General features: G+C 70.7%; 94 protein-coding genes and 4 tRNA genes (2 of these 98 running past the window's edge). 24 read left to right on the forward strand and 74 right to left on the reverse strand.

The features are described from left to right. From ACIP63_RS04355 to hrcA, 7 genes are all read right to left on the reverse strand, one after another. Positions 1-211: the beginning of an adenosine deaminase gene (locus tag ACIP63_RS04355; RefSeq protein ID WP_401511338.1), read on the reverse strand. It extends 782 nt beyond the left edge of the window; 211 of the gene's 993 nt are visible here — the first part of the coding sequence; it begins with the start codon at positions 209-211; the stop codon falls past the left edge of the window. A 10-nt stretch (positions 212-221) separates the two neighbouring features. Next, complete coding sequence (locus ACIP63_RS04360; protein ID WP_401511340.1) at positions 222-1,130, reverse strand: ribonuclease Z; 909 nt, start codon at positions 1,128-1,130, stop codon at positions 222-224. 15 nt (positions 1,131-1,145) lie between these two features. Continuing rightward, on the reverse strand, positions 1,146-1,505 hold the full coding sequence (locus tag ACIP63_RS04365; RefSeq protein ID WP_401511342.1) for a histidine triad nucleotide-binding protein: 360 nt from the start codon (positions 1,503-1,505) through the stop codon (positions 1,146-1,148). Positions 1,506-1,582: 77 nt separating this feature from the next. Then, positions 1,583-2,329, reverse strand: coding sequence for a 16S rRNA (uracil(1498)-N(3))-methyltransferase (locus ACIP63_RS04370; RefSeq protein WP_401511343.1), 747 nt, complete (start codon positions 2,327-2,329; stop codon positions 1,583-1,585). Next, entirely contained in the window at positions 2,326-3,399 is a 1,074-nt protein-coding gene (locus ACIP63_RS04375; RefSeq protein WP_401511344.1) for a nitronate monooxygenase, read from the reverse strand. The genes ACIP63_RS04370 and ACIP63_RS04375 overlap by 4 nt, the downstream gene beginning before the upstream one ends. A 121-nt stretch (positions 3,400-3,520) precedes the next feature. Next, the gene (gene dnaJ / locus ACIP63_RS04380) at positions 3,521-4,660 is read right to left on the reverse strand and encodes a molecular chaperone DnaJ (RefSeq protein ID WP_393767095.1); all 1,140 of its coding nucleotides are present in this window, start codon (positions 4,658-4,660) and stop codon (positions 3,521-3,523) included. Further along, positions 4,661-5,677 carry a heat-inducible transcriptional repressor HrcA gene (gene hrcA, locus ACIP63_RS04385; protein WP_104785565.1) on the reverse strand — a complete coding sequence of 339 codons (1,017 nt, stop codon included), beginning with the start codon at positions 5,675-5,677 and terminating at the stop codon, positions 4,661-4,663. 165 nt (positions 5,678-5,842) lie between these two features. Between hrcA and ACIP63_RS04390 the strand changes: the two genes are divergently transcribed. From ACIP63_RS04390 to ACIP63_RS04400, 3 genes are all read left to right on the forward strand, one after another. Continuing rightward, positions 5,843-6,565: an MBL fold metallo-hydrolase gene (locus tag ACIP63_RS04390; protein ID WP_401511345.1), complete on the forward strand. Its 723-nt coding sequence runs from the start codon at positions 5,843-5,845 to the stop codon at positions 6,563-6,565. Between the two features lie 25 nt (positions 6,566-6,590). After that, positions 6,591-7,409, forward strand: coding sequence for a DUF3097 domain-containing protein (locus ACIP63_RS04395; protein ID WP_401511347.1), 819 nt, complete (start codon positions 6,591-6,593; stop codon positions 7,407-7,409). 121 nt (positions 7,410-7,530) lie between these two features. After that, entirely contained in the window at positions 7,531-10,416 is a 2,886-nt protein-coding gene (locus ACIP63_RS04400) for an ABC transporter substrate-binding protein (RefSeq protein ID WP_401511348.1), read from the forward strand. 16 nt (positions 10,417-10,432) lie between these two features. Here the strand turns inward: ACIP63_RS04400 and hemW are convergent, their stop codons facing one another. The 4 genes from hemW to lepA all read right to left on the reverse strand — a co-directional run bounded on the left by hemW (position 10,433) and on the right by lepA (position 17,894). Beyond that, positions 10,433-11,665 carry a radical SAM family heme chaperone HemW gene (gene hemW / locus ACIP63_RS04405; RefSeq protein ID WP_401511350.1) on the reverse strand — a complete coding sequence of 411 codons (1,233 nt, stop codon included), beginning with the start codon at positions 11,663-11,665 and terminating at the stop codon, positions 10,433-10,435. A gap of 11 nt (positions 11,666-11,676) precedes the next feature. Continuing rightward, positions 11,677-13,635 carry a SpoIIE family protein phosphatase gene (locus tag ACIP63_RS04410; RefSeq protein WP_401511352.1) on the reverse strand — a complete coding sequence of 653 codons (1,959 nt, stop codon included), beginning with the start codon at positions 13,633-13,635 and terminating at the stop codon, positions 11,677-11,679. A gap of 173 nt (positions 13,636-13,808) precedes the next feature. After that, positions 13,809-15,698, reverse strand: a complete 1,890-nt coding sequence (locus ACIP63_RS04415) for an AMP-dependent synthetase/ligase (protein WP_401511354.1) — start codon at positions 15,696-15,698, stop codon at positions 13,809-13,811. Between the two features lie 321 nt (positions 15,699-16,019). Then, positions 16,020-17,894: a translation elongation factor 4 gene (lepA, locus tag ACIP63_RS04420; protein WP_401511356.1), complete on the reverse strand. Its 1,875-nt coding sequence runs from the start codon at positions 17,892-17,894 to the stop codon at positions 16,020-16,022. A 215-nt stretch (positions 17,895-18,109) separates the two neighbouring features. On the opposite strand from lepA, the gene rpsT reads away from it, so the two are divergent. Beyond that, a complete protein-coding gene (gene rpsT, locus ACIP63_RS04425; RefSeq protein ID WP_356715444.1) occupies positions 18,110-18,376 on the forward strand; it encodes a 30S ribosomal protein S20 in 267 nt (88 codons plus the stop codon). A 328-nt stretch (positions 18,377-18,704) separates the two neighbouring features. On the opposite strand, the gene holA is transcribed toward rpsT, so the two are convergent. Beyond that, entirely contained in the window at positions 18,705-19,694 is a 990-nt protein-coding gene (gene holA, locus ACIP63_RS04430) for a DNA polymerase III subunit delta (protein WP_401511357.1), read from the reverse strand. Positions 19,695-19,783: 89 nt separating this feature from the next. Here holA and ACIP63_RS04435 point away from each other — a divergent pair, with 89 nt between their 5' ends. After that, entirely contained in the window at positions 19,784-20,029 is a 246-nt protein-coding gene (locus ACIP63_RS04435) for a hypothetical protein (protein ID WP_401511359.1), read from the forward strand. A gap of 33 nt (positions 20,030-20,062) precedes the next feature. Here the strand turns inward: ACIP63_RS04435 and ACIP63_RS04440 are convergent, their stop codons facing one another. Together ACIP63_RS04440 and ACIP63_RS04445 are read right to left on the reverse strand one after the other, a co-directional pair. Continuing rightward, positions 20,063-20,947 (reverse strand): YceI family protein, encoded by an 885-nt coding sequence (locus ACIP63_RS04440; protein ID WP_401512260.1) that lies wholly within the window; start codon positions 20,945-20,947, stop codon positions 20,063-20,065. A gap of 224 nt (positions 20,948-21,171) precedes the next feature. Continuing rightward, positions 21,172-21,990, reverse strand: a complete 819-nt coding sequence (locus tag ACIP63_RS04445) for an arylamine N-acetyltransferase (RefSeq protein WP_401511361.1) — start codon at positions 21,988-21,990, stop codon at positions 21,172-21,174. Between the two features lie 100 nt (positions 21,991-22,090). Here ACIP63_RS04445 and ACIP63_RS04450 point away from each other — a divergent pair, with 100 nt between their 5' ends. Further along, a complete protein-coding gene (locus ACIP63_RS04450; RefSeq protein ID WP_401511363.1) occupies positions 22,091-22,546 on the forward strand; it encodes a pyridoxamine 5'-phosphate oxidase family protein in 456 nt (151 codons plus the stop codon). A 26-nt stretch (positions 22,547-22,572) separates the two neighbouring features. On the opposite strand, the gene ACIP63_RS04455 is transcribed toward ACIP63_RS04450, so the two are convergent. From ACIP63_RS04455 to leuS, 5 genes are all read right to left on the reverse strand, one after another. Next, positions 22,573-25,182, reverse strand: a complete 2,610-nt coding sequence (locus ACIP63_RS04455; RefSeq protein ID WP_401511365.1) for a ComEC/Rec2 family competence protein — start codon at positions 25,180-25,182, stop codon at positions 22,573-22,575. Next, positions 25,179-25,916, reverse strand: a complete 738-nt coding sequence (locus tag ACIP63_RS04460; RefSeq protein ID WP_401511367.1) for a helix-hairpin-helix domain-containing protein — start codon at positions 25,914-25,916, stop codon at positions 25,179-25,181. Before ACIP63_RS04460 ends, ACIP63_RS04455 begins: the two co-directional genes overlap by 4 nt. A 718-nt stretch (positions 25,917-26,634) precedes the next feature. Further along, positions 26,635-27,480, reverse strand: coding sequence for a DegV family protein (locus tag ACIP63_RS04465; protein ID WP_401511368.1), 846 nt, complete (start codon positions 27,478-27,480; stop codon positions 26,635-26,637). Positions 27,481-27,670: 190 nt separating this feature from the next. Continuing rightward, positions 27,671-28,363 (reverse strand): hypothetical protein, encoded by a 693-nt coding sequence (locus ACIP63_RS04470; RefSeq protein WP_401511369.1) that lies wholly within the window; start codon positions 28,361-28,363, stop codon positions 27,671-27,673. A gap of 153 nt (positions 28,364-28,516) precedes the next feature. Beyond that, entirely contained in the window at positions 28,517-31,390 is a 2,874-nt protein-coding gene (gene leuS / locus ACIP63_RS04475; protein ID WP_401511370.1) for a leucine--tRNA ligase, read from the reverse strand. Positions 31,391-31,855: 465 nt separating this feature from the next. Between leuS and ACIP63_RS04480 the strand changes: the two genes are divergently transcribed. Next, a complete protein-coding gene (locus tag ACIP63_RS04480) occupies positions 31,856-33,085 on the forward strand; it encodes a hypothetical protein (RefSeq protein WP_401511372.1) in 1,230 nt (409 codons plus the stop codon). Continuing rightward, positions 33,082-34,656 (forward strand): ferredoxin, encoded by a 1,575-nt coding sequence (locus ACIP63_RS04485; protein ID WP_401511374.1) that lies wholly within the window; start codon positions 33,082-33,084, stop codon positions 34,654-34,656. The genes ACIP63_RS04480 and ACIP63_RS04485 overlap by 4 nt, the downstream gene beginning before the upstream one ends. 79 nt (positions 34,657-34,735) lie before the next feature. Here the strand turns inward: ACIP63_RS04485 and ACIP63_RS04490 are convergent. The 9 genes from ACIP63_RS04490 to ACIP63_RS04530 all read right to left on the reverse strand — a co-directional run bounded on the left by ACIP63_RS04490 (position 34,736) and on the right by ACIP63_RS04530 (position 39,828). Next, a tRNA-Ala gene (locus ACIP63_RS04490) sits at positions 34,736-34,808 on the reverse strand. Between the two features lie 164 nt (positions 34,809-34,972). Continuing rightward, positions 34,973-35,206 (reverse strand): hypothetical protein, encoded by a 234-nt coding sequence (locus ACIP63_RS04495; protein ID WP_033305681.1) that lies wholly within the window; start codon positions 35,204-35,206, stop codon positions 34,973-34,975. Positions 35,207-35,659: 453 nt separating this feature from the next. Further along, a tRNA-Ala gene (locus ACIP63_RS04500) sits at positions 35,660-35,732 on the reverse strand. Positions 35,733-35,848: 116 nt separating this feature from the next. Continuing rightward, positions 35,849-36,502, reverse strand: a complete 654-nt coding sequence (locus ACIP63_RS04505; RefSeq protein WP_401512262.1) for a histidine phosphatase family protein — start codon at positions 36,500-36,502, stop codon at positions 35,849-35,851. Then, positions 36,499-36,930 (reverse strand): ribosome silencing factor, encoded by a 432-nt coding sequence (gene rsfS / locus ACIP63_RS04510; RefSeq protein WP_099172529.1) that lies wholly within the window; start codon positions 36,928-36,930, stop codon positions 36,499-36,501. Before rsfS ends, ACIP63_RS04505 begins: the two co-directional genes overlap by 4 nt. A gap of 60 nt (positions 36,931-36,990) precedes the next feature. Then, entirely contained in the window at positions 36,991-38,754 is a 1,764-nt protein-coding gene (locus tag ACIP63_RS04515; protein WP_401511376.1) for an LCP family protein, read from the reverse strand. Between the two features lie 19 nt (positions 38,755-38,773). Then, on the reverse strand, positions 38,774-39,391 hold the full coding sequence (gene nadD / locus ACIP63_RS04520; protein WP_401511378.1) for a nicotinate-nucleotide adenylyltransferase: 618 nt from the start codon (positions 39,389-39,391) through the stop codon (positions 38,774-38,776). 38 nt (positions 39,392-39,429) lie between these two features. Then, a complete protein-coding gene (locus ACIP63_RS04525) occupies positions 39,430-39,591 on the reverse strand; it encodes a hypothetical protein (RefSeq protein WP_164493695.1) in 162 nt (53 codons plus the stop codon). A gap of 84 nt (positions 39,592-39,675) precedes the next feature. Further along, positions 39,676-39,828: a hypothetical protein gene (locus tag ACIP63_RS04530; protein WP_356534783.1), complete on the reverse strand. Its 153-nt coding sequence runs from the start codon at positions 39,826-39,828 to the stop codon at positions 39,676-39,678. A gap of 111 nt (positions 39,829-39,939) precedes the next feature. Between ACIP63_RS04530 and ACIP63_RS04535 the strand changes: the two genes are divergently transcribed. Continuing rightward, entirely contained in the window at positions 39,940-41,070 is a 1,131-nt protein-coding gene (locus ACIP63_RS04535; protein ID WP_401511379.1) for a M48 family metallopeptidase, read from the forward strand. Here ACIP63_RS04535 and ACIP63_RS04540 read toward each other — a convergent pair. The 5 genes from ACIP63_RS04540 to proB form a co-directional block, all read right to left on the reverse strand. Beyond that, positions 41,003-42,124, reverse strand: a complete 1,122-nt coding sequence (locus ACIP63_RS04540; protein WP_401511381.1) for a hypothetical protein — start codon at positions 42,122-42,124, stop codon at positions 41,003-41,005. The genes ACIP63_RS04535 and ACIP63_RS04540 overlap by 68 nt on opposite strands. Positions 42,125-42,487: 363 nt before the next feature. Further along, positions 42,488-43,087, reverse strand: a complete 600-nt coding sequence (locus ACIP63_RS04545) for a hypothetical protein (protein ID WP_401511383.1) — start codon at positions 43,085-43,087, stop codon at positions 42,488-42,490. Between the two features lie 74 nt (positions 43,088-43,161). Next, a complete protein-coding gene (locus tag ACIP63_RS04550) occupies positions 43,162-44,445 on the reverse strand; it encodes a glutamate-5-semialdehyde dehydrogenase (protein ID WP_401511384.1) in 1,284 nt (427 codons plus the stop codon). A 98-nt stretch (positions 44,446-44,543) separates the two neighbouring features. After that, positions 44,544-45,029 carry a hypothetical protein gene (locus tag ACIP63_RS04555; RefSeq protein ID WP_401511386.1) on the reverse strand — a complete coding sequence of 162 codons (486 nt, stop codon included), beginning with the start codon at positions 45,027-45,029 and terminating at the stop codon, positions 44,544-44,546. Positions 45,030-45,159: 130 nt separating this feature from the next. Next, positions 45,160-46,278 carry a glutamate 5-kinase gene (gene proB / locus ACIP63_RS04560; RefSeq protein ID WP_401512264.1) on the reverse strand — a complete coding sequence of 373 codons (1,119 nt, stop codon included), beginning with the start codon at positions 46,276-46,278 and terminating at the stop codon, positions 45,160-45,162. A 297-nt stretch (positions 46,279-46,575) separates the two neighbouring features. On the opposite strand from proB, the gene ACIP63_RS04565 reads away from it, so the two are divergent. Continuing rightward, positions 46,576-47,988 (forward strand): polysaccharide pyruvyl transferase family protein, encoded by a 1,413-nt coding sequence (locus tag ACIP63_RS04565; protein WP_401511388.1) that lies wholly within the window; start codon positions 46,576-46,578, stop codon positions 47,986-47,988. Positions 47,989-48,018: 30 nt separating this feature from the next. On the opposite strand, the gene ACIP63_RS04570 is transcribed toward ACIP63_RS04565, so the two are convergent. The 26 genes from ACIP63_RS04570 to ACIP63_RS04695 form a co-directional block, all read right to left on the reverse strand. Continuing rightward, positions 48,019-49,239 carry a glycosyltransferase family 2 protein gene (locus ACIP63_RS04570; protein ID WP_401511390.1) on the reverse strand — a complete coding sequence of 407 codons (1,221 nt, stop codon included), beginning with the start codon at positions 49,237-49,239 and terminating at the stop codon, positions 48,019-48,021. 211 nt (positions 49,240-49,450) lie between these two features. Next, complete coding sequence (gene rfbC / locus ACIP63_RS04575) at positions 49,451-50,047, reverse strand: dTDP-4-dehydrorhamnose 3,5-epimerase (protein ID WP_365929561.1); 597 nt, start codon at positions 50,045-50,047, stop codon at positions 49,451-49,453. A gap of 94 nt (positions 50,048-50,141) precedes the next feature. Then, a complete protein-coding gene (locus tag ACIP63_RS04580) occupies positions 50,142-52,148 on the reverse strand; it encodes a glycosyltransferase family 2 protein (protein ID WP_401511392.1) in 2,007 nt (668 codons plus the stop codon). A 237-nt stretch (positions 52,149-52,385) separates the two neighbouring features. Next, positions 52,386-53,231, reverse strand: a complete 846-nt coding sequence (locus ACIP63_RS04585; RefSeq protein WP_401511394.1) for a hypothetical protein — start codon at positions 53,229-53,231, stop codon at positions 52,386-52,388. Positions 53,232-53,460: 229 nt separating this feature from the next. Next, complete coding sequence (gene rfbD, locus ACIP63_RS04590) at positions 53,461-54,339, reverse strand: dTDP-4-dehydrorhamnose reductase (RefSeq protein WP_401511395.1); 879 nt, start codon at positions 54,337-54,339, stop codon at positions 53,461-53,463. 144 nt (positions 54,340-54,483) lie between these two features. Then, a complete protein-coding gene (gene rfbB / locus ACIP63_RS04595; protein WP_401511397.1) occupies positions 54,484-55,470 on the reverse strand; it encodes a dTDP-glucose 4,6-dehydratase in 987 nt (328 codons plus the stop codon). Then, a complete protein-coding gene (locus ACIP63_RS04600; protein WP_401511399.1) occupies positions 55,467-56,537 on the reverse strand; it encodes a glucose-1-phosphate thymidylyltransferase in 1,071 nt (356 codons plus the stop codon). The genes rfbB and ACIP63_RS04600 overlap by 4 nt, the downstream gene beginning before the upstream one ends. Positions 56,538-56,985: 448 nt before the next feature. After that, a complete protein-coding gene (locus tag ACIP63_RS04605; protein ID WP_401511401.1) occupies positions 56,986-59,031 on the reverse strand; it encodes a hypothetical protein in 2,046 nt (681 codons plus the stop codon). Between the two features lie 129 nt (positions 59,032-59,160). Next, positions 59,161-60,663, reverse strand: a complete 1,503-nt coding sequence (locus tag ACIP63_RS04610; RefSeq protein WP_401511403.1) for a D-ribitol-5-phosphate cytidylyltransferase — start codon at positions 60,661-60,663, stop codon at positions 59,161-59,163. 300 nt (positions 60,664-60,963) lie between these two features. Continuing rightward, positions 60,964-62,406 carry a GTPase ObgE gene (gene obgE, locus ACIP63_RS04615; RefSeq protein ID WP_401511405.1) on the reverse strand — a complete coding sequence of 481 codons (1,443 nt, stop codon included), beginning with the start codon at positions 62,404-62,406 and terminating at the stop codon, positions 60,964-60,966. Positions 62,407-62,546: 140 nt separating this feature from the next. Then, the gene (rpmA, locus tag ACIP63_RS04620) at positions 62,547-62,804 is read right to left on the reverse strand and encodes a 50S ribosomal protein L27 (RefSeq protein WP_014045902.1); all 258 of its coding nucleotides are present in this window, start codon (positions 62,802-62,804) and stop codon (positions 62,547-62,549) included. Positions 62,805-62,818: 14 nt separating this feature from the next. Beyond that, positions 62,819-63,139 carry a 50S ribosomal protein L21 gene (gene rplU / locus ACIP63_RS04625; RefSeq protein WP_018551604.1) on the reverse strand — a complete coding sequence of 107 codons (321 nt, stop codon included), beginning with the start codon at positions 63,137-63,139 and terminating at the stop codon, positions 62,819-62,821. A 479-nt stretch (positions 63,140-63,618) separates the two neighbouring features. Then, positions 63,619-67,833 (reverse strand): Rne/Rng family ribonuclease, encoded by a 4,215-nt coding sequence (locus ACIP63_RS04630; RefSeq protein ID WP_401511407.1) that lies wholly within the window; start codon positions 67,831-67,833, stop codon positions 63,619-63,621. A 225-nt stretch (positions 67,834-68,058) separates the two neighbouring features. Further along, positions 68,059-68,838 (reverse strand): TIGR03936 family radical SAM-associated protein, encoded by a 780-nt coding sequence (locus ACIP63_RS04635; protein ID WP_401511409.1) that lies wholly within the window; start codon positions 68,836-68,838, stop codon positions 68,059-68,061. A 122-nt stretch (positions 68,839-68,960) separates the two neighbouring features. Then, the gene (locus ACIP63_RS04640) at positions 68,961-70,094 is read right to left on the reverse strand and encodes a hypothetical protein (protein ID WP_401511411.1); all 1,134 of its coding nucleotides are present in this window, start codon (positions 70,092-70,094) and stop codon (positions 68,961-68,963) included. 155 nt (positions 70,095-70,249) lie between these two features. Continuing rightward, entirely contained in the window at positions 70,250-72,175 is a 1,926-nt protein-coding gene (locus ACIP63_RS04645) for a TIGR03960 family B12-binding radical SAM protein (RefSeq protein WP_401511413.1), read from the reverse strand. A 50-nt stretch (positions 72,176-72,225) separates the two neighbouring features. After that, entirely contained in the window at positions 72,226-73,761 is a 1,536-nt protein-coding gene (locus ACIP63_RS04650; protein ID WP_401511415.1) for a CHAD domain-containing protein, read from the reverse strand. A gap of 79 nt (positions 73,762-73,840) precedes the next feature. After that, positions 73,841-75,034 carry a rod shape-determining protein RodA gene (rodA, locus tag ACIP63_RS04655; protein ID WP_401511417.1) on the reverse strand — a complete coding sequence of 398 codons (1,194 nt, stop codon included), beginning with the start codon at positions 75,032-75,034 and terminating at the stop codon, positions 73,841-73,843. Continuing rightward, positions 75,034-77,208, reverse strand: coding sequence for a penicillin-binding protein 2 (gene mrdA, locus ACIP63_RS04660; RefSeq protein WP_401511419.1), 2,175 nt, complete (start codon positions 77,206-77,208; stop codon positions 75,034-75,036). The genes rodA and mrdA overlap by 1 nt, the downstream gene beginning before the upstream one ends. 64 nt (positions 77,209-77,272) lie before the next feature. Further along, complete coding sequence (mreD, locus tag ACIP63_RS04665) at positions 77,273-77,935, reverse strand: rod shape-determining protein MreD (protein WP_401511421.1); 663 nt, start codon at positions 77,933-77,935, stop codon at positions 77,273-77,275. An 11-nt stretch (positions 77,936-77,946) separates the two neighbouring features. Beyond that, a complete protein-coding gene (gene mreC, locus ACIP63_RS04670; RefSeq protein ID WP_401511423.1) occupies positions 77,947-78,999 on the reverse strand; it encodes a rod shape-determining protein MreC in 1,053 nt (350 codons plus the stop codon). Between the two features lie 97 nt (positions 79,000-79,096). Continuing rightward, a complete protein-coding gene (locus ACIP63_RS04675; protein WP_031091955.1) occupies positions 79,097-80,116 on the reverse strand; it encodes a rod shape-determining protein in 1,020 nt (339 codons plus the stop codon). A 292-nt stretch (positions 80,117-80,408) separates the two neighbouring features. Next, entirely contained in the window at positions 80,409-80,822 is a 414-nt protein-coding gene (gene ndk / locus ACIP63_RS04680; RefSeq protein WP_401511425.1) for a nucleoside-diphosphate kinase, read from the reverse strand. An 85-nt stretch (positions 80,823-80,907) separates the two neighbouring features. Then, the gene (locus ACIP63_RS04685) at positions 80,908-81,276 is read right to left on the reverse strand and encodes a DUF4233 domain-containing protein (RefSeq protein WP_401511427.1); all 369 of its coding nucleotides are present in this window, start codon (positions 81,274-81,276) and stop codon (positions 80,908-80,910) included. 3 nt (positions 81,277-81,279) lie between these two features. After that, on the reverse strand, positions 81,280-82,803 hold the full coding sequence (locus ACIP63_RS04690; protein ID WP_401511428.1) for a bifunctional folylpolyglutamate synthase/dihydrofolate synthase: 1,524 nt from the start codon (positions 82,801-82,803) through the stop codon (positions 81,280-81,282). Positions 82,804-82,939: 136 nt separating this feature from the next. Further along, the gene (locus ACIP63_RS04695; protein WP_401511430.1) at positions 82,940-85,561 is read right to left on the reverse strand and encodes a valine--tRNA ligase; all 2,622 of its coding nucleotides are present in this window, start codon (positions 85,559-85,561) and stop codon (positions 82,940-82,942) included. A gap of 137 nt (positions 85,562-85,698) precedes the next feature. On the opposite strand from ACIP63_RS04695, the gene ACIP63_RS04700 reads away from it, so the two are divergent. Further along, positions 85,699-86,721, forward strand: coding sequence for a hypothetical protein (locus ACIP63_RS04700; RefSeq protein WP_401511432.1), 1,023 nt, complete (start codon positions 85,699-85,701; stop codon positions 86,719-86,721). Between the two features lie 69 nt (positions 86,722-86,790). Here ACIP63_RS04700 and clpX read toward each other — a convergent pair whose 3' ends face one another. The 5 genes from clpX to ACIP63_RS04725 form a co-directional block, all read right to left on the reverse strand. Beyond that, on the reverse strand, positions 86,791-88,089 hold the full coding sequence (gene clpX, locus ACIP63_RS04705) for an ATP-dependent Clp protease ATP-binding subunit ClpX (protein WP_103516222.1): 1,299 nt from the start codon (positions 88,087-88,089) through the stop codon (positions 86,791-86,793). Positions 88,090-88,245: 156 nt separating this feature from the next. Beyond that, positions 88,246-88,929 (reverse strand): ATP-dependent Clp protease proteolytic subunit, encoded by a 684-nt coding sequence (locus tag ACIP63_RS04710; protein ID WP_031091966.1) that lies wholly within the window; start codon positions 88,927-88,929, stop codon positions 88,246-88,248. Positions 88,930-88,996: 67 nt separating this feature from the next. Continuing rightward, complete coding sequence (locus ACIP63_RS04715) at positions 88,997-89,602, reverse strand: ATP-dependent Clp protease proteolytic subunit (RefSeq protein WP_031091967.1); 606 nt, start codon at positions 89,600-89,602, stop codon at positions 88,997-88,999. A 289-nt stretch (positions 89,603-89,891) separates the two neighbouring features. After that, a complete protein-coding gene (tig, locus tag ACIP63_RS04720) occupies positions 89,892-91,289 on the reverse strand; it encodes a trigger factor (RefSeq protein ID WP_401511434.1) in 1,398 nt (465 codons plus the stop codon). 150 nt (positions 91,290-91,439) lie between these two features. Further along, positions 91,440-91,516, reverse strand: a tRNA-Pro gene (locus ACIP63_RS04725). Between the two features lie 177 nt (positions 91,517-91,693). Between ACIP63_RS04725 and ACIP63_RS04730 the strand changes: the two genes are divergently transcribed. Continuing rightward, positions 91,694-91,767 (forward strand) — tRNA-Gly (locus tag ACIP63_RS04730). 73 nt (positions 91,768-91,840) lie between these two features. On the opposite strand, the gene ACIP63_RS04735 is transcribed toward ACIP63_RS04730, so the two are convergent. Together ACIP63_RS04735 and ACIP63_RS04740 are read right to left on the reverse strand one after the other, a co-directional pair. After that, complete coding sequence (locus tag ACIP63_RS04735) at positions 91,841-92,191, reverse strand: DUF1330 domain-containing protein (RefSeq protein ID WP_401511436.1); 351 nt, start codon at positions 92,189-92,191, stop codon at positions 91,841-91,843. Positions 92,192-92,342: 151 nt separating this feature from the next. Then, on the reverse strand, positions 92,343-92,537 hold the full coding sequence (locus ACIP63_RS04740; protein ID WP_073746901.1) for a hypothetical protein: 195 nt from the start codon (positions 92,535-92,537) through the stop codon (positions 92,343-92,345). Between the two features lie 491 nt (positions 92,538-93,028). Here ACIP63_RS04740 and ACIP63_RS04745 point away from each other — a divergent pair, with 491 nt between their 5' ends. Continuing rightward, positions 93,029-94,192 (forward strand): acyltransferase family protein, encoded by a 1,164-nt coding sequence (locus ACIP63_RS04745; protein WP_401511439.1) that lies wholly within the window; start codon positions 93,029-93,031, stop codon positions 94,190-94,192. Between the two features lie 49 nt (positions 94,193-94,241). Here the strand turns inward: ACIP63_RS04745 and ACIP63_RS04750 are convergent, their stop codons facing one another. Beyond that, on the reverse strand, positions 94,242-94,742 hold the full coding sequence (locus ACIP63_RS04750) for an HD domain-containing protein (protein WP_401511440.1): 501 nt from the start codon (positions 94,740-94,742) through the stop codon (positions 94,242-94,244). A gap of 150 nt (positions 94,743-94,892) precedes the next feature. Here ACIP63_RS04750 and ACIP63_RS04755 point away from each other — a divergent pair, with 150 nt between their 5' ends. After that, positions 94,893-96,071, forward strand: coding sequence for a cation:proton antiporter (locus tag ACIP63_RS04755; protein ID WP_401511441.1), 1,179 nt, complete (start codon positions 94,893-94,895; stop codon positions 96,069-96,071). 129 nt (positions 96,072-96,200) lie between these two features. Here the strand turns inward: ACIP63_RS04755 and ACIP63_RS04760 are convergent, their stop codons facing one another. After that, entirely contained in the window at positions 96,201-97,346 is a 1,146-nt protein-coding gene (locus ACIP63_RS04760; RefSeq protein ID WP_401511442.1) for a PP2C family protein-serine/threonine phosphatase, read from the reverse strand. 104 nt (positions 97,347-97,450) lie between these two features. On the opposite strand from ACIP63_RS04760, the gene ACIP63_RS04765 reads away from it, so the two are divergent. Beyond that, complete coding sequence (locus tag ACIP63_RS04765; protein WP_401511444.1) at positions 97,451-98,683, forward strand: GNAT family N-acetyltransferase; 1,233 nt, start codon at positions 97,451-97,453, stop codon at positions 98,681-98,683. A gap of 22 nt (positions 98,684-98,705) precedes the next feature. On the opposite strand, the gene ACIP63_RS04770 is transcribed toward ACIP63_RS04765, so the two are convergent. Together ACIP63_RS04770 and ACIP63_RS04775 are read right to left on the reverse strand one after the other, a co-directional pair. Then, the gene (locus ACIP63_RS04770) at positions 98,706-99,524 is read right to left on the reverse strand and encodes an Fpg/Nei family DNA glycosylase (protein WP_401511446.1); all 819 of its coding nucleotides are present in this window, start codon (positions 99,522-99,524) and stop codon (positions 98,706-98,708) included. A 78-nt stretch (positions 99,525-99,602) separates the two neighbouring features. Beyond that, complete coding sequence (locus tag ACIP63_RS04775; RefSeq protein ID WP_356715551.1) at positions 99,603-100,091, reverse strand: ribose-5-phosphate isomerase; 489 nt, start codon at positions 100,089-100,091, stop codon at positions 99,603-99,605. A 248-nt stretch (positions 100,092-100,339) separates the two neighbouring features. Here ACIP63_RS04775 and ACIP63_RS04780 point away from each other — a divergent pair, with 248 nt between their 5' ends. Continuing rightward, the gene (locus ACIP63_RS04780) at positions 100,340-101,785 is read left to right on the forward strand and encodes an amino acid permease (RefSeq protein WP_401511448.1); all 1,446 of its coding nucleotides are present in this window, start codon (positions 100,340-100,342) and stop codon (positions 101,783-101,785) included. A 91-nt stretch (positions 101,786-101,876) separates the two neighbouring features. After that, complete coding sequence (locus ACIP63_RS04785; protein WP_401511449.1) at positions 101,877-103,154, forward strand: FAD-binding oxidoreductase; 1,278 nt, start codon at positions 101,877-101,879, stop codon at positions 103,152-103,154. Between the two features lie 17 nt (positions 103,155-103,171). Here ACIP63_RS04785 and ACIP63_RS04790 read toward each other — a convergent pair whose 3' ends face one another. After that, positions 103,172-103,759 (reverse strand): biotin transporter BioY, encoded by a 588-nt coding sequence (locus tag ACIP63_RS04790; protein ID WP_401511451.1) that lies wholly within the window; start codon positions 103,757-103,759, stop codon positions 103,172-103,174. Between the two features lie 257 nt (positions 103,760-104,016). Between ACIP63_RS04790 and ACIP63_RS04795 the strand changes: the two genes are divergently transcribed. Both ACIP63_RS04795 and ACIP63_RS04800 read left to right on the forward strand, forming a co-directional pair. After that, on the forward strand, positions 104,017-105,414 hold the full coding sequence (locus tag ACIP63_RS04795; protein ID WP_401511453.1) for an amino acid permease: 1,398 nt from the start codon (positions 104,017-104,019) through the stop codon (positions 105,412-105,414). Positions 105,415-105,533: 119 nt separating this feature from the next. Next, positions 105,534-106,949, forward strand: coding sequence for an amino acid permease (locus tag ACIP63_RS04800; RefSeq protein ID WP_401511455.1), 1,416 nt, complete (start codon positions 105,534-105,536; stop codon positions 106,947-106,949). A gap of 33 nt (positions 106,950-106,982) precedes the next feature. Here the strand turns inward: ACIP63_RS04800 and ACIP63_RS04805 are convergent, their stop codons facing one another. Continuing rightward, positions 106,983-107,948, reverse strand: a complete 966-nt coding sequence (locus ACIP63_RS04805; RefSeq protein ID WP_401511457.1) for an ArsR/SmtB family transcription factor — start codon at positions 107,946-107,948, stop codon at positions 106,983-106,985. 60 nt (positions 107,949-108,008) lie between these two features. Here ACIP63_RS04805 and ACIP63_RS04810 point away from each other — a divergent pair, with 60 nt between their 5' ends. Then, a complete protein-coding gene (locus ACIP63_RS04810) occupies positions 108,009-109,280 on the forward strand; it encodes an MFS transporter (RefSeq protein ID WP_401511458.1) in 1,272 nt (423 codons plus the stop codon). On the opposite strand, the gene ACIP63_RS04815 is transcribed toward ACIP63_RS04810, so the two are convergent. After that, complete coding sequence (locus tag ACIP63_RS04815; protein WP_401511460.1) at positions 109,195-109,647, reverse strand: GNAT family N-acetyltransferase; 453 nt, start codon at positions 109,645-109,647, stop codon at positions 109,195-109,197. The two genes, ACIP63_RS04810 and ACIP63_RS04815, sit on opposite strands and share 86 nt — an antisense overlap. Positions 109,648-109,773: 126 nt before the next feature. Between ACIP63_RS04815 and ACIP63_RS04820 the strand changes: the two genes are divergently transcribed. The 3 genes from ACIP63_RS04820 to ACIP63_RS04830 all read left to right on the forward strand — a co-directional run bounded on the left by ACIP63_RS04820 (position 109,774) and on the right by ACIP63_RS04830 (position 112,034). Continuing rightward, complete coding sequence (locus ACIP63_RS04820) at positions 109,774-110,835, forward strand: glycerophosphodiester phosphodiesterase family protein (RefSeq protein WP_401511461.1); 1,062 nt, start codon at positions 109,774-109,776, stop codon at positions 110,833-110,835. 97 nt (positions 110,836-110,932) lie between these two features. Continuing rightward, positions 110,933-111,574 carry a superoxide dismutase gene (locus ACIP63_RS04825; protein WP_327246341.1) on the forward strand — a complete coding sequence of 214 codons (642 nt, stop codon included), beginning with the start codon at positions 110,933-110,935 and terminating at the stop codon, positions 111,572-111,574. Positions 111,575-111,761: 187 nt separating this feature from the next. Further along, positions 111,762-112,034, forward strand: a complete 273-nt coding sequence (locus tag ACIP63_RS04830; RefSeq protein WP_401511463.1) for a DUF3253 domain-containing protein — start codon at positions 111,762-111,764, stop codon at positions 112,032-112,034. 41 nt (positions 112,035-112,075) lie between these two features. On the opposite strand, the gene ACIP63_RS04835 is transcribed toward ACIP63_RS04830, so the two are convergent. Further along, on the reverse strand, positions 112,076-112,726 hold the full coding sequence (locus ACIP63_RS04835; protein ID WP_401511465.1) for a DsbA family protein: 651 nt from the start codon (positions 112,724-112,726) through the stop codon (positions 112,076-112,078). A 134-nt stretch (positions 112,727-112,860) separates the two neighbouring features. On the opposite strand from ACIP63_RS04835, the gene pepN reads away from it, so the two are divergent. Next, a protein-coding gene (gene pepN, locus ACIP63_RS04840; protein ID WP_401511467.1) for an aminopeptidase N crosses the window boundary here: on the forward strand, positions 112,861-115,343 show its 5' portion. The gene runs 106 nt beyond the window's last position; only the first 2,483 of its 2,589 coding nucleotides appear in the window; its start codon is at positions 112,861-112,863; the stop codon falls past the right edge of the window.

Consider the following 115,343-nt stretch of genomic DNA (forward strand, 5'->3'; position numbering starts at 1 on the left):
CGGCGAAGTCGTCCTCGGTGCGCAGGACCGCCATGAGGGCGTAGTAGAGGTCGAGGAAGCTCTGCAGGTCGTCGAAGAGGTAGGCGGTGCGCAGCTCTTCGGTGTCCGCGTAGGGCAGGTCCACGCCGTTGCGTGCGGCGAGCGCGAAGGCCAGCTCGGGTTCGAGGGTGCCTTCGATGTGGAGGTGGAGTTCGGCCTTGGGGAGGTGCACGGGGTTCTCGTTACGTGTGGCGGGTGGGTACCGGGACCCTGATCAGGTCCTGGGCGATGGTCAGTTCGCCTTCGAAGCCGGCTGCCCTGGCCTGGCGCTCGAAGACGTCGGGTTCGGTGTAGCGCTGGGAGAAGTGCGTCAGCACGAGGTGCCGTACGCCCGACTCCTTCGCCACCCGGGCCGCCTGGCCGGCGGTGAGGTGACCGTGGTCGGCGGCGAGCCTGCTGTCCTCGTCGAGGAACGTCGACTCGATGACCAGCATGTCGCACCCCTCGGCGAGGGCGAACGCTCCGTCGCAGAGCCGGGTGTCCATGACGAACGCGAACCGCTGTCCGCGGCGGGGTTCGGAGACGTCCTCCAGCGGGATGCCGCGCAGCACCCCGTCCCGCTGGATCCGTCCGACGTCGGGCCCGCCGATGCCGTGCTCGGCCAGCTTCGCGGGCAGCATGCGCAGCCGGTCGGGCTCGGTGAGGCGGTAACCGTAGGACTCGACGGGGTGCGAGAGCCGGCGGCTGTCGAGGGTGTACGCGGCGGTGGTGGCGAGGACGCCGTCGGCGGCGACCGGAACCTCGGTCAGCTCGACGGACTCGCGGTAGGCGGTCGCGTACCGCAGCCGGTCGAAGAAGCGCTGGCCGCTCGCCGGGAAGTGGGCGGTGACGGGGTGCGGCACCTGGTCGAGGTTGATCCGCTGGATGACGCCTGCCAGACCCAGCGAGTGATCGCCGTGGAAGTGCGTGACACAGATGCGGTCGATGTCATGAGCGGCGACGCCCGCCCGCAGCATCTGGCGCTGCGTGCCCTCGCCCGGGTCGAAGAGGATGCCCTCGCCGTCCCAGCGCAGCAGATAGCCGTTGTGGTTGCGGTGACGGGTCGGCACCTGGCTGGCGGTGCCGAGGATCACGAGCTCTCGTACGGACACGGGTGGTGGCGCTCCCTAACCGGGGGGCCACTGCATCCCGCGGCCGCCCAGGACGTGGGCGTGCGCGTGGAAGACGGTCTGACCGGCGCCCGCACCGGTGTTGAGCACGATGCGGTAGCCGGTGTCGGTGAGCTTCTCGTCGGCGGCGACCAGACCCGCCTCGCGCAGCACGTCGGCGGCGGCCCGCGGGTCGGCGGCGGCGAGTGCGGCGGCGTCGGGGTAGTGCGCCTTGGGGATGACCAGGACGTGGGTCGGGGCCTGGGGGTTTATGTCGCGGAAGGCGAGGGTCGTTTCGCTCTCGCGCACGATGGTCGCCGGGATGTCCCCTGTAACGATCTTGCAGAACAGGCAGTCGGTCTGCGGTTCTCCCGCCATGGCCCGGCCTCCTAGGTCGTTCGGTCCTCGTGATCAGTACACCGGCATGCTATCCGCCCGGGGCGGGCGGGCGGCTGTCAGCTCCAGCGCCCGGTGCGTCCCATCAGGAGGGCCGCCGCTGCCGTCCCCGCGGTCGAGGTCCGCAGCACACTGGGACCGAGCCGGTACGGGGGCGCTCCCGCCTCGGCGAAGGCGGCCAGCTCCTGGGGGGAGACCCCGCCCTCCGGGCCCACGACCAGCACGATGGTGCCGTCGGCGGGGAGTTCGGCGGTGGCGAGCGGCTCGCTGCCGCTGTCCCGGTCCTCGTGCAGGACGCCCGCGAAGTCCGCCCCGGCCAGCAGGGCGGCGACCTGCTTGGTGGTCATGGCCTCCGTCACCTCGGGGAAACGCACCCTGCGCGACTGCTTCCCCGCCTCGCGCGCGGTGCTGCGCCACTTGGCGAGGGACTTGAGGCCCCGGTCGCCCTTCCACTGCGTGATGCAGCGCGCGGCCTGCCAGGGCACGATCGCGTCGACGCCGGTCTCGGTCATCGTCTCCACGGCCAGCTCACCGCGGTCGCCCTTGGGCAGCGCCTGGACGACGGTGAGGCGGGGCGCGGGTGCGTCCTCCTCGTGGACGCTTCCGAGTCCGGTGACCACGAGCCGGTCCTTGCCCTCGGCCGCTCGTACGACGCCTTCCGCCCAGCGGCCCCGCCCGTCGGTCAGGACGACGTCCTCCCCCGGCTCCATCCGCTTCACGGACACGGCGTGCCGGCCCTCGGGACCGTCCAGGACGTACTCCGGCCCGCCGGGCAGCTGTTCGACGACGAAGACAGGTGCCGTCACCGGGCACTCCTCACACTCACTGCCGCACGCGCGGCTTCCGATTCGGCGGCGAGCAGGCCCACGAGCTCCCCGGCGGGCAGCTCGCGTGCCATCCGGTGCCCCTGGCCGGCCCACAGGGCCATGCCCTGGGCGTCCCCGGTCTTCGCCGCGGCCTTGCGCAGCCCGCTGGTCAGCTGGTGCACCTGCGGGTAGGCGGAGGGGGCGTACGGCCCGTGTTCCCGCACGAACCGGTTGACCAGTCCCCGCGCGGGGCGGCCGGAGAAGGCCCGGGTCAGGGCCGTCGTCACGAACAGCGGGTTGGTCAGGGCCTGCTTGTGCAGGGGGTGCGCTCCGGACTCCGGGCACGGCAGGAACGCCGTACCGAGCTGGGCGGCGTCGGCCCCGGCCGCCAGGACTGCCGTGATCTGGGAGCCGCGCATGATCCCCCCGGTCGCGACGAGGGGCATCTGCACGGCCTCGCGGACCTCGGCGATCAGGGCGAGGAGCCCGGTGCCGGCGAGGCCGCCCTGCGGGTCGTCACGGTGCGTCGACTGGTGGCCACCCGCCTCGGTGCCCTGCACGCAGACCGCGCCGGCGCCCGCCCACGCGGCGTTGCGCGCCTCCTGGGCCGAGGTGACCGTGACGACGGTGAACGTGCCGGCGGCGGCGAAGGCGTCGAGGACCTCGCGGGTGGGGCAGCCGAAGGTGAAGGAGACCACGGGGACCGGATCCTCCAGCAGGATCGCGACCTTGGCCTCGTAACCGTCGTCGCCGCTGGAGTCCGGGTCGCCGAGCGGGGTTTCGTACCAGGAGGCCTCACCGGCGAGCTGCTCGCGGTAGACCTCGACGGCGCTGGGGTCGGCGACCAGCGGCTGCGGCATGAAGAGGTTGACGCCGAAGGCCCCGCCGGTCATCCGCCGGAGCTGCTTCACCTCGTTGTACATCCCGTCGGCCGTCTTGTAGCCGGCGGCGAGGAAACCGAGCCCTCCGGCCTCGGCGACGGCGGCGGCCAGCTCCGGACGGGAGACGCCTCCCGCCATCGGGGCCTGCACGATCGGGTACCGGCAGAGATCGGTCAGCGCCAAGGACATGCCCGCATCGTGCCACGTCCCGCGGATCGTGCCGAATCAGCCCCTTTCACACGGCGGACGCCCGCCGCACACACCGCACCGCCCGCCGGTACGGGACCGGCGGGCGGTGCGGTGACAGGGTTCAGCGGCCGTTGAAGGCGTCCTTCAGGCGGGAGAAGAGGCCCTGCTGCCCGGGCTGGAACTGACCGGTGGGCCGCTCCTCGCCGCGCAGCTTGGACAACTCCCGCAGGAGGCGCTCCTGCTCGGGGTCCATCTTCGTCGGGGTCATGACCTCGACGTGCACGATCAGGTCGCCGCGCCCGCCGCCACGCAGGTGCGTGATGCCGCGCCCGTGCAGCGGGACCGACTGGCCGGACTGGGTGCCCGGCCTGATGTCGATCTCCTCCAGCCCGTCGAGCGTCTCCAGCGGCACCTGGGTGCCGAGCGCCGCGGCCGTCATCGGGATGGTGACCGTGCAGTGCAGGTCGTCGCCGCGCCGCTGGAACACGGCGTGCGAGACCTCGTGGATCTCGACGTACAGGTCGCCGGCGGGGCCGCCGCCGGGGCCGACCTCGCCCTCGCCCGCGAGCTGGATCCGGGTGCCGTTGTCGACACCGGCCGGGATCTTCACGGTGAGGGTGCGCCGCGAGCGGATACGGCCGTCACCGGCGCACTCGGGGCACGGGGTCGGCACGACCGTGCCGAAGCCCTGGCACTGCGGGCAGGGCCGCGAGGTCATGACCTGGCCGAGGAAGGACCTCGTGACCTGGGAGACCTCGCCGCGGCCGCGGCACATGTCACAGGTCTGCGCGGAGGTGCCGGGTGCGGCGCCCTCGCCACTGCAGGTCGTACAGACGACCGCCGTGTCGACCTGGATGTCCTTGGTCGTGCCGAAGGCCGCCTCGTTGAGGTCGATCTCCAGGCGGATCATGGCGTCCTGGCCGCGACGGGTCCGCGAACGGGGCCCGCGCTGCGCGGCGTTGCCGAAGAACGCGTCCATGATGTCGCTGAAGTTGCCGAAGCCGCCGGCTCCGAACCCTCCCGCGCCACCGCCGCCGCCCGAGGAGGACAGCGGGTCGCCACCGAGGTCGTAGACCTGCTTCTTCTGCGGGTCCGACAACACCTCGTAAGCGGCGTTGATCTCCTTGAACCGCTCCTGGGTCTTCGGATCCGGGTTGACATCCGGGTGCAGCTCGCGTGCGAGCCGACGGAATGCCTTCTTGATCTCGTCCTGAGATGCGTCGCGGCGCACGCCTAGTACGGCGTAGTAGTCCGTGGCCACTTACGAATCCGCCAGGATCTGTCCGACGTAACGTGCCACTGCGCGTACCGCTCCCATCGTTCCGGGGTAGTCCATGCGGGTCGGTCCGACCACGCCGAGTTTGGCGACTGCCTCGTCGCCCGAACCGTAGCCGACCGCGACGACGGACGTGGAGTTGAGGCCCTCGTGGGCGTTCTCGTGCCCGATCCGTACGGTCATGCCTGAGTCCGTTGCCTCACCGAGCAGCTTCAGCAGCACGACCTGCTCCTCCAATGCCTCCAGCACCGGCCGGATCATCACAGGGAAGTCGTGCCCGAAACGGGTGAGATTGGAGGTGCCGCCGATGATCAGCCGCTCCTCCGTTTCTTCGACCAGAGTCTCGAGGAGGACGGAGAGCACCGTCGATACGGTTCCCCGGTCCTCGGTCTCGAAGGACTCCGGCAGGTCCTGCACCAGCCGCGGGACGTCCGCGAAGCGTCGTCCGACGACCCGGCTGTTGAGCCGGGCCCGCAGATCCGCCAGCGATGTGTCACCGAACGGCGCAGGGCAGTCGATCATACGCTGTTCGACCCGGCCCGTGTCCGTGATCAGGACGAGCATCAGCCGGGCCGGAGCCAGCGACAGCAGCTCCACGTGCCGCACCGTCGACCGGGTCAGCGAGGGGTACTGCACGACGGCGACCTGCCTGGTCAGCTGCGCGAGCAGCCGGACCGTGCGGCCCACGACGTCGTCGAGGTCGACCGCGCCGTCGAGGAAATTCTGAATGGCCCTGCGCTCCGGCGACGACAGGGGCTTGACGCCCGCGAGCTTGTCGACGAAGAGCCGGTAGCCCTTGTCCGTCGGAATGCGCCCCGCACTCGTGTGCGGCTGGGCGATGAAGCCCTCGTCCTCCAGCACCGCCATGTCGTTGCGGACAGTCGCCGGGGAGACCCCGAGGCTGTGCCGCTCCGTGAGCGCCTTGGAGCCGACAGGCTCCTCGGTGCCGACATAGTCCTGGACGATGGCGCGCAGCACTTCGAGTCTGCGTTCGCTGAGCACCGCGCACACCTCCAGCTGTGGTTCTTCGGCGTCTGCCTGGCACTCTGTGCGTTCGAGTGCCAGCAATCCCCCCGGTCAGTGTACGGGGGCGGGGTGGGCCCGGGGCAAGGGCGACCGGCCACGCCGTCGTGGGATCGCGCAGGTCGTTGCCGATAGCGTCGTCTCATGGACGTCTCTTGGGAAGAGTTCGGCTGGGAGCGGTTGGGCAACGGTACGGGACGGCGGCGCCTCCCCGTCTGGGACGCGACCGCCGCGCTGGTGGCGGGGCCGGACGGTGCGCTGCTCTACGACACCGGAGCGACGCTCCGCGAGGGGGTCGAACTGCGCACCCAGGCCGAGGCCCTGCTGGGCCGCAGGGTGACGCATATCGCACTGAGCCATCCGCACTTCGACCACGTGCTGGGCACCGCCGCCTTCTCCGGGGCGGAGGTCTACGGCGCGGTCGGCACGGCGGAGCTGCTGGGGCGGGGCGCCGAGGAGCTGCGCGCCGACGCGCTGCGGCACGGGATGGGCGAGGCGGACGCCACGGCGGCCACGGACGCCCTGGTGGCCCCGCGGCACCAGGTGAGCGGCGAGTGGACGCTCGACCTCGGCGGCGGCTTCCAGGTGCTGCTGGCCAATGTGGGTCCCGGTCACAGCGGCCACGACCTCGCGGTGCTGGTGCCGGGTTCCCCCGTCGTGGTGCTCTGCGGCGATCTGGTCGAGGAGTCCGGCGAACCGCAGGCGGGCCGGGACGCGGCCCCCTCCCACTGGCCGGCCGCGCTGGACCGGCTGCTGGAGCTGGGCGGCGAGGACGCGCTGTACGTGCCGGGGCACGGGGCGGTGGTGGACGCGGCGTTCGTGCGGGCGCAGCGCGAGCAACTGGCTGTGCGGTTCGGCGTGTCGTGAACACGGCCCCGATTATCGTGCTGCCATGCGCAGCTACCAGCCGGATCTGACTCCGCCGTGGAAGAAGTCCGCCCCCGCCCCCGAGGTCCCCGCCGAGCCCGATCTGGTGGTCGAGGAGGCCGTCACCGGCTTCTGCGGGGCGGTGATCCGGTGCGAGAAGACGGCCCAGGGCCCGACGGTCACGCTGGAGGACCGCTTCGGCAAGCACCGGGTCTTCCCGATGGAGCCGCGCGGCTTCCTGCTGGAGGGCAGGGTGGTCACCCTGGTGCGCCCGTCGGCCGCCGGCCCTGCACGGCCCTCCCGTACGGCCTCCGGCTCGGTGGCGGTGCCCGGGGCGCGGGCGCGGGTGGCCCGGGCGGGCCGGATCTATGTGGAGGGGCGGCACGACGCCGAGCTCGTCGAGCGGGTCTGGGGCGACGACCTGCGCATCGAGGGCGTGGTCGTGGAGTACCTGGAGGGCGTCGACGACCTCCCCGCGATCGTGCGGGAGTTCGCGCCCGGACCTGACGCCCGGCTCGGAGTCCTGGTCGACCATCTCGTGCCCGGTTCCAAGGAGTCCCGGATCGCCGCGCAGGTCACCGACGCGGACGTGCTGGTGGTGGGGCACCCGTACATCGACGTCTGGGAGGCGGTGAAGCCGTCGTCCGTGGGAATCCCCGGGTGGCCGGTCGTCCCGCGCGGCCAAAACTGGAAGACGGGCGTGTGCCGCGCGCTGGGCTGGCCGGAGAACACGGGCGCGGCCTGGCAGCACATTCTTTCCAAGGTCGGCTCGTACAAGGACCTGGAACCGCAACTGCTGGGCCGCGTCGAGGAATTGATCGACTTCGTCACCCTTCCTTCCTGATGTCCCGGGACGGTTGACGAGGATCCGGTACCGATCCCCGTGAACACCTGCGCCGCACACGCACCATCCGTTATTGAGGGATGACGGCAGGGCCGGGCACAGGGGAAGGCACGGGGGTCGGATGACGCGCGAAGTGTGGCGGGACAGTGCGGAGAACGAGGCGGCCTCCGCTGTCTTCCACCTCATGCAGCAGTTGATCGACCAGTACCGCGTCAACCGGCCGGTGATGCCTCTGGTGGTGGCGCAGGCGGAGGACGCCTCGGCCGGGCCGGAGATCGACAGCAGGGTCGAGCAGATCGTCCACCAGGTCCACCGGGCGAACCAGCTGCGGCGGGTCCCGGTGAAGCTGCTCGAAGGCGGCGGCCCCACGCCGTACGAGGCGGCGCTCTCCATGGTCCGCACCCTCACCGAGCGGCCCTGGGAGACCCGGGGCACCTCGCAGTACAAGCCCTTCGCCTTTCCCCGCTCCCGGCTGCTCGCCGCCATCGAGCAGGCCACCGCGACGGTCGTCGCCCAGCCGGACTGGCGCTCCGCCCGTGAGCGCGACGAGCGGATCCTGGAGCAGCTCGGCAGCCTGCGCTGGCGGGCGAACCGCTCGGGGCGCAACACGTGGTGGGACTCGCTGCGGGCCTCCGTCCGTCCGGAGACCTTTCTGGGGGCCGTGTTCATCGCCGTACTCAGCGTGCTGCTGGGTGAGATCGGCTGGGTGCTGACCACGCTGGTCGCCGCAGCGGCCCTGCTCGGACTGACGGTCGTACGGCTGATGACGAGGGCGGCGCCGCCGCTGCTGTGGCTGCGGCCGGCCAGCCGGTGGCTGGCGACCACGTCGTCGCTCGCCGCGTCGAGCACCGCGTACCCGTCGGACGGCTGGTCGCGCTTCTCCCCCAGCGGTTCGTGGCGGGTGATCCGGGCGCGGGCCGCCGCCGTCGCGGAGCGGGTGGCGGACGCGGGGGCGGGTGACGAGCACGCGCGCCAGTTCCACCTGGAGCTGCGGGTCCAGGCGCTGCTGGAGGACCTGCTGGACAGCTATCGGGCACACGCCCTGGACTGGCGGCGCGGCAAGCGCACCGTCCCGCCGGTGGTGTTCCTGCCCACGGCCACCCAGGACAACGGCGGCATCCTGCTGATCAACGCCATCAACAACGTGCGCTCGCGGCGCAGCGAGGTGGATCCGCTGCTGCTCCTGGCCTCCCTGCCGGCCGACCGGATCATGCGGCACACCCCGCCGCTGCCGCCGGAGCCGCCGGCGAACGCCGGTGCCAGTACGGGGGCCCGCGCACGGTACGAGACCTGGGTCGAGGACCTGAGCGTCGGCCAGGCCCCGGCGGCGGCGGTGACGCTGGCCTGGGTGCTGCGGCTGCCCCTGCCCATCGAGCAGCTGACCCACGAGCACGCCCATGTCCAGCTCGTCACCCACCGGGTCCGCCGGACCTGGGCCTGGTGGGTGATGTCGGGGAGGACCGTCACCCTCCTCCTGGTCTGCGCACTGCTGGGGACCTTCCTGTGGAGTGAGCACTGGAAGGAGACGTACTGCTACGGCCCGCTCGTCGGCCGCTCCACGGACGCGGTCCGGCTGGAGGGCCCCGGAGGGGTCAAGGAGTGCGTCGGGGTGGCGACGGTCCCCGAGGTGCGCTTCGCCGAGGGCAACGGCCTCCAGCTGAACGGGGTGGGCAAGGGCGTCACCTTCGAACGGATCGAGCAGGCGATACGGGAGCAGAACGCCTCCATCGGGCCGGGCGAACCGCGTGTCACCGTCGTCTACGCGGGCCCGCTCACCGGCACCGACAAGAACCGGGAGGACACCCGCAAGGGTCTGGAGGAGCTGACCGGCGTCTATCTCCACCAGCGGTTCGTCAACGACACGGCGAATCGTTCCGTCAAGCTCCGGGTCCTGACGGCCAACGGCGGCCAGGACATGCTGCGGCAGACCACGGCGGTCAGGAAGATCATCGAGGTCGCCGAGCGGGACCCGTCCGTCGTCGGCGTGGTGGGCCTCGGCCGCAACACCACGGACAGCGCGGCGGCCACCGGGCTCCTCCAGCGGGCCGGGCTGCCCGTGGTGGACACCACGAACTCCGGCAGCGACCTGGCGCGCCTGTACCCGAACTACTTCGGCCTCGCCGCGACCGACGAGGAGCAGGCGGACGCGGTCGGGCTGATCGCCGGCCGACTGGCGGACCGGCTGGACGATCCGCAGGCCGTCGTCCTGTCCAGGAAGGTGGGCAACGAGGACAAGGACCGCTACACCACCGAACAGCGCAGGGTCGGTCTGGAGATGCTGAAGAAGTCCGGCTTCACCGTGGCCGCCGACACCCAGTACTCCCTGTCCAAGGACGGCGGCTCCGCGAATCTCGACGCGCCCCTGCACGCGATCTGCGGGGCGGAACGCGTGCCCGACGCCCTGTACTTCGCCGGCCGGGTCGAGGACGTCAACACGCTGATGTCCGGCCTGGGACAGACCGCCGGCTGCTCGGACAAGAAGATCACGGTCTTCACCGGCGACGACCTGACCAAGGCGCGTTTCGACGACTCGACGAAGCTCGCGGACAAGGTCACGCTGTACTACGGCGCGCTCGCGCCCATGAGTCAGGGCGGCGGCCGGGCGTTCTACGAGGACTCCCGCAAGGCCCTGGAGTCGCTGCTCCCCGAAGGGCAGCGGCTCGCGGCGCTGCCGAAGGTGCGCCCGTACGAGGACATGATGTTCGCCAGCGGGCAGACCGTCATCTCCTACCAGGCCACGGCCGCCCTCTACGCGGCCGCGACCCGCAGCGACAACCCCCAGAGCGCGGCGGAGACGTGGGCGACGCTCTACTCGGTGGCCCTGCACGACATGCCGACCGGGACCATCACCTTCCGGGGGACGATCCCGTACGCCGACCAGAAGGTGCACGGTCTGAACATCGTCGAGGTCACCCGCCTGGGGCCGGACGCGCAGAGCCGCGTCGTGTGCGGACGGGCCGCGGGCGACCGGACGCCGCTCACCCGCGCCGACTGTCCGGTGGGGTAGGGAGTCCCCTGCGGCCTCAGTCCACCAGGTCCCGCACCACGGCGTCGGCCAGCAGCCGGCCCCGCAGCGTGAGGACCGCGCGGCCCTCGGCGTACGGTCCGGGCTCCAGCAGGCCGTCCGTCACCGCGCGGCCCGCGGCGGCGAGGCCGGCGGGGGCGAGCAGCGACAGCGGGCAGCCCTCGACGAGCCGCAGCTCCAGCAGGATGCGCTCGACCCGGCGGTCCTCGTCGCCGAGCACCTCACGGCCGGCCCCGGGCGAACGGCCCTCGGCCAGGGCCTGCGCGTACGCCCCGGGGTGCTTGACGTTCCACCACCGCACCCCGCCGACGTGGCTATGGGCTCCGGGGCCGGCGCCCCACCAGTCGGCCCCGCGCCAGTACAGCTCGTTGTGCAGGCAGCGGCCCTCGGGCGTACGGGACCAGTTCGACACCTCGTACCAGGAGAAGCCCGCGGCCGCCATCGCCTCGTCCGCGATCAGATAGCGGTCGGCGTGGACGTCGTCGTCCGTCATCGGGACCTCGCCGCGCCGGATGCGCCGGGCGAGCTGGGTCCCTTCCTCGACGATCAGGGCGTACGCCGACACATGGTCGGGCCCGGCGCCGATCGCCGCGTCGAGCGAGGCCCGCCAGTCGTCGTCGGACTCGCCGGGCGTCCCGTAGATCAGGTCGAGGTTGACGTGCTCGAAGCCGGCCTCACGGGCCTCGGCGACACACGCCTCGGGCCGGCCGGGCGTGTGGGTGCGGTCCAGGACCTTCAGGACGTGCTGCCGGGCGCTCTGCATGCCGAAGGAGACGCGGTTGAAGCCGCCCTCCCGCAACGCCGCGAGGTACGCCGGGTCGACGGACTCCGGATTGGCCTCCGTGGTGATCTCGGCGTCCTCCGCCAGCCCGAACTCCTCACGGATCGCCGCGAGCATCCGGACGAGGTCGGCCGCGGGCAGCAGCGTGGGCGTACCGCCGCCGACGAAGACCGTGCGGACCGGGCGGGGGTCGTCGCCGAGCACCTTGCGGGCCTGGCGGACCTCCTCGACGAGGTGGGCCGCGTAGTTGTCCCGGGAGGCCAGGGCGCCACCGGAGCCGCGCAGCTCCGTCGCGGTGTACGTGTTGAAGTCGCAGTAGCCGCAGCGGGTGGCGCAGTAGGGCACGTGCAGGTAGAAGCCGAGCGGCCGGCCGGCGGCGCCTTCCAGGGCATGGCGGGGCAGCGCCCCGTCGTCGGGCACGGGCTCACCATCGGGCAGTACGGAAGGCATACCGTCCATTGTCACTCGCCGGCGGAGCTGTCCCGCACATCCGCCGATCCGTCGACCTGGAGCACGAGCAGGGCCAGGTCGTCGTCCGGCGGGCGCTCGGCGAAGGTGTGGACGGCCCGCTTGATCCGGTCGGCCATCCCGGCGGCCGGAAGCCCCGCACAGCCGGCCAGGACCCGTGCGAGGCCGTCGCCGTCGTCGAACATCAGCCGCCCCGAGCGCCGCTCCGTGACCCCGTCGGTGACGCAGAGGAGGCTGTCGCCGGGCATCAGCACGAAGCTCTGGCTCTCGTACGCCACGTCGTCGACGACGCCGAGCAGCACCTGCGGCTCGGCGGCCGGGCGTACGGAGCCGTCGGGGCGCAGCAGCAGCGGGAGCGGGTGGCCGGCGCTCGCCACGGTGCAGCGCACACCGCCGTCCGGGAGCGGCACGAGATCGCCGTACAGCAGGGAGAGGAAGCGCGACTGGGAGCCGTCCTGGATCTGCTCGCCGCCCTGGAGCTGCTGGCCGCCCGCCGCCGCGACCATGAGGGCGGCGGCCTCGGCCGCCTCCATGGCGTCGTCCAGGAGGAGCCGGTTGAGCCGGTCGAGGACCTCGCCGACGCGGAAGCCCTCCCGGGACAGGAGTCGCAGCCAGGGGCGGGCGAGGCCGGTGACCACGGCGGCTTCGGGGCCGCTGCCCTGGACGTCCCCGAGCACGAAGCACCAGCGGCCGCCGGGGCACGGGAAGAGGTCGTAGAAGTCGCCGCCGACCACGCCGTCGTCCCCGGGCTCGTACACCAGCGCGCTGGTGACGCCGGGTATCTCGGCGACCTTGCTCGGCAGCAGGCCGCGCTGCAGGATGCGGCTGATGGTGGCCTGGCGGGTGTAGGCGCGGGCGGCTCCGACGGCGAGGCCGACCCGGCGCACGAAGTCCGCGAGGAGGGCGGCGGCCTCGTCCGGGATGTGGTCGGCGCCCTCACGGCCCACCAGGACGGCGCCGAGCGTGCGCCCGCCCGAGACGATGCGGTGGGCGAGCGCGGCGCCCCCTGTGCCGTCCCCGCGCTCCGCCGTGGCGCCTCCCGGCCACGGGATGGGCACGGGGCCCGTACCGACGCTGCCCGGCAGACGCAGCGGCTCCTTCTCCAGCGCGGGGCGCAGCAGCGCGGTACGCGCCTCGTCGCGGTGCCAGACCCCGGCGAGCCTGGGGGCGGCCGCCGGGCCTCCGCCCTCGCTCTCCAGCCAGATGGCGCACCAGTCGGCGATCCGGGGCACCAGGAGCCGGCCCGCTGTCGCCGCCACCAGGTCCTCGTCGAGCTGGCCCGCGAGGAGGCCGGACGCCTCGGCGAGGAAGGAGAGCCCGCCGCCCCCGGCCCAGCCCTCGTCGTCCCGCCCCGCGTGCCCGGCGGCGGGGGCGAGGACCCGGCCGGTGCGGGGGCCGCGCCCGCGGGTGGCGTCGCCGTCGGCCTGTGTGTCGGGCAGTCCGTAGCGGTCGTCGCCGGGGAGGCGGGCCCAGACGGTCTTGAGGCCGGTGCGGTAGGTGATGCCCCAGGACTCGGCGAGGGTGGCGACGAGCTGCAGCCCCCGGCCGTACTCGGCGGGGTCGGGGCGCTCGGCACGGTCGTCCCGCACCGACCTGGCGGGGTGGTGGTCGGTGACCTCCAGCACCAGCGCGGCCGGCTCGTGCCCGGCGGAGTCCTCCAGCCTGAGGAGCAGCTCGACCGTCGTACCGGCGTGCACGACCGCGTTGGTGACCAGCTCGCTCGCCACGGTCAGCGCGTCGTCGGTGAGCCGCTCGCCGAACTCGGCGGCGGACGGCAGGCCGAGCCCGGTCCACTCGGCGAGCGCCGCCCTCACGAATCTGCGGGCCGCGGCCGAGGCCTGCGGGATTCCGGGAAGGCTCGTGCGCGCGACCGGACGGGGATCAGCGCCCTGACCTGCTATGACGGTGCCGGGACGCTGAACGATGTCCCGCTGCAAGGGAATGGGCCCCACGGTGCGGCTCCTGACGGTCTCGCGATACGCGCTGACGTATCCCGACAGGGTGACAGACCGGGCGTGCCCATAAGCGCCGAGTGACGGAAGTGGCCCGGGCCGGGGAGGAACGGGCCGGGGCCGGTGGGTGCTCCCGCACCCACCGGCCCCGGCTCCGACCTGCTCCTCGGCTGTTACGCCTCGCGGGAGCCCGCGTACATGTCCTCGATGAGGTCCTTGTACTCACGCTCGACGACCGGGCGCTTCAGCTTGAGGCTGGGGGTCAGCTCGCCGTGCTCGATGTCCAGGTCGCGCGGCAGGAGCCGGAACTTCTTGATGGTCTGCCAGCGCTGCAGGCCCTCGTTGAGGCGCTGCACATAGCCCTCGATGAGCTCCACGGCCTGCGGCGACGCCACCACGTCGGCGTACGGCTTGCCGCCCAGCCCGTTCTCCTGCGCCCAGCCGAGGATGGTCGGCTCGTCGAGCGCGATGAGGGCGGTGCAGAAGTTACGGTCCGCGCCGTGCACCAGGATGTTGGAGACGAACGGGCAGACCGCCTTGAACTGCCCCTCGACCTCGGCCGGGGCGATGTACTTGCCGCCGGACGTCTTGATCAGGTCCTTCTTGCGGTCGGTGATCCGCAGGTAGCCGTCCTGGGAGAGCTCGCCGATGTCGCCGGTGTGGAACCAGCCGTCCGACTCCAGGACCTCCGCGGTCTTCTCGGGCAGCCGGTGGTAGCCCTCCATGAGACCGGGGCCGCGCAGCAGGATCTCGCCGTCGTCCGCGATCCGGACCTCGGTGCCGGGGAGCGGCTTGCCGACGGTCCCGGTGCGGTAGGCCTCGCCCGGGTTGACGAAGGAGGCGGCGCTGGACTCGGTGAGCCCGTAGCCCTCCAGGATGTGGATGCCGGCGCCGGAGAAGAAGAGGCCGATGTCGGGTGCGAGCGCGGCCGAGCCGGAGACACAGGCCCGGAGCCGCCCGCCGAAGGCCTCGCGGATCTTCGCGAAGACGAGGGTGTCGGCGACCTTGTGCTTGGCGCCGAGCCCGAACGGCACGGAGGCCCTGCCGGTGCGCCGGAAGTTGTCCTGCGACACCGTGGCGTACTCCCGGGCGACCCCGGCCGCCCACTGGAAGATCTTGTACTTGGCGCCGCCGCCGGCCCGGGCCTTGGCCGCGACCCCGTTGTAGACCTTCTCGAAGATGCGCGGGACCGCCGCCATGTAGGTCGGCTGGACCACCGGGAGGTTCTCGATGATCTTGTCGACGCGTCCGTCGACGGCCGTGACGTGACCGACCTCGATCTGGCCCGAGGTGAGCACCTTGCCGAAGACGTGGGCGAGCGGCAGCCAGAGGTACTGGACGTCGTCCGCGGTGATCAGCCCGGTCGCCACGGTCGCCTTGGCCATGTACGACCAGTTGTCGTGCGGCAGCCGTACGCCCTTGGGGCGGCCGGTGGTGCCCGAGGTGTAGATCAGGGTCGCCAGCTGGTCCGGGGTGATCGCGGCGACCCGGTCGGTGATCGCGTCCGGGTTCTTCACCAGGTGTTCGGCGCCCCGGGCTTCGAGGTCGGCCAGGGTGAGCACCCAGCCCTCGGGGTCGCCCTCCACGGACTCCGCACCGGCGGGGTCGATGACGACGACATGCGCCAGCTCGGGCAGCGCGGCCCTGCTCTCCCGGGCCTTCGCCAGCTGGGCGGCGTCCTCGGCGATCAGGACGCGGCTGTCGGAGTCGGCCAGGATGAAGGCGGACTCCTCGGTGTTCGTCGAGGGGTAGATCGTCGTGGTCGCGGCGCCCGCGCACATCACGCCGAGGTCGGCGAGGATCCATTCGACGCGGGTGGAGGAGGCCAGGGCGACCCGCTCCTCCGGCCGGACGCCGAGAGCGATCAGACCGGCCGCGATGGCGTGGACCCGCTCGGCGGCCTGCGCCCAGGTGAGCGACTTCCAGTCGTCCGGTCCCTGACCGGAGGCGGCGGGCACCGGATAGCGGTACGCCTCCCCGTCCGGGGTGGCCGCCACGCGGTCGATGAAGAGAGTCGCCACGGAGGGCGGTCGGCTATCGATCAAGGTCTGTGTGTCGCTCACGACGTCCTCCGGGCCTGCGGCATTGCTACGACCGGCTTATGGGTGCTGCTGCTTGTATGTCCTGCTTCTCGTTCCCGCTCGGCCTGCTTGTTTAACTGGCGAGTAACTAACGGGTGGTGATCAGAGTAGAGCGCGTCGGACCGTCGCGTAAGAGGCAACAGGCCGCCGCTTGATAACGAACCGGGCCCCTGCGCCGCGGACGTCCGCGGCACAGGGGCCCGTTGGGCTACTCCCGGGTACGCCCGACTGCGTACTCCCGTACGGCCCCGGGCGGGGCGGGCGGGGGAAGGGGTCGGGCGCGGGGCGGGCGCCGGGCGGGTGCTACTTCTTGCCCTTGCTCTCGCCGGCCGACTCGTCGGTCGACAGGACGGAGATGAACGCGTCCTGCGGCACCTCCACGTTGCCGACCATCTTCATCCGCTTCTTGCCTTCCTTCTGCTTCTCCAGCAGCTTCCGCTTACGGGAGATGTCACCGCCGTAGCACTTGGCGAGGACGTCCTTCCGGATGGCGCGGACGGTCTCACGGGCGATGACCCGGGAGCCGATGGCCGCCTGGATCGGCACCTCGAAGTTCTGCCGGGGGATGAGCTTCTGCAGCTTGGCGACGAGCCGGACGCCGTACGCGTACGCCTTGTCCTTGTGCGTGACCGCCGAGAAGGCGTCGACCTTGTCGCCGTGGAGCAGGATGTCCACCTTGACGAGCTGGGCGGACTGCTCGCCGGTGGGCTCGTAGTCCAGCGAGGCGTAACCACGGGTCTTGGACTTCAGCTGGTCGAAGAAGTCGAAGACGATCTCGGCGAGGGGCAGGGTGTAGCGGATCTCGACCCGGTCCTCGGAGAGGTAGTCCATGCCGAGCAGGGTGCCGCGCCGGTTCTGGCAGAGCTCCATGATCGCGCCGATGAACTCGCTGGGCGCCAGGACGGTGGCCCTGACGACCGGCTCGTGCACCTTGTCGATCTTGCCCTCGGGGAACTCGCTCGGGTTGGTGACCGTGTGCTCCGAGCCGTCCTCCATCTCGACGCGGTAGACCACGTTGGGCGCGGTGGCGATGAGCTCGAGACCGAACTCGCGCTCGAGCCGCTCGCGGATCACGTCGAGGTGCAGCAGGCCGAGGAAGCCGACACGGAAGCCGAAGCCGAGCGCGGCCGAGGTCTCCGGCTCGTACACCAGGGCGGCGTCGTTGAGCTGGAGCTTGTCCAGGGCCTCGCGCAGGTCCGGGTAGTCGGACCCGTCCAGGGGGTAGAGCCCCGAGAACACCATCGGCTTGGGGTCCTTGTAGCCGCCCAGCGCCTCGGTCGCCCCCTTGTTCAGGGAGGTGATGGTGTCACCGACCTTGGACTGCCGGACGTCCTTCACACCGGTGATGATGTATCCGACCTCACCCACGCCGATGCCGTCGGCCGGGGTCATCTCCGGGGAGGAGACACCGATCTCCAGCAGCTCGTGGGTGGCGCCCGTCGACATCATGCGGATGCGCTCGCGCTTGTTGAGCTGGCCGTCGACGACCCTGACGTAGGTGACGACACCGCGGTACGCGTCGTAGACCGAGTCGAAGATCATCGCCCGTGCGGGGGCGTCCGCCTGGCCGATCGGGGCCGGGACGTCCCTGACGACCCGGTCGAGCAGCGCGTCCACGCCGATGCCGGTCTTCGCGGAGACCTTGAGCACGTCCTCGGGCTGGCAGCCGATGAGGTTGGCCAGCTCCTCGGAGAACTTCTCGGGCTGCGCGGCGGGCAGGTCGATCTTGTTGAGCACCGGGACGATGGTGAGGTCGTTCTCCATCGCCAGGTAGAGGTTGGCCAGCGTCTGCGCCTCGATGCCCTGCGCCGCGTCGACGAGGAGGACGGTGCCCTCGCACGCGGCGAGCGAGCGGGAGACCTCGTAGGTGAAGTCCACGTGGCCCGGGGTGTCGATCATGTTGAGGACGTGGGTCGTGCCCTTGTCCTCACCCTCGGTGGGCGCCCACGGCAGACGGACCGCCTGGGACTTGATGGTGATGCCGCGCTCGCGCTCGATGTCCATCCGGTCGAGATACTGGGCGCGCATCTGCCGCTGGTCGACCACTCCCGTCAGCTGGAGCATCCGGTCGGCAAGGGTCGACTTGCCGTGGTCGATGTGCGCGATGATGCAGAAGTTGCGGATCAGCGCCGGGTCGGTACGGCTCGGCTCGGGCACGTTGGTAGGAGTCGCGGGCACGCAGGGTCCTGATTCTTGAGACGTCGGACGCCGTGTCTCGGGTCGATGTCGGGTCGGACGGATCGATACGTAGCCTCCATGGTCCCACGCCCGTGGGGCCGGGACCGGTTTGGGCCGGTCCGAGGGTGACTGCTACCGTGGGCAGCTGTGCCTCGTGGCCCTCAGAAGCGGCGTGGCGCACATAGAAGATCCAACGAACCTGAAAAGGCTCTTTCGTGGCGAACATCAAGTCCCAGATCAAGCGGAACAAGACGAACGAGAAGGCGCGCCTGCGCAACAAGGCCGTCAAGTCCTCGCTCAAGACCTCGATCCGCAAGGCCCGTGAGGCTGCCGCTGCCGGTGACGTCGAGAAGGCCACTGTGGCCGTCCGCGACGCCTCCCGCCAGCTCGACAAGGCTGTCTCGAAGGGTGTCATCCACAAGAACGCCGCCGCCAACAAGAAGTCGGCGCTGGCTTCCAAGGTTGCCGCCCTCCAGGGCTGAGCTACTGATGTGATCGCCGGAACGGACTCAGCGGGCCCTCTCTCCCGCTCCTGACCGGCACCCCGCGCCGCACACCGAACCTGCGTTCGCCACGCGGGTGCGGCGCACCAAGCGTGAACCGAAGGCCCCGGCCGCGTCCTCCCCAGGACGGCGGCCGGGGCCTTCGCGCGTGCCCCCTCGCGGGGTGGGGAGCTGCGGGACGGGCTGTGCCTCGGCCGGGCTGTGCCGGGCCGGGCTGCCCTGCCGCCGGCTGTCCCGGCGCCGGGCGGGGGTCGCGGGGCGGGGGTCGCGGGGCGGGGGTCGCGGGGCGGGGGTCGCGGGGCGGGGGTCAGCGGCCGCCGGAGCGTGCCGCGCGGGCTACCGCGACCACGGCCTTCTCCAGGGCGTACTCGGGATCGTCCCCGCCGCCCTTCACACCCGCGTCGGCCGCGGCGACCGCGATCAGCGCCGCCGACACTCCGTCCGGAGTCCATCCGCGCATCTGCTGGCGGACCCGGTCGATCTTCCAGGGCGGCATGCCGAGCTCGCGGGCCAGGTCCGCGGGCCGGCCGCCCCGGGCGGAGGAGAGCTTGCCGATCGCCCGGACGCCCTGCGCGAGGGCGCTGGTGATCAGGACGGGGGCGACGCCGGTGGACAGCGACCAGCGCAGCGCCTCCAGCGCCTCGGCGGCCCGGCCCTCGACCGCGCGGTCGGCGACCGTGAAGGAGGACGCCTCGGCGCGGCCCGTGTAGTAGCGGCCGACGACCGCTTCGTCGATGGTGCCCTCGACGTCTGCGGTCAGCTGCGAAACGGCGCTCGCCAGCTCCCGCAGGTCGCTGCCGATGGAGTCCACCAGCGCCTGGCATGCCTCCGGGGTCGCTGAACGACCGAGCGCCCGGAACTCCGACCGCACGAAGGACAGCCGCTCGGCGGGCTTGGTGGTCTTGGGGCAGGCCACCTCACGCGCCCCCGCCTTCCGCACGGCGTCCAGCAGGCTCTTGCCCTTGGCCCCGCCCGCGTGCAGGAGGACGAGGGTGATCTCCTCGGCGGGGGCGCCCAGGTACGCCTTGACGTCCTTGACGGTGTCGGCGGAGAGATCATGCGCGTTGCGCACGATCACGACCTTGCGCTCGGCGAAGAGCGAGGGGCTGGTGAGCTCGGCGAGCGTGCCGGGCTGCAACTGGTCCGGGGTGAGGTCGCGGACGTCCGTGTCGGCGTCGGAGGCGCGGGCCGCGGCCACCACTTGCTGCACGGCGCGGTCCAGGAGCAGGTCTTCCTGGCCCACGGCGAGCGTGACGGGGGCGAGCGGATCGTCGGTGGAACTACGTCTGGTGGCCATCGCGGTCCAGCATCCCACGCCCCTGTGACAAGGCCGCGGGGCAGCCGCCCCGGCGCATCGCTCACCCGGGCATACCGGAGAATGACCGGGTGAGCGATGTGAGACATGTGCTGGTGCTGCCCGACCGCGACACGGCCGAGGATGTCGCCGGGGAGCTGTCCGACCGGTTCGGCGTCACCGAGGAGCCTCAGCTCGTGCGGGACGCCCTGGCGGGCGAGGACGACGCCGAGGACGCCCAGTGGCTGGTGGTGGTGGAGGACCCGGCCGCACGGCTGGACCCGGCGGCGCTCGACGCGTTCGCCGCGGAGTACGAAGGGTGGCTGGAGGCGCCGTAGGGGCCCGGCCGGGCCTCGGTGAGCAGGGCGGGATCAGCCCTTGGGGACGATCTGGATGTCCATCTCGATCTTGATGCTCGGGCCGACAACGGCGATGCCGCGCGCCAGCATCGTCTGCCACGTCAGTGTGAAGTCCTCGCGGTGCAGCTCGGTGGTCGCCCGGCAGGCGGCCCGGGTCTCGCCCTCCAGGCCGTTGCCCAGACCGAGGTACTGGGTGTCCAGCGTGACGGTACGGCTCACACCGTGCAGGGTGAGCGCCCCGGTGACGCCCCAACGGGTGCCGCCGCGGTGGACGAAACGCTCGCTGTAGAACTCGAGGGTCGGGTAGCGCTCGACATCGAGGAAGTCGCCGGACCGCAGGTGGTCGTCACGCATCTGGACGTTCGTGTCGATCGACGAGGCGTCGATGATGACGTGCATGGCGGAGTCCTCCATGCGGTCGGCGATCCGCACGGCACCGGCGAAGGTGTTGAACCTGCCGTGGATGCGGGCCATGCCGATGTGACGTGCCGTGAAGCCGATCTGGGTGTGCGACGGCTCGATCTCCCAGTCTCCCGGGTCGGGGAGCTGCGGGGGCTGGGCCACCTGGAGGGAGACGTCGCCGAGGCTCGCGTGGCCGCCCTGGGCCACCGTGGCCGAACCGTGGAACGGAGTGAAACCCTCAGCCGTGACACCGAGGCGGTAGTCGCCGACCGGGACGGTGGCGACGACGTTCCCGAAGGGGTCCGTCTCTCCGCCGACGACCTTGCGGCCCGCGCTGTCGGTGACGACGAACTCGGCCTGCCGTACGGGCTCGGAGACGGGGTCCAGTACGCGGCAGCTCAGCATTCCGGCATTCTGCGGCACGGGGAGCCCAGCGAGGCCGTTGCTCTGTGGGGTGCCGGACTTCGCTCTGCTGCCTAGCCAACGGCCGAACATGTGCACGTACTCCCCAGGGGCGGTTCTCACCTCGGGCCCCTGACAGCCGGACGTCGTTGTCGGAGCAGCGGCCCGCCGACGAAAACGTATTCGATCACCGTTGCGATGTTCGAGGCAAACGCAGCAGCTCAGAGAAGGTTGTGCCGAGCTGTACCCAGCCGTGCGCCGCTGTACGCAGGTGCTACCAAAGGTCCGTATTGGCCGGGGCCCCGGCGCGGGAGCGGTCAGCCCCGGGGGCGCACCGTGGGCGGGCGGGTGAGCGCCAGACCGAAGTGGTCGCGGTAGGCGGCGAGCACCTCGGCGTCGTCCTTCAGCTCCGTCTCGTGCCGCTCGCCCCGCACGGTCGTGATCAGGGTGCGCCCGCGGAGCGTCACCCTGCCGTCCGCGGTGCGCCGGGAGCAGATGAGGGACCGTGCGAAGTGGGAGTCCGGCGAGGTGCGGTGATACCAGGACCCGGCTCGGAAGTCCGACAGCACCCGCGGCCGCAGGTCCAGCCGGAACTGGCGCGAACCGTCGCGCAGCAGATCGAGGTCTCCCTGCGGCGCCTCCCAAAGCCGGAACCTGCCGCAGGGATCGTCCTGCTCGGTACGGGCCTCCAGTTCGAGCGGGTGCAGGGCGTGGTCGCCGAAGCCGACATCGGCGAGCCACGGGCCCGTACCGTCGTCGGTCCCGACGCGCAGCGCGACGTGGTCGTACGGGATACCGAGGCGTCCGCCGTCGCCGAACACCCGCGCCTGGAGCAGGGTGACGCGGAAGCCCAGCTCTCGGAGCAGTGCGGCGAAGGCGCCGTTGAGCTCGTAACAGAAACCGCCCCGGCGGTCCGTGACGATCTTGTCGACGAGCTTCTCCTCCTCCAGCACGATGTCCTGGCCGAGATGGATCGAAAGGTTCTCGAAGGGCACGGTCATCAGGTGGCGGAGCTGCAGCTCGCGCAGTGCGGCGGCGTCGGCACGCGCGGGGCGGGTCGCACCGATGCGTTCCAGGTAGGCGTCCACCCGGGCGGGCGTGGGCGCGTGGGCCCGCCGCTGCGTTTCCTCGTTCATCCCTGAAGTCTGTCGCGGTACGCCGGACGGCGCCATGAGCCCGTGGACCTAGGACCGCCGACGGATGCGACGCCCCCTGCCGGTGGCTAGCGTGTCGGCCATGACGGAGCGAGAGCCGGCCCGCGGCCCGGAACAGCGCAAGCAGGACGTACTCGATCGCCTGGAGAAGGACGAGGACGTCTGGGTGGCGACGGCCTCCGCCGACGGTGTGCCGTGTCTTGTGCCGTTGTCGTTCGTATGGGACCGGGGCACGCTGCTGCTGGCGACCCGGCGCACCAATCCGACAGCGGTCAACGTGACCCCGCCCGGGCAGGCCAGGCTCACTCTGGGGCACACCCGTGATGTGGTGCTGATCGAGGGAACGGCCGAGATCGTGGAAGGGACGGACCTTCCCGCCGGGTCGGGGGACGCTTTCGCCGAGAAGCTCCACTGGGACCTGCGGGGACGCGCCGCCTGGGTGTATCTGCGCATCACTCCGTACACCGTCAAGGCGTGGCGCGAGGAGAACGAGCTGGCGGGGCGCGATCTGATGCTCGACGGCAGCTGGCTGGTCTGACGGCCGGCGCAGGGCGCGACTCGCCTTCATGACCGGCCTGCCGCACGCAGCCCCGCGCCGGACCCCGTCACCGCGATCGCACCGTGGACGTCGGTGCGCAGGACCTTCGCTCCCGCCGCCTCGAGCGCTTCGAGCGTACGGGCCGCCGGGTGACCGTACGGGTTGTCCCTGCCGCAGCTGATCAGCGCGAACCTCGGGCGGGCGCTGCGCAGGAGCGCGGCGTCCTGGTGGGCGGAGCCGTGGTGCGCGACCTTCAGCACGTCCACCCGGGGCAGCACCGGATGGCTGCGCAGCACCCCTTGCTGCGCCAGGGGTTCCAGGTCGCCGAGGAGCAGCAGGGTCAGCCCGCCGGACCGGACGAGCAGCGTGACGCTGGAATCGTTCGGCTCGTCGGTCACGTAGGCCGCTGCCGCTCCCGGCGCACCGGGCCAGAGCACCTGCCAGTCGAGGGGCCCCGTCCGGCGTCGCTCCCCCGCGACCGCCCGGACCATCGGGACACGCGCCGCCGAGGCCGTTCTCTTCACGAAGGCCGCCTGCTCCGGTGGTTCGTCGAGACTCGTGGTCTGGATCGCTCCGACGTCGCGGCCTTTCAGCACGCCGGGGAGGCCGCGCACATGGTCGGCGTGGAAGTGGGTCAGGAGCAGGAGCGGCACACGGGTGATGCCGAGGTCGCGCAGGCACCGGTCCACGAGGCGGGGTTCAGGACCGGTGTCCACGACCACTCCCGTGCCGTCCCCGGCGGCGAGCACCATGGCGTCTCCCTGTCCCACGTCACAGAGCGCGAAGGCCCAGCCCGGCGGCGGCCATCCCGTCACGATCCGGGTGAGCGGCACCGGCCTCAGCACCGCGAGCACCAGAAGGAGCGCGGCGGCGGAGCACACCCAGGGGTGGCGGGCCAGGCGGCGGGCCGTCAGCACCAGCAGAGCCGTGAGGGCCGCCAGGAGAGCCGCGCCGCGCCAGCCGCCCGGCCAGTCGGTCTCCGCCCCGGGAAGCGCGGCCCCGGTGCGGGCCACGGACGCGATCCACCCGACCGGCCAGCCGGCGATCCTGGCCAGCACCTCGGCGGCCGGCATGGACGCGGGGGCCACGGCGAGCGCGGCGAACCCCAGGACCGTCGCGGGCGCCACCGCGAACTCGGCCAGCAGATTGCAGGGAATCGCCACCAGGCTGACCCTGGACGCGAGGACCACGACCACGGGTGCGCAGACCGCCTGAGCGGCTCCCGCGGCGGCCAGCACCTCCGCGAGCCGTGCCGGGACCCCGCGCCGCTGAAGAGCACCGCTCCACCTGGGCGCGAGGGTGAGAAGCGCCCCGGTGGCCAGCACGGACAGCAGGAACCCGTAACTACGGGCCAGCCACGGGTCGTACAGCACCAGCAGCAGAACGGCCGCGGCCAGTGCGGGAATCAGCGATCTGCGCCGGCCCGTCCCGATGGCGAGCAGCGTGATCAGGCCGCAGGCGGCCGCGCGCAGGACGCTCGGCTCGGGGCGGCAGACGATCACGAAGGCCAGCGCGATGCCGCCACCCGTCAGGGCGGTCATGCGCAGGGAGATACCCAGCCGGGGTGCCAGCCCGCGGCGTTCGCTGCGCGACGCCGTTCCCGGCGGACCGATGAGGAGGAAGAGCAGGATCGACAGGTTGGCTCCGGAGACGGCGAGCAGGTGGGTGAGGTCGGTGGCCTTGAAGGCGTCGTGCAGGTCGGGCGGGACCCGTGAGGTGTCGCCGACCACCAGCCCCGGCAGGAGGGCCCGCGCATCGGCGTCGAGCCCGTCGGTGGCTTCTCGCAGGCCGGACCGCAGCCGCCCTGCCGCGCGTTGGAGGAGGGTGGGTTCGGTGGTGACCTGCGGCGGGTCGTCCGCGTCGGTGCCCAGCACGGCCGCGATGCGCTCCCCCTCGTGACGTGGTGGCGCGAGCCGACCGCTGATGCGGAGACCTGTCGAGGGCAGCAGCCGCTGCCACCGCGCCGCCGTGTCACCCGGGGCGACCATGACGAGAACGGGAGTGGTGAGCCGGGTGACCGTGCCGTCGGGAGCGGTCAGCCGGTCAATCTCGGCGTCCAGAAGAAGGGAGACGGGCGTGCTGTGATCCCCCTGCACGCGCGGCCGGGTCCGGCGGGGGTCGGAGGTGACGGTCACCTCCGCCTCGACGCGGGCGTACGACTCCGCCAGTCCGGGGACCGGCCCACTACGGGAATCCGCTCCGTGGAGCCCGGCTGCGGCCGCGCCGGCCGCGGCGCAGAGCAGCACCCCGGCGGCAACCGTGGTTCGTGTCCCGGCACGCCGGGGCGTCCTCGCCGCTCCTGACCCCGCAGCCGTCTCCGCCAGGCCCGCCGGATCCACCGCCCCCACGGCGCCGCGGGGCTCTGCTCGCGGCACGATCCGGGGTTCTGCTCGCGGCACGATCCGGGGTTCTGCTCGTGCCACGGTCCGGGGTACGGCGATGAGGCCGAGCCCAGCGCACCCGCAGAGGACCGCCCCGACCGCCACCCACCGGCCCGGCGCACCCAGTGCCAGGACGGAGGCCGCCCAGGCCGCCAGGGCCGGAGGGACCAGCCGCAGATCGGCCGGAGCCTCCTGGTGCGGGTCCGCGGCGCCCAGCCGGCCGCCCTGGTCCGCGTGGACGTCAGGTCCGGTCATGGCCTGACCAGCGGCCGGAGATCCGCGAACCGGCGGTCCCCGATGCCGTTGACCTCACGGAGTTCGTCGACGGAGCGGTAACCCCCGTGCTCGGTGCGGTAGTCGATGATGTGCTGGGCGAGCACCGGCCCGACGCCCGGCAGGGTTTCGAGCTGCTCGACGGTGGCCGTGCCGAGGCTCACCGGCGCCGCCGGCCCGGCCTGTCCCGGCGCCCCGGCGCCCGCCCCCGTGCCGCCCGCCGGCGGTGGGGCGGCGGGCATGCCCACCGCTACCTGTTCACCGTCCGTCAGGACGCGCGCCCGGTTGAGTGCGGAGACGTCGGTACCCGCGCGGACACCTCCCGCGGCGCGCAGGGCGTCCGCGACGCGGGAACCGGCGGGCAGATACTGGATCCCCGGTCGGCGTACCTTGCCGCTCACGTCGACGACGATCTGCCCGCCGGGCGCGGTGCCCGTCCGCGCCCCCGCGTCCTGACCGGGCGTGAGGCCCGGCAGAACCTTCGGGGCCCCCGGCCCGCCGTCCTGGACCGCGGCGGCCTCCGCGACCCGGTCGGGCGCGCGTACGGGCTCGGGACGGGCCGACCAGAAGTGGGCCGCCGCGAAAACCGCGGCCCCGACCAGGACGACGGCGAGGGCGGCGAGCGCCCGTGGCTCCAGACCGCACCGCAGCTGCACCCACAGGGGTAAGCGGTCCCGCAGTGCGGGCCCGGCTTCCCGCCACCAAGGCCTCCGCACGCCGGAGTCGTCGGGCACCGCGCGTCGCAGCGGGCCCGGCTGGACCGACGGGCCTGTGCCCGGACGCGCGTCGGACGCCGGGAGCGATGGCGTGGCAACTGCCCAGGAAGGTGCGACACGGACACGTCGGGGGCGTCCGCCGGGCAGCGCGGTGACCGTGCCCGCTGCCGGATCCGTGGCAGCCGTGGACGCCGGCCCAGCAGCCCCGGCCCCGGACGTCGGCCCAGCAGGCCCGACCCCTGACGCCGGCCCGGGCGCGGGCGCAGACCGGTCGGCGGCCATGAGCGCGTCCGCGCGGAGCCGGGAAGCTGCCGCCATCTCGGCGTCCGACCCGCGCAGAGTGGGCCGTCGGCGCCCGTGCCGTCCGCCGGAGGCGGCGCCGGGCGAGCTGCCCGCCGCTCCGCCGGGGCGGACACCGGACCGGTGCCGGGCACGCCCCGCCGGGCCGGACTCGTGGGACACACGGCGCGCGGCACGGTGCGTGGGCCGGTGCGCGGGCGGGTCCATGGCCGCGTGGGCGGGCAGATCCGCGGGCCGGTGTGCGGGCGTAGCGGCGTCGGCCCGGCTCTGCCGGTCTGTGGCACGGTCAGCTGCGAGAAGTGAACGGAGTGTCATGCCTCACGACGCTAGACACTCTCGGGAAAATCTGCCGAGCTGCCCCAATTACGGTGGATAACTCACCAGTTGTGGATAACCGCATCACCCGCCGGGGTGACGTTCAGCGCGGTGCGACCACGGCTCCCAGCAGCCCCGGCCCGGTGTGCGCCCCGATCACCGCGCCCACTTCGCTCACGTGCAGGTCCACGAGTCCGGGCACCCTGCCCCGCAGCCGCTCCGCCAGCCGCTCGGCCCCGTCCGGAGCGGCCAGATGATGGACGGCGATGTCCACAGCCCCCGTTCCGGCCCGCGCGGCGACGATCTCCTCCAGCCGTGCGATCGCCTTGGACGCCGTCCGTACCTTCTCCAGCATCTCGATGCGACCGCCCTCGAGTTGGAGGAGCGGCTTGACGGCCAGGGCCGATCCCAGCAGCGCCTGGGCCGCACCGATGCGGCCGCCCCTGCGCAGGTAGTCCAGCGTGTCGACGTAGAAGAACGCCGATGTGCCCGCCGCCCGCTTCTCTGCCGCGGCCACCGCCTCGTCCAGCCCGCCGCCCGACTCGGCGGTCTCGGCCGCGGTGAGCGCGCAGAATCCCAGGGCCATGGCGACCATGCCGGTGTCGACCACGCGCACCGGCACGGGCGCGTCCTTCGCGGCGACCACGGCGGCGTCGTACGTGCCGGAGAACTCGGCCGACAGATGGAGGGAGACGATGCCGGTGGCCCCCGCCTCGGCCGCGGCTCGGTACGCGGCCGAGAAGACTTCCGGACCGGGCCGTGAGGTGGTCACGGAACTGCGCCTCTGCAGGGCCTGCGCCAGCGACCGGGCCGAGATCTCCGTGCCCTCCTCCAGGGCCTGATCACCCAGGACGACGGTCAGCGGCACCGCGGTGATGCCGTGCCGTTCCATCGTCTGGGGCGGCAGGTAGGCCGTTGAATCGGTGACGATCGCGACATGGCGGGACATGAGCCGGAGGTTACCTTCCGGGGCGGCGGCACGGCAGCCCGGGACCGGCCTGCTGATCATTTCAGGTCGGTCCCTGAGCCGTACTTGACGTACCCCGAGCCTTTCCGAAGGCGTTCAGGACACGTTCGTGCGCGTCACCCGGACGCGTCCTGAGCCCGGGCCGCCTCTCCGTCTCCGCCGCCGACGCCTGTCAGTTCGTGGTCTCCGGCCTGGCCGACTTCTGCCACGGATAGCCCGTACGCAGCCGCGGGTCCGGAGGGGTGAGCGAGGGCGGCGTCTCCTCGTCGGCGGGTCCGCTCCAGCTGTGCCCGGCCGTATCGGTCTGTGCGGCCGGCTCCTCGGTCGTCCAGTGCCGCAGAGCCCCGGACTCCAGGTCGATCTGCGCGTTGAGCGCGGCCAGATCGTCGTCGGCGAACTGCCGGGCCCGGTCGCGCGCCGCCCAGCGCAGCGATTCGGCCGAGTGTGTGATGCGCTCCGTGCGCTCCTTCAGACCGGGCAGCAGCGTGGCCACGGTCGCCCGGTCCGGCTCGCGCTCCAACCGCTTGAGCTCGTTGTCGAGCTCGCGTCCGTGCGCGCTCAGGCGCTGGAAGAGTCCCAGCGACTCCGACAGGGAGGCGTCCTCCGCCGCCCCGGCGTTCAGCGCCTCCTGGGTCGCCCGCATCGACGTACGCAGCGTGAGCCTCAGCTGTGCGAGCTCCCCCGGCACGCCCGGCTGACCGTAGCTCTTGGCCCGCAGTGCGGTGTCCTCGACGGAGCGGCGCGCCTGCGTGATCGTCCGGTCCACACCACGCTTGGCGGCGCGCACCGTCTTCACTCCGGCGTACACCCCGAGCGCCATGAACGCCACGAACAGCAGCGTCAGGATCAGGATCACGGCTTCCATGAACGCCCCTCGGGTTGTCGGTCGGCAGCCGCGTGCGGTCGCCCCTTCTACCGTAAACGGAACGGGCAGGCCGAGGGTTCCACCGGAACCCCCAACCTGCCCGTAGGGGAAAGCCCTGGCACGCCCGCGAGGACCGCCGGGCCGCCCGCGCCGCTACGCGGGGACGATGTTGACCAGCTTCGGCGCCCGCACGATCACCTTGCGGATCCCGGCCCCGCCCAGGGCGGCGACGACGTTCTCGTCGGCCAGGGCCAGCGCTTCCAGTTCCTCGTCCGAGATCGACGGGGAGATCTCCAGGCGCGCCCTGACCTTGCCCTTGACCTGAACCACGCAGGTCACGGTCTCGTCCACGACGTACGCCGGGTCCGCGACCGGGAAGTCCTGGTGCACGACGGACTCGGTGTGGCCCAGCCGGCGCCACAGCTCCTCCGCCACGTGCGGCGCCAGCGGGGCGATCAGCAGCACCAGCCGCTCGGCGACCGACCGCGACAGCGGCCCGCCCGCCTTCGTCAGGTGGTTGTTCAGCTCGGTGACCTTGGCGATGGCGGTGTTGAACCGCATCCCCGCCATGTCCTGGCCGACACCGTCGATGGCCTTGTGCAGCGCCCTCAGCGTGTCCTCGCCGGGCTCCGTGTCCACGACGGTGACCTCACCGGTCTCCTCGTCGACGACGTTGCGCCACAGCCGCTGCAGCAGCCGGTACTGGCCGACGACGGCCCTGGTGTCCCACGGACGCGAGACGTCCAGCGGGCCCATCGCCATCTCGTACAGCCGCAGGGTGTCCGCCCCGTACTCGCCGCAGATCTCGTCGGGCGTCACGGCGTTCTTCAGGGACTTGCCCATCTTGCCCAGGACACGGCTGACCTTCTCACCGCCGTGGTAGAACGCCCCGTCGCGCTCCTCGACCTCGGCGGCCGGCACCGCGATGCCGCGGCTGTCCCGGTAGACGAAGGCCTGGATCATGCCCTGGTTGTACAGCTTGTGGAACGGCTCGACGGACGAGATGTGCCCCAGGTCGTGCAGCACCTTCGACCAGAAGCGCGCGTACAGCAGGTGCAGCACGGCGTGCTCGGCGCCACCGACGTACAGGTCGACGCCACCGGTCGGCCGGCCCTCGCGCGGACCCATCCAGTACTGCTCGATCGCCGGGTCGACCAGCCGCTGGTCGTTGTGCGGGTCCAGGTAGCGCAGCTCGTACCAGCAGGAACCCGCCCAGTTCGGCATGGTGTTGGTCTCGCGGCGGTACTTTCGCGGGCCGGCGCCGTCGCCCAGGTCCAGGGTGACGTTGACCCAGTCGGCGTTCCGGGACAGCGGGGTCTCGGGCTGGGTGTCGGCGTCCTCCGGGTCGAAGGTGCGCGGCGAGTAGTCGTCGACCTCGGGCAGTTCCAGCGGCAGCATCGACTCGGGCAGCGGGTGGGCGATGCCCTCCTCGTCGTACACGATCGGGAAGGGCTCTCCCCAGTAGCGCTGGCGGCTGAACAGCCAGTCACGCAGCCGGAAGTTGACGGTGCCCTCGCCGACGCCGCGCGCCTGCAGCCACTCGGTGATCTTCGCCTTGGCGTCGACGACGCCCAGGCCGTCCAGCGAGATCTCCTCGTTGGCGGAGTTGACCAGCTTCGCGTCGTACGAGCCGAAGGCGTCGTCCCAGGTCGAGGGGTCCAGGCCGCGGTCGTCAGCCGGCTCGACGACGCAGCGCATCGGCAGCTCGAAGGCGCGCGCGAAAGCGAAGTCGCGCGCGTCGTGCGCCGGTACGGCCATGATCGCGCCGGTGCCGTACCCCATCAGGACGTAGTCGGCGATGAAGACGGGGACCTTCTCGCCGCTGACGGGGTTGGTCGCGTAGGCGCCGGTGAAGACACCGGTCTTGTCCTTGGCCTCCGCCTGCCGTTCCACATCGGACTTGGCCGCGGCCTGCTTGCGGTACGCGGTGACGGCCTCGGCCGGGTTCGCGTGGCCGCCGGTCCACACCGGGTGGGTGCCCTCGGGCCAGGCGGCGGGGATGATCCGCTCGACCAGCTCGTGCTCGGGCGCCAGCACCATGTAGGTCGCGCCGAACAGCGTGTCCTGGCGGGTGGTGAAGACGGTGATGTCCCCTGCCCCGTCGACGGGGAAGCTGACGCGCGCACCCTCGGAGCGGCCGATCCAGTTGCGCTGCTGCAGCTTGATGGCCTCGGGCCAGTCCAGGCCGTCCAGGTCGTTCAGCAGACGGTCGGCGTACGCCGTGATGCGCATGTTCCACTGACGCAGCTTGGCCTTGAAGACCGGGAAGTTACCGCGCTCGGAGCGGCCGTCGGCCGTCACCTCCTCGTTGGCCAGCACGGTGCCCAGCCCGGGCGACCAGTTGACGGGGGCGTCCGAGGCGTACGCCAGGCGGTACTGCCCCAGGATGTCGGCGCGCTCGGCGGCGCTCAGCGCGCCCCACTGACCACCGCCGGGGACGGGGCGCTCACCGCTCTCGAACTGCGCGACCAGTTCGGCGATCGGGCGGGCCCGGTCGGCCTCGGTGTCGTACCAGGAGTTGAAGATCTGCAGGAAGATCCACTGGGTCCACTTGTAGTAGTCCGGGTCGATCGTCGCGAAGGAGCGGCGCTTGTCGTGCCCCAGGCCCAGCCGGCGCAGCTGGACCTTCATGTTCTCCATGTTGGCCTCGGTGGAGGCCCGCGGGTGTGTGCCCGTCTGCACGGCGTACTGCTCGGCCGGCAGGCCGAAGGCGTCGAAGCCCAGGGTGTGCAGGACGTTGTGCCCCGTCATCCGCTGGTGGCGGGCGTAGACGTCGGTGGCGATGTAGCCCAGCGGGTGACCGACATGCAGGCCGGACCCCGAGGGGTACGGAAACATGTCCATGATGAACTTCTTCGGCTTGGCGGCCAGCTCCGGATCGTCCGCCAGGTCACCGGTCGGGTTGGGAGCCTCGTACGTCCCCTCGGCGTCCCAGAAGTCCTGCCAGCGTGCCTCGATGTCGGCGGCCATCGCTGCCGTGTAGCGGTGCGGCGCGGCCACCTCGGCCGCGGAATTCGTCTCGCTCATGATCCTCAAAGCTCCATCGATCGTCATCTGCCGGCGCCCACGTCTACGGACACACGTCTACGGAAACGAAAAATCCCCTCGCACAGGAGGGGACGCCGCGCCGAGTCCGACCAGGCATTCTCACCGGTCGGGAATGATCAGCGCGGCTCGCTAAGCAGAAGGCGTACGGCACGCATGGCGTCAGGGTACCGCACAGGCCCGGGGCCCGGCCCGGCACATATGCGGCGGAGGGGCCGCCCGGGGCCCGCCGCCCCGCGTCCGGAAGGCACGCCACCCGCGCCAACCTTCCACACGACCCGCACACTCCGGAGGTTACTCCGCGTACTGCCTCCTATCGGGGCAACAGTTCAAACCTCGTACCGGCCGGTATGCGGCGACCTAGCATGCCGCAACGGGACCGCATTGCCGAGCCATTCGGAGTCGCCCCCCATGAAGCCTCATCGCAGGATCCGTACGTCCCCCTCCATGAGTCCCAGCCCAGGGATGAGCCGCCCGGTGCAGGGCGGGCTGACCGTCGCGGCGCTGGTTCTCATCCCTCTGCTCGCCGTCGCGGGGAGCGACGGCATGCGCGCCGCTTTCGACTTCACCACCGGCGTCCTGACGCTGGTGTCCCTCACCGCCGCGGTCGCCTGGGGCCTGCTGGCCACCGACCGGGTGTTCCTCTCGACCCGCCAGCGGATCGTCTGCCAGGGCATCCACCGGGCCGCCGCCGTCGCCTCCCTCGGATTCCTCCTGCTCCACGGCACGGTGAAGGTCGCCCTGGGGCACGTCGGTCTGCTCGGCGCCCTCATACCGTTCGGCACGGGCGTGAGCGGCACGGCCGGCCTCATCGGCTTCGGCTCGCTCGCCGGGCTGCTGATGATCACCGCGGCGGCGACCGGTGCCATGCGCAGCGCCTTCGCCACTCCGGGCAGGGTCGCCGGCCGCTGGCGCGCGCTGCACGCACTGGCCTACCCGGCCTGGTGCTCCGCGCTGGTGCACGGACTGTACGCCGGCAGGCAACCCGCGACCTGGGTCGTCGTGATGTACATGCTCTGCCTGACGGCGGTGGCCGCGGTGCTCGCCCTGCGGCTGCTTCCCGGTTCCACCAAGCGTCTGCTCACGGATCTGGTCACCGGCCTGATCCGTACGGACGGTCCTCCGTCCGCCCCCGACCCGGTCATACGCCCTTCCCCGCTCCCCCGCGCCGAACACACGGCGCCCCCGGCCGGCCGGGGCCTGCCCCCCGACGCACCCGGCTGGGGCGACGACGACCGCGGCGCGCGCGCTACCCCGGTACGTCCCAGGACGCTTTCGGCCCCGGCGCCAGGAGTCTTCGAACCGCCGAGGTACGAGCCCCAGGCGTACGACCGGCCGCCGTACGGACACCAGCAGTACGGGGCGCCTCCGCACGAACCCCCGCCGCGCAGCTCCGAGCGGCTCACCCCGAGCCCGGTTCCGGCGCCGGCTACGGGGCCCCGGCCCGGCATCTCCGCGGCGTACCGGGCCGTCTCCCGGCCTTCCGGCCGCCCGCCGGAGCCTGCGCACGACCGCTGGCCCGCTCCGACCCCCGCGCCTCCCGCGCAGGCGCTCAGGCCCGTGTACGCCCCGCCCCCCGGCCCCGCATCCGCCCAGGAGACCGAGCAGCTGCCGGGCCCGCTCTACCCGCCCTCCGCAGGAGAGCCCTGGAACACACCGGCAGGAGACCGACCGTGAACGCCCCCCTCCCCGATGTGCCCGAGGTCCGCGTCGTCGGGCTCCCCCAGCTGACCACCGGCTTCGACCTGGTGGAGCGTCTCGACCTCGCCATGCACCTGAAGGTGCACGGCCCGCTCGAACCTATGAGCGGCGAACGGCTGGCCGAACTGGCCGAGTCCATCTCACTGCGGGGCCGCGGCGGCGCGGGCTTCCCCTTCGGGAAGAAGCTCCGCGCGGTGGCGAAGGCCTCCATACGCCGCGGCGTACGGCCGGTCGTCGTGATCAACGGCAGTGAGGGCGAACCCGCCTGCCGCAAGGACACCGTGCTGCTCAACCGCACCCCGCACCTCATCCTCGACGGCGCCCTGCTGGCAGCGGAGGCGCTCGGCGCACGCACGCTGGTCGTGGCCGTCACGCGCAACTCGACGGAGATCTCCGTACGGACCGCCCTGGCCGAACGCGGCCTGTCCGACCGGCGTGGCCGGCATCTCCGCGCCCGGGTGGTGCGCACCCCGGAGCGCATGGTCTCCGGGGAGGCCTCGGCGGTCATCCGGGCGGTGAACGGCGGTCCCGCCCTGCCACCGGGCCGCCGCGAGCGCGCTGCGGAGTCCGGCGTGGGCGGCGCCCCGACCCTCCTGTCCAACGCGGAGACGTACGCGCAGCTCGCCGTCGCCGCACGGCTCGGCTCCCGCCGCTACGGGCACACCGGCCTGTCCGACGAACCCGGCACGGTCCTGCTCACGGTCTCCGGGGCGGTGGCCCGCCCGATGGTGATCGAGGTGCCCACCGGCGTGCCCCTGCGCTACGTCCTGGAGCTGGCCGGCGCCCCGCCGTTGCCCCAGGGCGTGCTCACCGGTGGCTACCACGGCAACTGGATCGACGCGCTCGCCACACACGACGCCATGGTCTCCAGAGCCTCCCTGGCCGCGGCGGGCGGAGCGCTGGGCGCCGGCGCCATCCTGCCGATCGGGCCGGAGACCTGCCCGATCGGCGAGTCGCTGAGGATCGCGAACTGGCTGGCCGCCGAGACCGCGGGGCAGTGCGGCCCGTGCAAGCTCGGGCTGCCGGCCGCGGCGGGCGGCCTCTCGGACGTGCTGAACGGCGGCGGCCCCGCCGCCCTGGAGGCGCTCCGTGAGGTGACCCAGGCGGTGAAGGGCCGCGGGGCGTGCAAACACCCGGACGGATCCGCCCGGTTCCTGGCCTCGACCCTCTCGGCGTTCACGGACGACCTCGCCGCGCACGTGCTGGACGGCGGCTGCGGACGGGAGACGCTCGGGGTGCTGCCGCTGCCTTCACCCGGCTACGAGGACCTGGAGGAGTCCATCCCGAGCGGCGAGAAGCTGGCGGTGGACTGGACGCTCTGCCAGGGCCACGGCCTCTGCGCGGACATCGTTCCCGAGCTGATCAGGCTGGGTCCCGACGGCTACCCGGCGCTCGCGGACGCCACTGTTCCGATGCATCTGCGGGGGCGCGCACAGCGGGCCGTACGGAGATGCCCCGCACTGGCACTCCGTATCGAACAGGCGCCGGCAGAACGTCCCGCGCTCCCGAGCGCACAGCGCAGGGCCCTGGGCAGCGGACGCGGCTGACGCACGCCCCGGCCGCGGCAGAGGTGACGGTCACGACAAGAAGCGGGTCATCCGATCCGGATGACCCGCTTCTTCACTGTGGAGCTAAGGAGAATTGAACTCCTGACCTCCTGCATGCCATGCAGGCGCTCTACCAACTGAGCTATAGCCCCGTGCTGTTTGCCGCCCGGTTCCCCCGGCGACATCGAGAACATTACACGGTCCCACCGGCCCATCAAAAATCGTTTCCACTCTGTCCGCATATGACCGGCGCGTACCGCCCTGACCAGCGGGTTGCTCCAGCCCTGAGGAGCGTGCGCCGGAGGCTCACGGCACGTCAGGCGGTGGCGAAGGAGTAGAACCTCTTCAGGGTGCAGTGCTCCTCGAGGAGCCGGCCGTAGATGGGTTCCCCTTCGAGCTCCCGGTACGTCTCGATGGGGTCGCCTTTTATGATCAGCGCCCGTGCGCACTCCTCGCACCAGTACTGGAACTCCGCGTTGACGGGGTCCATGTCCCGGACGATGGGCGTACCGCTGCCGCACCAGTCGCACTTCCTCCTGTGTGCACCCATCCGGTCAGCTCCGGGGGTGGCCGCAGGCCGTGCACACGGAGGGGCCCTCTCGCGAGGTGTCGGAACACCGGGTCGCGGTGGGTCCATGAGCGGCGGCGCGGTGACCGGCGGAGCGATGGGTCACGGTGGGGACAAAGGGCGGACCCGGGGCTCGTACGCGGCTCGCAGGCATCGCGCTCCCTCCCGATCGGTCCGTCGCCCCCTCCGGCGCTCCGATTCTGCCATGACCCCGCAAGGAGGTCAGCCCGAGAACCGCCCCGCTGGACGGCTTTGCCCTGAAGGAACGGGACCGGAGCGGCCGGCCGGCCTGCGAAGAAGGAGCCGTCGCGCCGTGTCGGCCCTTGTCCCAGGCGGGCCAGGGCAGTTGAGGCATGGCGGCGGGGACCACCGCACCGCATCCTCATGAAAGGCAAAAAAAGATCCCGCCCCCTGCTGGGGACGGGATCTTGACTGTGGAGCTAAGGAGAATTGAACTCCTGACCTCCTGCATGCCATGCAGGCGCTCTACCAACTGAGCTATAGCCCCGCTGTCCGCTGTGTTTCCCTGCGTTTCCGCGCTGCGAACAAAAAGAACTTTAGCCTGCGACGAGCCGGAAAGTGAAATCCGGCCCCCGGCGCCCCGAGGGGGCCTCCGGGCACCCTCTAGTCGTCGTCCCCGAGCACCGGTTCAGGAAGCGTCCCGGCGTTGTGTTCGAGCAGGCGCCAGCCACGCGCGCCCTCGCCCAGCACGGACCAGCAGCAGTTGGACAGCCCGCCGAGCCCCTCCCAGTGGTGGGCCTCGAGACCGAGCAGCCGGCCGATGGTCGTCCGGATGGTGCCGCCGTGGCTCACGACGACGAGCGTGCCCGCGTCGGGCAGCTTGCCGGCGTGCTCCAGGACCACCGGGGCGGCCCGGTCGGCGACCTCGGTCTCCAGCTCGCCACCGCCCCGGCGCACCGGCTCACCGCGCTTCCACGCGGCGTACTGCTCGCCGTACTGCCCGACGATCTCCTCGTGCGTGAGGCCCTGCCAGGCGCCCGCGTAGGTCTCACGCAGCGCCGAGTCGTGCGCGACGTCGAGACCGGTGACCGAGGCGAGCTCGGCAGCCGTGGCCGCCGCCCGCCGCAGGTCGGACGCCACGATCGCGTCCGGCTGCAGCGAGGCGAGCAGCCGGGCGGAGCGGCGGGCCTGCCCGACACCGGTCTCGGTCAGCTCGATGTCCGTGGAACCCTGGAAACGGCGCTCCAGATTCCACGCCGTCTGTCCGTGCCGCCAGAGGACGATCTTGCGGCCCCTGCCGCTGCTGCTGCCGTTCAGCTCTGGTCACCTTCCGTGCCGCCGTTGAGCTGGGCGTGCTCCTCGGCCTTGCCCCGGGTCTTGAGCGCGTCCTCCGGGAGGGCGATCTCGGGGCAGTCCTTCCACAGCCGCTCGAGCGCGTAGAACACGCGCTCCTCGCTGTGCTGGACGTGGATCACGATGTCGACGTAGTCGAGCAGGATCCAGCGGGCGTCGCGGTCGCCCTCGCGGCGCACCGGCTTGGCGCCGAGCTCCTTCTGCAGCCGCTCCTCGATCTCGTCGACGATCGACTTGACCTGGCGGTCGTTGGGAGCCGAGGCCAGCAGGAAGGCGTCGGTGATCGACAGCACGTCGCTGACGTCGTAGGCGATGATGTCGTGCGCGAGCCGGTCGGCCGCCGCCTGGGCGGCGGCGTTGATGAGCTCGATGGAGCGGTCCGTGGCGGTCACATGCAGGCTTTCGTCGGCGGTCAGATCGACCTCTAGGGTCTCACGGACCGCCGACAGCCCTTACGACGTCGGCTCGGCGATCTTGTAGTCCTGTCCGAGGGCGACGGACACGTCGGCGTTCGCGGCCGGCTTGCCCTTCTTCACAGCGCTCTCCGGCAGGCCCAGGGTCTTGGCGACCTCGACCGCTTTCGCCTTGTCCTCGGCGGCCCCGTAGACCACCTCGGACGACGCGGCCGTGTCCGCCTTGCCGCTGTCGACGAAGGAATAGCCCCCGTTGACGAGCTGCACCCTGGCGTTCTCCGTGCCCTTCGTGTCGCCCGTGGCGTTCTTGATGCCGACACGTACGGCCGCGTCCTGGTCCGGGGCCTTCACCTTGCCGCCCAGGACGTCCTTGACGACGCTCTCCGTGGCCGCGTCGGTGAGGGTTCCGTCGCTCTGGACCGGGAGCAGCTCCGTCTCGTAGTCGCCCACCTTGGCGTGACCGGCGAGCTTCGCGAGCGAGGCGCCCAGGTCCTGTTCCGGCAGGGACGGGTCGAGGATCTGCGCGAGGGTCTGGATGGTGACGGTCGCGGCCTTGGGGTCCTCGGACAGCTTGCGCAGCACGCTGCGCATGACCTGCCCGAAGCGCATCAGCTGCTTGGCCTCCGGCTCGTCCGCGCCCTGGTAGGTGGCGTACGCCACGGCCATCGGGCCGCTCAGCGTCTGCGCCTCCCCCTTGTTCACCAGGGGCGCCGCGCCCTTCTTGGAATCGGGCACAGCGGTGTCGGTGTCGACCTCGATGTTGCCCACGAGCTCGACGAGGTTCTCGAGGTACGGGGTGTCGAGGCGCCAGGTTCCGCTGATGCTGGTGCCGAGCAGTGTGTCGATCGCCTCACGGGTGCCGGTGGAACCGTCGTCGTCGACGGACTTGCCGAGCGTGGTGGTGGACCCGTCGTCCGCGGCCACGGCCAGCGAGTTGGGGAGCAGGACGGTGGTGCCCTGCCCGGTGGTGACGTTGTCGACGAGCAGCGCCGTCGAGGTGCCGCCCTTCTTGGTGTTGTGCAGGTGGACGACGATGACGTCCCGCTTCTGCGGTCCCGTCGCCGCCGCGTTCTGCTCGTCCTTGCCCGAGACTCCCGGGATCTTTCCGGCGAACCAGAGATAGCCCGCTCCGCCGACGACCACGAGAGCCACGACGACTATGAGCGCGACCATCCGGTTGTGCCCGCGCCGGCGTGCTTCCTCGCGCCGCTCGCTGCGGCTCTCGGTGAATTTGAGCCAGTCGATGACATCTTCGGAGTCCTCGTCGGGCTCCTCGATGAAGGAGAACTGCTCGGTGCGGTAGTCGCGGTCGGCGCGGCGTTGCCCCGGGAGGGATGCGTCCGCCGGCGGTTCCGGTTCACTCCGCTGTTCCGGGAACGGGGGCGGGGGCGCGGCCGCCGGGGCGGCGGGGGCCTGGGGCGCGTTCCACTGCTGGGTGGAGTCGTCCACGGCGGGCTGCCGGCCTGTGTCGTAGCCGTACGCGCCGTAGCCGCCGTCGTAGCCGTACCCCTGCTGCGTCGGCTGCGCCTGCTGCGCCTGCTGCGCCTGCTGCGCCTGCTGGGCCTGCTGGGCCTGCTGGGCCTGCTGGGCGGCGTACGGGTCGTACTGCTGCTGCGTACCGGCGTACGGGTCGTAGCCGTAGCCCTGCTGCGACTGCCCGTCCTGCTGGGGTTGCTGGGGCTGCTGGGCGTACGGGTCGTACTGCTGCTGGCCCTGCTGCTGATAGACCGGCTGCCCGTACTCGTCGTAGCCGATGATCTGCGGCTGCTGGTACGGGTCGTACGGGTCGTGTCGGTCGGTCACAGGTGCCCCTCTCCGTGGCTCATTCGCCGCGGTACAGCTGGCGCTTGTCGATGTAGCGGACGACACCGTCCGGCACGAGGTACCAGACCGGCTCCCCCTGCGCGACCCTGGCCCGGCAGTCCGTGGACGAGATCGCCAGCGCGGGCACCTCCATCAGCGAGACGCCGCCCTTGGGCAGCCCGTCGTCCGTCAGCAGATGCCCCGGCCGGGTCACGCCGATGAAGTGGGAGAGCGAGAAGAGCTCCTCGGCGTCCCGCCAGGTCAGGATCTGGGAGAGGGCGTCGGCGCCGGTGATGAAGAAGAGGTCCGCGTCGCCGTGGACGGCGCGCAGGTCCCGCAGCGTATCGATCGTGTACGTCGCTCCGCCACGGTCGATGTCGCTGCGGCTGACCGAGAACTGCGGGTTGGACGCCGTCGCGATGACCGTCATCAGATAGCGGTCCTCGGCGGGCGAGACCTGCTTGTGGCTCTTCTGCCAGGGCTGCCCGGTCGGGACGAAGACGACCTCGTCGAGGTGGAAGTGGGCCGCCACTTCGCTCGCCGCCACCAGGTGTCCGTGATGGATCGGGTCGAAGGTCCCGCCCATCACGCCGATTCGGCGCTTGCCGCGGCCGGTAGGCACTTCCTGCTCTCCCATGCGTGCAGACCCTACTGGCACAGCTGTTCGCCTCTGCCTCAGCGGTCTCGGTTGAAGCGGGTGGTGATCCACAGCAGGAGCAGCAGCACGAAGAGCGCGCCGCCACCGGTGAGGTACGGGCTGAGGCTTTCGTGGTTACCACCCTGCTCGCCTTCGGAGGCGAGGGTGACCAGCTGGTGCGCGGTGCTCGAGAGGCTCATCTTCTGCAGGACCTATCCATCGGGAATCAGGAGGGAGACGTCGCGCACATCGTATGCGGGCGCCACGGGCACGCTCACGCCGACTCAGTCGTTGTTGTCGTCGTTGCGGTATCCACGCAGGAGGAACCAGGCGAGCAGGGCGGCGCCGACGAGCGAGACGAGCAGCACGACGCGGAGCGTGTTGCCCGGCCCCTGGTCCTCGGAAACGGCGGCGAGCAAGACGGCGGTGTGCGGCATTCCGGGCGCTCCTCAAAGTTATCCACAGCCCCCCGCACACCGTAGCGCCAGCACATACGCTGGCTTTTGTCAGGGGGACGAGCAACGTCTCGTACGAACAGGGGGCCATCCATGACCGACGCCAGTCACGAGAGCGTGCCGAGCAGGCACCGCAAGCGATTCCCGGACATCTCCTCGCGGGCCTACGAGCATCCGGCGGACCGCTCGGCCCTGGTGGCCCTGCGCAAGCTGAGCGGTTTCGACACCGTGTTCAAGGCGCTGAGCGGCCTCCTGCCCGAGCGCAGTCTGCGGCTGCTCTTCCTCTCGGACTCCGTCCGGGTGAGCGACGCCCAGTTCACGCATCTCAACGACATGCTGCGGGACGCGTGTTACATCCTGGACCTCAAGAAGGTCCCGCCGATGTATGTGAATCAGGACCCGCAGCCCAACGCCATGTGCATCGGCCTCGACGAGCCGATCATCGTGGTGACGACCGGGCTGGTGGAGCTGCTCGACGAGGAGGAGATGCGGGCCGTCGTCGGCCACGAGGTGGGTCATGCCCTCTCCGGACACGCGGTGTACCGCACGATATTGCTCTTCCTCACCAATCTGGCGCTCAAGGTGGCGTGGATCCCGCTCGGCAATGTCGCGATCATGGCGATCGTGACCGCGCTGCGCGAGTGGTTCCGCAAGTCGGAGCTCTCCGCCGACCGCGCCGGCCTGCTGGTGGGACAGGATCTGCGTGCCTCGATGCGCGGGCTGATGAAGATCGCCGGCGGCAATCATCTCCACGAGATGAACGTGGACGCCTTCCTGGCCCAGGCCGACGAGTACGAGAAGGGCGGCGACCTCCGCGACTCCGTGCTCAAGATCCTCAATGTGCTGCCCCGGACGCATCCGTTCACCACGGTCCGGGCGGCCGAGCTGAAGAAGTGGTCGGAGACCCGCGACTACCAGCGCATCATGGACGGCCATTACCCCAGGCGCGACGAGGACAAGGACACGTCGGTGACGGACTCCTTCCGTGAGTCCGCGTCGCACTACGCCGACACGGTGCGCACCAGCAAGGACCCGCTGATGAAGCTGGTCGGTGACATCGCGGGCGGTGCGGGCGACCTCGGCGGCAAGCTCCGCGACAAATTCACCGGAGCTGCCGGCGGGGGCGCGGGCAAGGGCGGCGCTCCGGCCTCGGACGCTACGGACGGCTCCGAGGGGACCTGGCGACGCCCGGATCCCGAAGAGGGCTCCGGGTCGGGGAGCTGACGGCCAGCGTGCCGCAGAGCGCCGCCGCGGGCACTCCCGTGGCGTAGGGGTCGGTGCCGGCGGGCCCCCGGGTGTCCGCCCGCTCGCCCGCGAGCAGCGGACGCAGCACTCCCGTCGTATCGGCCGAGCACGACTGCGGGCCGGCCTGGACGTAGGCGCTGCGGACCTCCAGCCGGTGCAGCCGGATGTCCTCGCGGTCGAGCAGGAAGTGCAGGACGCGGCGCACGGTGAAGAGCGAGGCCCCGTCGGCCCGGTGGGGGCCGGACACGGCGGGCCGCAGCGCGTAGGTGAAGGTGTGGTCGGACACCACCTCCAGGGTGTCCGCCCCCGCTTCCGAGTAGGAGAGGGTGCCCTGGACCCTGATGTCGGAGTCGGCCAGTTCCACCTCGGCCGGATCGAAGCGCACCAGCCAGCCGGTCGCACTGTGCTCGCCGTCGTCAGCCGGTGAGTCCATGCTCCGGTCGAACTGCGCCGTCTGGTCCGGGTCGAGCAGCCGGCCGACCGGCCTCACGACCCCCGCGGTGAGCACGTCGGGGTCGAGGGATGAGCCCACCAGGTAGTCCTTCACCGTGGTCAGGGCGATGGTCACCTGGCTGTCCGAGAAGTTCTTCGTCCGCCGGACCGCCGGGAAGTTGATGCCCGCGGCGCCCGTCCGGTGCCCGGCGGCCGGGCCGTCGGCGAGGAGCGACTCGGCGGCCCCTCCGGGTACGGGGCTCCGGGGGGCGAGCGGAATCACCGTGGTCTGGAGGGGTTCGGCGCGCCTGCCGACGGGCGTCGGGTAGGGGTTGCGGAAGCCGAAGTAGACGGCGGTGGCGAAGGCCAGGGCGATCAGCACGACGAGAGCGATGCCCGCTCTGGAGCGGTGCCGGCGGGCGGGTCGGCCAGGCAGGGAGCGCACGGCGCGCGCGTGGTCGCCCATGCGCTCCTGGGCGGAGAACTCCTGCAGCCGGGCAGCACGGACGAACGACTCGTCGAAGACGAGTGAGCGGTACTCGTCCTCCCCGCCCGAGGGGTTCTCGGGCGGCCCTTCCGGCGGTTCTCCGCGGCCTGTCATGACTTCTCCCGATCTCCGCGCCACCGGCGAGGGCTGGCGCTGGGGTCCGCCTCAGCCGCTTGGCGTCGGGCGGGCCTGTCCGTCACGGGTTCGACACATGGACACGTGACTTGCCCTCTTCCCAGGACGGGAACGAGAGGAGGGATCACAAGGTCATACCTTCAGATTGGGTCGATCCTCATCACGGTAAACGCCCCGCAGGTGGGAGCGCAGGTGGAACGCCGCCGGGAGGACGGCCGGCTGGGCGGCCGGAGGGCGGCCGCGGAGGAAGGCCGTGGCACAGCGTCACCGGGCAGGCGTCACGCCGCCGGACAGGGGCCGCCGTCCGGCGGGAACGGCATCGGCATCCCCCGGGAGCGGCGCTCAGGGGGTGCGGGGAACGGCCGAGACAACAGGGCGGGAGTAGTCGGCCGAGGCCGAGGGAGCCACGCCCGGCTTGTCGACGCCGCTGGTCGCCGGGGGCGGCACCTGGTCCTGCCGACTGGCCGCGGCGCCCCGGTACACGGCGCTGAAGGCCAGCGCCACCATCCCGATCCCCATCATGAGGGCGAGCAGCCAGGCGACCGGCCGGTGCCAGCGCGACGTACCCCGGTAAGGGCGCAGGGAGCCGCCGTGACGCCCGTAGGGGCCGTTGTCGTCCTCGTGGACGGCGTCGGGGTCGTCTGGGTCGTAGAAGTCGCCGAAGGCCCTCTCGCGGCCGTACGCACCCTCCGGGCCGCAAGCGTCGTCGTAGAGGTCGTCGTCCAGGGCTCCGCCACCGGAGCGCGCCCTGCTCGCCTCGGCTTCGGCGCGGGCCTGCGCGGCGGCGAGCAGACGCTCGACCGCGGTGGGTTCGTGGATTTCGGCGGACCGGACGAAGTCCTCGTCGAACACCACGGAGGCGAAGTCCTCGTCCGCGCCCCCGCGGTCGTCGTCGGGCTCCCAGCCGTCCGGGAACGGCCTGCCCCCCACGTCGTCCGGCACAGCTTCAGCGTAGCCCCGGCGGGGCGATTTGGGCAGGGAGCCCGCAGATTCGCCCCCCGCCCGAGGGCTCCGGGCTAACGGATGTGGCCGTCTCCGGTGACGATGTACTTCGTGGAGGTCAGCTCCGGCAGTCCCATCGGCCCCCGGGCGTGCAGCTTCTGCGTGGAGATGCCGATCTCGGCGCCGAATCCGAACTGGCCGCCGTCCGTGAAACGCGTGGACGCGTTCACGGCGACCGTCGTGGAATCGACCAACTGGGTGAACCGCCGGGCCGCGGCCTGCGACGTGGTGACGATCGCCTCGGTGTGACCGGAGGACCAGAGCCGGATGTGCGCCACGGCGGACTCCAGCGACTCCACGACCGCGGCCGCGATGTCGTACGAGAGGTACTCGGTCTCCCAGTCCTCCGGAGTCGCCGGCACGACGGTGGCCTTGGACCCCTCGGCGTACGCGAGCACCCGCTCGTCCCCGTGCACCGTGACCCCGGCCTCGGCCAGCGCGTCCAGGGCGAGGGGCAGGAAGTCCGCGGCGACGTCCTTGTGGACCAGGAGGGTCTCGGCGGAGTTGCAGACGCTCGGCCGCTGCGCCTTGGAGTTGACCAGGATCTCGACGGCCATGGAGAGATCGGTCCGCGCGTCGACGTACACGTGGCAGTTGCCGGTGCCCGTCTCGATGACGGGCACCGTCGACTCCTCCACGACCGTACGGATCAGGGAGGCGCCGCCGCGCGGGATCAGTACGTCCACGAGGCCGCGGGCGCGCATCAGCTCGCGGACCGAGTCGCGGTTCTCGCCCGGGACGAGCTGCACCGCGTCCGCCGGGAGGCCGGAGCCGCCCACCGCGTCACGGATCACCCGCACGAGAGCGGTGTTCGAGGCGTACGCCGACGAGGATCCGCGCAGCAGCACCGCGTTCCCCGACTTCAGGCAGAGCGCGGCGGCGTCGACCGTCACATTGGGGCGGGCCTCGTAGATGATGCCGACCACTCCGAGCGGCACCCGCACCTGGCGCAGATCGATGCCGTTGGGAAGGGTGGAGCCCCGCACCACCTCGCCGACGGGGTCGGGCAGCGCCGCGACGTCACGTGCGTCGGCGGCGATCGCGCGGATGCGCTCCGGCGTGAGGGTGAGCCGGTCGACGACCGACTCGCTCGTCCCGGCCTCCCGGGCCTTCGCGACGTCCTCGGCGTTGGCCTCGACGATCTCGCTGGTGCGCACCTCGAGGGCGTCCGCGATCGCCAGCAGGGCGTCGTCCTTCGCCGCGCGCGGGAGTGGCGCGATGTCGTCGGCGGCTGCGCGTGCCCGGTAGGCGGCCTGGGCGACCGGGGACATGTTGTCGTACGGCGAAAGCGTGGTCATGCCCGCAGGGTAGTGCGCACACTGCGGGCATCCGTCACGTATCCCGTGATGCGAGACAGGCGTATCAGCGCCCGCACACCCGCTTCCGTACGCCCCCGTCAGTACGGGTGTACCCCGACGGGGGCGGCCGGTGGCGGTCCGTAGCCCTCGGCGATGCGCAGGTGGTAGGTCTCCCGGTCGATGACCTCCAGGCCGACGATCTCCCAGGGCGGGAGCTTCGCGCTGGACCGGTGTTCACCCCAAAGCCGCAGTGCCACCGCCGCGGCATCGTGGAGGTCCCGGGCCTCTTCCCAGTAGCGGATCTCCGCGTGGTCGTTGGCATACCGGCTGGTCAGCAGGAACGGATGATCGTGCGCCAGCTGTTCCAGCCCGCGCCTGACCTCCTTCAGCGGTGTCTCGCCGCCGGAGACGCTGAGGGTGATGTGCCACAGCTTGGAGCGGGTCAGCTCCTCGTCCGTCACCACCGGTTCCTGCTCGATGGTCTGGTCGATGGGCGTGCCGACGTAGTCGGCTCCCGCACCGACGCTGGTCAGGGCACGGCTGCCCGTTCCGCGGGGCAGTGCCCCCGGGCGCGCTCGTCTCACCGGCGGCCTCCTGTGAATGTGTAGCTGTGCCGACCCCTCTGTGTCCCCGTGACAAAGTTGACCAGCCCGGGGCGGCGTGTGGGGCGCTTTTCGTGAAGGTCTCCGCCCGAAGGCTGGACTTTCAGCCGTTTCAGGGGGCCGGGCGGGGCGTCAGGACGACGAGATCGTCCCTGTGTACGACTTCCCGCTCGTAGGCCGGGCCCAGCTCGCGCGCGAGGTCGCGGGTGGACCGGCCGAGCAGCTGCGGGATCTCCTTGGCGTCGAAGTTGACCAGCCCGCGGGCGACGGCCCGGCCGGCCGGGTCCCGCAGCTCGACCGGGTCCCCCGCGGAGAACTCGCCCTCGACCGCGGAGATCCCGGCGGGGAGAAGGGACGTGCGGCGCTCGACGACGGCACGCACGGCTCCGTCGTCGAGCACGAGGGCGCCCTGCGGTGTCGAGGCATGGGCCAGCCAGAGCAGCCGGTCGGCCGAGCGGCGCCCGGTGCGGTGGAAGTACGTACCGGTGTCACGCCCTCCGAGGGCGTCGGCGACGTGGCTCGCCGAGGTGAGGACGACGGGGATCCCGGCGGCGGTGGCGATCCGGGCGGCCTCCACCTTGGTGACCATGCCGCCGGTGCCCACACCCGCCTTCCCCGCGCTGCCGATGGTGACGCCTTCCAGGTCGGCCGGCCCGCTCACCTCCGCGATGCGGGAGGTTCCCGGCCTGCTCGGGTCCCCGTCGTAGAGGCCGTCGACGTCGGACAGGAGGACGAGCAGATCCGCGTGGACCAGGTGGGCGACGAGCGCGGCGAGCCGGTCGTTGTCCCCGAACCGGATCTCGTCGGTGGCGACCGTGTCGTTCTCGTTGACGACGGGGAACGCGCCCATCTCGAGGAGCTGGTCGAGCGTGCTGTAGGCGTTGCGGTAGTGGGCGCGCCGGCTGGTGTCGTCCGAGGTCAGCAGCACCTGCCCGACCCGTACGCCGTAACGGGCGAAGGACGCGGTGTAGCGGGCGACGAGGAGGCCCTGGCCGACGCTGGCCGCGGCCTGCTGGCGGGCCAGGTCCTTGGGCCTGCGGACGAGACCGAGGGGGGCGAGGCCGGCCGCGATGGCGCCGCTGGAGACGAGGACGATCTCGCGCTCCCCGCCGCTCCTCACCTTGGCGAGGACATCGACGAGCGCGTCCACCCGATCGGCGTCAAGCCCTCCCGCGGCCGTGGTGAGCGAGGAGGAGCCGACCTTGACGACGATCCGGCGGGCGTCGGTCACACCGGGCCTGCGCCCCGCGCCGCCCCCGGAAGGTGTGCGGAGCACACCTTCGGGCTCCCTTGCCGCGCCTTCGGATTCCCTTGCCCCTGACACGTACGCCCGTCCCCATCACGTCGTCCTGCTCGGTTCCGCTCAATCTACGCGAGGGGGCGGGGCGGGGACCGAGCCGTCTCAGCTGCTGTCACCGCGCGGACGTCATTACACAGACCGGCCGGTCCGGGTCACGTTTCGACATGCGCCCGAATGGGGTCATTTACGCAATCTCCACCTGCCATTCATGGAGCTACCCTCTATTGCGTGACAGATGAACTCTCCCGCCAGAAGCGCATTCTCCTCAGATCGGGCAAAAGCCCCTTCGATGTGGCTTCGCTCGAACAGTCCCTCGCCAGAGATGTCTTCGCGACCAACGCGGGCAATCTGATCTTCAGCGACGCGGCGCACAAGCTTCTGACGACTCCGCGGGCAGAGGTCTTCTCCAACGGCATCCGCACGGATCCGGCGGCGGCCGACCGCATGAACGAGGAGTTCGACGTCTTCGTCGTCCCCCTGGCGAACGCCTTCCGCCCGACGTTCGAGCGCCCCCTGAAGCGGATGACACAGCTGATCAAGAAGCTGCGCATCCCCGTCGTCGTCCTGGGTGTCGGTGCGCAGGCCGACCTCAAGTACGACGCCTCCCGGCTCAAGGCGATGGAGCCGACCGTCAGGGAGTTCGTCACGGAGGTGCTCAACCGCAGCGCCTCCATCGGCGTGCGGGGCGAGTTCACCGAGCAGTACCTCAAGAACATGGGCTTCCGGGACGTCGAGGTCATCGGCTGCCCGTCCATGTTCATGAACGGCGAGACGTTCACGCTCGAGAAGAACTCCGAGTCGCTCACGGCGGGATCCCGCATCTCGGTGAACGGATCGCACAGCGCCGTACGTTCGCACGGCCTCGACGCCATCATCCGTCAGGCCCACAAGCGCTACCCGAATCTGCGGTTCATCGGGCAGAACCTCCTCGAGGCCGAGCTGCTCCACTGGCGGGAGACGTCGAACCCGATCGGCGCCCAGACCTCGATGCCGACCCACCCGTCGCACCCGATGTACCGCGAGGGCAAGGTCCGCCTCTACGTCGACCCGGCCACCTGGATCGAGGAGCTACGCGCGTTCGACTTCTCGTTCGGCTCGCGCATCCACGGGAACATCGCGGCGCTGCTGGCCGGTGTCCCGAGCACCGTGCTCTGCAGTGACTCGCGGACCCTGGAGCTCTGCCGCTACTTCGGCATTCCGCACCGCAAGATCTCCGAGACGCCCAAGAACATCGACCCCGCCGAGCTCTACGAGGCGGCGGACTTCGGCGACCTGGTGAACGGCCACAAGGAACGCTTCCTCCGCTTCACCGGCTTCATGGAGAAGAACGGCCTGGAGAACACCTTCCACCACGGCGACAGGGGGAAGGCGTTCGACGCGCAGATGTCCAAGCTCGCCCTGCCGCCCGCCGTCCGGCCGTGGACCGACACCGACCCCGAGACCCTGAGCAGCCGCTTCAGCTGGCTGCAGAGCAGGCTCGAGGAGCTGACCGAGGAGAACAACGAGCTGCGGCGGGCCCAGCTCACCGGCAGGCCCGACCGCTTCGGCACCAGGGCACGCGGTGGCGCGGGCGCCACGTACAGGCGGGCCCGGCGCGTGGTGGGCAGGCCCGTCAGGAAGTTCCTCCGCCCGGAGCAGTGAGGGCGGGCCTGTTCCGCGTCCGCCCGGGTCCTAGTGCGCCCGGTGCGGGAGGCGCCGGGCCGACCGGGCGGCCCGGCCCGCCTTGCGGACCAGGCGACGTGTGATCGAGGTGACGGTCTGCTTCTTCGGCACCTCGATCCGCTTGCCGCCGACCCACTCCCGCACGGTCAGTTCGTACGCGGAGTCCGGCAGCCCCGCGCCCTCGCCGAAGTGCGGATAGGCGAGATACACCCTGCCCCGGAGCCCCTTGCGGACCACCTCGGGCTCGTGCTTGTCCGCCATGAACCGCAGGACGTCCAGGAGGAGATCCAGCCGGCCACGGGCCACGCAGGCCAGCCGGAGCCGCTCGTGGACCTTGAGGCGGCGCCCCAGACCCGCCGACCAGTAGGCCTTGAGCAGCGGGGCGGCCAGCTCCATCTTCTCCCTCCGCACGGCCTCGGACTGCCGCAGCAGGGACGGGCCGAACTGCGGCAGCAGGGTGATGACGAAGGGCCGGACCATCAGGTCGTCCCGCTCGCGCCCCGGCGGAAGCTGTGCCGCGATGAGTTCCGCCAGTGCCCGGGCGGAGTCGAAGCGCAGCCGGTAGCTCCCGCTCTGCGTGACGTGCTTGCCGTCGTCCCGGCCCACCAGGTGGTAGCAGGTGTAGTCGGCGACGACGGAGACCCCGTTGCCGCGCAGGTACGCCTCCATGGTGAAGAGCGCGTCCTCGCCGGTCTTCAGCCCTTCGTCGAAGGTCAGCCCGAGCCGCACGAGCATCTCCCGCCGGAAGAGCTTCTGCGCGCTCAGGGTGAACTTGATGCGGGAGGAGAAGAGGTCCGCCCGCTCGACGGTCTCCTTCCACATCGACTTCGGCGCTCCGCGGTTGACGCCGACGACCTTGCCGAGCACCACGTCGGTCCCGGCCCGGTCGCCCATCGCGACCAGCCGTTCCAGGGCCTCCTCGCCGAAGTAGTCGTCCGCGTCGAGGAAGAAGACGTAGCGCCCGCGGGCCAGCCCCAGTCCGACGTTGCGCGGCCCGCTGGGCCCGCCGGAGTTCTCCTGGTGGACGACACGCGTCTCGATCGCGGTACGGGCGGCGAACTCGTCCAGGTACTCCCCCGTGCCGTCCGTGGACCCGTCGTCGACGGCGATGATCTCCATCCGTCCGGCGGGCAGGGTCTGCGCCTCCACGGACTCCAGGCAGCGGATCAGGTACGGCATCGCCTCGTAAGCCCCGATGACGACGCTGACGTCTGGTGCGCTTGTGCTCATCTCTCCCCGGTCCGCACACTTCGCTCTTCAGGAGACTACGGCGGAACGACGGTTCACGCCGCGTTCCTCGCGCAGACACACGAAAGCGGCCTGCCCGTTCCCCCTTTGACAAAGGAGACGGACAGGCCGTTCATAAGGTTGCCTCCGGTACCGGACTACCTGTGGACACGTGCGGAACAACTCCGCGCGGGCCAGGAGCCCCCGGGCCCGATCAGCGTGCGCGCAGCTGCTCCCGGAAGGAGACACAGTCCTCGTAACGGGGCAGCAGGCCGCGCTCCTCCGCCTCGGCGAGCGTCGGCGCCTGCTCGTCCTTCGGGGAGAGCAGGGGCGCGATGCCCTCGGGCCAGGTGATGGCCAGACCGGGGTCGAGCGGGTTGATGCCGTGCTCACGCTCGGGGGCGTACCCCTCGGAGCAGAGGTACACCACGGTCGCGTCGTCGCTCAGGGCGAAGAAGGCGTGTCCGAGGCCTTCGGAGAGGTACACCGCGTGATGGGTCTCGTCGTCGAGCCGGACGATCTCCCACTGCTTGTACGTCGGTGAGCCGACCCTGATGTCGACGATGACGTCGAGAACCGCGCCCCGCACACACTTGACGTACTTCGCCTGGCTCGGCGGCACGTCCGCGTAGTGGATGCCGCGCAGGGTGCCGCGCTTGGACACGGAGCAGTTCGCCTGGACGAGGCTGAGTTCCTGTCCGGTCGCGGTACGGAAGTCCGCGCCCCGGAACCACTCGTGGAAGCTGCCGCGGTCGTCCGGGAACACCTTCGGCTCGTGAACCCAGGCGCCTTCGATGGACAGAGGTCGCATACGTCTCTACTTCTTTCTCGACTGACTGTTCTGTGCGCTGCGGCGTGCGCCGCCGGAATGGGAGGCCGGCCCGCCGTCATGGCGGGCCGGGCCCTCAGCCGAACAGGCCGCGCTTGATCCTTCCCGCCACGCGGCGGGGGAAGGATCGCTTCTTCGGGGCGGGGGCGGGCTTCTTCTTCGCTGCCGGCTTCGCGGCGGGCTTCTCGGCGGGAGCGGGCTCGGCGGCAGCGACGCTGCCGTCGTCCGCGACCCGGAGCACTGCGGGGAGCGAGCTCCAGCGCGGCTTGCCGCGCCTGGCCGAGGGCATGCCCAGCCCCATGTCCCAGACCTGGCCCGGGAGCAGGCCGTCGGGCAGCTCGGCGGTCAGCACGGCACCCTTGGGCGCCGCGGTGAGGGTGGCGTCCGCCTGGACCGTATCGGCGCCCGCGGACTTGAAGCGCAGGACCACGGGCTCGGTACCGGCCGAGGGGCCCACGGCGAGCGGCACCGGCAGCTTCACGCGGCCGCTCTCGATCCGGACGTCCTCGGGCGCGAGCCGTCGCACGTCCCGGTCGATACGGCCGGTGGCGAGGTCCACGTCGAGCGAGAGGTTGCCGTGCGGCTCGGTCCAGTAGGGCAGGACCACCCTGCGCGGCGAGCCGGTCAGGCGGCCGAGGCGGCTCTCCTCGACCTGGTCGGCACGGACCGATCCCAGACGGGTCTCCTTGGTCCAGCCGCAGGAGCTGATCCGGAAGAGGACGTCCCAGATGCCGTCCCCGAGCGGTGCCCCGTTCGCGGCGGTCTCCGGGTCGATCGTCGCGGTGGCCCGCAGTTCCTGCCGGAACGTGGAGCCGCTCCCGACCGGGATCCGCTCCCTCGTGAACTCCACGGGCTGGAAGAACTCAGCAGCCGTGGAGCGCTCACGCACGACGAGGTCGACCTTGGACTTCTCGACCGGCGCCACGATGCTGACCCCGAGGCCGGCGATCCTGCTCAGGGTGTCCTCGGCGAGCTGCGGGGCGAGGAGGTCCTCGCCTCCCTCGGAACGGAACGTCATCGGAGCGTCCGACACCTGGTACTCGGCGGTGAAGTCCACCTTCAGGGAGCCGCCGTCCCAGGCGAGGCCCTCGAGGCGGCCGACGGGCTTGATGCCGGACTCCCACCGGGCCAGCTCCTCGATGTCACCGAGGCGGTCGTCCACGATGAGGGCGGCGACTATCTGCTGGGTCGGCTGCATGCCCGCGGCGACGCCTGGGCCGAACCGCTCGGTGACCACACCGCGGATCTCGGTGAAGAGTTCCGCGCGGTAGTCCTCGGGGAGGCTCAGCAGCCGCTTGCCACGGAGCCGCTCCACCATCTCGTTGCGCAGCCAGCGGCGGTAGAGGCCGTCACGGATCTTCCCCGGCTCGGTGTACTGCTCGACGATGTCCAGCGCCTCACGGAGGTTGCCGTAGTAACCCACCGGGTCGAAGCGCTGGAAGCCGGCGTTCGAGGCGTCCTCGCGCTTGATGTGGTAGTAGCACAGGTAGTCGCTGAGGACGGAGATGTTCGCCGCCCGCAGGTAGGTCTCCACGACGAAGACGTGGTCCTCCAGGCGCCGGCGTCCCTCACGGAACTTGATGCCGTTGCTCTCCAGGAACTCCCTGCGGAACATCTTGTGCGGCGTCAGGCTGTCGATCAGCGGGGCGTTGGAGACGCTCGCCCGCGGGCGGTTCACGCGGAAGAGCTCCACCGGCACCGGACGGCCCTTGCCCGCCATCTTCCCGATGATGACGTCGGAGCCGTTCTCCACTCCGTAGCGGTACATGCGTTCGAGCGCCTCGTCGCCGAGCCAGTCGTCGTTGTCGACGTACATGACGAACTCGCCCTTGGCCGCCGCCGTCCCGACGTTGCGCGGCTTGCCCGACCAGCCCGACGACTCCTGATGGATGACGTGCATGTTCGGGTGGGCGGCGGCGATTTCGTCCAGGCGGGCCGGGGTGGCGTCCGTGGAGCCGTCGTCGACGAAGATCGCCTCGTACTCGTCGTCCGGCAGGGACTGCCGCAACAGGGAGGAAATGCAGTCCTCGATGTACTCGCCCGGGTTGTAGACGGGAATGACGACGCTGACCTTGACGGACATGCAGAACCTCATCTGGTAATCAGGAAAAATCGGCGCTGAATCCCACCCGGGACGCCCGTCCGACAGGATATATCCGGAGAGGCGCGTCCTTCTCCGGGGTGGATGTTCGGTAATCAGGCGAGGACAATGAGTAACGAGCCGGTACGGGGGTGAACGACGAGCCGCCGGGCCCAGAATGTGCCCGGCGGCGGTCGGAGTCCGGCGCCCTCAGGAACGGACGCCGGACGGGCCACGCATTCAGCTCTTGGCGCCTTCCTCGCTGTAGCGCTTCTTGAGCACACGCTTCTTGTTCGTGCCTTCTGCGTTCTTGCCCTTCTCGATGATGACGAGGTTGTGGTAGAAGTGCATGCCCACAATGTTGAGGTCGGTGTAGGACGGCTCGTAATCCTTGTCCACGAACTCCTCGTAGTTGAGGCCGTCGGCGAGCCTTTTCAGCATCGACATGCTGGTCTTCGGGTCGTCGCGGTCCTCGCTGCCCTGCCATTCCGGCCAGTACGAGGTCTGCGTGTCCTCGACGGCATAGATCCCGCCGTCCTTGAGCAGCGGGAAAAGCGTCTCGAACGTGGTCAGAATGTGCGGACTCAGATGGCTGCCGTCGTCGATGATGACGTCCAGCGTGCCGATCTTCGAGGCCACGCCGATGAGGGAGCCGGGGTCGGACTGGTCGCCGATGAAGGTCGTGATCCGCTCCTCGTCGACAAATGACTTGTCCTGGATGTCCATTCCGAAGATCTGCGCCTTGGGGAAGAAGTGCTTCCACATACGCAGCGAGGCGCCACCTTGCCCCGCCCTGCTGTAACCGCCGATACCGATCTCCAGCAGATTGAAGGACTCATCCTTCAGATGCTCGAGGTGTCGCTGATAGTGCTGCGCATAGCGGTGGGTTCCCCACTTGTCCGTCCTGAAGTGCTGGGCGAGCTTGCGCAGGTCGTGCGAGATCGCAGCAATTCCCGTAGGCGCGGCGGGGCGCGGAACAGTGGCGGGCGCACCCGCCAGTCTCCTCCGGAGGCGGCGCAGCCGCTTCCATCCCGCCTCTCCGACAATTGCCCTGACCATCTTCTTTGCAGCCGTCTTTGTTGCCATCGTACGGATCCCCTTCCGTATGGAACACTGCACAGGCATCACAACGGAGAGTCGTGACACCCAGAAGTCCAGCCCGTCAGCGATTCGTGAACCCAGGAGTTCGGAGTCGATTCGCCGGCTCGGCCGACACGGGAACAGCGTGGACGCCGAAATGCGTCAGCCCCGCACCGACCGGCTCGATAGGCAGTGAACTTACTGGGTCCGGGCAACAGTCGGCAATCACCACAGGTCACGGAGTTCCGTGGAGATCCTTGAAGGACTCCGCGAGCGCCTCCCGCCAATTCCGGATGGGCTCGAGACCGGCTTTCGCCCAGCGGTCGTGACCCAGCACGCTGTACGCGGGACGCGGAGCCGGCCGGGCGAACGCCGCGCTGGTGGTCGGGCGGACACGTTCCGGGTCGGCGCCCAGCTGCTCGAAGATGGCACGGGTGAAACCGAACCACGTCGTCTCGCCGCCGCTGGTTCCGTGGTAGATGCCCGCCGGTGCCGTACCGGCGAGGGCGCCCTGCCCCAGCCGTACGAGCCGGTCGGCCAGGTCACCGGTCCAAGTGGGCTGGCCCAGCTGGTCGTCCACGACGTCCAGCGTGTCCTTGATGCCCTCGAGCTTGATCATCGTACGGACGAAGTTGCCTCCGCCCGCTCCGTACAGCCACGCGGTACGGACGACGTAACCCGTGTCGGGCAGCAGGGAGAGGACGGCCCGCTCGCCCGCCAGCTTGGTCCGCCCGTAGGCGCTCCTCGGCGCGGTGGGCGCGTCCTCGGCGTAGGGCTCGCTCGCCTGTCCGTCGAACACGTAGTCGGTGGAGACCTGGAGGAGCACGATTCCGTGCTCGGCGCAGACCTCGGCGAGGAGCCGGGGGCCCTCCCCGTTGATGCGCAGCGCCTCGTCCTCGTGGGTCTCGGCGTCGTCCACCGCGGTCCAGGCGGCACAGTTGACGATCACGGACGGGCCGTGCTCCTCGACGGCCCGTCGCACGGAACCCGCGTCGGTGATGTCCAGCGCCTTGCGGTCCAGACCCACAGCGGTCTCGCCGACCCGGGCCAACCTGTCCAGGACGTCCTGCGCGAGCATCCCGCCCGCTCCTGTGACCAGCCAACTGCCGCTCATACCGCATCCCGCTTTCTGTTGTGCCTGCCGGCGTGAACCGTGAGCCGGCGCGAACCCGGCGGTGCGTGGGGCGCCGGAACCCCTTGGGGCCGGCTCCCGCGTCGCTCACCGCCGGGGTTCACCCCGCATCGTAGGGCGTAGGGCTCAGAGAGCCGCGCGGTCCTTCAGCGGCTCCCACCAGGCGCGGTTGTCGCGGTACCACTGGACGGTCTCGGCGAGCCCCTGCTTGAAGTCCTTGCGGGGCTCGTAGCCGAGCTCTTCCCTGATCTTGGCGCAGTCCACCGAGTAACGGCGGTCGTGGCCCTTGCGGTCCTCGACGTAGGTCACGCTGGTCTCCCAGTCGGCGCCGCAGGCCTCGAGCAGCAGGCCGGTCAGCTCCTTGTTGGAGAGTTCGGTGCCACCGCCGATGTTGTAGACCTCGCCGGCCCGGCCCTTCGTGCGCACCAGCTCGATGCCCTGGACGTGGTCGTCGATGTGCAGCCAGTCGCGGACGTTCGCCCCGTCGCCGTACAGCGGGACGGTCTTGCCGTCCAGCAGGTTGGTGACGAAGAGCGGGATGACCTTCTCGGGGAAGTGGTGGTGCCCGTAGTTGTTGGAGCACCGGGTCACCCGCACGTCGAGACCGTGCGTGCGGTGGTACGAGAGGGCGATCAGGTCGCTGGACGCCTTGGCGGAGGAGTACGGCGAGTTGGGCTCGAGCGGGTGCGTCTCCGGCCAGGAGCCCTCGTCGATCGACCCGTAGACCTCGTCCGTCGAGATGTGCACGAAGGTCTTGATCCCGGCCAGGTGCGCGGCGTGGATCAGGGTGTGTGTGCCGACGACGTTCGTACGGACGAACTCGGCGCCGCCGTCGATGGAGCGGTCCACGTGGGACTCGGCGGCGAAGTGCACCACCTGGTCGTGCTCGGCCATCAGCTTGCCGACGAGTTCGGGATCGCAGATGTCGCCCTGCACGAAGGCGAAGCCGGGGTGGTCACGGACCTCGTCGAGGTTGGCCGGGTTGCCCGCGTAGGTGAGCTTGTCGAGCACCGTGACAGCCACGTCGCCCGGCCCCTCGGGACCCAGCAGGGTGCGGACGTAGTGGGAACCGATGAAGCCGGCCCCGCCGGTCACCAGGATGTTGGTCGTCATGAGGAGATCTGCACCTTGCTGTGGTCGCCGAGTACGAGTCGGTGGGCGGAGGGGCTGCGGGGCGCGGGGGTCACTTCGACGTTGCGGCCGATGAGCGACGCCTCGACGCGCCGGACTCCGATGATGGAGGCGTCCTTCAGGACGATGGAGTACTCGATCTCGCTGTCCGCGATGTTGCAGCCTTCGGAGACCGAGGTGAACGGGCCGACGTAGGAGTCGCTGATCACCGAGTCCGCCCCGATGATCACGGGGCCCACGATGCGGCTCCCGGTCACCTTGGCGCCCTTCTCGATGCGGACCCTGCCGATGATCTCGCTGCCCTCGTCGACCTCCGCCTCCTCGGCGTACGGCTCGACGGTCTCCAGCACCGAGCGGTTGACCTCCAGCATGTCGGTGACGTTGCCGGTGTCCTTCCAGTACCCGGAGATCGTGGTGGAGCGCACGTTCCGCTGCTGGTCGATCAGCCACTGGATGGCGTGGGTGATCTCCAGCTCGCCCCGCCAGGACGGCTCGATCGAACGGACCGCCTCGTGGATGGAGGGGGTGAAGAGGTAGACGCCGACCAGGGCCAGATCGCTCTTGGGGGCCTTCGGCTTCTCCTCCAGGGCGACGACCCGTCCGTCGGAGTCGAGCTCCGCGACACCGAAGGAGGTGGGGTTGGGGACGTGCGTCAGCAGGATCTGGGCGTCGGGCCGGTCGCTGCGGAATTCCTCGACCAGCCCGCTGATGCCGCCGACGATGAAGTTGTCGCCGAGGTACATGACGAAGTCGTCGTCGCCGAGGAACTCCCGGGCGATGAGCACGGCGTGGGCCAGGCCCAGCGGCTCGTCCTGCGGGATGTACGTGACCTCGATACCGAACTCGGAGCCGTCGCCCACGGCTTCCCGGATCTCGTCGACCGTGTCACCGACGACGATCCCGACCTCGGTGATGCCCGCGTCGGCGATCGCCTCCAGGCCGTAGAAGAGAACCGGCTTGTTGGCGACCGGCACCAGCTGCTTGGCCGATGTGTGGGTGATGGGGCGCAGACGGGTGCCCGCCCCACCGGAGAGTACGAGAGCCTTCACGTTTTTCTGTCCCCATATTGAGAGTGTGGTGATCGAGTGCCGGACACCGGTGCGAACGAAGCATTGCTGACCGCAATGTGATTTTACTGTGAAATCCCTCGCTCCCCTGCCGCACGGGAAGGTAAGGCGCCGCGTCCACCCGGTCGCGCGGGCCCCGGGCGGAGCCGGCCCCATGGGCGGGAACATCCCTCTCCACGGCTCCGTCTACTCCGGACCCCCGCCCGATGCAGGCCAAGGAGTGAACACGGCATCACCGATGTACACCCCCGGCGACATGGCACAGCCGCCGGGAATCGCACTGTCGTTCACGTTCAATTGAGACAGCCGATACGGCGCGTTGGTTGTGCGCGACACACGTTTTCGGCCTGTGAGCTGCACCACAAAGGCCCGCCGAAACCCGTTTCCAGGTTTCGACGGGCCCATGCCCGATGTGTGCGCCTTACCGGGATCAGCCGCCCACGGGTTCGCCGAGGCTCCGGGCGACACCGATGTTGCGCGCCTCCGCCTTCGCTGCCAGTTCCCGGACCGCCGCGTCGAACTGTTCGATGGAGGTGGGCTCGTCGGGGCCGAGCAGATACTGCTTCAGCTCACGCCGGGCCTCTCCCAGGGAGTCGGCTGCCGGGTCGGTGACGGCGGCCATCAGCTCGTCCAGCTCGACCGCCGAGTTCGAGAGGATCACCGCGGCGCGTACGGCGGTGTTCTGGCGCCGGAATTCCTCCACGCCCATCGCGGCCGAGTCGGTCACCGCGTACGGCTTGCCGCTCGCGATGAAGTCCGAGACCACGCTGGAGATGTCCGAGACCATGGCGTCCGACTCGTTGAAGCAGTCGTACAGACGGGGTGCGGCCCCGACGATGACCTTGTGCTCCCACCAGCCGGTGGAACGCCAGTAGGCGTCGTTCCACTCTTCCCTGAGCTTCGCGGTCTCCGCCTCGATCCCGGGGTCGACCTTGGCGTCCCGGGACTGCTCGGCCTCGTCCCTGTCGGTCTGCGAACTGCCGGCGAGCTTGGACAGCCGCGTCTCGATGCTGAGCATCGCGGCCCGCGCCTCGGCCTGCCCGGCGCGCAGCGCGTCGCGCTCCGTCGCCCACCGGGGGTCGGTGGCGCGCTCGGCGGCGGCCTGCTCGATCATCGCGGTGATACGGGCGTGCACGGCCTTGGCCTTCCGGCTGCGGGTGCCGGTGAAGGGGTGAGGCTTGTAGAGCACCCGGACCGGCTCGTCGGCGGTGAGCAGACGCCTGACGATGTTCTCGCCCGCCAGCAGCAGCGAGGTGTTGCCGGGGTTGTCGTCCCAGCCTTCCCAGGTGGGGGCGTACAGCACGGTCGGGATCGGGTTCTTCGGGGCGCCGGTCCACGGCTTGATCGAGGCGAGCTGGGGGCGTCCCACCTCGACGATGTCCTCGTCGCGGATGCCGACGTCGGCCAGCGCGTAGCGGTCCCGCCCGGCCTTCCCGGCGGTCCACACCTCGTCGTAGACCTTGCTGTACGGGTTGACGCTGGCGAGCTTGTCGCTGTCGCCGTGGCCGATGAAGACGTGCTTCATCGTCGGGACCCGCAGCATGTGGATGTTCTTGCCGACGTTCGCCGCGTACAGGGCCACGCGGACCGACGAGAGGTTCAGGTTCATCAGGTGGACCCCGCCGGGCACGCAGAGCACCGGCACCGAGGTCATGGCCAGCTGCGGGACGATGTTCCGCTCACGCAGGAAGATCAGCGGCCGCCCGCCGAGCTGGGCCATCGTCTCCAGCCACATGTTCACCTGGTACGCCGAATCCTTGGATCCGGAGAAGTACATGATGACCGTCGGCCGGTAGGTGCCCAGCCAGTCGTCGACCGCCGCGAGGACCTTGGCCTCCGGCGGGACGAGGCGGCTGGGGCGCGCGTAGGGCAGCAGCGCGGCGAGGTAGAGGACGGCGAAGCCGAGCGTGAGCGCCAGGCCGCCGTACGCGAAGGCCGTGGTGCCGGTCTCGATGGCGATCAGCACGCCGATCAGGCCGAACAGGTCCAGGTGCAGCATCTTCTCGGCCGGACGGCTCATCAGCCTGCGCGGCGGGGCGTCCCCGATGGCCACGGCGCTGAGGTCGATGTTCCGCGTGACCACCGGCAGCTTGCGGCGCAGCCGGATGAGCGTGACTATCGCGCTCTGCGGTGCCTGGAGCCCGTAGAAGGCCAGCAGACAGGCCACGGTCACGTAGAAGAGCATCGCCTCGCCGTAGCCCATGCGCGAGAGCAGCAGGACCAGCAGCAGCTGGCGCACCAGGAAGCGGATCGAAAGACCCGCGCGCACCGCGGCGAGCCGGTTGATGAGATAGCTGCCGCAGCGGTGGAGATATTGGTCCGCCGCATACGTCACGAAGGCTGCTGCCGCGAAGAACCACAGGTTGGGGACTATGGCCGCGACCATGACGCACGGGAAGCCCAGACCCAGGAGAAGCGCGGCGGCCAGCTCCGAACCGCTGCCGACACGAGCCAAACGAATGGCTTTCGAAATCACGAAGTACCGCTCCTGAGAATGCCGACTGGATAACCTACGGGGAAATTGTGAAGAGCGCCTTCACGCATTCGGACCCCGCCGGTTTCGCCCTTACGGCGAACCGACGGGGTCCGAATAGTCGATCACTGATTATGGCACATCGATCTGACGGTCCAGCACCGAGGCCAGGGCCTGCTCGAAGCCGGACGCCTCGCTCGCCCCACGGGTCGGGTCCTGCTGGCGGACGTCGATCACATGGCCGGTCATCTCGGACAGCAGGACGTCCACCGACGTACGGGCCACGGCCTCGGAGGAGAGCAGCGAGCCCACCGGCTCCTCGCCGAACGCCTTGGTCCGCATCGGCGTCGCGGTCCGCTCGGGGTTGACGCAGTTCACCCGGACCCCGTCCGCCGCCCACTCGTCCGACAGCGCCTGGGTGAGGTTCACCATGGCCGCCTTGGTGGAGGAGTAGAGGCTGTACTCGGCGCGGCCGCGGGTGTAGCTGCTGGAGGTGTACAGCAGCAGCTGGCCCTTGGTCTCCGCCAGGTACTTGTACGAGGCGCGGGCGATCTGGACGGGCGCCAGGTAATTGACGTTCAGCGCCTCCTGGATCGTCGCGCTGTCGGTCTCGGCCAGCTTGCCGATGCGCAGCACGCCGGCGGTGTTGACCACGTAGTCGATGCGCCCGGTCTCGGCGTACGCCTTGGAGAGCGCGTCGTCGACGTGTTCCGGGTTCTCGATGTGGGTCCCCGTGGTGGAGCGCCCCAGGGCGTACACCTTGGCGCCGAACGACTCCGCGAGCGACGCGATGTCGGCCCCGATGCCGTACGACCCGCCGAAGACCACCATGGTCTTGCCGGTGAGCAGTTCCCGGTAGCCCGCCTCGCCCGTCGGCTGCGGAACGGCCGTCGAGGCCAGCTGGAACAGCTTGTCCGCGATGAAGACGTCGACCGGCTGGGTGACCTTCATGTTGTACTCGTCGCCCGCGACGACGTAGATCGGCACGTCCGGGAGGTACTTCAGGACTACCGAACAGTCGTCGGTGGCCTGGAAGTTGGGGTCACCCGAGGCCACCTCGTAGGCCCGCCGGATGGTCGACAGCTTGAACGCCTGGGGCGTCTGGCCGCGACGCAGCCGGGAGCGGTCCGGTACGTCCGTGATGAACGCGCCGTCCTCGCCGTGGGTACGGGTCACGATGATGGTGTCGGCGGACGGGATGGCGACGTCGACCGCCTGGTAGCGCTCGAGCGCCTCGACGCAGTCCTTGATCACCCGCTGGGAGAGCAGCGGACGCACGGCGTCGTGGAACAGTACGTTGCGGTCCTCCCCGTCGGCCAGGCCCTCGCCGAGTGCCGCGATGGCACGCTCGGTGGTCTCGTTGCGGGTCGCACCGCCCTCGATCACCTTGATGACTTTGGTCAGGCCGGCCTTCGCGACGATCTTCTCGACATCGGAGACATAACCCGGAGCCATCAGGACGATGACGTCGTCGATCGATTCGGCCTGCTGGAAGATGCTCAGAGTGTGCTCGATGACGGCTTTGCCGGCGATCTTCAGCAGCTGCTTCGGTATCGACAGACCCACGCGCTGACCGGTACCGCCGGCGAGTACGACTGCCGTGGTGCGGACTTGGGCTATGTACTGCTCAGACACAGACGACCTACCTTGCGAGGGCTGGGGAACATCCCGATGGTTACACTCTCCGTTACCATCTCGCAAGGTGGACGTCGAGTGCGCCTCACCCGGTGAACACCTGCCGTTCCCCTGCCACACAGGAGAAACACCTGAACGGCGGCCTTGCGGGCAGGTGACCGACGCCACACGCGTGAGCGGCACGGAGCACCTTTGAGCAGGCCTCCGCCCACCCGGATTTCACCCGGGCGGCCGATCGGCACCCTCCGTACTCCCGTGTCCCGCCCGGGCGGCTTCCCTTCACCGGGCGGGACCGCGTCATCAGTCGCTGAAGGGCTCGAACCCGTCGTACTCCCGCTGCGCGGCGTCGCGCTCGGACTCGCGCTCGCGGCGGCGTGTCGCGGCGGGGCGGGGTGCCTCCATGCGGTGGTCCTCGCCGCGGCGGCCCAGCATCTCGGCCCCGGCGGCCATGGTCGGCTCCCAGTCGAAGACGACCGCGTTGTCCTCGGCGCCGATGGCCACGCCGTCGCCGGCCTGGGCACCCGCCTTGCGGAGCGCGTCCTCGACACCGAGGCGGTTGAGCCGGTCCGCGAGGTAGCCGACGGCCTCGTCGTTGTTGAAGTCGGTCTGGCGGATCCAGCGCTCGGGCTTCTCGCCACGCACGCGATAGATGCCGTCGTCCTCGACGGTCACGGTGAAGCCCGCGTCGTCGACGGCCTTGGGACGGATGACGACCCGCGTCGACTCCTCCTTCGGCTTGCTGGCCCGTGCCTCGGCGATGATCCCGGCGAGGGCGTACGAGAGGTCGTTGAGGCCCTTGTGCGCGATGGCCGAGACCTCGAAGACGCGGTAGCCGCGCGCCTCCAGGTCGGGGCGGATCATGTCGGCGAGGTCCTGGCCGTCCGGGATGTCGACCTTGTTGAGGGCGACGATGCGCGGGCGGTTCTCCAGGCCCCCGTACAGCCGCAGTTCCTCCTCGATCATGTCGAGGTCGGAGACCGGGTCGCGGTCCGACTCCAGCGTCGCGGTGTCCAGGACGTGCACCAGGACGGAGCAGCGCTCGACGTGCCTCAGGAACTCCAGGCCGAGGCCCTTGCCCTGGCTGGCGCCGGGGATGAGGCCCGGGACGTCCGCGATGGTGTAGACGGTCGAACCGGCGGTGACGACGCCCAGGTTGGGGACGAGGGTCGTGAACGGGTAGTCCGCGATCTTCGGCTTGGCGGCGGAGAGCACCGAGATCAGCGAGGACTTGCCGGCGCTCGGGTAGCCCACGAGCGCGACGTCGGCGACGGTCTTGAGCTCCAGGACGATGTCCCGGCTCTCCCCCGGCTCGCCGAGCAGCGCGAAACCGGGCGCCTTGCGGCGGGCGGAGGCCAGCGCCGCGTTGCCGAGGCCGCCGCGGCCGCCCTGGCCCGCGACGAAGGTGGTCCCCTGGCCGACCAGGTCGGCGAGGACGTTGCCGGCCTTGTCGAGGACGACGGTGCCGTCCGGCACGGGCAGCACGAGGTCCTGGCCGTCCTTGCCGGAGCGGTTGTCACCGGCGCCGGGCTGTCCGTTCGTGGCCTTGCGGTGGGGGTGGTGGTGGTAGTCCAGCAGCGTGGTGACGGCCTGCTCGACGACGAGGATCACGTCGCCGCCGCGCCCGCCGTTGCCCCCGTCGGGACCGCCGAGCGGCTTGAACTTCTCACGGTGTACGGAGGCCACGCCGTGGCCTCCGTTACCCGCGGCGGCATGCAGCTCGACGCGGTCCACGAAGGTGGTCATGGTGGGTGCCTCCAGGTACTACGGAAAAATACGGGAATGTCTCTTGACGTAACGCGCCGAGGGCGGACCCGCTTCCCCGGTTACCGGGAAAGCTGAGATCCGCCCTCGGAAGGTGCTGTGTCGTTCAGCCGTTGCCTGACTCAGGCAGCGACGGGAACGATGTTCACGACCTTGCGGCCACGGTGCGTACCGAACTCCACCGCACCGGCGGTCAGCGCGAACAGCGTGTCGTCGCCGCCACGGCCGACGCCCGTGCCCGGGTGGAAGTGGGTGCCGCGCTGGCGGACCAGGATCTCACCGGCGTTCACGGCCTGACCGCCGAAGCGCTTCACGCCGAGCCGCTGAGCATTGGAATCGCGCCCGTTCCGAGTGGACGATGCGCCCTTCTTGTGTGCCATGTCTCCTCAGTCCCTTACTTCGCAGCCGCGGGGATACCGGTGACCTTGATCGCCGTGTACTGCTGGCGGTGACCCTGGCGACGGCGGTAACCCGTCTTGTTCTTGTAGCGAAGGATGTCGATCTTCGCGCCCTTGTGGTGGTCCACGATCTCGGCCTGGACCTTGATGCCGTCCAGGACCCAGGGGTCGCTGGTCACGGCGTCGCCGTCGACAACGAGCAGGGTCGAGAGCTCGACCGTGTCGCCAACCTTGGCGGTGGGAATCTTGTCAACCTCAACGATGTCGCCGACAGCAACCTTGTGCTGGCGACCACCGCTGCGCACGATGGCGTACACGCGGATCTCTCTCTCACTCGGAACGGATCCCCTGATGCCAGCCGCTCGCACGGGCCGGGGCCCGGGACGATCCGGAAGGATGAGCGGCCTCTCCCGGAAGGTGCGCGATGCGCGCGCCGGAGCCGGAAGGGATGTGCTCAGGGGGAGGTGCGTACGGAAACACACCGAGCGTTAAGACTACGGACAGCTGCCTTGCCGGTCAAACCGGCCCCGCACAGGCAGCGGAACCGCCCGGAAGGCTCCCTGGAGCCCCCGACAAGCGCCTGAGGACGGGACGGGCGTCTCCACCCCGTGGGGCGCGCGCAGGGCCCGTGGCGGGGCGCTCCGGCCGGTTCCGCGCCACCCTGCCCTGGCAGGGCTGTGCGGTGCCGTTGTGTGCCCCGGACCCGCCGCCGTGCGGGGCGGGCCCCGCACGCGGCTGTGGGCCCCGCCTCGGTCGAGGCGGGGCCCACAGCCACTGTCACTTCCCGGCCGGTCCCCTAGAGGTCGGTCGAGGCCGTCACGGAAGGCGACGACTGCTCGGCGGCGACGGTCTTCTTCGCCGCTGCCTTCTTCGTCGTCGTCTTCTTCGCCGCGGTCTTCTTCGCGACCGTCTTGGCGGCCGTCTTCTTGGTGGCCGCCTTCTTCGCGGTCGCCTTCTTCGCGGTCTTCCGCGCCGCGGTCTTCTTGACCGGCGCCTCCGATTCCGCTTCGGTGCCGGAACCCTCGGACGCGTCGGAGCCGGCATCCGTGACCACGACGGCCGCTGCCTCATCGGCGCCGGCCGGCGGCCCCGCCGGAGTGGTGACCTTGCGGGTCACCCGGCGACGGGCGCGCGGCGGGGCGGCCGGAGCGGACTCCTCGTCAGCCGCCGGGGCCTCGGAGACCGCAGCCTCGGGCTCCGCCGCCTTCTCCGAGGGAGCGGGCGCCGCCGGCGCGGCGGCCTCGACGACCGGGTCCTCGGCCGCGACGGGCTCCGCCGCGGGCTCGGCCGGACGGACCGGCGGTGTCACGTCGGCCTGCTTGGGCGAGCCCGCCGGGGCGGTCGCCTTCCTGGTCGCCCTGCGACGCGTACGCGCCGGAGGTGCGGCCTCGGCCTCGGGTGCGGCGGGAGCCTCCACCGGGGCCTCGGCCACCGGCTCGGGCTGCTGCTTCTCCTGGGCCGCCGGGGCCGCCGGGGCGGTCTCGGCCACCGGGGCGGGCGCGCCGGCCGGAGCCGTGACCTTACGGGTCGCACGCCGGCGGCCACGGCCGCGTGACGCCGCCGCCTCGGCCTCGGCCGGGCTGCTGTACAGCTCCTCGTCGGCGACGAACTCCGGCTCGGGCAGCGCCACCGGGGCGGCGACCTCGGCGGCCACCTCTGCCTCGGTCTCGGCCTCGGCCTCGGCCGGCAGCTCGTGCTCGTGCTCCTGGCCGTGCTCGTGCTCGTGGCCCGCGGCACCGCGGCCGCGCTTCTTGGACCGCTTGCCACCGCCGCCGCCGGCGGCCGTGGGCTGCTCCATGTGGACGATGACGCCGCGGCCGTTGCAGTGGACGCAGGTCTCGGAGAAGGACTCCAGCAGACCCTGGCCCACCCGCTTACGGGTCATCTGGACCAGGCCCAGCGAGGTGACCTCGGCGACCTGGTGCTTCGTACGGTCGCGGCCCAGGCACTCCAGGAGCCGCCGCAGGACCAGGTCCCGGTTGGACTCCAGCACCATGTCGATGAAGTCGACGACGACGATGCCGCCGAGGTCGCGCAGCCGCAGCTGGCGGACGATCTCCTCGGCCGCCTCCAGGTTGTTCTTGGTGACGGTCTCCTCGAGGTTTCCGCCCTGGCCGGTGAACTTGCCGGTGTTGACGTCGACGACGACCATCGCCTCGGTCTTGTCGATCACCAGTGAGCCGCCGCTCGGCAGATAGACCTTGCGGTCCAGCGCCTTCATCAGCTGCTCGTCGATGCGGTACGTCGCGAAGACGTCGACCTCGGAGGTCCAGCGGGACAGCCGGTCCGTGAGGTCCGGTGCCACGTGCGAGACGTAGCCGTGGATGGTGTCCCAGGCGTCGTCACCGCTGACGATCACCTTCGAGAAGTCCTCGTTGAAGATGTCGCGGACGACCCGGACGGTCATGTCCGGCTCGCCGTAGAGCAGCGTCGGCGCGTTGGAGCTGCTGGTGCTCTTCGACTTCTTCTGGATCTCTTCCCACTGGCCCTGCAGCCGCTCGACGTCGCGGCGCAGCTCGTCCTCGCTCGCGCCCTCGGCGGCGGTGCGCACGATGACGCCCGCGTCCTCGGGGACGATCTTCTTGAGGATGGTCTTCAGCCGGGCGCGCTCGGTGTCGGGCAGCTTGCGGCTGATGCCGGTCATCGAGCCCTCGGGCACGTAGACCAGGTACCGGCCGGGCAGCGAGACCTGGCTGGTCAGGCGGGCACCCTTGTGGCCGATGGGGTCCTTCGTCACCTGGACGAGGACGGACTGGCCGGACTTGAGCGCGGTCTCGATGCGGCGCGGCCCGTGGGCCATGCCGAGCGCCTCGAAGTTGACCTCGCCCGCGTAGAGGACGGCGTTGCGGCCCTTGCCGATGTCGACGAAGGCGGCCTCCATGGACGGCAGGACGTTCTGCACCTTGCCCAGGTAGACGTTGCCGACGTAGCTGGTGGCCTGCTCCTTGTTGACGTAGTGCTCGACGAGCACGTTGTCCTCGAGGACGCCGATCTGGGTGCGCTCGCCGCTCTGGCGGACGACCATGACGCGCTCGACGGCCTCACGGCGGGCCAGGAACTCGGCCTCGGTGATGATCGGGACGCGGCGGCGGCCCTGCTCGCGCCCCTCGCGGCGGCGCTGCTTCTTGGCCTCCATGCGGGTCGAGCCCTTGATGGACTGGACCTCGTCGAAGCCGGTGCCGGGCTCGCGCTCGGCCTCCTTCTTACGGGGCTCCCGGACCTTGACGACCGTGCGCTCCGGGTCGTCTGCGCCCGTGCCCGTGTCCTCACCGGCGGCGTCCCCGCTGCGGCGGCGACGACGGCGGCGGCGACGGCTGCTGCTGGAGCCGGAGGAGGACTCGTGCTCCTCGTCGTCCTCGTCGTCGTGCGCCTGCTGCTCGTCCTCGGAACGGTCCGCGGCGTCGTCCTGCTGCTCCGCGTCGTCCGTGTCGCCGGCCTCACCGCGACGGCGGCGACGGCCACCACGGCGGCGACGGCGCGAGGGGCGGTCCCCGTACTCGTCCGTCTCGTCGCCCTCGTGCTCGGCGTCCGTCTCGGCCTCGGCCTCGTGCTCGTCCTCGACGGGGGCGGCCGGAGCCGCCTGCTCGGCCGGAAGCGTCACCGGGGTCGCGGCCGGCTCGGTCTCGACGGCCTCGCCACGCCGGCGGCGACGGCGGCGCGAACCGCCCTGAGCCGCGGACTCGGCGGCCTCGGCGGGTGCGGCGGCCTCGGCGGTCTGCCTGCCCTCGGCCTTGCGCGGCGCGCGGTCCGCGGTCTTCTGCTCCTCGACCTCGTCGCTCTCGTCGTAGGCCGGGGCGGAACCCGCGGCGGCAGCGGCGGCCGCCGCGGTCTCCGGGGTCTGGAACATCGGCTCGGCGAAGACCGGGGCCTGGAAGACGGCCACGGCGGGACGCGTCGCGCGGCGTCCCTTGCGGGCGGGCTCCTCGGCCTTGCCGGTGAACTCGGGACGGCCGGCGGCGGCGGAGGCGCGGCGGCGCTGGCGGCCGCGCGGCGCGGCCTCCTCGACCTGCTCGGCCTCGGAGGCCAGCTCCTCGGCCACTGCGGCGGGGAGGTCCTCGCCCTTCTCGGCGGCCGCCTCGGCGACCTCCTCGACGGGCTGCGGGGCACCGGCCGGCGCGGACGCCTTACGGGAGGCACGGCGGCGGGCCCGCGCGGGCGGCGCGGCCTCGGCGGCCGGCGCCTCGACGGTCTCCTCGGCGCGGGCGGGCTCGGCGGCCTCGGCAGCCGGTTCGGCCACGATCGCGGCCGGGGACCCGGCGGTCCCGGCGCCCTGCGGCGCACCGGCCGGGGCCGACGCACGACGGCGGGTACGGCCTCGCGGCGCGGCGGGCTCGGCCGGCTCCGCGGGGGTCTCGGCGACGGGCTCGGGAGCCTTCACCGGCTCGGCCACGACGTCCTGCGCGGCGGTCCCGTCCGTCTGGGGGGCACCCGCCGGAGCGGTGGCCTTGCGGGTGGCGCGGCGGCGGCCACGAGGCGCCTCCACGACGGGGGTCTCGACGGCCTCTTCTGCCTCTTCCTCGGCCGGGGCCTCGGCGGCGGGCTCGACGACCGGCTCCACGACCTCGGCGGAGGCCTGCGGCGCGCCCGCCGGAGCGGTCGCCTTACGCACCGCACGGCGACGGGCACGTGCCGGCGGCGCGGCCTCGTCGGCCTCGGCGCTCACGGCAGGGGTCTCGGGGGCGGCGGCCGGGGCCTCGGCGGCGGGCTCGACGACCGGCTCCACGACCTCGGCGGGGGCCTGCGGCGCACCCGCCGGAGCGGTCGCCTTACGCACCGCACGGCGACGGGCACGTGCCGGCGGTGCGGCCTCCGCGGCGGGCTCCGCCTGCTCTGCGGAAGCGGCCGGTGCGGCCGGCGTGACGTCCTCGGCGGCGGACGCGCCCGGCGCGCCCGACGGCGGGCCGGCGGGGCGGGACGCCGCGCGGCGCCTGCGGCGCGGCGGCAGCTTGTCCCCGGGGGCGTTGTTGTCCTCCGCGTTTACGGGGTTTCCGGGTTCGTTCGGCTCGTGCATGCGGGCGGTTCTCCCGTCGCGCTCCCGGGCGCCGCGCCTTGTTCCGGTCCGACGCGATTCGCGTGATGTGCGCGATACCGCCGTCCGGGGCGCGGGCGCCGCACGGGAGCTGATGTCTGGCTCGCCGGTTCCGTGCTGCGCACGGCCTGGCGAAAGTCTTATGGGGCGGTGCGCGGCCCGACCCAGGTGGCTCCCGAGTCCGAGGGCTGCGCTACAACGACCGCCTTACGCGGAACCTGCACCTTCCGGCACCGTCGCGGCGGCTGCCGGATCGGCCGTGGAAACGGCCGGGGCTGCCTCGCGGTCGGGCGCGAGCGGGTCGGTCACCGTGCCGGACTCCTCGTCGAAGAGCCCCTGCGCCAGCCTGGTCACCGCTGCGGGGACCGGCGGCGCCAGGTCGGCCACAGCTCGGAGACCGGACAGGACGTCGTCGGGTCGCACGGCAGGTGTCACGTGCCGCACTACCAGCCGCAGTATCGCACAAGGCCTGTCCCCGGACCTATCAGGCTGTGGATCAAGGGCCTCCAGACCGGCGACCGCCGCACGGGCGTCGAAGGTCCGCATGCCGTTCTTCGCGCGGCGCTGGACCTCCACGGTCTCCGCGCCCAGGAAGGCGGCGACGGCCCTTTCGGCGTCCTGAACGGTGACGCCGTCCAGGCGCATCTCCCATACGGATGCGGTCAGCCGGTCCGCGAGGCCCGAGGTACGGGCCTCCACCGCGTCGATGACGTCGAGGCCCTCGGGCATCGACGCGTCGAGCAGCTTGCGCAGAGTGTCCGGATCTCGTGCCTCGGTGAGGGCGATCTCCAGGAATTCGGCCTCGCTGCCCGTACCGGTGGGGGCGGCGTTGGCGTACGACACCTTCGGGTGCGGGGTGAAGCCGGCCGAGTACGCCATCGGCACCTCGGAGCGGCGCAGCGCCCGCTCGAAGGCACGCTGGAAGTCTCTGTGACTGGTGAACCGGAGGCGGCCCCGCTTGGTGTAGCGCAGTCGGATGCGCTGCACCGCCGGTGCGGGCGGCGGGCCTTCGGGCTGTCGCTTGCCCAGTGGTTCTTCTCCTCGGTGCGGGGCGGCCGCGGTGGCGTGCCGCCCACGAAGTACGGGGTGCCCCGGGGTGCCGCTCCGGCTCACCCCCGCTTGACGGTTTTGCCGGCAAGCGGGGAGATCTCTGGTGCGGGCGCCGCGCTGGGGACAGTCGTTGTCCTACCCAGGGTACGCGCAGCGGACCCTCCGAGTTCCCGCGCGTCCGTGACCTGCGGTGGTCCCACCAGTGCGCGCCACGCGTCCCTGCGGGCCGCGCGGAGGGTCTCCCGGGCCGAGGCGAGTGCGCCGCGCGCCGCGCGTCCCGCCTCCAGCGCGACCCGCTTGACGGGCGCCCAGGCCACGTCGCGCAGGAAATGCCCCACCGGCGTGCACACCGCGCGGTAGACCCAGGTCACCGGCGCACCGACCAGGCGCCACGCCAGCCAGGCCAGGGCGCGGCCGACGGCGCGGGCGATGAACCCGGCGATCCGCCAGGCGACGCCGAAGGCCGCCGCGATCTCCCGGCCCACCGGCGCCAGGACCCGGCGGTACACCCACGCGAGCGGCAGGACGAGCAGGGTCATGGCCAGCCACACGACGGCGGTCCACAGCCCCCGGCCGGTGGCGGCGATCCCCTTTCCGGCCATCAGGAGCGTCCACGCGATGCCGTGCCCCACCGGGGTCAGCACGTGGCGGTGGACCCACACGAGCGGCAGTACGACCAGGTGGACCACGAGCCGGTCCGCCGCGATGCCGAGCGGCTTCAGGACGTACCGCCACACGCCGACGGCGGGCCACACCAGGAGGAGGGTGACGAGTCCGGTGACCGCCGGGACGAGCAGCTTGTCGTACACCCACCGCAGCCCGTGTCCGGCCGGGGTGAGCACGGCTCCGTAGAGCCACACCAGCGGGACGACGACCCCGTACCGGACGACCGGGACGACGACGTAGCGCCACAGGCCCACCCAGGGCCATACGAGAAGGGCCACGGTCAGCCAGGCGAGCGCCCTCCCGACCGGGACGAGCACCTGGCGGTACAGCCACTCCAGCGCCCGTCCGAGGGGGCGCAGCAGCACCCGTTCCGCGAGACGCCCTCCCGCGACGAGAAGATCCCAGAGCATCCGGACCGGCAGGACCAGGACGAGCACCACGATTCTGACGGGAATCCTGACGAAGGTCGTCAGACAGCCTTCTCCGCCTTCGTACGGCGCCGGCGTGCGGTGCTTGTCGAGGTCCATGCCGTTAGGGACGCGAAGACCCGTCCCAGGGTTTCCCGGCGGAGCGGGCGGGCGGCGGTCCGGAAGCGGGAGCGCGCTGCCCTGACAGCGGTCCGCCCCGCCGGGCAGGGGCCAGGCGGGGCGGGAACGGCTGTCACCCGTACGAGGGCGGGGTGTTACTTCACCACCGTGAGCGGCAGGAGCTTCTTGCCGGTGGGGCCGATCTGGATGTCCAGGTCGAGCTGCGGGCACACGCCGCAGTCGAAGCACGGCGTCCAGCGGCAGTCCTCGACCTCGGTCTCGTCGAGGGAGTCCTGCCAGTCCTCCCAGAGCCAGTCCTTGTCCAGACCGGAGTCCAGGTGGTCCCAGGGCAGGACCTCCTCGTACGTCCGCTCGCGGGTGGTGTACCAGTCGACGTCGACGCCGAAGGAGGGGAGCGCCTTCTCCGCGCTCCTCATCCACAGGTCGTAGCTGAAGTGCTCGCGCCAGCCGTCGAAGCGGCCGCCGGACTCGTAGACCTCGCGGATGACGGCGCCGACCCTGCGGTCACCGCGGGAGAGCAGGCCCTCGACGATGCCGGGCTTGCCGTCGTGGTAGCGGAAGCCGATGGAGCGGCCGTACTTCTTGTCGTCGCGGATCTTGTCCCGGAGCTTCTTCAGCCGGGCGTCGGTGTCCTCGGCGCTGAGCTGCGGGGCCCACTGGAAGGGGGTGTGCGGCTTGGGCACGAAGCCGCCGATGGAGACGGTGCAGCGGATGTCGTTCTGCCCGGAGACCTCGCGGCCCTTGGCGATCACGTTGACCGCCATGTCACCGATCTGGAGGACGTCCTCGTCGGTCTCGGTGGGCAGGCCGCACATGAAGTACAGCTTCACCTGGCGCCAGCCGTTGCCGTACGCGGTGGCGACCGTACGGATCAGGTCCTCCTCCGAGACCATCTTGTTGATGACCTTGCGCATGCGCTCGGAGCCGCCCTCGGGGGCGAAGGTGAGGCCGGACCTGCGGCCGTTGCGGGTCAGCTCGTTGGCCAGGTCCACGTTGAACGCGTCGACGCGGGTGGAGGGCAGCGAGAGGCCGATCTTGTCGTCCGTGTAGCGGTCGGCGAGACCCTTCGCGATGTCACCGATCTCGCTGTGGTCGGCGGAGGAGAGCGACAGGAGGCCGACCTCCTCGAAGCCCGTGGCCTTGAGCCCCTTCTCCACCATCTCGCCGATGCCGGTGATGCTTCGCTCCCGCACGGGGCGCGTGATCATGCCGGCCTGGCAGAAACGGCAGCCGCGGGTACAGCCGCGGAAGATCTCCACGGACATCCGCTCGTGGACGGTCTCGGCCAGGGGGACGAGCGGCTGCTTGGGGTACGGCCATTCGTCGAGGTCCATGACGGTGTGCTTGGACACCCGCCACGGCACGCCGGACCTGTTGGGTACGACGCGGCCGATGCGGCCGTCGGGGAGGTACTCGACGTCGTAGAAGCCGGGGACGTAGACGCCGCCCGTCCTCGCGAGGCGGAACAGCACCTCCTCGCGGCCACCGGGCCGGCCCTCGGCCTTCCAGGCGCGGATGATCTCGGTGATCTCCAGGACGGCCTGCTCGCCGTCGCCGATGACCGCGCAGTCGATGAAGTCCGCGATCGGCTCGGGGTTGAACGCGGCGTGGCCGCCCGCCAGCACGATCGGGTGGTCGACGGTGCGGTCCTTGGACTCCAGCGGAATGCCCGCGAGGTCCAGGGCCGTGAGCATGTTGGTGTAGCCGAGCTCGGTGGAGAAGCTGAGACCGAACACGTCGAAGGCGCCGACGGGGCGGTGGCTGTCCACGGTGAACTGGGGCACCTTGTGCTCGCGCATCAGCTCCTCGAGGTCCGGCCACACGCTGTACGTGCGCTCGGCGAGGACGCCCTCGCGCTCGTTGAGCACCTCGTAGAGGATCATGACGCCCTGGTTGGGCAGTCCGACCTCGTAGGCGTCCGGGTACATGAGTGCCCAGCGGACGTCGCATTCGTCCCACGGTTTGACGGTGGAGTTCAGCTCACCGCCGACGTACTGAATGGGCTTCTGCACATGCGGGAGCAGAGCTTCGAGCTGTGGGAAGACCGACTCGGCAGACATCTGAGGACCTTCGTAGCTGGCAGGGGTGACCATCAAGCGTAACCCGGTGGTCAGCCTTTCAGCGCCGCGCGAAGATCCGGCCGTGACGCCCGCGCCCAGACCTCGGGCAGCTCGCGTTCCCGTGCCGCCGCCGCGGCCTCCTCATGCCCGTAGAGGAGGCCCCAGGTGAACGCGGACTCCCCCGCGCCGTGGGCCTGCACCGCCAGGGTGCGCAGGGCGTCCCGGGCCACGACGCTGTCCTGGTGGTCGCCGAGAACCGACTGCACGGACTTCATCCGTTTGGCGAACTTCTTGGCCGGCCTGCCCAGCGCAGGCCTGGCGGCCTCGGCGGCGTACCGGACGCGTTTGGCGGCCTTGCGGGCCTCGTGCATGGCCACGTCGCGTTCCGCACCGGGCTGCTGGTCCAGGGCGTGCCCGACGCGGGCGGCGAGCCGTTCGTAGTCCTTGAGCACGGCGCGGGGCAGGGCGTCCCGCGGCGGCCGCGCGGCCCCGGGGAGCAGGGGCGGGTCGGCGAGGAGGGCGTCCAGGGAGTCCAGCAGGGCCAGATAGCGCTCCGCGTCGAGCACGGAGGTGACCCGTCGCCGTGAACCGGTGCGCCTGGCGACGGAGGTGAGCGTCAGCCGGGCGCTCACAGGGCCCAGGAGGAGGGTGTCGGGCAGCGCGGCGACATGGGACCGGAGCCGTTCGCCGAGGACTTCCTGGTCACGGTCGACCCCGAGCTCGGCGGCGAGCCACTTCAGCTCGGCGCGGAGGGGATCGGTGACGGTCCGGTCGAGCACCTTGCGGTACGTCCTGAAGGCGCTGCGCAGCCTGCGGGTGGCGACCCGCATGCGGTGCACGCTGTCGGGCAGGTCCCGGCGTACGGCGGGGTCGAGCTCGACGAGGGCCGTGACCTGGCGGCGTACGTAGGCGAGCACATGGTCGCCCGCGGTGCGTGGGGTGGTCTCCTTCGCCTTCGCCTTCGCCGACCGCGGCTTCCCCGGGGCGGTCTCGGCCAGCGCCCTGGCCAGCTTGGACGGCGCGGCGGAGGGACGGACACCGGCCTTGCGCAGCCGTCGCTCGACGGCGTCGAGGAGGGCGGGGTCGACGTCGTCGGCCAGCTCGACCTCCAGCTCGGTCCACGCCGACGTGGTGCCGTGTCCCTCCTCGGTGAGCCGCTCCGCGAGGACCTCGTCGACGCTCAGCTCGGCGAGCAGGGCTCCGTCCTCGTCGAGGAGGTGGTGGACGTCCCGCGCGGTGAGGATCCGGACGACGGGGGTCACCGGCGTGTTCCGCACCCGCGATCGGAGCAGCTCGCCGAGGGCGGGCGGCAGGGTGTCGGTGAGCGGCGACCGGATCTCGTCACGGACGTCGGCGGAGACGGGGAGCTTGAGGTGCCACCCGGCGTCGTCCCCGCCCGTTCTGCGGCGCAGCGTGAGCGAGTCCGAGGCCAGCCGGAAGTCCTCGGTGTCGTAGTAGACGGCGTCCAGTTCGCTGACGCCCCGGTGGACGACCGCGGAGACCCCGGCCGCACGGGTCAGGTCGGGCAGCCTGGTCTCGGGGGTCGCTTCGTACTTCCGCTCGATCTCACGCTTCGAGTCCGCCATATGACGAACCTATCCGCGATGCCCCGGGATATGCAGGACGGAGCCGGGCCGTCCGGCATGTGCCGGACGGCCTCGGCGCTCAGGCCGACATCGGCCGTTGCACCTTGATCGACTGGAGCAGTCCGACGGCCACCCAGACGGCGAACATCGACGAGCCCCCGTAGGACACGAACGGCAGCGGAAGTCCGGCCACCGGCATGATCCCGAGGGTCATCCCGATGTTCTCGAAGGACTGGAAGGCGAACCAGGCGATGATGCCGGCGGCCACGATCGTCCCGTACAGCTCGGTCGTCCCGCGGGCGATGCGGCAGGCGCGCCACAGGACGACGCCGAGCAGGACGATGATCAGTCCGGCTCCGAGGAAGCCGAGCTCCTCGCCCGCGACGGTGAAGACGAAGTCGGTCTGCTGTTCGGGGACGAACTGACCCGTCGTCTGGGATCCGTTGAAGAGCCCGGTGCCGGTGAGTCCGCCGGAGCCGATCGCGATGCGGGCCTGGTTGGTGTTGTAGCCGACGCCGGCCGGGTCGAGCGCCGGGTTGGCGAAGGCCGCGAAGCGGGCGATCTGGTAGTCGTCCAGGACGCCGAGCTGCCAGACGGCCAGCGCCCCCGCCGTGCCAGCGCCGAGGAGCCCGAAGACCCAGCGGTTGGACGCGCCGGAGGCGAGGAGCACGCCGAGCACGATGACGGCCATGACCATCACGGAGCCGAGGTCGGGCATCAGCATGACGACGGCCATCGGGACCAGCGCCAGGCCGAGGGCCTTGGCGACGGTCCGGTGGTCGGGGTGCAGCTGGTCGCCCGCGTCGACCCGGGCGGCGAGCAGCATCGCCATGCCCAGGATGATCGTGATCTTGGTGAACTCGGAGGGCTGGAGGGAGAAGCCGCCGGGAAGCAGGATCCAGGCGTGCGCTCCGTTGACGGTCGCGCCCAGCGGGGTGAGGACCGCCAGGACGAGCAGGACCGACAGCCCGTAGAGGACGGGCACCGCTCCCCGCAGGGTGCGGTGCCCGAGCCAGATGGTGCCGATCATCAGCGCGAGGCCGATACCGGTGTTGAGCGCGTGCCGGAAGAAGAAGTAGTAGGGATCGCCGTGCGTGAGGGACTCACGGTTACGGGTCGCCGACCAGACCAGCAGCGAGCCGACGAAGGACAGCGCCAGGGCCGATCCGAGCAGGGGCCAGTCCAGCCGCCGCACGACGGAGTCGCGGGCGGTGAGCTTGGCCCAGACGGAGCGTTCCTCGGGGGCGTAGCGCGAGACGGAGAAACCTGCCATCAGTCTCGCCTCCCCACGGTCCCGGCCAGGGCGCCCGCGAGCGCCTGGGTGCCGTCGTCGACGGGCGCGGGGGTGTACGGCTTGATCTTGGGCGACTCGATCTGGCCGTCCGGCTTGATCTTGGGCAGGGTCTTCTGGGGTGCGGGCAGCAGGGCCTTCTTGAGGTCCTGCTTGCCGTCGGCGTCGAGCCCGTAGAGCGCGTTGTAGATGTTGCGCACGGCGGGGCCGGAGGCACCGGAGCCCGTACCACCCTGGGAGATCGTCATGACGATCGAGTAGTCCTTGGTGTACGTGGCGAACCAGGAGGTCGTCTGCTTGCCGTAGACCTCGGCCGTGCCCGTCTTGGCGTGCATCGGGATCTTGTCCTGGGGCCATCCGCCGAACCGCCAGGCGGCGCTGCCCCGGGTCGCGACTCCCGCGAGGGCTTCGTCTATCTTGTCGCGCGTGTCTCCGGTGAAGGGCAGCTTGCCGTGGGCCTGGGGCGCGATCTCCTGGACGTCCTTGCCGTCGCCGCTGACGATCGCCTTGCCGACGGTCGGGTCGTACAGGGTGCCGCCGTTGGAGATCGCGGCGTAGATCGTGGCCATCTGGATCGGGGTGACGAGCGTGTCACCCTGGCCGATCGAGTAGTTGACGGAGTCACCGGCGCGCATCTTGTTGCCCTCGATGCACCCTTCGTACGCGATCTTCTCGACGTACGTGCCGTTCTTCTTGCCCTGCTTGCACCAGGACGCCTTGTTGGCGTCGTAGAAGTCCTGCTTCCACTGGCGGTCGGGAACGCGGCCGGCGACCTCGTTGGGGAGGTCGATGCCGGTCTCCTTGCCGAGACCGAACTGGTGGGCGGTCCTGTAGAACCAGTCCGCCGGGTCCTTCTTCGGCTTGTTGCCGCCGTCCTTCGCCCACTCCTTGTGTGCCAGGCCGTAGTAGACGGTGTCGCAGGAGACCTCGAGGGCGCGCCCGAGGCTGATGCTGCCGTAGCCCTGGGACTCGAAGTTCTTGAAGACCTGGCCGCCGATGGAGTACGAGCTCGGGCAGGGGTAGTTGCCGTCGAAGTCGTATCCGGCGTTCACCGCGGCGGTCGAGGAGATGACCTTGAAGATCGACCCCGGTGCGGCGGTGCCCTGGATGGCGCGGTTCAGCAGCGGGAAGTTGGACTTCTTTCCGGTGAGCTTGGCGTAGTCCTTGGCGGAGATGCCGCCGATCCAGGCGTTGGGGTCGTACGTCGGCAGGGAGGCCATGGACACGATGCGCCCCGTCTTGGCCTCCATGACCACGACGGCTCCGGAGTCGGCCTTGTAGAGCTCGTTGGTGTTGCGGTCCATCTCCTTGCGGGCCGTCTCCATCGCCTTGTTGAGCTCGTACTCGGCGACGGCCTGGACCCGGGCGTCGATGGAGGTGACGACGCTGGAGCCGGGCTCGGCCTCGTCGTTCTGCGCCTGCCCGATGACACGGCCGAGGTTGTCGACCTCGTAGCGGGTGACGCCGGCCTTGCCGCGCAGCTCCTTGTCGTACGTGCGCTCCAGGCCGGAGCGGCCGACCTGGTCGGAGCGGAGGTAGGGCGAGTCGGTGTCCTGCGCCTTGGTGACCTCTTCGTCGGTGACCGGCGAGAGGTAGCCGAGGACCTGGGCGGTGTTGGCCTTGCCGGGTGCGGCGTAGCGGCGTACGGCGGTGGGTTCGGCCGTGATGCCGGGGAAGTCCTCGGCGCGCTCCCGGATCGTGAGGGCCTGCTGGGTGGTGGCCTCGTCGGTCACCGGGATCGGCTGGTAGGGCGAGCCGTTCCAGCAGGGCTGCGGGGTCTTGGCGTCGCAGAGCCGGACCTTGTCCTGGACGTCCTTGGGCTTCATGTCGAGGACGCCGGCCAGCCGGGTGAGGACACCGACGCCGTCGTCCTTCATCTTCATCAGCTCGGTACGGCTGGCGGAGACGACGAGGCGGGTCTCGTTGTCGGCGAGGGGCACACCGCGGGCGTCGAGGATGGCACCGCGGACGGCCGGCTGCACGACCTGCTGGACGTGGTTGTTCTTGGCCTCGTCGGTGTACTCCTGCCCGTTGCGGATCTGGAGGTACCAGAGCCGGCCGCCGAGCGTCAGGAGCAGGGAGAAGACGAGGACCTGGATGACGACGAGGCGGATCTGGACCCGCTGGGTCCGGCCCGTCTCCGGGATGTTGCTCACGAGGTGCCCCCGGTGCTGGTGGGTCGGCAGGGGGTACGGGGGTCGCCCCCGGAAGAAGACAGCCTCACAGTCGCTTGACCCCCTTGATCCTTCCGGCGCGTGCGGCGCGGCTGCGGGCCGCCCGCAGGCGCATCCCGCTCCGCTGGCTGCCGATCCGCAGCCCGGTGCCGGTGGCCAGCCAGCCGGCGGCGACGTCGCCGCTGCCGGAGCTGTCGGCGACCGGGTCGTTCTCGGTGCGTCTGGCGAGCGCCATGATCAGCGGAACGGTGAACGGCGCCAGGAGCAGGTCGTACACCACGGCGGTGAACAGCAGGCTGCCCAGGCCCACATGACGGGCCGCCGTGTCGCCGACGAGGGCGCCGACACCGGCGTACAGCAGGGTCGATCCGAGCGCCGCGGCGACGACGAAGGCCATCGGGGCGAACGCCGACTTGAGCTGACCCTTCTCCGGGCGGGCCATTCCGGCGAGGTAGCCGATGACACAGAGCACCAGGGCGTAACGCCCCGCGGCATGGTCGGCGGGCGGTGCCAGGTCCGCGAGGAGGCCCGCGCCGAAACCGATGAGGGCGCCGCTGACCGGTCCGTACACGAAGGCGAGTCCGAGGACGACGAGGAGCAACAGGTCGGGGGTGGCCCCGGGCAGCTGGAGGCGGGCGAGGACGGAGACCTGGATGACGAGGGCGACCACGACCAGGGTGACGGAGAGCAGAGTCCGGTTGAAGCGCATGGGGATCAGCTCTATTCCTGGTCGTTCGCCGCGTCACCGGCGGCCGTGCCGGTGTCGCCGGAGGCGTCCGGGGAGGCACCCGGGGATGCGGAGGCGTCGGGTTTCTCGTTGACGTTCCCGACGACCTTTCCGCTGCCGTCGACGAGGTCGCCGTTCGGCTGGACGGTGACGGTCGGGGTGGGCTTGGGCTTCTCCGGCTTCTTGGGCTGCTTCGGCAGGACCATGTCCCGGGGGTCCTCGCGGGGCGCCTGGACGACGATGCCCACGACGTCGAGCTTGGTGAATCCGACGTACGGGCGGACGAAGACGGTCCGGGTGAGGTCTCCGCCGGACGGGTCGACGCGGACCACCTCGCCGACCGGCACGCCGGGGACGAAGGGCTTGTCCTTGCTGGACCCGAAGGTGACCAGCCGGTCGCCCTTCTTCACGTCGGCCTTGCCGTTGAGGAACTGGACCGACAGCGGCCGGGATCCCTGGCCGGTGGCGAAGCCGAGCTCGTCGGTCTTCTCCATCCGGGTGCCGACGGTGAAGTCGGGGTCGTTGGCGAGCAGGACCGTCGCGGTGTTCGGGCCGACGGTGGTGACCCGGCCGACGAGCCCTTCACCGTTGAGTACGGTCATGTCGCGCTCGAGACCGTCGTTCGCCCCGGCGTCGATGGTGATGGTCCAGGAGAAGCCCTGGGCCGCTCCTATGGCGATGACCTGGGCGGCCTTGATGCCGTACTGGCCGGCCCCGGCGGTCTTCAGCATGCTGTCGAGCTGGCGGACCTTGCTGGTGTTGCGGTCGTCGCTGCCGAGCTTCGTCTTCAGCGCGGCGTTCTCGTGCTCCAGGGCCGCGATCCGGTCGTGCCGGTCACCGGAGTCCCGTACGGCGCCGATGGCGTTGCCCACCGGGTCCACCGCCGCCGAGACGCCGTTCTCGACCGGCCCGAAGACCGTGGCGGCTGCCTGCCGCGCTCCGTCCACCGGCGACGCCTCGCCACCGCGGATATCCACCGTGATCAGGGCGAATGCGATGGCGATCAGCAGCACCAGGAGCAGCCGGCTCTCTCGTGTGTCCCTCACGTGCGGCGGCCGTGCCTTCCTCGTCGGAATGTTCGTGCCTGTATACCAACATTCCGCCGTACGGGACGGCAGTGCCCGTACGGCGGAACATCGTGTTCTAGCGTCGGGGCTGGGCGTCCAGCACCTGCTGGAGTGCCTCGAACTCCTCGACGCACTTGCCGGATCCGAGGGCCACGGAGTCCAGCGGGTCCTCGGCGATGTGGATCGGCATGCCCGTCTCGTGGCGGAGCCGCTCGTCGAGCCCACGCAGGAGCGCACCCCCGCCGGTGAGGACGATCCCGCGGTCCATGACGTCGCCCGAGAGCTCCGGCGGGCACTTGTCGAGCGTCGTCTTCACGGCGTCGACGATCGCGTTGACCGGTTCCTCGATGGCCTTGCGGACCTCGGTCGCGGAGATGACGACGGTCTTGGGCAGGCCCGAGACCAGGTCGCGTCCGCGGATCTCGGTGTGCTCGTCCTTCTCCATCTCGAAGGCCGAGCCGATCGTGATCTTGATCTGTTCGGCGGTGCGCTCACCGAGGAGGAGGGAGTACTCCTTCTTGATGTGCTGGATGATCGCGTTGTCCAGCTCGTCCCCGGCGACCCGGATGGACTGGGCGGTGACGATTCCGCCGAGCGAGATCACCGCGACCTCGGTGGTGCCGCCACCGATGTCGACGACCATGTTGCCGGTGGCCTCGTGGACCGGCAGCCCGGAGCCGATGGCCGCGGCCATGGGCTCCTCGATGATGTGCACCTGGCGCGCGCCGGCCTGCGTCGACGCCTCGATGACGGCGCGTCGCTCGACCCCTGTGATGCCGGAGGGCACACAGACGACGACCCGCGGGCGGGCCAGGTAGCGGCGCTTGTGGATCTTGAGGATGAAGTAGCGGAGCATGCGCTCCGTGATCTCGAAGTCGGCGATCACGCCGTCCTTCAGGGGCCGCACGGCAACGATGTTGCCCGGTGTGCGGCCGATCATCTTCTTTGCCTCGGAGCCGACCGCCAGGATTCCGCCGGTGTTGGTGTTGATAGCCACGACGGACGGCTCGTTCAGAACGATGCCGCGCCCCCTGACGTACACCAGCGTGTTGGCAGTCCCGAGGTCGATAGCCATGTCACGGCCGATGAACGACATTGAGTTCCCCTTGTTCCCCATGAGGATGCGTCGGGCCTTCCCAAGAAGCGAAGAATGGCTTGTTTTAGGTAGGCGAGGGTTGGCGCTGCGGGCGTGGAAGCTTCCATCGTAGTGCCGTATGCACGGACACAGCGCGAGGGTCCTTCGCCATGCGAGCAGAACGGCTGCCCGTTCCACCCATGGTGACGTTACGTCGGAGGGATGCGTTCCCGCGATACGTGACCCTATGCCGAAGGGCGACCGAATTACTTCGGTCGCCCCAGGTCATGAGCGCTGATTGGCGGAGCCGAAGTCAGGAAAGTCCGGGAAAGAAAAGCTTGAGTTCTCGCTCTGCGGACTCCTCGGAGTCCGAGGCGTGGATGAGGTTCTCCCGGGTGATCGTGCCGAAGTCACCACGGATCGAGCCGGGCGCGGCGGCGATCGGGTCGGTGGGGCCGGCCAGGGCGCGGACGCCCTCGATCACCCGCTCACCTTCGGCCACCAGAGCGACGACGGGACCCGAGGCCATGAACTCGACGAGCGGCTCGTAGAACGGACGGCCCTTGTGCTCGCCGTAGTGCTGCTCCAGGGTCTCCTGGTCGAGCGTGCGCAGCTCCAGCGCGGTGATCGTCCAGTTGGCCTTGCGTTCGATGCGGCCGACGATCTCGCCGATCAGCCCACGCCGCACGGCGTCGGGCTTGAGAAGGACGAGGGTGCGCTGAGTCATGTACGGCTCCTTGCAGACTTCCGGTGCGGGTGAGGGCGAGATTACAGGGGTACGCGAACGGCCCTGCGGCCGGGTTTACTCTGCGTCATCCTTGGGCCGGAGCCTCCGCGCTCCCCTGCTCCTCGGCCTGGGCGGCCCATCGCGCCTTGGCCTCGTCGATCCTTCGGCCGTAGTGCACCGAGGCCCACCACAGGGCACCGAAGATCACCCCGAGGATGAACATCATCGGGACGAAGAAGCCGCTCAGCACCAGCACGATCTGGAGCGCCCAGCCCAGCTGCACACCACCGGGACGGGTGATCACACCGCAGAGCAGGACGGACAGCAGCATGCCGATGCCGCAGACCGTCCAGACCATGGCCATGGACATGTCGTCGGACTTCATCGCCACGAGTCCGGCGAAGCCGATGACGAAGAATTCACCGATCAGCGTCGATGCACAGAGCGTACGCACAGGTCAGCGCCTTCCCAGGAGCAGCCGGGCCTCGCCGACCGTGATCACGGATCCGGTCACCAGGACTCCGGCGCCCGCGTATTCGGCCTCTTCCTCGGCGAGGGTGATCGCCGCCTCCAGCGCGTCGTCGAGACGGGGTTCGACCTGGACGCGCTCGTGGCCGAAGACCTCGACGGCGACGGCGGCCAGGGCGTCCGCGTCCATGGCGCGCGGGCTGGAGTTCTGGGTGACGACGATCTCGGCGAAGATCGGCTCGAAGGCTTCGAGGAGCCCCCGCACGTCCTTGCCGTCGCTCGCGCCGACGACCCCGATCAGCCGGGAGAAGCTGAACGCCTCGGAGACGCCCTCGGCGGCGGCGAGTGCGCCGGCCGGGTTGTGCGCCGCGTCCAGGACGACGGTGGGGCTGGACCGGACGACCTCCAGGCGGCCCGGTGAGAGCACCGAGAGGAAGGCCTTGCGGACGGCTTCGACGTCGAGGCTGCGGGCCTGCTCCGCGCCGATGCCGAAGAACGCCTCGACAGCGGCGAGCGCCACCACGGCGTTGTGCGCCTGGTGCGCCCCGTAGAGCGGGAGGAAGATGTTGTCGTACTCGCCGCCCAGGCCCCGCAGGGTCAGCAGCTGGCCGCCGACCGCGATCTCGCGGGAGACGATGCCGAACTCCATGCCCTCGCGGGCGACCGTGGCGTCCACCTCGACGGCCTTCTTCAGCATGACCTGCGCGGCGTCGACCGGCTGCTGGGCCAGGATCACCGTCGCGTCCTGCTTGATGATGCCGGACTTCTCACCCGCGATCTCCGCGGGGGTGGAGCCGAGCCGGTCGGTGTGGTCGAGCGAGATGGGGGTGACGACGGCGACCGAGGCGTCGATGACGTTCGTCGCGTCCCAGGTGCCGCCCATGCCGACCTCGACGACCGCGACATCGACCGGCGCGTCGGCGAAGGCCGCGTACGCCATGCCCGTCAGCACCTCGAAGAACGAGAGCCGGTAGGGCTGCTGGGCGTCGACCATCTCGACGTACGGCTTGATGTCGTTGTAGGTCTCGATGAAGCGTTCCGCGTCGATCGGGGCGCCGTCCAGACTGATGCGCTCGGTGATCGACTGGACGTGCGGGGAGGTGTAGCGGCCGGTGCGGAGCTCGAAGGCGCTCAGCAGGGCCTCGATCATGCGGGCCGTGCTGGTCTTGCCGTTGGTCCCCGTGATGTGGATCGAGGGGTAGGCGCGCTGGGGCTCGCCCAGCACGTCCATCAGGGCCGCGATCCGGGTCACCGAGGGTTCGAGCTTGGTCTCGCCCCAGCGTCCGGCGAGCTCCTGCTCCACCTCGCGCAGCGCCCGGTCGGTCTCGGGATCGGCGGGGCGGTCGGGAACCGCCTCGCCCTGCGGCGGACCCGACTGGGTGCGCAGCGTCCGGCTCCCGGCCTCGATCACCGCCAGGTCGGGGTCGCGCTGGGTCTCTTCGTCGACGATCTCCGCGAAGGTGTCGTCGGGGTCGGACGCGTCGTGCCGGTCTGAAGGGCGGGGCTCACTCACAGGGCCAGTCTACGGATGGCCACGGACAACGCGCGCAGCGCCCGCTGCCGCGCTCTCCCCGGACCCGGCCCCGGTGTACGGCGAAGCCCCCGCGCTCCCGGTCGGTCGGGGGTGCGGGGGCTCCGGCTTCAGATCATCAGGCCTCGGGCAGGTTCGCCAGCTGGGCGGTGATCCGCTCGATGTCGGCCTCGGCCTTGTCGAGCCGGCCACGGATCTTGTCGACCACGTTGTCGGGGGCCTTGGCGAGGAAGGCCTCGTTGCCGAGCTTGCCGGTGGCCTGGGCCTTCTCCTTCCGCGCCGCCTCCAGGTCCTTGCTGAGGCGCTTGCGCTCGGCCGCGACGTCGATCGTGCCGGACAGGTCCAGGGCGACGGTCGCCCCGGCGACCGGGAGGGACGCGGTGGCCTGGAAGCCGTCCCCGGCGGGCTGGAGTCGCAGCAACTGGCGGACGGCCGCCTCGTGCGGGGCGAGCGCCGTGCCGGTCAGGGTCAGCTCGGCCGGGACCTTCTGGCCGGGCTGGAGGCCCTGGTCGTTGCGGAAGCGGCGGACCTCCGTGACGACCTGCTGGACGAGCTCGATCTCCTTCTCGGCCGCGTCGTCGCGGAAGCCGGAGTCGCCCGGCCACTCGGCGATGACGATCGACTCGCGCCCGGTGAGCGCGGTCCACAGCGCCTCCGTGACGAACGGGACGATCGGGTGCAGCAGCCGCAGCATCACGTCCAGGACCTCGCCGAGGACCCGGCCCGAGACCTCGGCCGGGCGGCCGCCCGCGAAGAAGGTGGTCTTGGAGAGCTCGACGTACCAGTCGAAGACCTCGTCCCAGGCGAAGTGGCGCAGCGTTTCGCTGATCCTGGCGAACTGGTAGTCGTCGTAGAACGCGTCGACGTCGGCGACCGTCTTGTTGAGACGGGACAGGATCCAGCGGTCGGTGACCGACATCTCCTCGACCGGGGGCAGTTCGCCCTCGATCGTGGCGCCGTTCATCAGGGCGAAGCGGGTGGCGTTCCAGATCTTGTTGGAGAACTTCGCCGAACCCTGGACCCACTCCTCACCGATCGGCACGTCGGTGCCCGGGTTGGCGCCGCGCGCGAGGGTGAAGCGCAGGGCGTCGGAGCCGTACTTGTCCATCCAGTCCAGCGGGTTGACCACGTTGCCGAAGGACTTCGACATCTTCTTGCCGTGCTCGTCGCGGACCATGCCGTGCAGGACGATGGTGGAGAAGGGCGGGGTGCCGTCGTTGACGTACAGGCCGAACATCATCATCCGGGCGACCCAGAAGAAGAGGATGTCGTAGCCGGTGACCAGGACGGAGTTCGGGTAGAACTTCGCGAGGCTGTCGGTCCGTTCGGGCCAGCCGAGGGTGGAGAACGGCCACAGGCCGGAGGAGAACCAGGTGTCCAGGACGTCGCTGTCCTGGGTCCAGCCCTCGCCGGTGGGCGGCTCGTCGTCCGGTCCGACGCAGACCATCTCTCCGTCGGGACCGTGCCAGACGGGGATGCGGTGGCCCCACCACAGCTGACGCGAGATGCACCAGTCGTGGAGGTTGTCGACCCAGTCGAAGTACCGCTTCTCCATCTCCTGCGGGTGGATCTTGACCTTGCCGTCGCGGACCGCGGCACCGGCGGCCTCGGCGAGCGGGGCGACCTTGACCCACCACTGGAGCGAGAGGCGCGGCTCGATGGTGGTCTTGCAGCGCGAGCAGTGGCCGACGGAGTGGACGTACGGGCGCTTCTCGGCGACGATCCGGCCGTCGGCGCGCAGGGCCGCGACGATGGCGGAACGGGCCTCCAGCCGGTCCAGGCCCTCGAAGGGGCCAGGGACGGTGATGACCGCGCGCTCGTCCAGGACGGTGATGAACGGCAGGTCGTGGCGCGTACCGATCTCGAAGTCGTTCGGGTCGTGCGCGGGGGTGACCTTGACGGCACCGGTGCCGAACTCCGGGTCGACGTGGTGGTCGGCGACGACGGGGATCGTACGGTCGGTCAGCGGCAGCTTGATCTGCTTGCCGATCAGGTGCTGGTAGCGCTCGTCGTCGGGGTGGACGGCGACGGCGGTGTCACCGAGCATCGTCTCGGCGCGGGTGGTGGCGACGACGATGGTCTCGTCGCCCTCGCCGTACTTCATGGAGACGAGCTCGCCGTCGTCCTCCTGGTACTCCACCTCGATGTCGGAGATGGCGGTGAGACACCGGGGGCACCAGTTGACAATGCGTTCCTTGCGGTAGATCAGCTCGTCTTCGTACATCTGCTTGAAGACGGTCTGGACGGCCTTGGACAGGCCCTCGTCCATCGTGAAGCGCTCACGCGACCAGGCGACGCCCTCGCCGAGACGGCGCATCTGGCCGGAGATCTGACCGCCGGACTCGTTCTTCCACTGCCAGACGCGCTCGACGAACGCCTCGCGGCCCAGGTCGTGGCGGGACTTGCCCTCCTTGCCGAGCTCGCGCTCGACGACGTTCTGGGTGGCGATGCCGGCGTGGTCCATGCCCGGCTGGTACAGCGCCTCGAAGCCCTGCATCCGCTTCCGGCGCACCAGCGCGTCGATCAGGGTGTGCTCGAAGGCGTGACCCAGGTGGAGGGAGCCGGTGACGTTGGGCGGCGGGATGACGATGGAGTACGGCGGCTTGTCGCTGTGCTCGTCGGCTTCGAAGTAACCGCGTTCTACCCAGCGCTCGTACAGCTTCCCCTCTACATCGGCCGGCGCGTACTGGGTCGGCAGTTCGGGGGTGCTGGCTGGCTGCTGCGCTGCGTTCTCGGTCACGCCAGACAGTTTAGGGGCGTCACAGTCGTGCACTGAAACCGGTTTGTTCAGTAACGGTGTACGCCCGGATGCCCTATGTGAGCGCCGCTTCCGTCAGGATGTTCGGAACGCATAAGCATTCTGGAGGGGACAGCGCAATGAGCTACAACCAGCCGGGCCCGTACGGCGGGCAGCCGCCGCAGGGCCAGCCCGGACCGTACGGCCAGCAGCCGGGCCCGTACGGGCAGCAGCCCGGCCCGTACGGCGGCCCCCCGCCGCAGGGTCCTCCGCCGGGCCAGCCGCAGGGCCAGCCCGGCTACGGCTACCCGCAGCAGGCCCCCCAGGGCGTCCCGCCGCAGCAGCAGCCCCCGCAGGGCTACGGCTACCCGCAGGGCCAGCAGCCGGGCCCGTACGGCCAGCAGCCGCCCACTCCTCCGTACGGCGGCCAGCAGGCGTACCCCGGCATGCCTCCGCAGCCGGGCGCCCCGAAGAAGAAGACGGGCCTGATCATCGGCGCGGCCGTGGTGGCGCTGGCGGTCGTCGCGGGCGGGGTGTACTTCCTGACGTCGGGCGGCGGCAGCGGCGACGTGGCGGACTCCACCAAGGGGTACAAGCTCACGCCGACCGCCTCGGTGGACACCTACAAGAAGAAGGGTGACGAGGGTTCGTCCTCGGACACTCTGACGAGCAAGGAGAAGACCGAGGCCGCGGCCCTGGGCATCAAGGGCCCCCACAAGGCCGAGGCCCAGTACGCGAGCGGCGACCTCGAGAAGAACCCGCTCACGGCCAAGATGCTCATGCTCTTCGGCTACTGGGGCGACGTCTCCGACCCCGCGAAGGCCCTCGACGGCATGTTCACGCAGGCCAAGATGGGGATGGCCGAGAGCGACGACGCCAAGACCTCCCTGGTGGGAAGCCCCGAGGAAGTCACGCCCGCCGGCTTCGAGGGTGCGCTGATGAAGTGCCAGGACATGAAGGTCATCAACGACGAGGCCGACGGCACCGTGGCGAACGGTCCCAAGGAAATGGTGATGCCCGTCTGCATCTGGGCGGACTACAGCACCGTCGGCGCGGTCATCGGCGTCGACATCGGCGCGGCCATGACCAACAAGTCCATGTCGCAGGACGAGGTCTCGGCCCTCGCCGCCAAGATCTACAACACCTCCCGCACCAAGGTCTGATCCCGCACAGCGCGAAGGGGCGCCCGGCCACCGGCCGGGCGCCCCTTCGGCGTCTGTGGTGCGCTGCCGCTACGCGGACTTCTCGTGGCGGCCGCCGTCGTTCTTGCCGATCGTGCGCGGTTCGCGCGGGACCAGCGTCGGGTTGACGTTGTTGCGGACGACGTCCGGGGTGATGACCACGCGGGCCACGTCCTTGCGGGACGGGACCTCGTACATCACGGACTGGAGGACCTCTTCCATGATGGCGCGCAGACCGCGCGCGCCCGTCTGGCGGAGGATCGCCTGGTCGGCGATGGCTTCGAGCGCCTCGCGCTCGAAGTCCAGCTCGACACCGTCGAGTTCGAACAGGCGCTGGTACTGCTTCACCAGCGCGTTACGCGGCTCGACCAGGATCTGGAGCAGCGCCTCACGGTCCAGGTTGTGGACCGAGGTCAGCACGGGGAGACGGCCGATGAACTCGGGGATCATCCCGAACTTCACCAGGTCCTCCGGCATGACCTCCTGGAACTGGTCGCTCGCCTGGATCTCCAGCTTGGAGCGGATCGTGGCCCCGAAGCCGATGCCCTTGGCACCGGCCCGCGACTCGATGATCTTCTCCAGGCCCGAGAAGGCGCCGCCCACGATGAACAGCACGTTCGTCGTGTCGATCTGGATGAACTCCTGGTGCGGGTGCTTCCGTCCGCCCTGCGGCGGTACGGAGGCGGTGGTGCCCTCCAGGATCTTCAGCAGGGCCTGCTGGACGCCCTCGCCGGATACGTCGCGCGTGATCGACGGGTTCTCGCTCTTGCGGGCGACCTTGTCGATCTCGTCGATGTAGATGATGCCGGTCTCGGCCTTCTTGACGTCGTAGTCAGCGGCCTGGATCAGCTTCAGCAGGATGTTCTCGACGTCCTCACCGACGTAGCCGGCCTCCGTCAGCGCCGTCGCGTCCGCGATGGCGAACGGGACGTTGAGCATGCGGGCCAGCGTCTGCGCGAGGAGCGTCTTGCCCGAGCCCGTGGGGCCCAGCAGCAGGATGTTGGACTTGGCGAGCTCGATCGCGTCGTCACGATTCGCGCCGCCGCCGTTCTCCCCGGCCTGGACCCGCTTGTAGTGGTTGTACACAGCGACCGAGAGGGCCTTCTTCGCGGGCTCCTGCCCGACGACGTACCCCTCGAGGAACTCGTAGATCTCGCGCGGCTTGGGGAGCTCCTCCCACCGCACCTCGGAGGTCTCTGCGAGCTCCTCCTCGATGATCTCGTTGCAGAGATCGATGCACTCGTCGCAGATGTACACACCGGGTCCCGCGATGAGCTTCTTCACCTGCTTCTGGCTCTTTCCGCAGAACGAGCACTTGAGCAGGTCGCCGCCATCACCGATGCGTGCCACGAGGTGCTTCCCCTTCGCCTGGGAGCAGCCTGGTTCAGCGGCTCCTGGTGCCTCTATCCGACGGTACCTTGCCTGGCCCCCCGTTCGGGCCCCCCTTGGCACGGTTCACACGGCCGGGGCCGTGCGGGTGGAATGTGCCAAGGGGAAAGACCGACGTCAGACGGACGCGCCTGCTGTGGTCTTACGGGTGGAGACAATCTGGTCCACCAGACCGTACGCGAGTGCGTCGTCAGCGGTAAGGATCTTGTCGCGCTCGATGTCCTCGCTGATCTTCTCCAGCGGGGTGGTGGAGTGCTTCGCCAGCATCTCCTCGAGCTGGGTGCGCATCCGCAGGATCTCGTTGGCCGCGATCTCCAGGTCGGAGAGCTGCTCACGGCCGGTCTGCGAGGACGGCTGGTGGATCAGCACACGGGCGTGCGGGAGCGCCATGCGCTTGCCCGGGGTGCCCGCGGCCAGCAGGACGGCGGCGGCGGAGGCCGCCTGGCCCATGCAGACCGTCTGGATGTCCGGCTTCACGAACTGCATCGTGTCGTAGATCGCGGTGAGCGCGGTGAACGAGCCGCCGGGGCTGTTGATGTAGATCGAGATGTCGCGGTCCGGGTCCATCGACTCCAGGCACAGCAGCTGCGCCATGACGTCGTTGGCCGAGGCGTCGTCGATCTGCACCCCGAGGAAGATCACGCGCTCCTCGAAGAGCTTCGCGTACGGGTCGTACTCACGCACACCCTGCGAGGTGCGCTCCACGAAGCGCGGGACGACGTAGCGGTTGTCCACCTGCGGGCCGGTGTAGAGACCGCTCGCGGAGGCGCCGGAGAAGTTGTTCATGTGGGTGTTCACCATCCTGGTGGCGTTCATGTGGGCTGGAGGTCTCGGCGTACGAGAGGGTGCGGGGTGGTGCACGCCCGGATCAGGCTCCGGTGCCGCCGCCGCCCGGGATGCCCGACGCGACCGAGATGATCTCGTCGATGAGGCCGTAGTCCTTGGCCTCCTCGGCGGTGTACCAGCGGTCGCGGTCGCCGTCGCGGATGATCGTCTCCACGGTCTGACCGGAGTGGTGCGCGGTGATCTCGGCCATCCGCGTCTTCGTACGGAGCAGGTACTGCGCCTGGATCTTGATGTCCGAGGCGGTACCGCCGATGCCGGCCGAACCCTGGTGCATGAGGATGTCGGTGTTCGGGAGCGCGAAGCGCTTGCCCGCCGTGCCACCGGTGAGCAGGAACTGGCCCATGGAGGCCGCCATGCCCATACCGATGGTGACCACGTCGTTCGGGATGTACTGCATGGTGTCGTAGACCGCCATGCCGGCCGTCACCGAACCGCCGGGGCTGTTGATGTAGAGGTAGATGTCCTTGTCGGGTTCCGCGGCAAGGAGCAGAAGCTGTGCGGTGATCTTGTTGGCGATGTCATCGTCGACCTGCTGACCGAGGAAGATGATGCGCTCGCCGAGCAGTCGGCTGTAGACCTGGTCACCGAGGCCTCCACCGAGGGACGGCTCTCCGGCGGCGTAGGGCATCAGATTCGTCACGTATCCACCTGCTCGTCTCTGACGGCTCCGGCCGTCTCAGCGTCTTCGTACCGGGTGGGCCGGGACTACCCGACCCTTCCTCTTCATGGACCCTAACGCGCAGGTGGGACAACGCCATCCCGCTTCCCCAACTGTTCGCTGGGAGCGCAAGGTGAGCAGTCCGCACAAGGGTCCCGGGCGGTTCCCCCCCCCCGGGCGCGGGCCGATACGACGACGGGCCCCGGACTGATACGTCCAGGGCCCGTCGTGCGGATCAGATCAACGATCGGAGCGGGGCTCAGGCCTCGTTCTTCTCGTCCTTCTTCTCGTCGGCCGGCTCGGTGGTCTCCTCGGCGGCCTCGACCGTCTCGGTGGCCTCGTCCTCATCGTCTTCGAGCTCGACGACCTCACCGTTGGTGTCGGTGACCTTGGCGGCCTCGACCACGACGGCGAGCGCCTTGCCGCGGGCGACCTCGCCGACGAGCATCGGCACCTGGCCGCCTTCGACGACGGCCTGGGCGAACTGGTCGGGGCTCATGCCGGAGGACTGCGCGCGCCGCATGAGGTGCTCGGTGAGCTCCTCCTGGTTGACGTTCAGCTTCTCCTTGTTGACGAGCTCGTCAAGGATGAACTGGGTCTTGATGCCCTTGATGGCCTGCTCGGAGGTCTCGTTCTCGAACTCCTCGAGGGTCTTGCCCTGGATCTCGAGGTACTTCTCCAGGTCGAGACCCATCTGGCCGAGCTGGTGGTGCTCCAGGTTGTGCTTGCGGGTCTGGACCTCGTCCGCGAGAAGCTTCTCGGGGATCGGGACCTCGGCCAGCTTCAGCAGCTCCTCGAGGACGCGCTCCTGGGCCTGGGTGGCCTGGTCGTACTGCTTGGTGCTCTCGAGGCGCTTGCGGCTGTCCTCGCGGAGCTCGGCGAGCGTGTCGAACTCGCTCGCCATCTGCGCGAAGTCGTCGTCCAGCTCAGGCAGTTCGCGGGAGGCGACGGCGGTGACCTTGACGGTGACCTCCGCCTCCTTGCCCTCGGCGGAGCCGCCCTTCAGCTCGGAGGTGAAGGTGGCCTCGCCACCGGCCTCCAGGCCGGTCACGGCCTCGTCGATGCCTTCGAGGAGCTCGCCGGAGCCGATGGTGTACGAGACACCGGCGGCCACGCCGTCCTCGAGGACCTCTCCGTCGACCTTGGCCTCGAGGTCGATCGTGACGACGTCGCCCTCGGCCGCGGCACGCTCGACCGGGTTGGTCGAGGCGAAGCGCTCACGGAGCTGCTCCACGGCCTTGTCGACGTCCTCGTCGCTGACTTCGAGTGCGTCCACGGTGACCTCGATGCCGGAGTAGTCCGGAATCTCGATCTCGGGACGGACATCCACCTCGGCGGTGAAGGCCAGCAGCTCGCCGTCCTTGAGTTCGGTGATGTCAACCTCGGGCTGGCCCAGAACGTTGAGCTCACCCTCGTTGACAGCCTCGGTGTAGAACTTCGGAAGGGCGTCGTTGACGGCCTCCTCCAGCACAGCACCACGGCCGAACCGCTGGTCGATGATGCGGTTCGGGATCTTGCCCTTACGGAAGCCCTTCACCGTGACCTGCTGGTTGATCTTCTTGTACGCCGCGTCGAGGCTGTCCTTGAGCTCCTCGAAGGGCACCTCGATGCTGAGCCGAACCCGAGTCGGGTTCAGGGTCTCCACGGCGCTCTTCACGGTTCGGTCTCCTTGGTGGCTGACTTCTTGGGGTTCTGCTGGGCCGCCGAGAGGCAGCTTCGCGGATCGAGCCCGGTACATCAGACACACGGGCACGCAATTTGCATAGTAACGGCAAGCGGGAGGACTCCCACAATGCGATCTTGCTGGTGGTCGGGGTGGCCGGATTCGAACCGACGACCTTCCGCTCCCAAAGCGGACGCGCTACCAAGCTGCGCCACACCCCGTCGGTGCGACACGTAGGGTACATGCAGAAGGACGCCGCGCAGGCCGCTTCGCGCAGGCGTCCCCGGGGTCCGTCACGGGGGCACGCCGATACGGGTGTGCGCCCACCTCCCCCGACCCGCTACGATGCTTCCCGTACCGAGTTCCGCCGGGCCTTCCGGACCGGCGTCGCGGTGCTCGCGGGCGTAGCTCAATGGTAGAGCCCTAGTCTTCCAAACTAGCTACGCGGGTTCGATTCCCGTCGCCCGCTCCAACGGCTCAGGGCCGGGCGGAGGAAAAGTCCTCCGCCCGGCCCTGAGTGTTTTCCACAGCTCTCCGGGACCCGCTCACTCCCCCGGGGGCAGCGCGTCCCGCAACGCCTTCACGGCAGCGGCCGGGTCATACCCCTCGGGGACGCCCTCGACCATGACGATGTCGCCGTCGATGTGCCGTGAGCGCAGCGGCGCGATCTCCCGGTAGGCGGGTGAGTCCCACCAGGCGCGCGCCTCCTCGATCCCGGGGAAGCCGATCATCACGACGTGTCCGGGCCAGCTGCCCTCCTTCACCTCGTGCGGCGTGGCGTGCACGAGGTACCGCCCGCCGTGCACCTCGAAGGTGCCGGGGAGCCGCTCGATGTACTCGGCGATCTCCGGGTGCGGGTCGGCTTCCTGCAGGTGGGCTATGACGTAGGCGGGCACGATGTCCTTCCTGACGTACGGGCGGAGAACTCCCGCGCCCGTACGGATCCGGCGCCATGCCCCGGTCCGGCCGAGCGCGCTCGCCCCTCGCCCGTCGCATGCGTACGGCCCGGTCGGCGGTCCGTCCGCCGCACCGGGTTCTGACGGGGCCTCAGAAGCTGATCTGGTTGATCGTGTCGGCTATCGAGTTCATGAATCTGTTGATCGACGGCGCCATGCCCGTCGAGGCCAGGAAGAAGCCGAAGAGCACGGCGACGACCGCCGGCCCGCCCTTGATGGATCCACCGCGGATCAGCACCACCAGGACGATCCCCAGCAGAAGCACCACAGACAGTGAAATGGCCACGACTGATCACACCCTTGGTCGGTCCGCCTTGCCGGCCCGGTGGCGTGCGGCCAGCACACCTCCGTCGCGTACATCGTGCCACCAACTCCCCTGTGGCTGCTGCCGGGTGATGGAGAGGAATGACCGGATCGCGCCATCCTCGCGCCCGCGTGCAACCGGGCGCGCCCTGGTGCGATCCGGCGCACGCGGCGCTCTCCAGGGGGCGGAGAGGGGGCGCGACGAGAAGCTGTACGTCCGCTGTGCGCAGGGGAGTTCGAATAGTGGACCGGCGTGATCGTTTCCATATCCCCACACTTCATTCACAGCGATTTGCCAGGAGTTCGTGCGACGAAATTCACTCTCGTCAACCAGTCGCCGATATGCCCCATTTAAGACGGATGAATCAGCACGTAACGGGCGGTTGTCGGTGGTTTCGCATTCGAAAGACTGGGAACACGCGATATCTCCTGGGAGTTTTACGCATACCGATCGGCGGGTCTAAGGTGCATCAGATGTCCAAAGCTCCGAGCGAAATTCAGAGGGCCCCGATCACCCCGGAGAGCCGGGAGTCGGAGCCGAGACACGAGCAGATCCTGACGGCCCCGGGGGCGCCCTCTCCCGCCGTCCGGACCGCTCCTGCCCCCACAGAGGCGCCCGCACCGGCCAAGAGTCGTGACGCGTACTTCGACAATGTGAAGTACCTCGCGATCGTGCTCGTCGCCGTGGCCCACTCGTGGGAGCCGGTGATGGAGGGGAGCCGCGCGACGCGAGCGCTGTACATGGTCGTGTACACGTTCCACATGCCGGCGTTCATCCTCGTCTCCGGGTACTTCTCGCGGTCGTTCAACCTGAGCGCGCCCAAGGTGAAGCGGCTCGTCACCGGCGTCGCGGTGCCTTATGTGCTCTTCGAGACCGCCTATTCGCTCTTCAAGCGCTACGCGGGCGGCGAGGGCGACGCGCCCATCACCCTGCTCGACCCGCTGTTCCTCACCTGGTTCCTGATCGCCCTGTTCATCTGGCGGGTCACCACACCGATCTGGCAGTCGCTGCGCCACCCGCTCCCGGTCGCCCTGCTGATCGCGGCGCTCGCCTCGGTCTCGCCGGGCATCGGGGACGATCTGGACCTGCAGCGCGTCTGCCAGCTCCTGCCGTTCTTCGTGCTCGGCCTGCTGATGAAGCCGGAGCACTTCCAGTTGATCAGGCGGCGCGAGGTGCGGATGCTGGCCGTCCCCCTGTTCGCCGCGACCCTGGCCTTCGCCTACTGGATCGCGCCGCACATGCGGCTGGGCTGGTTCTACCGCAGCGACAGCGCCCAGGAGCTGGACTTCCAGTGGTGGGCGGGGCCCGTGATGACCCTGGCGATGTTCGGATGCGCGCTGGTGCTCACGGTCGCGTTCCTCGCCCTGGTCCCGCGTCGCCACATGTGGTTCACCGTGCTGGGCGCCGGGACGATCTGCGGCTACCTGCTGCACGGCTTCCTGATCAGGGGCGCCGACTACTTCGGCCTGTTCGAGCGCTACGAGTGGCTCTCGGGGCCCGTGGGGCTCGTCCTCCTCTCTCTCGTCGCCGCCGTCGCCGTGACCCTGCTGTGCACCCCGCCGGTCCGGCGCGCGCTCCGTTTCGCGACGGAGCCGGACATGAACTGGGCGTTCCGCAAGACCCCCGCCAAGCGCTGAGCCTGTCCGGATCGGCCCCCTCCCTCCGGGGGCCGGTCCCCTCGGCTCGTCAGTCGGCCGCCGGGTTGGCTTGATCCCGCTGTTCGGCGGGGGCGACGCCGCCGTCCAGCCCCAACAGGCCGCGCACCTGCGCATATTTCTCGCTCAGCCGGGTACGGGTCGCCGGCTCCAGGACCGCGAGCCGGTCCGGGTCCGCGTTGTGCGCCAGATCCGCCTCCTTGATCAGCAGCGCTCCGGGCGTGGCGAGAATCCGCCCGGTGTAGGTGAACAGGTCCTCGCCGTCCCGCTTGGTGACGGCGAGGACCATTTCTTTCACCCGCCGGTGCAGCGGGGCCTCGTCCAGCCACTGCCGGGAGAGCGCGCCGTCCTCGACCGCGTCGTGCAGCCAGGCGGCGGCGATCTGCTCCTCGCTGCCACCCCGGATCCGTACGCCCTCGGCCACCGCGGCCAGGTGTTCCGCGTACGGGCGCCCGGCCTTGTCGGTCTGCGGGCGATGGGCCTCGCGGGCGATCGCTTCCACCTGGGACAGGGTCAGATACGGGTTCGGCATGGGCCGACTGTACGACGGGCACCGCGGCACTCCGAAGGTCCTCCGAGGCACTCCGAATCGTTCGGTAAACTAATTACTGACGATTCCTTGACGCACTCTTGACCGAACGAAGGAGACGGGCTCATCGGACACGCAGACACGCTCATCGCCATGGGGGGCGCGTTCCTCGCCGCCGCCGTCCTCGCCCGCGTCGGCGGCCGTATCGGACTGCCGACCATCCCCCTGTTCATCCTGGCCGGGATCCTCCTCGGCCCGCACACACCCGGGGTCGTGCTCCTCGACGACCCGCACGACCTGGAGATGCTCTCGGCACTCGGTCTCGTGCTGCTGCTCTTCTACCTCGGCCTCGAGTTCCACCTGGACGACCTGAAGAAGGGCGGGCGCAAGATGGCGCTCGCCGGCGGCACCTATCTCGCCCTGAACGTCGGCGCGGGCCTCGGCTTCGGCTTCGCGCTGGGCTGGGGCACCTCGGAAGCGCTGGTCCTCGCGGGCGTGCTCGGGATCTCCTCGTCGGCCATCGTCACGAAGGTCCTGGTGGACCTCGGCCGGATCGGCAGTCCGGAGACGCGGCCGATCCTCGGCATCATCGTCGTCGAGGACGTCTTCCTCGCCCTCTACCTGGCCGCCCTGCAGCCGATCCTGTCCGGCGCCGACAGTCTCGGTGCGGCGGTGCTCGACGGCGGCAAGGCGTTCGGTTTCCTGCTGCTGCTCGCGCTGGCGGCCCGGTTCGGTACGAAGCTCATCGGCAAGCTGATGAACACCAAGGACGACGAACTCCTCGTCATCTCCTTCCTCGGTGTCGCCGTCTTCGTCGCCGGGGTCTCCGAGTGGTTCGGGGTGGCCGACGCGATCGGCGCGTTCATGGTCGGCCTGATGCTGGGCAGCACCACCTCGGGTCCCCGCATCCTGAAGCTGGTGCACCCGCTGCGGGACGCGTTCGGAGCGATCTTCTTCTTCGCCTTCGGACTGTCCATCAACCCCGGCGATCTGCCGAGCGTGCTCTGGCCGGTCCTGGCCGCCGTCGCGGTGACCGTGGCGATGAACGTCTTCGCGGGGATGGCCACGGCGAAGATCTACGCCTTCGGCCCGAAGGCCACGGCGAACATCTCCACCACCCTGCTGGCGCGCGGTGAGTTCGCGCTGATCCTCGCCACGATGGCGGCGGGCGCGGGCCTGGACGAACGGCTCTCCCCGTTCATCGCCGGGTACGTGCTCCTGCTCGCGGTCCTGTCTCCCCTGGCGGCCGGCCGGTCGCACTGGCTCGCCCGGATCCTTCCCGGAGGACGCGCGCGGGACCAGGAGGCCGAGAAAGAGGCGCTGCCGGTCTGACGTACGGATGCCCGGGTGCGAGGTCCGTTTCCCCGCACCCGGGATCGCGCACCCGGAAAGACTTCACGTTCGGGTGACGGCCGAACACTTGGCTTGACGCCTGTACGGTTTCGACCGGTTCCGTGCGGTTCAGCCCCGACGGGACAGCAGCAGGAGCGCGCGGTCGTCGTTGACGTCCTTCGCACAGGCCTCGATCAGATGCCAGGCGGCCCCCTCGAAGCCCGTGGCGACGTAGCGGTCGGCCTCGCCGGTCAGCCGGTCGATGCCCTCGGCGATGTCCCGGTCGGACGCCTCCACCAGGCCGTCCGTGAAGAGCATCAGGACGTCCCCGGGTGCCAGCGAGCCCTTCACCGCGTCGAACTGCGCGCCGTCGTACACACCGAGCAGCGGGCCCTCCGCGGCCTTCTCCTCCCACCGGCCGCTGCCCGCGTGCAACTGCAGCGCCGGGGGATGTCCGGCCGAGAGGAGTTCGTAGTCGCCGGAGTCCAGGTCCAGGACGAGATGGATGGAGGTGGCGAAGCCCTCGTCCCAGTCCTGGCGCAGCAGGTAGCCGTTGGCCGCGGGGAGGAAGCCGTGCGGGGGCAGGGAGCCGAGGAGGCCGCCGAAGGCTCCTGACAGCAGCAGGGCGCGGGAACCCGCGTCCATGCCCTTGCCGGAGACATCCGTGAGCACGACCTCCAGGGTGCGGCCGCCGTTGGTACGGGCGGCGACGACGAAGTCGCCGGAGAAGGACTGGCCGCCCGCCGGGCGGAGTGCCATCTCGCGGTGCCAGCCCTCGGGGAGCCGCGGCAGGGCGCTCTGGACCCGGATCCGCTCGCGCAGGTCGAAGAGCATCGTGCCGCCGCGTCGCCACGGCACCCCCACCCTGGCCCGGAACTGGGCGAGGACGAGCCCGAAGAAGCCGCAGGCCGCGACGACCAGGACGGTGCCCGGTGTGACCCGGGCAGGGCCTTCCGCGTAGGGGCCGAGGGCGACGGACTCCACGATCAGGGCCGCGGCGGCCGTCGCGTAGAGACTCAGCAGGCTGGCCGGCCGCAGCAGCAGTCCGCCCGCGACGATCGGCAGCGCCAGGGCGGTCGGTGAGCACCAGACCGGATTGATCAGCGTGGTGCAGGTGATCACCGGAATGATGATCAGCAGGCCGGCCAGGGCTATCCAGTCGGAGCCGTCCCCGCGGAAGTAGTCGACTCCGGACCTGCGCAGCGCGATGCGCGCCCGGTGCGCTGATCTTCGCCACCGGGCGGTGTAGGTGTCTGCTCCTCTGCGACGGGCCATTGCCGGGACCTTATCCACCCGACGGCCTCCGGTGCAGGGGGACCCGGTGACAATGTGTTCGAAACTGGTTCGCTCACGCCTCGCGGCCCTGGTAAGCAGGGGTCATGACTACGGAACTGCGGGTGCTGTCGGCGGAGGAATCGGATGCCTGGTTCGGCTGTCTCGAGTTGGCTTTCGGCGGGGTCCCCTTCTCGCCCGAGAGCCGCGAGATGTACGCCGCCCTGGCCGAGCCGCAGCGTGCGCTCGCCCACTGGGACGGGGCGGACTGCGTGGGGACGGCCGGTTCGTACAGCTTCCGTCTGACCGTGCCCGGCGGAGCCGCGGTGCCGACGGCCGGGGTCACGGGCGTGAGCGTCTCCTCGACGCACCGCAGGCAGGGACTGCTGACGGCGATGATGCGGCGCCAGCTGGACGACGTCCGCTCCTGGGGCGAGCCGCTCGCGGTGCTCCTGGCGTCGGAGCCCGGCATCTACGGCCGGTTCGGCTACAGCGCGGCCACCACGGAGACGAACCTGCGGATCGACACCTCCCGGGCGTCCCTGGCGCTTCCCCCGGGCACGGACGGGGTGCGGGTGCGCCGGTCGTCCCCCGCCCAGGCTCTCGACGCCTGCGAGGCGGTCTACGCGCAGCTGGCCGCGGTCCGCCCCGGCACTCCCGTGCGTCAGCCCGGCTGGGAGCGGGTGCCCGTGAACGACCCGGAGAGCGGCCGGAAGGGCGGCTCCCCTCTGCAGTGCGTGCTCGCGGAGCGGGACGGCGAGGTGACGGGGTACGCGACGTTCCACCTGCGGCCCGCCTGGGACGACGCCGGTCCCCGGGGCACGGTGGCGGTGCGTGACCTGGCGGCGCTGGACCCCGCCTCGTACGCGGCGTTGTGGCGCTTCCTGTTCGGGATCGACCTGACGACGGTGGTCGAGTGCCACAACCGGCCGGCGGACGACGCCGTGCTCCGGCTGGTCTCCGACGTCCGGCGCTGCGAGGTGCGGCAGCGGGACGGGCTGTACGTGCGGCTGGTCGAGCTGGATGCGGCACTGGAGGCCCGGCGCTACCGGGCCCCTGTCGACGTGGTGGTGGAGGTGGAGGACACCTTCTGCCCCTGGAACGCGGGGCGTTGGCGCCTGATCGCGGACGCGAAGGGCGCGGCCACCTGCCGGCGGACGGACGAGGAGCCCGAACTGGCTCTGTCCGTGAACCAGTTGGGGGCCGCCTACCTGGGCGGCGTGTCGCTGACGACGCTCGCGGCGGCCGGGCAGGTGCGCGAACTGCGGGCGGGCGCACTGGCGGAGACCGCCCTGGCGTTCTCCTCGGCCGTGCAACCGTGGTGCCCGCACGGGTTCTGAACCCGGTCGGCCTCCGGCCCGCCTAGCGGCCCGGTACCGACGGCTGGCAGGCCGGGCACCAGAAGAGGTTGCGGGCCGCCAGGTCCGCCGTACGGACCTCGGTGCCGCAGATGTGGCAGGCCTGCCTGGCCCGGCGGTAGACGTACACCTCGCCGCCGTGGTCGTCGACCCGCGGGGGCCTGCCCATCGCCTCCGGCAGGTGCTCGGGGCGGACGGTGTCGATGCGGTTGTTCCGCACGCCCTCGCGCATCAGGAGGCCGAGGTCGGTCCAGATCGCGTCCCACTCGCCCCGCGTGAGGTCCTTCCCCGGGCGGTACGGGTCGATGCCGTGCCGGAAGAGGACCTCCGCGCGGTAGACGTTGCCGACGCCCGCGACGATCTTCTGGTCCATCAGCAGGGCGGCGACCGTGACGCGGCTGCGGGAGATCCGCTGCCAGGCCCGCTCGCCGTCGTCGGCGCGCAGCGGGTCCGGGCCGAGCCGGTCGTGTATCGCGCGCTTCTCGGGGCCCGTGATCAGGGCGCACGTGGTGGGGCCGCGCAGATCGGCGTAATGGGCGTCGTTCAAGAGGCGCAGCCGGACCGTGTCGGTGGGCGGCGGCGCCGGAGCCGTGCCGAAGCCGAGCTTGCCGAAGAGGCCGAGGTGGATGTGGACCCAGACCGATCCCTCGAAGCCGAGGAAGAGGTGCTTGCCGTGCGCGTCGACGCCGGTGAGGGTCCGGCCGTCCAGCAGGGCCGCGCTGTCGGAGAACTTGCCCTGGGGGCTGCTCACGCGCACCGGGCGGCCCGCGAACCGCTCGTGGTGGTCCGCGGCGAGGCGGTGGATCGTATGCCCCTCGGGCACGGCATCTCTCCTGCGTGAACGCGCCTGTGCCGCCGGGCGGGGACCCGGCGGCACAGGGAAAGCGGGTGCGGGGGCCGGTCAGCCCTGCTGCGGGTGGTGGGCCGGGATCGGGGGGAGCTCGCCGGTGTTCTCGTACGCCGAGAGCATCTCGATGCGGCGGGTGTGGCGCTCCTCGCCCGAGTACGGGGTGGCCAGGAAGATCTCGACGAACTTGGTGGACTCCTCCACCGTGTGCATCCGGCCGCCGATGGCCACCACGTTGGCGTCGTTGTGCTCACGGCCGAGCGCGGCGGTCTGCTCGCTCCAGGCGAGCGCGGCGCGGACGCCCTTGACCTTGTTCGCGGCGATCTGCTCGCCGTTGCCGGAGCCGCCGATCACGATCCCGAGGCTGTCCTTGTCCGCGGCCGTCCGCTCGGCGGCACGGAGGCAGAACGGCGGGTAGTCGTCCTGGGCGTCGTAGATGTGAGGACCGCAGTCGACGGCCTCGTGGCCGTGGGCCGTGAGCCACTCGACGAGGTGGTTCTTCAGTTCGAAGCCGGCATGGTCGGAGCCGAGGTACACGCGCATGGTGCGAAGTGTGGCACGGACGGGGCGGGGTAATCGTCAGCGGGGTCGGGACCCACCGTGCTTTCCACGGGCCCGGTTCACACCGGGCTGTGCGCAACACCACACGGACAACGATCGGGTCAAGGAAACGGACTAGGGGGTTCCGATTTCGGTGCCCGTCGGGCTTGAATGCGTGGCCTTGCCTTCGCACCACCCCCGCCGAAGGCAACACCCGACACACGTGATCAGAAAACGTAAGGATTCGATCCATGACGTCGCAGACGACTCTGGCCGGACCGGGCCAACAGCCCGGCGAGCCGGGTAAGCCGGGTTCCCCGGACGGGCTCCAGGCCGGCCTCAAGAACCGTCATCTCTCGATGATCGCCATCGGCGGCGTGATCGGGGCGGGCCTCTTCGTGGGCTCCGGAGCCGGCATCGCCGCCGCGGGACCGGCCATTCTCCTGTCGTACGCGCTGGTCGGCCTGATGGTCGTCTTCGTCATGCGGATGCTCGGCGAGATGGCCGTCGCCCGGCCGAGCTCGGGTTCCTTCTCCGCCTACGCCGACCAGGCCCTGGGCCGCTGGGCCGGTTTCTCCATCGGCTGGCTGTACTGGTTCTTCTGGGTCGTGGTGCTCGCCGTCGAGGCCACGGCGGGTGCCAAGATCCTTGAGGGCTGGGTCCCCGGCGTACCGCAGTGGGCGTGGGCCCTGATCGTCATGGTGGTGCTGACGGCGACCAACCTGGTCTCCGTCGGCTCGTACGGTGAGTTCGAGTTCTGGTTCGCCGGGATCAAGGTCGTGGCGATCGGCGCGTTCGTCGTCGTCGGCCTGCTCGCCGTCTTCGGCATCCTGCCGGGCTCGGACAGCCCGGGGCCGGGCCTCGCCCACCTCACGGACACCGGCGGGTTCTTCCCCGAGGGGCCGGGGGCCATCCTCACGGGTGTGCTGATGGTCGTCTTCTCCTTCATGGGCAGTGAGATCGTGACGCTGGCGGCCGGTGAGTCCGAGGACCCGCGCCGCGCCGTCTCCAAGGCCACCAACAGCGTGATCTGGCGTATCGCGATCTTCTACCTGGGCTCGATCTTCATCGTCCTCACGCTGCTGCCGTGGAACGACGCGTCGATCGTCAAGGACGGTTCGTACGTCGCCGCGCTGAACGTCATCGGAATCCCGCACGCCGGCCAGGTCATGAACGTCATCGTGCTGACCGCCGTGCTGTCCTGTCTCAACTCCGGCCTCTACACCGCCTCGCGCATGGCCTTCTCGCTGGGACAGCGGGGAGACGCGCCCAAGGCGTTCGCCAGGGTGAACAAGCGGGGCGTGCCGCGGGCGGCGATCCTGTCGTCCGTGGTCTTCGGCTTCGTCGCGGTCTTCTTCAACTACCAGTGGCCCGACACGGTCTTCGCGTTCCTGCTGAACTCCTCCGGCGCGGTCGCCCTGTTCGTGTGGCTGGTGATCTGCTTCACCCAGCTGCGGATGCGCGGCATCATCCTGCGCGAGTCGCCCGAGAAGCTCGTCGTACGGATGTGGCTCTTCCCGTATCTGACCTGGGCGACCATCGCGATGATCTCCTTCGTCCTGGTCTACATGCTGACCGACGACGCCGGGCGCGAGCAGGTGCTGCTCTCGCTGCTGGTCGCCGCCCTGGTCGTGGGGATCTCGCTGGTGCGCGACGCCCGCAGCCGGAAGGCGAAGGCGGCGGCACCGGTCGAGTGATCGGTGCGCATACCTGACGGCGGATGTCAGGTATACCCGGAAGGCTCTCCCTCGCCCCGCGATCCCCGCGAGCGAACGGAGAGCCTTCGTCATGACCGCGACCCCCGCGATCGAGAGTTTCCAGACCGCCTTCGCCATCCGACCCGGTCTCCTGGTGGAGGCTTCGGACGCCACCGATGTCCTGGCCGCGGTGCGCGACGCCGCCGCGCGCGGTCTGCCCGTCGCCGTCCACGCGACCGGGCACGGGCTGCCCGGCCCGGTCGGGGGCGGGATGCTGATCCGTACCCGCCGGATGGACGGCGTGGAGGTCGATGCGGAGCGCCGTACGGCCCGCATCGGCGCGGGCACGACCTGGGGCGGGGTCGTCGCGGCCGCGGCCCCGCACGGGCTCGCCCCGCTGAACGGCTCGTCGCCGGGCGTGGGCGCGGTCTCGTACACGCTGGGCGGCGGGCTGGGGATCCTGGCCCGGGAGTTCGGCTACGCCGCCGACCATGTCCGCTCGCTCGACGTGGTGACCGCCGACGGTGTGCCACGCCACGTCACCGCGGACACCGAACCCGACCTCTTCTGGGGGCTGCGGGGCGGCGGGCACCGGCTGGGCGTCGTGACGGGGCTGGAGATCGGCCTGGTGGCCGTGGAGCGGCTGTACGGCGGCTCGCTGGCCTTCGACGGGGACGCGGCACCGGATGTGCTGCGGCGCTACCTGGAGTGGACGCGGACCGTGCCGGAGACGTGCACCTCCTCGCTGGCGGCGATGTGCTACCCCGACGTGCCGCAGCTGCCGGAAGCACTGCGGGGGCGGTACGTGATCTCGGTGCGGGTCGCGTACACCGGCACGGCAGCGGAAGGCGAGGCCCTGGTGGCGCCGCTGCGGGCGGTCGGGCCGGGGCTCTCCGACTCGCTGCGGGAGATGCCGTACACCGAGAGCCACACCATCCACAGCGATCCGCCGTTCCCGCACGCCTACTACGGCGAGGGACTGATGCTGCGCGACCTGGACGCCGGGACGGCCGGGCGGGTGCTGGAGCTGACCGGGCCGAAGGCCCCGATGATGACGGTGGTCCAGCTCAACCACCTGGGCGGCGCCCTGGCCGAGCGGCCCGCCCACGACAGCGCGGTGCCGCACCGGGATGCCGGCTTCCTGCTGCGGCTGCTGTCACCGCTGGACGGTACGGACGTGGAGGCGGTGCGGGCGCTGTACGCGCGGGTGGCCGGGGAGACGGCGCCGTACGCCCTGGGCCGTGCGCTGAACTTCGCCTTCGGCGGCGGGGACCGCACCGACGGCTTCCACGCCCCCCGGACACGCGAGAGGCTCGCCGGTCTGGTGTCGCGATACGACCCGGCGAGCCTCTTCGGTGGTGCCTACTGAGGTCCTCCGGCTCAGCCTCAGCGCCCGATGAGCTTCCAGGAGGCGGGGAGCGCGCCCATGGCCAGTGCGGCCTTGAGCGCGTCGCCGATCAGGAACGGCACGAGGCCGGCCGCGACCGCGGCGCTCATCGACATGCCGGTGGAGAGCGCCAGGTACGGCACGCCGACCGCGTAGATGATCAGGGAGCCGACCGCCATGGTGCCCGCGGTGCGCAGGACGGAACGGTCACCGCCCCGGCGGGCCAGGCCGCCGACGACCGTGGCGGCCAGCAGCATGCCGAGGACGTAGCCGAACGACGCGCCGCCGGGGCCCGAGGTGCCCTCGGAGAACCACGGCATGCCGGCCATGCCGACGAGCGCGTACAGGGCGAGGGAGAGGAAGCCGCGGCGGGCACCGAGCGCGGTGCCGATGAGCAGTGCGGCGAAGGTCTGGCCGGTGACGGGGACCGGGGAGCCGGGGACGGGCACGGCGATCTGGGCCGCGATGCCGGTGAGGGCGGCGCCACCGACGACCAGCGCCGTGTCCACGGCGTAGCGGTGCCGGGCTGCGGGCAGCAGGTCGGCGAGGACCGCTCCGGAACGGACGGGGGCGGCAGCAGTACTCATCGGGACTCCGCGGGTGAGGTCGGCAGGCTGGACTGGAGCCGACGTTAGCCGACGGCACATCCCTGGATCACCATCAGCCGCCCACAAAGCGGCGGTTGAGGGGTTAGTCGGGTTCGCACAAAGAGCGTGGCGCAATGACTCCTCGGCGTGATGCTGGTCACGGAGGTGGGGGTGTGCCCGGCACTCCGTTCGGGAAGGGGTGCCGCCCCGTGAGACTGTAGGTTCCCCATAAATGATCCGAGAGTGACCCGCAGCTCATGCACGACGCGCCCCCCACGCACTCCCCCGTACGGTCCGAGCCCCTGGCCCACGGCCTGAAGCAACGGCATCTGACGATGCTCGGTCTGGGCGGGGTGATCGGCGCCGGCCTCTTCGTCGGCTCGGGCGCCGGGATCGCGGTCGCCGGGCCCGCCGTCGTCGTCTCGTACCTGATCGCGGGCGTCCTGGCGATGCTGGTGATGCGGATGCTCGGCGAGATGTCCGCCGCGATGCCCGCGTCGGGGTCCTTCTCCGTCCACGCGGAGCGCGCGCTGGGCCGCTGGGCCGGCTTCAGCGTGGGCTGGCTCTACTGGTTCATGCTGGTGGTGGTGCTCGCCGTGGAGGCGACGGCGGCCGCACAGATCGCCCATGGCTGGGTGCCCGCGGTGGACCAGTGGCTCTGGGTGCTGCTGTTCATGGTGGTGTTCACCGTGGCCAACCTGACGGCGGTGAAGAACTTCGGCGAGTTCGAGTTCTGGTTCGCCGCCCTGAAGGTGGCCGCGATCGTGGCCTTCCTGGTCCTCGGCCTGCTGGCCGTCTTCGGCATCCTCCCGGACACGGATCCGGTGGGCCTGACCAACCTGAGCGGCCAGGGCGGCTTCCTGCCGAACGGCTGGGACGGCGTGGTCTCCGGTGTGCTGACGGTGGTGTTCGCCTTCGGCGGCCTGGAGGTCGTGACGATCGCGGCGGCCGAGACCGACGACCCGGCGCGCGCCGTGGGGCGTGCGGTGCGCAGCGCGGTGGTGCGCATCCTCTTCTTCTACGTCGGTTCGATGCTGGTGATCGTGACCGTGCTGCCCTGGACCGCGCAGCGGGCCGGGCTCAGCCCGTACGTGAAGGTGCTGGATTCGATCGGGGTGCCCTCGGCCGGGCAGATCATGAACATCGTGGTGTTCGTGGCGCTGCTCTCGGCGCTCAACGCCAATCTGTACGGATCGTCCCGGATGATCTTCTCGCTCGCCGAGCGCGGCGAGGCGCCGCGCGGGCTGCTGAAGGTGTCCGGCGGGCAGGGCGGCGGGGGCGGGGTGCCCCGTCGGGCGGTGCTGGCCTCGGTGGCCTTCGGCTTCGTGTCCGTGCTGCTCAATCTCGGATGGCCCGACACCGTCTTCCTCTACATGCTCAACTCCGTCGGGGCGGTCCTGCTGTTCGTCTGGGGCTTGATCGCCGCCTCGCAGCTGCGGCTCCGGCGCCGGCTCGAACGGGAGGCGCCGGACGCCCTGACGCTGCGGATGTGGTGCTTCCCGTACCTGACGTGGGTGACCCTGGCCGGTCTGCTGGCCGTCCTGCTGCTGATGCTCACCGACGACGCCGCCCGCCCGCAGGTGCTGTGGTCGGCGGGGGCCACCGGCCTGGTGCTGCTCGTGGCGGCCGTGCGGGAGCTGCGGACGAAGGTGTAGGCGGGTGCACACCTTGTGTGAGCCCGGTGACCGTATAGCGGACAACGGTTCCCCGTGGTCGGGGCTCGTGGCCAGACTGTGGGCCGTCCCCTGTCCCGACCAGTGAACAGAGCCTGTCCATGTCCCGGACCTCCGCGCCGCCCCCCACGGACGCCGCCGCCCCCACCGCCGACTCCGCGCTCACCCACGGCCTCAAGCAGCGCCATCTGTCGATGATCGCCCTGGGCGGGGTGATCGGGGCCGGACTGTTCGTCGGTTCGGGCGCGGGCATCGCCGCGGCCGGCCCTTCGATCGTCATCGCGTACGGCATCTCCGGCCTGCTGGTCATGTTCGTGATGCGGATGCTCGGCGAGATGTCCGCGGCCAACCCCGCCTCCGGCTCCTTCTCCGTCCACGCGGAGCGGGCGATCGGACCGTGGGCGGGCTTCACCGCCGGATGGTCGTTCTGGGTGCTGCTCTGCGTCGCCGTCGGGCTGGAGGGCATCGGCGCCGCGCAGATCGTCACGGGGTGGCTGCCCGGTACGCCGGAGTGGGCCTGGGTCGCCCTGTTCATGGTGATCTTCCTGGGCACGAATCTCGCCGCCGTGAAGAACTTCGGTGAGTTCGAGTTCTGGTTCGCCGCGCTCAAGGTCATCGCGATCACGCTCTTCCTCGTGCTGGGCGTCCTCGCGATCCTGGGCGTGCTGCCCGGCACGGACTCCCCCGGCACCTCGAACCTCACCGGGGACGGCGGCTTCATGCCGCACGGCTCGGAGGGCCTCATCATCGGCCTGCTCGCCTCCGTCTTCGCGTACGGCGGCCTGGAGACCGTCACCATCGCCGCCGCCGAGTCCGAGAACCCGGTGCAGGGCGTCGCCAAGGCGGTGCGTACGGCGATGTGGCGCATCGCGGTCTTCTACATCGGCTCGATGGCGGTCATCGTGACCCTCGTGCCGTGGGACGACCCCACGGTCGCCGAGGTCGGCCCGTTCTACGCGATGCTCGACCACCTCGGCATCAGCGGCGCCGCCGAGATCATGAACGTGGTCATCCTGGTCGCCCTGCTCTCCGCGATGAACGCGAACATCTACGGCTCCTCGCGCATGGCCTGCTCCCTGGTCGCCCGCGGCCAGGGCCCGAAGGTGCTCGGCAGGATCTCCTCGGGCGTCCCGCGCAACGCCGTGCTCGCCTCGTCCGTCTTCGGCTTCCTGTGCGTGCTGCTCAGCTACTGGCGCCCCGAGGACGTCTTCCCCTGGCTCCTCAACATGATCGGCGCCGTGATCCTGGTCGTCTGGATCTTCATCGCGGTCTCCCAGCTGATCCTGCGCAGGCGGACGGAGCGCGAGGCCCCGGACCGGCTCGTCGTGCGGATGTGGCTCTTCCCGGTCCTGACGATCGTGGCGCTGGTGGCCATGGCCGGCATCTTCGTCCTGATGCTGCGCCAGCCCGACACACGCGACCAGCTGCTGGCGACCGGCGCGCTCACCGCGGTGCTGATCGTGATCGGCCTCGTGCGCCAGAAGCGGGCGGAGCGCCGCGCGCCGGCCGGGAGCTGAGCGCGCGGTCCGGCCCGCCGCCGGCGACGCGCCTCAGCCCGCCTGGGCCCGCAGGAGCACCGCGCCCGCCTCCGTGCGGAAGTAGAGCACCGAACGGCCTGACCTGCGGCGCCCGGCCAGGCCCGCGTCCAGCAGCACCTTCAGGTGGCGGCCCACCGATCCCAGCCCCTGACCGGTCAGCGCCACCAGTTCCGTGGTGCTCCTGGGGCGGTCGAGCAGCACGAGGACACCGGCCCGCGCGGGCCCCAGCAGCCGGCCGAGGCTGTCGGGGACGGCGGGCCGGTCCGCGTCCGACAGCGTTCCGGAGGAGGCGTACACGACCGCGTAGCGCCGTGCGGCGGCGTCCCAGGAGACCCAGCCCTGGCGTGGCGTGACGGGGACGAACACCAGTTGTACGCCGGCGAGTTCACGGGGCGGGTAGTCGCGCGGGTTGATCTGGAGGCGGCTGCCGCCCAGCCAGCGCATGCCGGGGTTCAGCGTGTCCAGCGCGGCCGCCCAGCCGCCCTGGCTGAGCTGCCCCGCGCGCGCCACGACGTCCGCCTCGATGATCCGGCGGCGACGCGGCCAGTCCGGGAGCACGATCCGCTCCCATACCCATTCCAGCAGGTCGGCCGCCTTCCGCGGCAGGTCGTCCCGGTGGAGAACCGCCGGGAGCGGGCCGCCCCGGGACACCTCCAGGTCGGCGCGGGCCCCCTCCGGGGAGGTCTCGCGCACCCGGGCCAGATCCTGGGCGAACGTGGTCCCGCCGACGGGTGTGGGGGTGAGGAAGTCCGCGATCCAGTGGCCGCCGAGCCCGGTCCGTACGAGCTCCGCGGTGACCGGGTCCTCGGCCAGCCGCTCCCGGTAGGCGGGCCGGTGGGCGTCCGACCAGGCGCGTTCGGCCGGGTTCGTGGCCGCTCCGCTCTCCAGGAACTGGAGGGTCGCGGTGGCCTCGGCCAGTTCCGACACGACGAAGCGCCCGGCGGCCAGGGTGTCCGCGTTGACCTGCCACCAGCCCATGGTTTCGCCTCCGCGCGAAACAGTAACGGCCGTGCGGAACCCCGGCCGAGACTTCCCGGCATGCTCACCTACCGGGAAGTGTTCCGTGTGCCGCAGTTCGGTCCCCTCTTCGCGACGAGCGCACTGCAGGGTGCCGCCACGACGACGAGCGGGCTCGCCCTGGGTGTCCTCGTGTTCACCACGACCGGTTCGCCGCTGCTCTCCGCGCTCTCCATGTTCGGGGCCTCACTCGCCCAGCTGATCGGCGCGACCCTGCTGATGTCGGCTGCCGACCGGCTCCCGCCGCGCGGAGCGCTGAGCGGCGCGGCACTCGCCTTCGGCGTCGGTACCGCCGTCCTGGCCGTGCCCGGGCTGCCGCTGCCGCTGGTGTTCGCGGTCGTCCTGGGCGAGGGGATCGTCGCGGCGGTGACCGGCGGGGTGCGGTACGGACTGCTCGACGAGGTGCTCCCCAAGGACGCCTATCTGCTGGGGCGTTCGGTGCTCAACATGTGCTCCGGCACCATGCAGGTCTGCGGCTACGCGGCCGGTGGCATCCTGGTCGCCGTGCTGTCCCCGCGCGGCACGCTCCTCGTCGCGGCCGCCCTGTACGCCGCCGGCGCCGCGGCGGCCTGGTTCGGTCTGGCGCGCCGCCCGCCCCGGGCGACCGGCCGGCCCTCGGTGGGCGAGACCTGGCGGATCAACGTCCTGCTGTGGTCCTCGGCGCCCCGACGGCGCGTGTACCTCTCGCTCTGGGTGCCCAACGGGCTGGTCGTCGGCTGCGAATCGCTCTTCGTGCCCTACCGGCCGGACCGGGCGGGGCTGCTCTTCGCCTGCGCGGCGCTGGGGATGCTGGCCGGGGACACGGTGACGGGCCGCTTCGTGCCCGCACGGTGGCGCGGACGGCTGGGCACACCGCTGCTCCTGCTGCTCGCCGCGCCCTATCTGCTGTTCGCCCTGCGCCCGGCGCTGCCCCTGGCCCTGGTCCTCGCGGCGGTCGCCTCCACCGCCTTCTCCGTGAGCCTGGTGTTCCAGGAGCGCCTGATGGCACTGACCCCGGACGCGATGACCGGCCAGGCCCTCGGCCTGCACTCCTCCGGAATGCTCGCCGTGCAGGGCGTGGCGGCCACGCTCGCGGGCGCCCTCGCCCAGCGGTCCTCCCCCGCGACGGCGATCACCGTGATGGCGGCGGCCTCCCTCGTGGTGACGACGGCCCTTGCGCCGGGGCTGCGGCGGGACCGCGTACAGGCCGCGCCGCCCCACGTGACCGTCATCCGAGAGCGAGCTCCAGCAGCGGCAGTTCGCGCCCCGGGATCGAGCCGGAAGGCGTGGCGCCGATCCGCACCGCGCCCATAGCCGTGTAGAAGGGCTCGGCGTTCGGGTCGGCGTCGATGGTGAGCCGTACGAAGCTCAGCCGACGGGCGCGCGCCATGGTGTGCTCGAACAGGAGCCGGCCCACGCCCCGGCCGATGGTGTCCGGCTCGACGAACATCATGGCGAGTGCGCCCTCGGGCGGTTCCCCGGCCAGGGTGGTGAAGCCCAGCACACGGCCGTCCTCCTCCGCGACCACCGCGCGGCCGCCGGCCGTGTCGCCGGGGCGGACCGTCAGTTCGTCACGGCAGGCCGCCATGAACGCCTCGTCGTAGCCCCAGTGGGCCTTGGACCGCAGGGCCAGCTCTGTCAGCGCCGCGGCTTCCCCGGGACGCCCCGGTCGTAGCTCCATGCCTTCCTCCTGTGCCGGCTGCCGAGTACCGTACGCGTGGCCGTACATGAGGCAGCAAGGTTCCGTCCGTCCCGGCGTGACCCCGTGTGGCTCCGGTGGTCGCTCCGCGCCCACCGAGGAGCCCGCATGGCTTTCCCGCACCCGCGCCGCCGCTCGATCCTTCTGGCGACAGCCGCCGTCTCCGCCGCCGCCGCGGCCCCCGCAGTCGCCTCCGAACCGCAGGGGGGCGGAAAAGGCCCGCTCGTCATCGGCCACCGGGGCGCCGCCGGGTGGCGGCCCGAACACACCGCTTCCGCCTACACCTTCGCGGTGCGGGCCGGGGCGGACTGGATCGAGCCCGACCTGGTCCCCACCAAGGACCACGTCCTGGTGGTGCGTCACGAGAACGAGATCTCCGGCACCACGGACGTGGCCCGGCACCCGGAGTTCGCCGGCCGCCGCACCACGAAGACGGTGGACGGCCGCGCCGTCACCGGCTGGTTCACCGAGGACTTCACCCTCGCCGAGCTGAAGACCCTGCGGGCGGTGGAGCGGCTCCCCCTGGTCCGTAACCGCAACACCGTCTTCGACGGCCGCGAGCGGATCATGACCTTCCAGGAGGTCGTCGACCTGGCCCGGGCCCTGTCGAAGGAGCACGGGCGCCGGATCGCGGTCTTCCCGGAGACGAAGCACCCGACGTACTTCCGCTCGGTCGGGCTGCCCCTGGAGCCACAGCTCATCCGGGCCGTACGCCGCAACCGGCTGACCGCACGCGACTGCGTCGTCCAGTCCTTCGAGCCGTCCAGCCTCCGCGAGGTGGCCGCCGCGCGCCTCGGTCTCCCGCTGTGGCAGGCGCTGGGGACGGGCGGCGGACCGTACGGCCACCCGGTGACGTACGAGGAGATGAGGACGCCGGCGGGGCTGCGCGAGATCGCCTCGTACGCCGGGTGGATCGGCCCTGACAAGTCCTCGCTGGTCCCTCCGCTCACCCTGCTGGAGGACGCGCACGCCGCCGGGCTGAAGGTCGGGGCCTACACCTTCCGCGCCGAGAACCAGTACCTCCCGGCCGAGTACCGGAAGGGCACCGCGCCGAACGACTTCGGTGACGCGTTCGCCGAGTACGCCTTCCACTTCGGCCGGGGCGTGGACGCCGTCGTGACGGACTTCCCCGATCTGGCGGCGATCGCCCGCGACGCCCTCCGGTCCTAGGACGAACGGCTGATCACCTTCGGGCCCTCCTCCTGCTAGCCTGCAATTGCGCAAGACTTGCAATAACCACCAGGTAGCAGTTGGAGGGTTCGAACCCATGGCCACGTACACGCTTCCGGAACTCCCGTACGACTACGCGGCGCTCGAACCGGTCATCAATCCGCAGATCATCGAGCTCCATCACGACAAGCACCACGCCGCGTACGTCAAGGGTGCGAACGACACCCTGGAGCAGCTGGAAGAGGCCCGCGACAAGGAGGCCTGGGGCGCGATCAACGGCCTCCAGAAGAACCTCGCCTTCCACCTCTCCGGCCACATCCTGCACTCGATCTACTGGCACAACATGAGCGGTGACGGCGGTGGCGAGCCCCTCGCGGCGGACGGTGTGGGCGACCTGGCCGACGCGATCGCGGACTCCTTCGGTTCGTACGCCGGCTTCAAGTCCCAGCTGACGAAGGCCGCGGCCACCACGCAGGGCTCCGGCTGGGGCGTCCTCGCGTACGAGCCGGTCAGCGGCAAGCTGATCGTCGAGCAGGTCTACGACCACCAGGGCAACGTCGGTCAGGGCTCGGTGCCGATCCTGGTGTTCGACGCCTGGGAGCACGCCTTCTACCTGCAGTACAAGAACCAGAAGGTCGACTTCATCGAGGCCATGTGGCGCGTCGTCAACTGGCAGGACGTGGCGAAGCGTTACGCCGCCGCCAAGGAGCGCGCGGACGTGCTGCTGCTCGCTCCCTGACCTGAAAAAGCCACCCGAGCGTCCTGCCTCGTGATCGTCTTCTCAACCTTCACCCGGCAGGCGGATCAACGGAGAACCCCCGCGAGGACATGACTCGCGGGGGTTCTCCCATGCCACGGTTCACGCGGTCGGCAACACCCGGGGCCGGGGGCCTGCACCCCTGCGCCGCCGGTGCGAGACTGGCAGGGTGACGGACACCGGCCGGCGGACGGACCGGCGCTTGGAGCGAGCCATCCTGGAGCTGCTGGAGCGCCGTGGACCGACCGCGACGATCTGCCCCTCCGATGCCGCGCGAGCGGTGTACGAAGGGGACGGCGACGGCTGGCGCGCGCTCATGGAGCCGGCCCGCCGCGCGGCCCGGCGGCTGGTCGCGGCCGGCGAGGTCGAGATCACCCAGGGCGGCCGCCCTGTCGCGCTGGAAGACGCCCGCGGTCCGATCCGTATCCGCCGCGTCGGCTGATCCGCCCGGTGCGGGCCCGGAGCCCGCACCGGCGGACGGGGTCAGTCGAAGACCGGGCCCTGTGTACGGGTCCGCTTGATCTCGTAGAAGCCGGGGATCGAGGCCACCAGCAGTGTGCCGTCCCAGAGCTTCGCGGCCTCCTCGCCCTTCGGGGCGGGGGTGACGACCGGACCGAAGAAGGCGATCTGCTCACCGTCGGCGCCGGGCACGGCGATGACCGGGGTCCCGACGTCCTGGCCGACCTTGTCGATGCCCTCCTGGTGGGAGGCGCGCAGCTCCTTGTCGTACGCGTCGGAGTCGGCGTAGTCGAGGAGCTCGGCCGGCAGGCCCACGTCGGCGAGCGCGCCCGCGATCGCCTCGCGGGTGGGGCCCTCACCGTTGTTGTGGATGCGGGTGCCGAGGGCCGTGTACAGCGGGCCGACGATCTCGTCTCCGTGCTTCTGCTGGGCGGCGACGACGACGCGGACCGGCGCCCAGGCCTGGGTGCGCATCATGTCCTGGTACTCCTCGGGCAGCTCGTCGAGCCGGGGCTCGTTGAGCACGGCCAGGCTCATCACGTGCCAGCGCACCTCGACGTCACGGACCTTCTCGACCTCCAGCATCCAGCGGGAGGTCATCCAGGCCCAGGGACAGAGCGGGTCGAACCAGAAGTCGGCCGGAACCTTGCCGGTGGCCGTGCTGTTCTCGGGCATGTCTCTCCTCATGAGGTCGTGGCTGCACCTGTGAGCCGGAACACCACGGGGCCCTCCCGCCATTCCCGCGCGCGGGCGCCGGGGGCCGCATGGGAGGATCGAAGGTCTTCGATCGAGACACAAAGGAGTGCTCCGTGCCCGGTGAGAACCTGTCCCGCGACGAGGCCCGCGAGAGGGCCGAGCTGCTGACCGTCGACGGTTACGAGGTCGCCCTCGACCTCCGCTCCGCCATCGGTGAGCCCGACGGGGGCGACGAGGCCGGTCCGCGCACCTTCCGCTCGCAGACCACGATCCGCTTCCGCGCCGGCCGTGCGGGGGCCTCGACCTTCGCCGATCTGATCGCCCCGTCCGTGGACGCGGTGAGCCTGAACGGCAAGGACCTCGACCCCGCGGCCGTCTTCGACGGCGTCCGTATCGCTCTGGAGGACCTCGCCGAGGGCGAGAACGTCCTGGTGGTCGACGCGCGGTGCGCGTACAGCCGGACCGGCGAGGGCATGCACCGCTTCGTCGACCCGGAGGACGGCGAGGTCTACCTCTACACGCAGTACGAGCCGGCGGACGCGCGGCGTGTCTTCGCCAACTTCGAGCAGCCCGACCTCAAGGCGCCCTACCGCTTCGAGGTGACGGCGCCCGAGGGCTGGCGGGTCTGGAGCAACGGCGCGGAGGAGTCGCAGGAGGGCGAGGTCCACCGGTTCGCGGAGACGCTGCCGATCTCGACGTACATCACGGTGGTCGTCGCCGGGCCGTACCACTACGTGAGCGACCTCTACACCCGTACGTTCGACGACGGTTCGAAGCTGGAGGTCCCGCTCGGCGCGATGTGCCGCAAGGGTCTCGCGCGCCACTTCGACGCCGACGACGTCTTCCTGATCACCAAGCAGGGCCTGGACTTCTTCCACGACAACTTCGACTACCCGTACCCCTTCGGGAAGTACGACCAGGCGTTCGTGCCGGAGTACAACCTCGGCGCGATGGAGAACCCGGGCCTCGTCACCTTCCGCGAGGAGTACATCTACCGCGGAAAGGTCACCTCGGCCTCCTACGAGCGCCGTGCCAACGTCATCCTGCACGAGATGGCGCACATGTGGTTCGGCGACCTCGTCACCATGCAGTGGTGGGACGACCTGTGGCTGAAGGAGTCCTTCGCCGACTTCATGGGGACGTTCTCGATGGTGGAGGCGACCCGCTTCGCCAACGGCTGGACCACCTTCGCCAACAACCGCAAGGCGTGGGCCTACCGGGCCGACCAGCTGCCGTCCACGCACCCGGTCACGGCCGACATCCGCGACCTGGAGGACGCCAAGCTGAACTTCGACGGCATCACGTACGCCAAGGGCGCCTCGGTGCTCAAGCAGCTCGTGGCCTATGTCGGACGGGACGCGTTCCTGGAGGGGGCGCGCCGCTACTTCAAGCGGCACGCGTACGGCAACACGCAGCTGGGCGACCTGCTCTCAGTGCTGGCCGAGACGTCCGGGCGCGACATGACGGCCTGGTCACGCGCGTGGCTGCAGACGGCGGGGGTCAACGTCCTGACGCCGGCCGTGAGGTACGACGGGGAAGGCCGGATCGCGGAGCTCTCCGTGACCCAGGAGGCCGCCGCCTCCCATCCGGAGCTGCGGCCGCACCGGATCGCGGTCGGCCTGTACCGGCTCTCCCCGGAGGGCACGCTGGTGCGGTACGCCCGCGCGGAGACCGATGTGGCCGGCGAGCGGACCGTGGTCGCGGAGCTGGCCGGGAGCGAGAGGCCCGACCTGGTCCTGGTCAACGACGACGACCTCACCTACTGCAAGGTCCGCCTCGACGAGGGCTCCCTGGCCACCCTGCGCGCGCACCTCGGTGACATCACCGATCCGCTGGCCCGGGCACTGTGCTGGTCGGCCCTCTGGAACCTGACGCGGGACGCGCTGCTTCCGGCACGGGACTTCGTCGCGCTGGTGCTGGCGCACGCCGGCCGGGAGAGCGACATCGGTGTCCTCCAGATGCTGCACGCCTGGGCGCAGTCGGCGCTGGTGCACTACGCCGCGCCGGCCTGGCGCGAGGAGGGCGGCCGGGCGCTGGCCGAGGGCGCGCTGGCGGAGCTGCGGCGCGCGGAGCCGGGCAGCGAGCACCAGCTGACGTGGGCGCGGTTCTTCGCCGCCGTCGCCGCGTCGGACGCGGACTTCCAGCTGCTGGGCGAACTGCTCGACGGGTCGGCCGTGATCGACGGCCTCGACGTCGACCAGGAGCTGCGGTGGGCGTTCCTGTCCCCGCTGGCCTCGCACGGCAAGGCCGACGAGGCCGCCGTGGACGCCGAACTCGCCCGGGACGACACGGCGTCCGGCAAGCGGCACCACGTGCGGTGCCTGGCCTCCCGTCCCTCGGCGGCGGTCAAGGCGCAGGCGTGGGCGACGGTCGTGGAGTCGGACAAGCTGTCCAACGCTCTCGTCGGCGCGACGATCGCGGGCTTCGGGCAGCCGTCGCAGCGGGAGCTGCTGGCGCCGTACACGGCCTCGTACTTCGAGGCGATCGAGCGGGTCTGGGCCGAGCGTTCCATCCAGATCGGCATGGACGTGGTCAAGGGCCTGTTCCCCGGGCTCCAGGACGACCCGGCGACCCTCACCGCGACGGACGCGTGGCT

Source organism: Streptomyces sp. NPDC088746 (assembly GCF_044751065.1).
Classification (GTDB): Bacteria; Actinomycetota; Actinomycetes; order Streptomycetales; family Streptomycetaceae; genus Streptomyces.

Excerpts from the sequence above, each read along its gene's own strand:
- ACIP63_RS04815 (WP_401511460.1), bottom strand. The coding sequence starts at position 109,647 with ATGGAGCTACGACCGGGGCGTCCCGGGGAAGCCGCGGCGCTGACAGAG.
- ACIP63_RS04805 (WP_401511457.1), bottom strand. The coding sequence starts at position 107,948 with ATGGGCTGGTGGCAGGTCAACGCGGACACCCTGGCCGCCGGGCGCTTC.
- ACIP63_RS04715 (WP_031091967.1), bottom strand. The coding sequence starts at position 89,602 with ATGCCCTACGCCGCCGGAGAGCCGTCCCTCGGTGGAGGCCTCGGTGAC.
- ACIP63_RS04570 (WP_401511390.1), bottom strand. The coding sequence starts at position 49,239 with ATGAGCACAAGCGCACCAGACGTCAGCGTCGTCATCGGGGCTTACGAG.
- ACIP63_RS04365 (WP_401511342.1), bottom strand. The coding sequence starts at position 1,505 with ATGGCGGGAGAACCGCAGACCGACTGCCTGTTCTGCAAGATCGTTACA.
- ACIP63_RS04390 (WP_401511345.1), top strand. The coding sequence starts at position 5,843 with ATGGACGTCTCTTGGGAAGAGTTCGGCTGGGAGCGGTTGGGCAACGGT.
- ACIP63_RS04455 (WP_401511365.1), bottom strand. The coding sequence starts at position 25,182 with ATGACCGGACCTGACGTCCACGCGGACCAGGGCGGCCGGCTGGGCGCC.
- rodA (WP_401511417.1), bottom strand. The coding sequence starts at position 75,034 with ATGGCAGGTTTCTCCGTCTCGCGCTACGCCCCCGAGGAACGCTCCGTC.
- ACIP63_RS04785 (WP_401511449.1), top strand. The coding sequence starts at position 101,877 with ATGACCGCGACCCCCGCGATCGAGAGTTTCCAGACCGCCTTCGCCATC.
- ACIP63_RS04470 (WP_401511369.1), bottom strand. The coding sequence starts at position 28,363 with ATGGAAGCCGTGATCCTGATCCTGACGCTGCTGTTCGTGGCGTTCATG.
- ACIP63_RS04550 (WP_401511384.1), bottom strand. The coding sequence starts at position 44,445 with ATGACCACGCTTTCGCCGTACGACAACATGTCCCCGGTCGCCCAGGCC.
- ACIP63_RS04710 (WP_031091966.1), bottom strand. The coding sequence starts at position 88,929 with ATGGTGAACACCCACATGAACAACTTCTCCGGCGCCTCCGCGAGCGGT.
- ACIP63_RS04800 (WP_401511455.1), top strand. The coding sequence starts at position 105,534 with ATGTCCCGGACCTCCGCGCCGCCCCCCACGGACGCCGCCGCCCCCACC.
- ACIP63_RS04535 (WP_401511379.1), top strand. The coding sequence starts at position 39,940 with ATGACCGACGCCAGTCACGAGAGCGTGCCGAGCAGGCACCGCAAGCGA.
- ACIP63_RS04640 (WP_401511411.1), bottom strand. The coding sequence starts at position 70,094 with ATGGACCTCGACAAGCACCGCACGCCGGCGCCGTACGAAGGCGGAGAA.
- ACIP63_RS04465 (WP_401511368.1), bottom strand. The coding sequence starts at position 27,480 with ATGTCCCGCCATGTCGCGATCGTCACCGATTCAACGGCCTACCTGCCG.
- holA (WP_401511357.1), bottom strand. The coding sequence starts at position 19,694 with ATGGCCACCAGACGTAGTTCCACCGACGATCCGCTCGCCCCCGTCACG.
- ACIP63_RS04645 (WP_401511413.1), bottom strand. The coding sequence starts at position 72,175 with ATGTCTGCCGAGTCGGTCTTCCCACAGCTCGAAGCTCTGCTCCCGCAT.
- rfbD (WP_401511395.1), bottom strand. The coding sequence starts at position 54,339 with ATGAGCGGCAGTTGGCTGGTCACAGGAGCGGGCGGGATGCTCGCGCAG.
- ACIP63_RS04835 (WP_401511465.1), bottom strand. The coding sequence starts at position 112,726 with ATGCCCGAGAACAGCACGGCCACCGGCAAGGTTCCGGCCGACTTCTGG.
- ACIP63_RS04745 (WP_401511439.1), top strand. The coding sequence starts at position 93,029 with ATGTCCAAAGCTCCGAGCGAAATTCAGAGGGCCCCGATCACCCCGGAG.
- ACIP63_RS04825 (WP_327246341.1), top strand. The coding sequence starts at position 110,933 with ATGGCCACGTACACGCTTCCGGAACTCCCGTACGACTACGCGGCGCTC.
- ACIP63_RS04650 (WP_401511415.1), bottom strand. The coding sequence starts at position 73,761 with ATGGCGGACTCGAAGCGTGAGATCGAGCGGAAGTACGAAGCGACCCCC.
- rfbB (WP_401511397.1), bottom strand. The coding sequence starts at position 55,470 with ATGACGACCAACATCCTGGTGACCGGCGGGGCCGGCTTCATCGGTTCC.
- ACIP63_RS04700 (WP_401511432.1), top strand. The coding sequence starts at position 85,699 with ATGAGCTACAACCAGCCGGGCCCGTACGGCGGGCAGCCGCCGCAGGGC.
- ACIP63_RS04675 (WP_031091955.1), bottom strand. The coding sequence starts at position 80,116 with ATGTCGTTCATCGGCCGTGACATGGCTATCGACCTCGGGACTGCCAAC.
- mreD (WP_401511421.1), bottom strand. The coding sequence starts at position 77,935 with ATGCGCTTCAACCGGACTCTGCTCTCCGTCACCCTGGTCGTGGTCGCC.
- ACIP63_RS04820 (WP_401511461.1), top strand. The coding sequence starts at position 109,774 with ATGGCTTTCCCGCACCCGCGCCGCCGCTCGATCCTTCTGGCGACAGCC.
- leuS (WP_401511370.1), bottom strand. The coding sequence starts at position 31,390 with ATGAGCGAGACGAATTCCGCGGCCGAGGTGGCCGCGCCGCACCGCTAC.
- ACIP63_RS04790 (WP_401511451.1), bottom strand. The coding sequence starts at position 103,759 with ATGAGTACTGCTGCCGCCCCCGTCCGTTCCGGAGCGGTCCTCGCCGAC.
- ACIP63_RS04750 (WP_401511440.1), bottom strand. The coding sequence starts at position 94,742 with ATGCCGAACCCGTATCTGACCCTGTCCCAGGTGGAAGCGATCGCCCGC.
- ACIP63_RS04795 (WP_401511453.1), top strand. The coding sequence starts at position 104,017 with ATGCACGACGCGCCCCCCACGCACTCCCCCGTACGGTCCGAGCCCCTG.
- ACIP63_RS04395 (WP_401511347.1), top strand. The coding sequence starts at position 6,591 with ATGCGCAGCTACCAGCCGGATCTGACTCCGCCGTGGAAGAAGTCCGCC.
- ndk (WP_401511425.1), bottom strand. The coding sequence starts at position 80,822 with ATGACTCAGCGCACCCTCGTCCTTCTCAAGCCCGACGCCGTGCGGCGT.
- ACIP63_RS04450 (WP_401511363.1), top strand. The coding sequence starts at position 22,091 with ATGACGGAGCGAGAGCCGGCCCGCGGCCCGGAACAGCGCAAGCAGGAC.
- nadD (WP_401511378.1), bottom strand. The coding sequence starts at position 39,391 with ATGGGAGAGCAGGAAGTGCCTACCGGCCGCGGCAAGCGCCGAATCGGC.
- ACIP63_RS04775 (WP_356715551.1), bottom strand. The coding sequence starts at position 100,091 with ATGCGCGTGTACCTCGGCTCCGACCATGCCGGCTTCGAACTGAAGAAC.
- rfbC (WP_365929561.1), bottom strand. The coding sequence starts at position 50,047 with ATGCGACCTCTGTCCATCGAAGGCGCCTGGGTTCACGAGCCGAAGGTG.
- ACIP63_RS04810 (WP_401511458.1), top strand. The coding sequence starts at position 108,009 with ATGCTCACCTACCGGGAAGTGTTCCGTGTGCCGCAGTTCGGTCCCCTC.
- ACIP63_RS04585 (WP_401511394.1), bottom strand. The coding sequence starts at position 53,231 with ATGGCAACAAAGACGGCTGCAAAGAAGATGGTCAGGGCAATTGTCGGA.
- ACIP63_RS04765 (WP_401511444.1), top strand. The coding sequence starts at position 97,451 with ATGACTACGGAACTGCGGGTGCTGTCGGCGGAGGAATCGGATGCCTGG.
- ACIP63_RS04375 (WP_401511344.1), bottom strand. The coding sequence starts at position 3,399 with ATGTCCTTGGCGCTGACCGATCTCTGCCGGTACCCGATCGTGCAGGCC.
- ACIP63_RS04540 (WP_401511381.1), bottom strand. The coding sequence starts at position 42,124 with ATGACAGGCCGCGGAGAACCGCCGGAAGGGCCGCCCGAGAACCCCTCG.
- ACIP63_RS04630 (WP_401511407.1), bottom strand. The coding sequence starts at position 67,833 with ATGCACGAGCCGAACGAACCCGGAAACCCCGTAAACGCGGAGGACAAC.
- ACIP63_RS04760 (WP_401511442.1), bottom strand. The coding sequence starts at position 97,346 with ATGGCCCGTCGCAGAGGAGCAGACACCTACACCGCCCGGTGGCGAAGA.
- ACIP63_RS04580 (WP_401511392.1), bottom strand. The coding sequence starts at position 52,148 with ATGTCCGTCAAGGTCAGCGTCGTCATTCCCGTCTACAACCCGGGCGAG.
- ACIP63_RS04440 (WP_401512260.1), bottom strand. The coding sequence starts at position 20,947 with ATGTTCGGCCGTTGGCTAGGCAGCAGAGCGAAGTCCGGCACCCCACAG.
- ACIP63_RS04755 (WP_401511441.1), top strand. The coding sequence starts at position 94,893 with ATGGGGGGCGCGTTCCTCGCCGCCGCCGTCCTCGCCCGCGTCGGCGGC.
- ACIP63_RS04400 (WP_401511348.1), top strand. The coding sequence starts at position 7,531 with ATGACGCGCGAAGTGTGGCGGGACAGTGCGGAGAACGAGGCGGCCTCC.
- hemW (WP_401511350.1), bottom strand. The coding sequence starts at position 11,665 with ATGCCTTCCGTACTGCCCGATGGTGAGCCCGTGCCCGACGACGGGGCG.
- ACIP63_RS04495 (WP_033305681.1), bottom strand. The coding sequence starts at position 35,206 with ATGGGTGCACACAGGAGGAAGTGCGACTGGTGCGGCAGCGGTACGCCC.
- ACIP63_RS04780 (WP_401511448.1), top strand. The coding sequence starts at position 100,340 with ATGACGTCGCAGACGACTCTGGCCGGACCGGGCCAACAGCCCGGCGAG.
- obgE (WP_401511405.1), bottom strand. The coding sequence starts at position 62,406 with ATGACCACCTTCGTGGACCGCGTCGAGCTGCATGCCGCCGCGGGTAAC.
- ACIP63_RS04480 (WP_401511372.1), top strand. The coding sequence starts at position 31,856 with ATGAGTCCCAGCCCAGGGATGAGCCGCCCGGTGCAGGGCGGGCTGACC.
- ACIP63_RS04525 (WP_164493695.1), bottom strand. The coding sequence starts at position 39,591 with ATGAGCCTCTCGAGCACCGCGCACCAGCTGGTCACCCTCGCCTCCGAA.
- rpmA (WP_014045902.1), bottom strand. The coding sequence starts at position 62,804 with ATGGCACACAAGAAGGGCGCATCGTCCACTCGGAACGGGCGCGATTCC.
- ACIP63_RS04530 (WP_356534783.1), bottom strand. The coding sequence starts at position 39,828 with ATGCCGCACACCGCCGTCTTGCTCGCCGCCGTTTCCGAGGACCAGGGG.
- ACIP63_RS04445 (WP_401511361.1), bottom strand. The coding sequence starts at position 21,990 with ATGAACGAGGAAACGCAGCGGCGGGCCCACGCGCCCACGCCCGCCCGG.